This is a genomic window from Citrobacter sp. 506 (assembly GCF_050434985.1).
Taxonomy (GTDB): domain Bacteria; phylum Pseudomonadota; class Gammaproteobacteria; order Enterobacterales; family Enterobacteriaceae; genus Citrobacter; species Citrobacter braakii.
Genome location: NZ_JBNDJN010000001.1, coordinates 1,900,213 through 2,015,555 on the forward strand (window position 1 = coordinate 1,900,213; position 115,343 = coordinate 2,015,555).

Annotated in this window: 102 protein-coding genes (1 of these 102 running past the window's edge); 50 read left to right on the forward strand and 52 right to left on the reverse strand. The window is 53.4% G+C overall.

The features are described from left to right. On the forward strand, positions 1–548 hold the 3' portion of the coding sequence (locus tag ABIE10_RS09320; RefSeq protein ID WP_429155379.1) for a LysR family transcriptional regulator. The gene continues 355 nt to the left of window position 1, outside the view; the window shows 548 of its 903 coding nt (coding positions 356–903); its start codon lies off the left edge, out of view; its stop codon occupies positions 546–548. Here the strand turns inward: ABIE10_RS09320 and malZ are convergent. From malZ to phoB, 5 genes are all read right to left on the reverse strand, one after another. Further along, entirely contained in the window at positions 542–2,359 is a 1,818-nt protein-coding gene (malZ, locus tag ABIE10_RS09325; protein ID WP_429155380.1) for a maltodextrin glucosidase, read from the reverse strand. The two genes, ABIE10_RS09320 and malZ, sit on opposite strands and share 7 nt — an antisense overlap. Before the next feature lie 138 nt (positions 2,360–2,497). Next, positions 2,498–3,871: a proline-specific permease ProY gene (gene proY, locus ABIE10_RS09330; RefSeq protein WP_016152018.1), complete on the reverse strand. Its 1,374-nt coding sequence runs from the start codon at positions 3,869–3,871 to the stop codon at positions 2,498–2,500. 80 nt (positions 3,872–3,951) lie between these two features. After that, positions 3,952–5,271, reverse strand: coding sequence for a branched-chain amino acid transporter carrier protein BrnQ (gene brnQ, locus ABIE10_RS09335; RefSeq protein WP_016152017.1), 1,320 nt, complete (start codon positions 5,269–5,271; stop codon positions 3,952–3,954). A 405-nt stretch (positions 5,272–5,676) separates the two neighbouring features. Next, positions 5,677–6,972 carry a phosphate regulon sensor histidine kinase PhoR gene (gene phoR, locus ABIE10_RS09340; RefSeq protein WP_047357682.1) on the reverse strand — a complete coding sequence of 432 codons (1,296 nt, stop codon included), beginning with the start codon at positions 6,970–6,972 and terminating at the stop codon, positions 5,677–5,679. 50 nt (positions 6,973–7,022) lie between these two features. Next, positions 7,023–7,712, reverse strand: a complete 690-nt coding sequence (gene phoB, locus ABIE10_RS09345) for a phosphate response regulator transcription factor PhoB (RefSeq protein ID WP_003021496.1) — start codon at positions 7,710–7,712, stop codon at positions 7,023–7,025. Positions 7,713–7,902: 190 nt separating this feature from the next. Here phoB and sbcD point away from each other — a divergent pair, with 190 nt between their 5' ends. From sbcD to araJ, 3 genes are all read left to right on the forward strand, one after another. Further along, the gene (gene sbcD, locus ABIE10_RS09350; protein ID WP_047357681.1) at positions 7,903–9,105 is read left to right on the forward strand and encodes an exonuclease subunit SbcD; all 1,203 of its coding nucleotides are present in this window, start codon (positions 7,903–7,905) and stop codon (positions 9,103–9,105) included. Next, a complete protein-coding gene (gene sbcC, locus ABIE10_RS09355) occupies positions 9,102–12,248 on the forward strand; it encodes an exonuclease subunit SbcC (protein ID WP_429155383.1) in 3,147 nt (1,048 codons plus the stop codon). The genes sbcD and sbcC overlap by 4 nt, the downstream gene beginning before the upstream one ends. A 187-nt stretch (positions 12,249–12,435) precedes the next feature. Beyond that, positions 12,436–13,608, forward strand: coding sequence for an MFS transporter AraJ (gene araJ / locus ABIE10_RS09360; protein ID WP_200079697.1), 1,173 nt, complete (start codon positions 12,436–12,438; stop codon positions 13,606–13,608). A gap of 27 nt (positions 13,609–13,635) precedes the next feature. Here araJ and mak read toward each other — a convergent pair whose 3' ends face one another. Further along, positions 13,636–14,544 (reverse strand): fructokinase, encoded by a 909-nt coding sequence (gene mak, locus ABIE10_RS09365; RefSeq protein WP_429155385.1) that lies wholly within the window; start codon positions 14,542–14,544, stop codon positions 13,636–13,638. Positions 14,545–14,635: 91 nt separating this feature from the next. Between mak and rdgC the strand changes: the two genes are divergently transcribed. Then, positions 14,636–15,547 carry a recombination-associated protein RdgC gene (gene rdgC, locus ABIE10_RS09370; RefSeq protein ID WP_003021479.1) on the forward strand — a complete coding sequence of 304 codons (912 nt, stop codon included), beginning with the start codon at positions 14,636–14,638 and terminating at the stop codon, positions 15,545–15,547. A gap of 50 nt (positions 15,548–15,597) precedes the next feature. Here the strand turns inward: rdgC and ppnP are convergent, their stop codons facing one another. From ppnP to ABIE10_RS09395, 5 genes are all read right to left on the reverse strand, one after another. Then, positions 15,598–15,882: a pyrimidine/purine nucleoside phosphorylase gene (gene ppnP, locus ABIE10_RS09375; RefSeq protein WP_047501953.1), complete on the reverse strand. Its 285-nt coding sequence runs from the start codon at positions 15,880–15,882 to the stop codon at positions 15,598–15,600. A 71-nt stretch (positions 15,883–15,953) separates the two neighbouring features. Continuing rightward, on the reverse strand, positions 15,954–16,631 hold the full coding sequence (locus ABIE10_RS09380; RefSeq protein ID WP_153690678.1) for an AroM family protein: 678 nt from the start codon (positions 16,629–16,631) through the stop codon (positions 15,954–15,956). Positions 16,632–16,878: 247 nt separating this feature from the next. Then, complete coding sequence (gene yaiA, locus ABIE10_RS09385; RefSeq protein WP_016155839.1) at positions 16,879–17,070, reverse strand: protein YaiA; 192 nt, start codon at positions 17,068–17,070, stop codon at positions 16,879–16,881. A 26-nt stretch (positions 17,071–17,096) separates the two neighbouring features. Continuing rightward, on the reverse strand, positions 17,097–17,642 hold the full coding sequence (aroL, locus tag ABIE10_RS09390; RefSeq protein ID WP_016155838.1) for a shikimate kinase AroL: 546 nt from the start codon (positions 17,640–17,642) through the stop codon (positions 17,097–17,099). Positions 17,643–17,827: 185 nt separating this feature from the next. Continuing rightward, positions 17,828–18,283 (reverse strand): YaiI/YqxD family protein, encoded by a 456-nt coding sequence (locus ABIE10_RS09395; RefSeq protein ID WP_429155387.1) that lies wholly within the window; start codon positions 18,281–18,283, stop codon positions 17,828–17,830. A gap of 148 nt (positions 18,284–18,431) precedes the next feature. On the opposite strand from ABIE10_RS09395, the gene proC reads away from it, so the two are divergent. Then, positions 18,432–19,241, forward strand: coding sequence for a pyrroline-5-carboxylate reductase (gene proC, locus ABIE10_RS09400; RefSeq protein WP_429155388.1), 810 nt, complete (start codon positions 18,432–18,434; stop codon positions 19,239–19,241). A gap of 17 nt (positions 19,242–19,258) precedes the next feature. On the opposite strand, the gene adrA is transcribed toward proC, so the two are convergent. The 5 genes from adrA to ABIE10_RS09425 all read right to left on the reverse strand — a co-directional run bounded on the left by adrA (position 19,259) and on the right by ABIE10_RS09425 (position 24,092). Continuing rightward, on the reverse strand, positions 19,259–20,374 hold the full coding sequence (adrA, locus tag ABIE10_RS09405) for a diguanylate cyclase AdrA (protein WP_151222901.1): 1,116 nt from the start codon (positions 20,372–20,374) through the stop codon (positions 19,259–19,261). Between the two features lie 91 nt (positions 20,375–20,465). Beyond that, positions 20,466–20,786: a phosphate starvation-inducible protein PsiF gene (gene psiF, locus ABIE10_RS09410; RefSeq protein ID WP_003830956.1), complete on the reverse strand. Its 321-nt coding sequence runs from the start codon at positions 20,784–20,786 to the stop codon at positions 20,466–20,468. Between the two features lie 97 nt (positions 20,787–20,883). Beyond that, complete coding sequence (gene phoA / locus ABIE10_RS09415; RefSeq protein ID WP_200047355.1) at positions 20,884–22,299, reverse strand: alkaline phosphatase; 1,416 nt, start codon at positions 22,297–22,299, stop codon at positions 20,884–20,886. 104 nt (positions 22,300–22,403) lie between these two features. Continuing rightward, on the reverse strand, positions 22,404–22,646 hold the full coding sequence (locus ABIE10_RS09420; protein WP_016152002.1) for a sigma-S stabilization anti-adapter protein IraP: 243 nt from the start codon (positions 22,644–22,646) through the stop codon (positions 22,404–22,406). Positions 22,647–22,895: 249 nt separating this feature from the next. Further along, positions 22,896–24,092, reverse strand: a complete 1,197-nt coding sequence (locus tag ABIE10_RS09425; RefSeq protein WP_016152001.1) for a multidrug efflux MFS transporter — start codon at positions 24,090–24,092, stop codon at positions 22,896–22,898. Between the two features lie 301 nt (positions 24,093–24,393). On the opposite strand from ABIE10_RS09425, the gene ddlA reads away from it, so the two are divergent. Next, positions 24,394–25,488 (forward strand): D-alanine--D-alanine ligase, encoded by a 1,095-nt coding sequence (gene ddlA / locus ABIE10_RS09430; protein WP_103766482.1) that lies wholly within the window; start codon positions 24,394–24,396, stop codon positions 25,486–25,488. Positions 25,489–25,513: 25 nt separating this feature from the next. Here ddlA and ABIE10_RS09435 read toward each other — a convergent pair whose 3' ends face one another. Continuing rightward, the gene (locus tag ABIE10_RS09435; RefSeq protein WP_019076140.1) at positions 25,514–25,735 is read right to left on the reverse strand and encodes a DUF2754 domain-containing protein; all 222 of its coding nucleotides are present in this window, start codon (positions 25,733–25,735) and stop codon (positions 25,514–25,516) included. Positions 25,736–25,998: 263 nt separating this feature from the next. On the opposite strand from ABIE10_RS09435, the gene ABIE10_RS09440 reads away from it, so the two are divergent. Further along, the gene (locus tag ABIE10_RS09440) at positions 25,999–26,322 is read left to right on the forward strand and encodes a DUF2755 family protein (protein ID WP_200051347.1); all 324 of its coding nucleotides are present in this window, start codon (positions 25,999–26,001) and stop codon (positions 26,320–26,322) included. Here ABIE10_RS09440 and ABIE10_RS09445 read toward each other — a convergent pair. Next, positions 26,307–27,410: a DUF1615 domain-containing protein gene (locus ABIE10_RS09445; RefSeq protein ID WP_047497835.1), complete on the reverse strand. Its 1,104-nt coding sequence runs from the start codon at positions 27,408–27,410 to the stop codon at positions 26,307–26,309. The two genes, ABIE10_RS09440 and ABIE10_RS09445, sit on opposite strands and share 16 nt — an antisense overlap. Before the next feature lie 16 nt (positions 27,411–27,426). After that, positions 27,427–28,647, reverse strand: coding sequence for a peptide antibiotic transporter SbmA (gene sbmA, locus ABIE10_RS09450; RefSeq protein WP_049282012.1), 1,221 nt, complete (start codon positions 28,645–28,647; stop codon positions 27,427–27,429). A gap of 383 nt (positions 28,648–29,030) precedes the next feature. On the opposite strand from sbmA, the gene ampH reads away from it, so the two are divergent. Next, positions 29,031–30,188 carry a D-alanyl-D-alanine-carboxypeptidase/endopeptidase AmpH gene (gene ampH / locus ABIE10_RS09455; RefSeq protein WP_047497838.1) on the forward strand — a complete coding sequence of 386 codons (1,158 nt, stop codon included), beginning with the start codon at positions 29,031–29,033 and terminating at the stop codon, positions 30,186–30,188. Position 30,189: 1 nt separating this feature from the next. On the opposite strand, the gene iprA is transcribed toward ampH, so the two are convergent. Continuing rightward, positions 30,190–30,813 carry a hydrogen peroxide resistance inhibitor IprA gene (gene iprA / locus ABIE10_RS09460; RefSeq protein WP_047497841.1) on the reverse strand — a complete coding sequence of 208 codons (624 nt, stop codon included), beginning with the start codon at positions 30,811–30,813 and terminating at the stop codon, positions 30,190–30,192. Between the two features lie 89 nt (positions 30,814–30,902). Continuing rightward, a complete protein-coding gene (ehaB, locus tag ABIE10_RS09465) occupies positions 30,903–33,827 on the reverse strand; it encodes an autotransporter adhesin EhaB (protein WP_103765935.1) in 2,925 nt (974 codons plus the stop codon). A gap of 509 nt (positions 33,828–34,336) precedes the next feature. On the opposite strand from ehaB, the gene hemB reads away from it, so the two are divergent. Continuing rightward, positions 34,337–35,311: a porphobilinogen synthase gene (gene hemB / locus ABIE10_RS09470; protein ID WP_016151991.1), complete on the forward strand. Its 975-nt coding sequence runs from the start codon at positions 34,337–34,339 to the stop codon at positions 35,309–35,311. Between the two features lie 78 nt (positions 35,312–35,389). Here hemB and tauD read toward each other — a convergent pair whose 3' ends face one another. From tauD to tauA, 4 genes are read right to left on the reverse strand one after another with little or no spacing between them, the layout of a single operon-like run. After that, the gene (gene tauD / locus ABIE10_RS09475) at positions 35,390–36,241 is read right to left on the reverse strand and encodes a taurine dioxygenase (RefSeq protein ID WP_047497850.1); all 852 of its coding nucleotides are present in this window, start codon (positions 36,239–36,241) and stop codon (positions 35,390–35,392) included. Beyond that, positions 36,238–37,068, reverse strand: coding sequence for a taurine ABC transporter permease TauC (gene tauC / locus ABIE10_RS09480; protein WP_016155826.1), 831 nt, complete (start codon positions 37,066–37,068; stop codon positions 36,238–36,240). The genes tauD and tauC overlap by 4 nt, the downstream gene beginning before the upstream one ends. After that, entirely contained in the window at positions 37,065–37,832 is a 768-nt protein-coding gene (gene tauB / locus ABIE10_RS09485; protein ID WP_103928963.1) for a taurine ABC transporter ATP-binding subunit, read from the reverse strand. The genes tauC and tauB overlap by 4 nt, the downstream gene beginning before the upstream one ends. 14 nt (positions 37,833–37,846) lie before the next feature. After that, complete coding sequence (gene tauA, locus ABIE10_RS09490; protein WP_016155824.1) at positions 37,847–38,809, reverse strand: taurine ABC transporter substrate-binding protein; 963 nt, start codon at positions 38,807–38,809, stop codon at positions 37,847–37,849. A gap of 256 nt (positions 38,810–39,065) precedes the next feature. On the opposite strand from tauA, the gene ABIE10_RS09495 reads away from it, so the two are divergent. The 6 genes from ABIE10_RS09495 (at position 39,066) to fbpC (ending at position 46,860) form a co-directional block, all read left to right on the forward strand. After that, the gene (locus ABIE10_RS09495; protein WP_181221922.1) at positions 39,066–39,695 is read left to right on the forward strand and encodes a response regulator transcription factor; all 630 of its coding nucleotides are present in this window, start codon (positions 39,066–39,068) and stop codon (positions 39,693–39,695) included. Next, positions 39,695–41,236 carry an MASE1 domain-containing sensor histidine kinase gene (locus ABIE10_RS09500; protein WP_137366564.1) on the forward strand — a complete coding sequence of 514 codons (1,542 nt, stop codon included), beginning with the start codon at positions 39,695–39,697 and terminating at the stop codon, positions 41,234–41,236. The genes ABIE10_RS09495 and ABIE10_RS09500 overlap by 1 nt, the downstream gene beginning before the upstream one ends. A gap of 85 nt (positions 41,237–41,321) precedes the next feature. Beyond that, the gene (gene uhpC / locus ABIE10_RS09505; RefSeq protein ID WP_429155396.1) at positions 41,322–42,626 is read left to right on the forward strand and encodes an MFS transporter family glucose-6-phosphate receptor UhpC; all 1,305 of its coding nucleotides are present in this window, start codon (positions 41,322–41,324) and stop codon (positions 42,624–42,626) included. Then, complete coding sequence (locus tag ABIE10_RS09510; RefSeq protein ID WP_047497856.1) at positions 42,623–43,654, forward strand: ABC transporter substrate-binding protein; 1,032 nt, start codon at positions 42,623–42,625, stop codon at positions 43,652–43,654. The genes uhpC and ABIE10_RS09510 overlap by 4 nt, the downstream gene beginning before the upstream one ends. A gap of 69 nt (positions 43,655–43,723) precedes the next feature. Then, complete coding sequence (locus ABIE10_RS09515) at positions 43,724–45,802, forward strand: ABC transporter permease (protein WP_019076131.1); 2,079 nt, start codon at positions 43,724–43,726, stop codon at positions 45,800–45,802. A gap of 11 nt (positions 45,803–45,813) precedes the next feature. Then, a complete protein-coding gene (gene fbpC, locus ABIE10_RS09520; RefSeq protein ID WP_046275613.1) occupies positions 45,814–46,860 on the forward strand; it encodes a ferric ABC transporter ATP-binding protein in 1,047 nt (348 codons plus the stop codon). A 70-nt stretch (positions 46,861–46,930) separates the two neighbouring features. Here fbpC and mmuM read toward each other — a convergent pair whose 3' ends face one another. The 9 genes from mmuM to ABIE10_RS09565 all read right to left on the reverse strand — a co-directional run bounded on the left by mmuM (position 46,931) and on the right by ABIE10_RS09565 (position 57,109). After that, a complete protein-coding gene (gene mmuM, locus ABIE10_RS09525) occupies positions 46,931–47,872 on the reverse strand; it encodes a homocysteine S-methyltransferase (protein WP_016151980.1) in 942 nt (313 codons plus the stop codon). Next, complete coding sequence (gene mmuP / locus ABIE10_RS09530) at positions 47,859–49,262, reverse strand: S-methylmethionine permease (RefSeq protein ID WP_429155399.1); 1,404 nt, start codon at positions 49,260–49,262, stop codon at positions 47,859–47,861. The genes mmuM and mmuP overlap by 14 nt, the downstream gene beginning before the upstream one ends. A gap of 274 nt (positions 49,263–49,536) precedes the next feature. After that, positions 49,537–50,748 (reverse strand): 3-(3-hydroxy-phenyl)propionate transporter MhpT, encoded by a 1,212-nt coding sequence (gene mhpT, locus ABIE10_RS09535; protein WP_429155401.1) that lies wholly within the window; start codon positions 50,746–50,748, stop codon positions 49,537–49,539. 68 nt (positions 50,749–50,816) lie between these two features. Beyond that, complete coding sequence (gene mhpE / locus ABIE10_RS09540; RefSeq protein ID WP_103765932.1) at positions 50,817–51,830, reverse strand: 4-hydroxy-2-oxovalerate aldolase; 1,014 nt, start codon at positions 51,828–51,830, stop codon at positions 50,817–50,819. After that, positions 51,827–52,777, reverse strand: a complete 951-nt coding sequence (mhpF, locus tag ABIE10_RS09545) for an acetaldehyde dehydrogenase (protein WP_429155403.1) — start codon at positions 52,775–52,777, stop codon at positions 51,827–51,829. Before mhpF ends, mhpE begins: the two co-directional genes overlap by 4 nt. Then, complete coding sequence (mhpD, locus tag ABIE10_RS09550; RefSeq protein WP_016151974.1) at positions 52,774–53,583, reverse strand: 2-keto-4-pentenoate hydratase; 810 nt, start codon at positions 53,581–53,583, stop codon at positions 52,774–52,776. Before mhpD ends, mhpF begins: the two co-directional genes overlap by 4 nt. 9 nt (positions 53,584–53,592) lie before the next feature. Next, complete coding sequence (gene mhpC, locus ABIE10_RS09555) at positions 53,593–54,459, reverse strand: 2-hydroxy-6-oxonona-2,4-dienedioate hydrolase (protein ID WP_016151973.1); 867 nt, start codon at positions 54,457–54,459, stop codon at positions 53,593–53,595. A gap of 39 nt (positions 54,460–54,498) precedes the next feature. Further along, positions 54,499–55,443 carry a 2,3-dihydroxyphenylpropionate/2,3-dihydroxicinnamic acid 1,2-dioxygenase gene (gene mhpB, locus ABIE10_RS09560; RefSeq protein ID WP_016151972.1) on the reverse strand — a complete coding sequence of 315 codons (945 nt, stop codon included), beginning with the start codon at positions 55,441–55,443 and terminating at the stop codon, positions 54,499–54,501. 1 nt (position 55,444) lies between these two features. Next, a complete protein-coding gene (locus tag ABIE10_RS09565) occupies positions 55,445–57,109 on the reverse strand; it encodes a bifunctional 3-(3-hydroxy-phenyl)propionate/3-hydroxycinnamic acid hydroxylase (protein WP_103765931.1) in 1,665 nt (554 codons plus the stop codon). A 194-nt stretch (positions 57,110–57,303) separates the two neighbouring features. On the opposite strand from ABIE10_RS09565, the gene ABIE10_RS09570 reads away from it, so the two are divergent. Both ABIE10_RS09570 and ABIE10_RS09575 read left to right on the forward strand, forming a co-directional pair. Beyond that, complete coding sequence (locus ABIE10_RS09570) at positions 57,304–58,116, forward strand: DNA-binding transcriptional regulator (RefSeq protein WP_046275638.1); 813 nt, start codon at positions 57,304–57,306, stop codon at positions 58,114–58,116. Positions 58,117–58,251: 135 nt separating this feature from the next. After that, positions 58,252–58,560 (forward strand): putative quinol monooxygenase, encoded by a 309-nt coding sequence (locus tag ABIE10_RS09575; protein ID WP_046275619.1) that lies wholly within the window; start codon positions 58,252–58,254, stop codon positions 58,558–58,560. Positions 58,561–58,687: 127 nt separating this feature from the next. Here the strand turns inward: ABIE10_RS09575 and ABIE10_RS09580 are convergent, their stop codons facing one another. Both ABIE10_RS09580 and ABIE10_RS09585 read right to left on the reverse strand, forming a co-directional pair. Beyond that, positions 58,688–59,164 (reverse strand): cold-shock protein, encoded by a 477-nt coding sequence (locus ABIE10_RS09580; RefSeq protein WP_016151966.1) that lies wholly within the window; start codon positions 59,162–59,164, stop codon positions 58,688–58,690. An 86-nt stretch (positions 59,165–59,250) separates the two neighbouring features. Then, positions 59,251–59,496 carry a DUF2543 family protein gene (locus tag ABIE10_RS09585; RefSeq protein ID WP_429155407.1) on the reverse strand — a complete coding sequence of 82 codons (246 nt, stop codon included), beginning with the start codon at positions 59,494–59,496 and terminating at the stop codon, positions 59,251–59,253. 379 nt (positions 59,497–59,875) lie between these two features. On the opposite strand from ABIE10_RS09585, the gene ABIE10_RS09590 reads away from it, so the two are divergent. Further along, a complete protein-coding gene (locus tag ABIE10_RS09590; protein WP_080860317.1) occupies positions 59,876–60,652 on the forward strand; it encodes an MBL fold metallo-hydrolase in 777 nt (258 codons plus the stop codon). A gap of 18 nt (positions 60,653–60,670) precedes the next feature. After that, complete coding sequence (locus ABIE10_RS09595) at positions 60,671–61,621, forward strand: GlxA family transcriptional regulator (protein ID WP_080860319.1); 951 nt, start codon at positions 60,671–60,673, stop codon at positions 61,619–61,621. On the opposite strand, the gene ABIE10_RS09600 is transcribed toward ABIE10_RS09595, so the two are convergent. Next, a complete protein-coding gene (locus ABIE10_RS09600) occupies positions 61,618–62,226 on the reverse strand; it encodes a class I SAM-dependent DNA methyltransferase (protein WP_053390018.1) in 609 nt (202 codons plus the stop codon). The two genes, ABIE10_RS09595 and ABIE10_RS09600, sit on opposite strands and share 4 nt — an antisense overlap. A gap of 164 nt (positions 62,227–62,390) precedes the next feature. Here ABIE10_RS09600 and ABIE10_RS09605 point away from each other — a divergent pair, with 164 nt between their 5' ends. The 4 genes from ABIE10_RS09605 to ABIE10_RS09620 all read left to right on the forward strand — a co-directional run bounded on the left by ABIE10_RS09605 (position 62,391) and on the right by ABIE10_RS09620 (position 68,412). After that, complete coding sequence (locus ABIE10_RS09605) at positions 62,391–63,473, forward strand: LacI family DNA-binding transcriptional regulator (protein WP_141874889.1); 1,083 nt, start codon at positions 62,391–62,393, stop codon at positions 63,471–63,473. A 121-nt stretch (positions 63,474–63,594) separates the two neighbouring features. Beyond that, the gene (locus ABIE10_RS09610; RefSeq protein WP_429155409.1) at positions 63,595–66,678 is read left to right on the forward strand and encodes a beta-galactosidase; all 3,084 of its coding nucleotides are present in this window, start codon (positions 63,595–63,597) and stop codon (positions 66,676–66,678) included. 52 nt (positions 66,679–66,730) lie between these two features. Then, positions 66,731–67,984: an MFS transporter gene (locus ABIE10_RS09615; RefSeq protein ID WP_046275623.1), complete on the forward strand. Its 1,254-nt coding sequence runs from the start codon at positions 66,731–66,733 to the stop codon at positions 67,982–67,984. A gap of 155 nt (positions 67,985–68,139) precedes the next feature. Next, positions 68,140–68,412, forward strand: coding sequence for a YceK/YidQ family lipoprotein (locus tag ABIE10_RS09620; RefSeq protein ID WP_104651286.1), 273 nt, complete (start codon positions 68,140–68,142; stop codon positions 68,410–68,412). Between the two features lie 44 nt (positions 68,413–68,456). Here ABIE10_RS09620 and prpE read toward each other — a convergent pair whose 3' ends face one another. The 4 genes from prpE to prpB all read right to left on the reverse strand — a co-directional run bounded on the left by prpE (position 68,457) and on the right by prpB (position 74,004). Then, a complete protein-coding gene (gene prpE / locus ABIE10_RS09625; protein WP_016155799.1) occupies positions 68,457–70,343 on the reverse strand; it encodes a propionate--CoA ligase in 1,887 nt (628 codons plus the stop codon). 39 nt (positions 70,344–70,382) lie between these two features. After that, positions 70,383–71,834 carry a bifunctional 2-methylcitrate dehydratase/aconitate hydratase gene (locus tag ABIE10_RS09630; protein WP_016155798.1) on the reverse strand — a complete coding sequence of 484 codons (1,452 nt, stop codon included), beginning with the start codon at positions 71,832–71,834 and terminating at the stop codon, positions 70,383–70,385. A gap of 38 nt (positions 71,835–71,872) precedes the next feature. After that, positions 71,873–73,042: a bifunctional 2-methylcitrate synthase/citrate synthase gene (gene prpC, locus ABIE10_RS09635; protein ID WP_429155412.1), complete on the reverse strand. Its 1,170-nt coding sequence runs from the start codon at positions 73,040–73,042 to the stop codon at positions 71,873–71,875. An 80-nt stretch (positions 73,043–73,122) separates the two neighbouring features. Next, positions 73,123–74,004, reverse strand: coding sequence for a methylisocitrate lyase (gene prpB, locus ABIE10_RS09640; protein WP_016151946.1), 882 nt, complete (start codon positions 74,002–74,004; stop codon positions 73,123–73,125). A gap of 251 nt (positions 74,005–74,255) precedes the next feature. Here prpB and prpR point away from each other — a divergent pair, with 251 nt between their 5' ends. After that, positions 74,256–75,866, forward strand: a complete 1,611-nt coding sequence (gene prpR / locus ABIE10_RS09645) for a propionate catabolism operon regulatory protein PrpR (RefSeq protein WP_046275626.1) — start codon at positions 74,256–74,258, stop codon at positions 75,864–75,866. Between the two features lie 32 nt (positions 75,867–75,898). Here the strand turns inward: prpR and yahO are convergent, their stop codons facing one another. Further along, complete coding sequence (gene yahO, locus ABIE10_RS09650) at positions 75,899–76,174, reverse strand: DUF1471 family periplasmic protein YahO (RefSeq protein WP_016151944.1); 276 nt, start codon at positions 76,172–76,174, stop codon at positions 75,899–75,901. Positions 76,175–76,447: 273 nt separating this feature from the next. Here yahO and ABIE10_RS09655 point away from each other — a divergent pair, with 273 nt between their 5' ends. The 4 genes from ABIE10_RS09655 (at position 76,448) to ABIE10_RS09670 (ending at position 80,555) form a co-directional block, all read left to right on the forward strand. Continuing rightward, complete coding sequence (locus tag ABIE10_RS09655; RefSeq protein ID WP_259685210.1) at positions 76,448–77,080, forward strand: LysE family transporter; 633 nt, start codon at positions 76,448–76,450, stop codon at positions 77,078–77,080. Between the two features lie 79 nt (positions 77,081–77,159). Beyond that, positions 77,160–78,548 (forward strand): diguanylate cyclase, encoded by a 1,389-nt coding sequence (locus ABIE10_RS09660; RefSeq protein ID WP_429155415.1) that lies wholly within the window; start codon positions 77,160–77,162, stop codon positions 78,546–78,548. A 219-nt stretch (positions 78,549–78,767) separates the two neighbouring features. After that, positions 78,768–79,862, forward strand: coding sequence for a 4Fe-4S binding protein (locus ABIE10_RS09665; protein ID WP_049282028.1), 1,095 nt, complete (start codon positions 78,768–78,770; stop codon positions 79,860–79,862). 183 nt (positions 79,863–80,045) lie between these two features. Further along, entirely contained in the window at positions 80,046–80,555 is a 510-nt protein-coding gene (locus tag ABIE10_RS09670; protein WP_223307927.1) for a hypothetical protein, read from the forward strand. A gap of 106 nt (positions 80,556–80,661) precedes the next feature. Here ABIE10_RS09670 and foxA read toward each other — a convergent pair whose 3' ends face one another. From foxA to pepT, 7 genes are all read right to left on the reverse strand, one after another. Next, positions 80,662–82,770, reverse strand: coding sequence for a ferrioxamine B receptor FoxA (gene foxA, locus ABIE10_RS09675; protein ID WP_103847871.1), 2,109 nt, complete (start codon positions 82,768–82,770; stop codon positions 80,662–80,664). 121 nt (positions 82,771–82,891) lie between these two features. Further along, on the reverse strand, positions 82,892–83,875 hold the full coding sequence (locus ABIE10_RS09680) for a helix-turn-helix transcriptional regulator (RefSeq protein ID WP_032931274.1): 984 nt from the start codon (positions 83,873–83,875) through the stop codon (positions 82,892–82,894). Positions 83,876–84,154: 279 nt separating this feature from the next. Further along, positions 84,155–85,735, reverse strand: coding sequence for a methyl-accepting chemotaxis protein (locus tag ABIE10_RS09685; RefSeq protein ID WP_141874884.1), 1,581 nt, complete (start codon positions 85,733–85,735; stop codon positions 84,155–84,157). A gap of 208 nt (positions 85,736–85,943) precedes the next feature. Beyond that, entirely contained in the window at positions 85,944–86,183 is a 240-nt protein-coding gene (locus ABIE10_RS09690) for a hypothetical protein (RefSeq protein ID WP_016151936.1), read from the reverse strand. Between the two features lie 91 nt (positions 86,184–86,274). Further along, the gene (locus ABIE10_RS09695; RefSeq protein WP_016151935.1) at positions 86,275–86,910 is read right to left on the reverse strand and encodes a DUF2913 family protein; all 636 of its coding nucleotides are present in this window, start codon (positions 86,908–86,910) and stop codon (positions 86,275–86,277) included. Between the two features lie 527 nt (positions 86,911–87,437). Further along, the gene (dcuC, locus tag ABIE10_RS09700) at positions 87,438–88,799 is read right to left on the reverse strand and encodes a C4-dicarboxylate transporter DcuC (RefSeq protein ID WP_016151934.1); all 1,362 of its coding nucleotides are present in this window, start codon (positions 88,797–88,799) and stop codon (positions 87,438–87,440) included. Then, positions 88,796–90,052 (reverse strand): peptidase T, encoded by a 1,257-nt coding sequence (pepT, locus tag ABIE10_RS09705; RefSeq protein WP_016155790.1) that lies wholly within the window; start codon positions 90,050–90,052, stop codon positions 88,796–88,798. Before pepT ends, dcuC begins: the two co-directional genes overlap by 4 nt. Before the next feature lie 1,317 nt (positions 90,053–91,369). On the opposite strand from pepT, the gene ABIE10_RS09710 reads away from it, so the two are divergent. Both ABIE10_RS09710 and ABIE10_RS09715 read left to right on the forward strand, forming a co-directional pair. Then, complete coding sequence (locus tag ABIE10_RS09710) at positions 91,370–91,627, forward strand: YjhX family toxin (protein ID WP_016151932.1); 258 nt, start codon at positions 91,370–91,372, stop codon at positions 91,625–91,627. 11 nt (positions 91,628–91,638) lie between these two features. After that, positions 91,639–92,385 carry an SAM-dependent methyltransferase gene (locus tag ABIE10_RS09715; protein ID WP_429155420.1) on the forward strand — a complete coding sequence of 249 codons (747 nt, stop codon included), beginning with the start codon at positions 91,639–91,641 and terminating at the stop codon, positions 92,383–92,385. Positions 92,386–92,434: 49 nt separating this feature from the next. Here ABIE10_RS09715 and ABIE10_RS09720 read toward each other — a convergent pair whose 3' ends face one another. From ABIE10_RS09720 to ABIE10_RS09730, 3 genes are all read right to left on the reverse strand, one after another. Continuing rightward, positions 92,435–92,998 (reverse strand): DJ-1/PfpI family protein, encoded by a 564-nt coding sequence (locus tag ABIE10_RS09720; protein WP_016151930.1) that lies wholly within the window; start codon positions 92,996–92,998, stop codon positions 92,435–92,437. A 165-nt stretch (positions 92,999–93,163) separates the two neighbouring features. Then, complete coding sequence (locus tag ABIE10_RS09725) at positions 93,164–94,552, reverse strand: APC family permease (RefSeq protein WP_016151916.1); 1,389 nt, start codon at positions 94,550–94,552, stop codon at positions 93,164–93,166. Positions 94,553–94,939: 387 nt separating this feature from the next. Then, entirely contained in the window at positions 94,940–96,358 is a 1,419-nt protein-coding gene (locus ABIE10_RS09730; protein WP_046276299.1) for a glutamine synthetase family protein, read from the reverse strand. Between the two features lie 211 nt (positions 96,359–96,569). Here ABIE10_RS09730 and puuD point away from each other — a divergent pair, with 211 nt between their 5' ends. The 19 genes from puuD to ABIE10_RS09825 all read left to right on the forward strand — a co-directional run bounded on the left by puuD (position 96,570) and on the right by ABIE10_RS09825 (position 115,262). Then, positions 96,570–97,334 carry a gamma-glutamyl-gamma-aminobutyrate hydrolase gene (gene puuD / locus ABIE10_RS09735; protein WP_016151914.1) on the forward strand — a complete coding sequence of 255 codons (765 nt, stop codon included), beginning with the start codon at positions 96,570–96,572 and terminating at the stop codon, positions 97,332–97,334. A gap of 25 nt (positions 97,335–97,359) precedes the next feature. Beyond that, positions 97,360–97,917, forward strand: a complete 558-nt coding sequence (puuR, locus tag ABIE10_RS09740; RefSeq protein WP_016151913.1) for an HTH-type transcriptional regulator PuuR — start codon at positions 97,360–97,362, stop codon at positions 97,915–97,917. 137 nt (positions 97,918–98,054) lie between these two features. Then, entirely contained in the window at positions 98,055–99,542 is a 1,488-nt protein-coding gene (gene puuC / locus ABIE10_RS09745; RefSeq protein WP_016151912.1) for an aldehyde dehydrogenase PuuC, read from the forward strand. Between the two features lie 2 nt (positions 99,543–99,544). Beyond that, positions 99,545–100,825 (forward strand): NAD(P)/FAD-dependent oxidoreductase, encoded by a 1,281-nt coding sequence (locus ABIE10_RS09750; protein ID WP_191227708.1) that lies wholly within the window; start codon positions 99,545–99,547, stop codon positions 100,823–100,825. Between the two features lie 208 nt (positions 100,826–101,033). Continuing rightward, the gene (gene hyaA, locus ABIE10_RS09755; RefSeq protein ID WP_429155424.1) at positions 101,034–102,161 is read left to right on the forward strand and encodes a hydrogenase 1 small subunit; all 1,128 of its coding nucleotides are present in this window, start codon (positions 101,034–101,036) and stop codon (positions 102,159–102,161) included. Beyond that, positions 102,158–103,951: a Ni/Fe-hydrogenase large subunit gene (gene hyaB / locus ABIE10_RS09760; protein ID WP_103283516.1), complete on the forward strand. Its 1,794-nt coding sequence runs from the start codon at positions 102,158–102,160 to the stop codon at positions 103,949–103,951. The genes hyaA and hyaB overlap by 4 nt, the downstream gene beginning before the upstream one ends. Positions 103,952–103,969: 18 nt before the next feature. Further along, positions 103,970–104,704, forward strand: a complete 735-nt coding sequence (gene hyaC, locus ABIE10_RS09765) for a Ni/Fe-hydrogenase b-type cytochrome subunit (RefSeq protein WP_429155427.1) — start codon at positions 103,970–103,972, stop codon at positions 104,702–104,704. Further along, on the forward strand, positions 104,701–105,282 hold the full coding sequence (gene hyaD / locus ABIE10_RS09770) for a hydrogenase 1 maturation protease (protein WP_046276295.1): 582 nt from the start codon (positions 104,701–104,703) through the stop codon (positions 105,280–105,282). The genes hyaC and hyaD overlap by 4 nt, the downstream gene beginning before the upstream one ends. Before the next feature lie 5 nt (positions 105,283–105,287). After that, a complete protein-coding gene (hyaE, locus tag ABIE10_RS09775; protein WP_153690695.1) occupies positions 105,288–105,695 on the forward strand; it encodes a hydrogenase-1 operon protein HyaE in 408 nt (135 codons plus the stop codon). Next, positions 105,688–106,545 (forward strand): hydrogenase expression/formation protein, encoded by an 858-nt coding sequence (locus ABIE10_RS09780; RefSeq protein ID WP_425135496.1) that lies wholly within the window; start codon positions 105,688–105,690, stop codon positions 106,543–106,545. Before hyaE ends, ABIE10_RS09780 begins: the two co-directional genes overlap by 8 nt. An 89-nt stretch (positions 106,546–106,634) precedes the next feature. Then, on the forward strand, positions 106,635–108,179 hold the full coding sequence (gene appC, locus ABIE10_RS09785; protein WP_103847869.1) for a cytochrome bd-II oxidase subunit 1: 1,545 nt from the start codon (positions 106,635–106,637) through the stop codon (positions 108,177–108,179). An 11-nt stretch (positions 108,180–108,190) separates the two neighbouring features. After that, complete coding sequence (gene appB / locus ABIE10_RS09790; RefSeq protein ID WP_429155430.1) at positions 108,191–109,327, forward strand: cytochrome d ubiquinol oxidase subunit II; 1,137 nt, start codon at positions 108,191–108,193, stop codon at positions 109,325–109,327. Positions 109,328–109,340: 13 nt separating this feature from the next. Next, positions 109,341–109,430 carry a cytochrome bd-II oxidase subunit CbdX gene (cbdX, locus tag ABIE10_RS09795; RefSeq protein ID WP_429155432.1) on the forward strand — a complete coding sequence of 30 codons (90 nt, stop codon included), beginning with the start codon at positions 109,341–109,343 and terminating at the stop codon, positions 109,428–109,430. Positions 109,431–109,849: 419 nt separating this feature from the next. Beyond that, positions 109,850–110,158, forward strand: coding sequence for a PapB/FocB family fimbrial expression transcriptional regulator (locus ABIE10_RS09800; RefSeq protein ID WP_287108056.1), 309 nt, complete (start codon positions 109,850–109,852; stop codon positions 110,156–110,158). A 177-nt stretch (positions 110,159–110,335) separates the two neighbouring features. Then, positions 110,336–110,857 (forward strand): fimbrial protein, encoded by a 522-nt coding sequence (locus tag ABIE10_RS09805; protein WP_287108055.1) that lies wholly within the window; start codon positions 110,336–110,338, stop codon positions 110,855–110,857. Positions 110,858–110,940: 83 nt separating this feature from the next. Further along, a complete protein-coding gene (pefC, locus tag ABIE10_RS09810; protein ID WP_429155434.1) occupies positions 110,941–113,346 on the forward strand; it encodes a PefC/AfrB family outer membrane usher protein in 2,406 nt (801 codons plus the stop codon). Then, the gene (locus ABIE10_RS09815; protein ID WP_287108053.1) at positions 113,339–114,031 is read left to right on the forward strand and encodes a fimbrial chaperone; all 693 of its coding nucleotides are present in this window, start codon (positions 113,339–113,341) and stop codon (positions 114,029–114,031) included. Before pefC ends, ABIE10_RS09815 begins: the two co-directional genes overlap by 8 nt. Continuing rightward, the gene (locus tag ABIE10_RS09820; protein WP_287108052.1) at positions 114,018–114,548 is read left to right on the forward strand and encodes a fimbrial protein; all 531 of its coding nucleotides are present in this window, start codon (positions 114,018–114,020) and stop codon (positions 114,546–114,548) included. The genes ABIE10_RS09815 and ABIE10_RS09820 overlap by 14 nt, the downstream gene beginning before the upstream one ends. 129 nt (positions 114,549–114,677) lie before the next feature. Then, the gene (locus tag ABIE10_RS09825) at positions 114,678–115,262 is read left to right on the forward strand and encodes a hypothetical protein (protein WP_429155436.1); all 585 of its coding nucleotides are present in this window, start codon (positions 114,678–114,680) and stop codon (positions 115,260–115,262) included. The last annotated feature ends 81 nt before the right edge of the window (positions 115,263–115,343 follow it).

A 115,343-nucleotide genomic window follows, 5' to 3' on the forward strand; every position in this document is an offset into this window, starting at 1 on the left:
ATAAGCAAACCCGCCTTAACTTCACCCACCATACGCTGGCGGGCTCCTGGGAGGAGCTGACGCATAATGGAGCAGATATTATTTTGGGGGCGATTAATGAACCGCCTACGTCAGCGGCCTGGTCCTACAAAATGCTTGGCACGCTGGACAATGTGTTTGTCGTTGCGCCTGAGCATCCGCTGGCCGCAGCACCGGATGACCTGACTAACGAACAGCTGTGCCTGCACCGGGCGATTGTCATTAGCGACAGCGCCCGCTTTTGTCATCCGTTACAAACCAATCTGATGGAGGAGCAGGCGCAGATTCGCGTTGATGATTTCCACAGTAAGGTGATGCTACTGCGGGCCGGCTTGGGCTGCGGATTTCTCCCCCGCCATATTGCTAACCCGTGGCTTGCCACGGGCGAGCTGGTGGAAAAAACGGTCATCTCATTTCGCCAAAAAGACGTGGCCTATATGGCCTGGCGCAATAACCGCGATGGATTGGCGCAGCGCTGGTGGCGGGAAACGCTGCTGGCAAGCCCGGATGTTACGCGCTTATATCAATGACCCATCCACACCGAGGCGGAAATCGCCGGCAGCGTCAGGATATCCTCGGCAAGCACGCCTTTGCCCTCCTGGTGCTGCCATTGGCTGACGCTCAGTAATGGCGAGGCTGGCAGGACCACTTCACAGGCGTGGCCACGGTTAATCGCCACCAATACGCGCTGGCGGTTTAGCACGCGTAAAAACACCACCACGTTATCCTCGGCGTAAATCACCTGACAACCACCATGGCGCAGTGCCAGGCTCTGGTGGCGTAATGTTGCCAGCCGCTGATACAACGCCAGCAGGTTAGCATCCTGTTTTTCAGGCTGCCACGGGAATGGTTTGCGACAAAACGGATCGTTGTTCCCATCCAGTCCCACTTCGTCACCGTAGTAAATACAGGGCACGCCAGGCCAGGTAAACAGCCACACCACCGCCAACGGTAAACGTGCGACGTCTTTACCGAGCAGAGATTTAAAACGGGCGGTATCGTGGCTGTCGAGCTGGTTGAACATCCGCAACTGCTGCTGATGTGACAAACCCGCGCGATAGTTATCCATCCACGCCATACAGGTCTGGGCGTCAATGAATTGCGGATCGTATGAGATATCGGTATTGGCGAGAAATCCCCATACAGGGAAGGTAAAACCGCGATAGTTCATGGCGGCATCTTCCGCGTCGGCCTGCAACCATTGGCGCGCGTCGCCAAAATGCTCGCCCACCACATACGCCTCTGACTGGGTCTCTTTCGCCGCCTGCGTAATTCCGGCCACGTGCTGCAGGTTGTTGTGCGCACCACCGGCCTCTCCCAGCATATGCACCACGTCAAGACGCCAGCCGTCCATATTCCACGGCGCTTTCAGCCAGTGGCGAACGATACTGTCTTCGCCGCGATAAATTTCATTCACCAGGCTTTCAGAGGAAAAGTCCAGCTTGGGCAGGCTGGAATACCCCAGCCAGTCGAGCGCGACGCCGTCGGCTGAGAAATGATACCAGTCGCGCCAGGGGGATTGCGGATTATGGCACGCGCCATCCGTTCCCCGATTATGTCGGTCAAACCAGGCGTGTGAATCGCCGCTATGGTTAAAAACACCGTCGAGAATCAGGCGCATCCCCTGCTGTTGGGTGGTGTGACGCAGGCGCAGCAGCGCCCTGTCGCCGCCAAACTGCGGATCAACATGACGGTAATCTTCGGTATCGTATTTATGCACGCTCGGCGCGGTAAATACCGGATTCAGGTACAGCGCCGTGACGCCTAACGTTTTCAGATACGGCAGCTTTTCGCTGATGCCGTCCAAATCGCCGCCATAAAACGTGGAGCCACCGGCCTGGGCCGTAAGCGGTTCATCCCACTCGCGCCGCACAATATCGTGTCCGGCAGCGTGGTGATAATAGACGTTATCCTGAGTCGCTTCACGCGACTGGCTGCGGGCAAAACGGTCCGGGAAAATTTGGTAAAAAATCTGATCGGCGACCCACTGCGGACCGTTATCCGGCACATCAACAGCAAACTGCTCCAGACGCGCAGGGGGAAAAAGGCTGAATCCCTGCGGGGTAAACCACAGCTGACGATCGAGCCAAAGTAATTTAAAACTATAGCGTCGACGAGGCTGTCCGCTGGAGAGATCGATCGCCGCTCTCCACGCGGTCACGCCCGGCTGCGGCTGGCTGCGTTGCTTGTGCATACCCAGCGAAATCTCTTCGTTATCGTTTTCTGCGCGTAGCGTCACCCGCTGGGGTGGATTTTCCCCCGCCAGCCATAATGTAATCGTCAGTTGATCTTTGTTTTGCTTAACAAATGGGGCAACCGGAAGGTGCCAGGCGTTCAACATCACGTATCCCCTTTGATGATAATGACGTCACCTTGCCATAGCGAAGTGCAGGATCACTCATCATCTTAACGTTTATTGGGGGAGGAGTGCGGGGGAGGAGAAAATTGCCGGGTAACATTAAGCTACCCGGCAAAAATATTACTGCGCTTCAGCCAGTTGGCGCTCGCGACGGCGCTTGAAAACCCAGCCGGCAAGCAGCAGGATAATCCACGCAAAGCCGACGTATAGCGAAATGCGGGTATCCGGATGATAGCCGATAAGCGCGATGATAAAGACCAGGAAAATCAGGCCAATAACGGTCGTCACAACCCCACCCGGCACTTTAAACTTCAGCGCCTTAACCTCTTCCGGCGGCAGACGACGACGGAAGGCAATTTGTGACAGCAGGATCATAATCCACACCCATACCGTTGCGAAGGTCGCCAGAGAGGCGATCACCAGGAAGACGTTTTCCGGCATGATGTAGTTAAGATACACCGCAAACAGCAGCGCGATGGTCATCACCATCACCGTCACCCATGGCACGCCACGACGCGACGTCTTGGCGAACATTTTCGGCGCGCTGCCCTGCTCCGCCATACCGTGCAGCATACGCCCCACGCCAAAGACGTCAGAGTTGATGGCCGACAGCGACGCGGTCAGGACTACGAAGTTGAGGATCCCGGCGGCAAAGGTAATCCCCATATGCTGGAACGTCAGAACGAACGGGCTACCGTCAGTGCCGACCTGGTTCCACGGGTAAATAGACATGATGACGAACAGCGTCCCCACGTAAAACACGAGGATACGCATCGGTACGGAATTGATGGCGCGCGGAATAGATTTTTCCGGGTCTTTGGCTTCGCCAGCGGTAATCCCGATAATCTCAATCCCGCCGTAGGCGAACATCACCATTTGTAGCGACATCACCATGCCGAGCCAGCCGTTGCTGAAGAAACCGCCGTTGCTCCACAGATTATGGATACCGGTAGGCTGCCCGCCGTTACCAATCCCCCAAATGATGATGCCAAAACCAGCGACAATCATGATGATAATGGTGGCGACTTTAAAGAACGAGAACCAAAATTCCAGCTCGCCAAACACCTTCACGCTCATCAGGTTGATGGCGCAGATAATCAATACCACGCTGAGTACCCAAATCCAGTGCGGTACGGCCGGGAACCAGACGCCCATGTAAATACCAAAGGCAGTCACATCGGCAATGGCGACAATCAGGATTTCAAAACAGTAGGTCCAGCCGGTTATGTAGCCTGCCAGCGGTCCGAGGTTTTCCTGCGCATAGCGCGAGAAGGAGCTGGCTGCAGGGTTATGAACGGACATTTCGCCCAGCGCGCGCATAATGATATACGCCGCTACGCCGCCGATAATATAGGCCAGCAACACGCTTGGCCCCGCCATTTTGATGGCATCGGCCGAGCCGTAGAACAGCCCGGTACCAATTGCTGAACCTAATGCCATAAAGCGAATGTGCCGGGTGCTCAGCCCACGCTTTAGCTTGTTATTACTTTCCATCGATTCCTAACCTGTTAACACAATAAAAAACCACGGGGCCATGTTAATAGCCCCGTGGTTAAAACTTATTGTCAGTGATATTAGTGTGCGCTGGAGGTCACTTGTCGACCCGCTGCACGATCCCAGATAACTGCCAGGACCACCATCACGACTGTTGGCATCAACCACGCCAGCCCCTGCTCCGCCAGCGGTAAACGCTGGGTCCAGGCCGGTAACACGTCGCCAATTGCAGAAGCTTTAATGCCATCAAGGATACCAAAAATCAGGCTGATAAACATCGCAGGTGCAATGACGCGGGAAGAATTATGCCACCATGAGCGGGTAAAACTTAATACAACCAGTGCGATACATGGCGGATAGATAGCCGTCAGCACCGGAATAGAGATCTGAATCAGATGGCTCAGACCCAGGTTAGAGACCACCATCGAGAAGCCGCCGAGGATAAATACCAGCGTACGATAAGACAGTGGAACGTACTGGGCAAAGAACTCTGCGCACGCGCAGGTCAGGCCAACAGCGGTGACCAGACAGGCGATGAAAATCAACGCCGCCAGCAGGAAGCTCCCTGCGCCACCAAAGGTGTGCTGAACATACGCATGCAGAATTGCCGCGCCGTTAGCAGATTGATCGACCAGAATTGCACTATCTGAACCCAGACGGAACAACGCGAGATACAGCAACGTTAAGCCCACACCCGCCATCAAACCTGCCCAAACGGTATAACGGGTCAGCAGACGCGCTTCAGTAACGCCACGCGAGCGAGCGGCGTTGACGATAACAATACCAAATACCATCGCGCCCAGCGTATCCATGGTCAGATACCCGTTCACGAAGCCATTAGAAAACGCCGCAGTTTGATAGGCTTCCATCGCATTGCTGATCGGGCCTGCTGGCCAGACGATTGCGGCGACAGACAGGACCACCAGCGCCAGGATTTTCAGCGGAGCCAGGAAATTACCAACCGTATCCAGCAGTTTGCCCGGATACAGCGAAACCAGAATCACAATCGCGAAATAGACCACGCTGTAGATAAGCAGCGGCAGAGCGGAGTCGCCGGTCAGCGGTGCAATCCCGACTTCGAAAGAGACTGTCGCGGTACGCGGCGTAGCAAATAACGGTCCAACAGCCAGATAGCACACGGTCGCCAGCAGCAAACCAGCGACTTTACCGATAGGCGTGCTCAGTCGGTCCACACCACCACCGACTTTCGCCAGCGCGACAACGGTAAGTACCGGCAGGCCAACGGCGGTAATCAAAAAGCCAAAAGCCGCAGTCCAGACGTGTTCACCTGCCTGCAAACCAACCATTGGGGGGAAGATGATGTTACCTGCACCAACGAACAGTGCAAATGTCATAAATCCCAAAGCGATAATATCGCGCGATTTTAACTGATGGGTCATAAAGTCTTACTGCCTGTGGATGTGGTGTTGAAAATAATAAATTTTTGCCTTTCCCTGGGGGACAATACAGCGGCATTTTTGCTCAATTCCAGCGGGAAACACTCCCAGACTGGCGCGGCGAAGAATAGTTTTTCGATTTACCGCGTAAATGCAGTCGGTATGACAGCACCTGGAGCGCAATTTAAACGCTTATAACGTTTTAAAGCAAGGTGGGATCCCAAAACCAGAACAATATAGCGATATGAAAAATGGGGTTAGCACAAAACACCATTTCATGGAAAAAGGTATGGGTAATAGTTCGAACAAAAAACAACCAAACGTCGTAAAATTCAGGATGGTTATATTGACCGCATAGAAAAAGCCAGCTTGCGCTGGCTTTTGGAAAGATTATCTTACGAATGCGCCTTAACCGTTAATTTTGGCAATTAAACGTTCCGGGATCACGAAACTAAATCGCGTCCCAACGCCTGGTTCGCTTTCGATATTCAAGCGACTGTCGTGATGATGCAGCGCATGCTTAACGATGGCCAGACCAAGTCCGCTGCCGCCCGTTTGCCGCGATCGCGCCTTATCCACACGATAAAAACGTTCGGTTAAGCGTGGAATATGCTCGGCGGCAATGCCTGGACCGTTGTCTTCCACGCAAAACTCCGCCCCCGACGCCACATGCTGCCAGCGTACGGTAATGTGCGTTCCCGCTGGCGTATGGTTCACCGCGTTGTAGACGAGATTCGAGATAGCGCTACGCAACTGCTCCTCGTTACCCCGCACGTTCAGACTGTTATCAACATCAAAGGTAAACGTATGTTTTTGCTGGCTCAGCGTTTGCGCTTCGTGTTCGAGCACGCGCAGCATCATGGGCACATCGACCTTCTCATTCAGCAGTAGCGTCGGCGCAGCCTCAATTTTTGACAGCGTCAGCAGCTGTTTCACCAGCCCTTCCATGCGATACGTTTGTTCGCGCATGGTATGCAGCGCTTTTTCACGCGTCGTCCCTTCCAGCGGATGCTCCTGCATCATTTCCAGGTACCCTTGTAACACCGTCAGAGGCGTACGCAGTTCATGGCTGGCGTTGGCGAAAAAGTTACGTCGTGAACCTTCCAGTTGATGCATCTGGGTAACGTCGCGCGCCACCATCAGCAGTTGCTTATCGGTATAGGGCATCACGCGAATTTCCAGATGCCGTCCGGTATTGAGTACCAGATTGATCGGTCGGCTAAAATCGCGCGTTTTCAGATATTGTGTAAATTCCGGGTAGCGCAACAGGTTAAGAATATTTTGCCCGCTATCGTCCGGCCAGCGCAGTCCCAGAACCTGCTGAGCCAGTCCGTTACACCAGAAGATACCGCCTTCTTCAGTGGTCAGCACCACCGCGTCGGGTAGCGATTCCGCCCCGCTGCGAAAACGTTTAATCAGATTACCCAGTTCACGACGGCGCTTTTTGTTGCGCAGTTGCATTTGATGCAGCCCGTACAGCAACGGCTCCCAACTGCCTCGCCCCGGCGGCGGCGTCATGCTTCTGTCGACCCATAGCCACCAGGACAAACGTAATAAATTCCAGAAATGCCAGATAAGCAGGCCCGTTACCGACGCCAGTAAAAACCAGGGCAGGTAACCGAAAAAAGCGCTAAGGATAAATGCCGGTATGCAGCACAGGATCAGCTCCAGTACCAACCTTTTCCATGACAATCGTTCTAGCAAACGTCTTACTCCCTATACGGCCTAATCCTTCAGGCCCTGATTCTTGTCAGTCAGAAGCGGGTTGAAAAACGATATCCCGTCCCGCGAACCGTCTGCACCATACGATCGTGTCCGCTGTGCTCCAGCGCCTTACGTAAGCGGCGGATGTGCACATCCACTGTCCGGTCTTCCACGTACACATTGGTTCCCCAGACATGATTAAGGAGTTGCTCGCGACTGTAGACACGCTCGGGATGAGTCATAAAGAAGTGCAACAGTTTGAATTCGGTCGGCCCCATATCCAGCGGATCCTCGCCGGTCATCACGCGATGCGAGGTGGGATCAAGGCTTAGCCCCTGCATCTCTATAACCTCTTCCACCGCCATCGGTGAAATACGACGCAGAACTGCTTTAATACGCGCCACCAGCTCCTTGGGAGAAAAGGGCTTGGTAATATAGTCATCCGCGCCGGTTTCCAGCCCCCGGACGCGATCTTCCTCTTCCCCCCTCGCCGTCAGCATCATCACCGGGATATCCCGCGTCATCGCTTCGCGCTTGAGATGTTTAATAAACTGTAGACCCGAGCCGCCTGGAAGCATCCAGTCAAGCAGGACGAGATCCGGCCAGGGTTCATTGAGTTGGTTCACAGCACTGTCATAGTCTTCGGCTTCAACGGGTTGAAATCCGTTTTGCTCGAGCACGAAGCAGACCATTTCACGAATTGGAGCTTCATCTTCTACGACCAGAATACGTCTCGCCATGATTTGCCCTGTTTGTAATTAAATCGTTTACCATCAATACAGTGCCATTATGCGTCAGTTTTATGACAGATTTATGAAAAGATAGTCCAGGTTTAACGCAGCCCGGCGAATTATGACAGCCCGGAGACAAGATATTCCCACTCGTGAAGGGTTATAATCCCCGCCATTGTTTTACCGTCATGGAACTCTTATGCGCATCCTTCACACGTCTGACTGGCATCTGGGCCAAAATTTCTACAGCAAGAGCCGCGCCGCCGAGCATCAGGCCTTTCTCGACTGGCTGCTGGAAACGGCACAATCCCAGCAGGTGGATGCCATTATTGTGGCAGGCGACATTTTCGATACCGGCTCACCGCCTAGCTATGCCCGTGAGCTGTATAACCGTTTTGTCGTCAAACTGCAGCAAACCGGCTGTCATCTGGTGGTGCTGGCAGGCAACCACGACTCTGTCGCCACGCTCAATGAATCCCGCGATATTCTGGCGTTTCTCAACACCACGGTGGTTGCCAGCGCTGGCCATGGGCCGCAGATACTGCCGCTACGCGACGGTACGCCGGGGGCGATCCTGTGTCCGGTGCCTTTTTTACGTCCGCGCGACATCATCACCAGCCAGGCCGGGCTGACAGGACAAGAAAAACAGCAGCATTTACTGGGCGCAATCACCGACTATTATCAGCAGCAGTATCAGGATGCCTGCACGCTGCGCGGCGACCACAATCTTCCCATCATTGCGACCGGGCATTTGACCACCGTCGGAGCCAGTAAAAGCGACGCCGTACGTGACATTTATATCGGTACGCTGGACGCCTTCCCGGCGCAAAACTTCCCACCGGCAGACTACATCGCGCTGGGACATATTCACCGGGCGCAGGTTATCGGCGGCACGGAACATATTCGCTACTGCGGCTCGCCGATTGCCCTCAGTTTTGACGAGTGCGGCAAAAGCAAATGTGTACATCTGGTGAGCTTTGACGCGGGGAAACTCAGCGCCGTTGAAAATCTCACCGTGCCGGTTACGCAGCAGCTTGCGGTACTGAAAGGCGATTTAGCCGCCATTACTACCCAGCTTGAGCAGTGGCGCGGCGTGCAGCAAGAGCCACCGGTGTGGCTGGATATTGAAATCACCACCGACGACTACCTGCATGATATGCAACGTAAGATCCAGGCCTTAACCGAAGATTTACCGGTAGAGGTGCTACTGGTGCGCCGCAGTCGTGAACAGCGCGAACGCATTATGGCCAATGAACGACGTGAAACGTTAAGCGAGCTGAGCGTGGCAGAGGTTTTTGACCGCCGCCTGGCGCTGGAAGAACTCGAAGAACCGCAGCGTGAGCGGCTTAACCAGCTGTTTAGCGCAACCTTACAAACGCTTGCCGGGGAGGCTGAAGCATGAAAATTCTCAGCCTGCGCCTGAAAAATCTCAACTCCCTGAAGGGAGAATGGAAAGTCGATTTTACGGCAGAACCGTTTGCCAGCAACGGGTTGTTCGCCATCACCGGACCAACGGGTGCGGGGAAAACGACCCTGCTGGACGCAATTTGCCTTGCGCTGTACCACGAAACGCCACGCCTGAATACCGTGTCACAGTCGCAAAACGACCTGATGACCCGCGACACCGCGGAGTGTCTGGCCGAGGTCGAGTTTGAGGTGCGGGGCGAAGCCTACCGCGCATTCTGGAGCCAGAACCGGGCACGCAATCAGCCGGAGGGCAATCTGCAGGTCCCTCGCGTAGAGCTGGCCCGCTGCTCCGACGGTAAAATCCTCGCCGATAAGGTCAAAGATAAGCTGGAGATGACCGCCGAACTTACCGGGCTGGATTACGGACGTTTTACCCGTTCGATGCTGCTGTCTCAGGGGCAGTTTGCCGCATTTCTCAATGCCAAACCGAAAGAACGCGCCGAGCTGCTGGAAGAGCTGACCGGCACTGAGATCTACGGCCAAATCTCCGCCATGGTATTTGAAAAGCACAAATCAGCGCGTACGGAACTGGAAAAACTGCAGGCCCAGGCCAGCGGTGTTGCGCTGTTAGCGCCAGAGCAATTGCAATCCCTGACAGAAAGTTTGCAGGTACTTACTGACGAAGAAAAACAATATCTTACCTGCCAACAAGCCCAGCAGCAGCACCTCAACTGGCTCATGCGGCAAAATGAGCTACAGGCGGAGATAAACCGCCACCAGCAGGCATTACAGGCTGCACTTCAGGCGCAGGAAGACGCGCAGCCGCAACTCGCGGCGCTGAGTCTGGCACTCCCGGCCAGAGCGTTACGCCCACACTGGGAGCGAATCCAGGAACAAACGGCTACGATAGACCGTACGCGACAGAAGATTCAGGAAGTGAATGCTCGCTTACAAAGCAGCTTAGCGCTGCGCGGACGTATTCGTCAGCAGGCACAAACGCAGTCAGCCGCTATGCTCGCCGGACAGCAAACGTTAACCGACTGGCTGAAAGAACATGACCGCTTCCGTTTGTGGAGTAGCGAACTGGCAGGATGGAAAGCGCTGCTGGCCCAACAGTCCGACGCCAGCGCCCAACTGCGCCAGTGGCAGCAGTTGCGGGAGAACGACACGCGTAAGCTCGATGCGCTGGCGCTTCCCACGCTGACCCTTTCGGTACAACAGGTAACGGAAGCGCTGGCGCAACATGTGCAGCTTCGTCCGTTACGCCAGCGGCTGAGTAATCTGCACGGGCAAATCGCCCCGAAGCATAAGCAACTGGCGCAGCTACGCGCCACGCTTGTGCAGCGTCAGCAGGAGCTGGCCCAGCGCAATGCGGTGCTTACAGAAAAGCGTCAGCGCTATAAAGATAAAAATCAGCAGCTTGCCGATGTGAGAATCATTTGCGAGCAGGAAGCCCGGATCAAAGATCTGGAAAGCCAGCGGGCACTATTGCAATCCGGCATGCCTTGCCCACTTTGCGGCTCCACCACGCACCCGGCGATTGAGCGCTATCAAACGCTCGAACTGAGTGTGAATCAGACACGGCGTGAAGCGCTGGAAAAAGAGGTCAAAACGCTGGCCGATGAGGGTTCAACGCTACGCGGTCAACTTGAGGCGATAACCCAGCAACTTCAGCGCGATGAACGCGAAGTACAAACGCTTTCTCAGGAAGAGCAAGCACTTACTCAAGAGTGGCAGACAGTCACCGCCAGCCTCAACGTGACGCTGCAACCGCAGGATGACATCGCCCCGTGGCTTGCCGCCCAGGAAGAGCACGAGCAGCAGCTTCACCAACTGAGTCTGCGTCATACCCTGCAAGCGCAAATCACCGCACACACAGAGCAGATTACTCAGCTCCAGCAGCATATTGACCAGCGTCAGGCAACGTTAACCGCCGAGCTGGCCCGTCATGGTCTGTCCCTTCCGACCGAGGCTGAAGTCGCCTCATGGCTGAGCGAACGGGCGAACGAAGCGCAAATGTGGCAGCAGCGCCAGAACGAACTGACTGAATTACAGGCTCGAATCGCCCAGCTTGCGCCGGTGCTGGAAACGCTGCCTGAAACCGATGCGCTTGGTGAAAACATTGAGAATCTGTCGCTGGAAAACTGGCGGCAGGTGCACGACGATTGCCTCTCTTTACAGGGGCAGTGGCAAACCTTACAGCAGCAGGAGGCGCAGGAGGTTCAGCGCGCTGCAGAAATTCAGGCGCAGTTTGATACCGCATTGCAGGCCAGCATCTTTGCCGATCGCGACGCCTTTGTTGCCGCCCTGCTGGATGAAGAGACCTTTAACCGCCTTGAACAATTGAAGCAATCACTGGAAGGCCAGCGACAGCAGGCGCAAACGCTACTTAATCAGGCGCAGCAGGCGCTGGCGACTCATCAACAACAGCTACCAACCGGGGTGGATCTCACGCTCACCGTGCAACATCTTCACGACGCGCTGGCGCAACTCACCCAGCAGCTACGGGAGAACACCACTCGTCAGGGCGAAATTCGCCAGCAGCTCAAGCAGGATGGAGAAAACCGCCAGCAGCAGCAGGCGCTGATGCTCGAGATTGCGAAAGTCGCACAGCAGGTCGAAGACTGGGGCTATCTGAACGCGCTGATCGGCTCGAAAGAGGGAGATAAATTCCGCAAGTTTGCCCAGGGGCTGACGCTGGATAATCTGGTCTGGCTTGCCAACAACCAGTTGACCCGTCTGCACGGTCGCTATCTGTTGCAGCGCAAGGCCAGCGAAGCGCTGGAGCTGGAAGTGGTTGATACCTGGCAGGCCGATGCCGTGCGTGACACGCGTACGCTTTCCGGCGGCGAGAGCTTCCTCGTGAGTCTGGCGCTGGCGCTGGCGTTGTCCGATCTGGTCAGCCACAAAACGCGAATTGACTCCCTGTTCCTCGACGAAGGTTTCGGCACGTTGGACAGCGAAACGCTGGATACCGCCCTGGATGCGCTCGATGCGCTCAACGCCACTGGCAAAACCATTGGTGTCATCAGCCACGTTGAAGCGATGAAAGAACGCATTCCGGTGCAGATTAAGGTCAAAAAAATCAACGGACTGGGCTACAGCAAACTCGATAAAATGTTTGCAGTTGATGCCTGATAGCAGTTCAGCTCCTGGAGGCCGGATATGCGCCAGCGCTATCCGGCACGGCACATAGCACGATCGTGAATACACAAAGACGGATATGAAATGGCATTCCACTTCGCTTATCCGCAAGCTATCTCTATTGGCGGCGAACGTTCGCCGCTATGGCGCACATCGTGCCTCTTTCTTGTTGGCAGGTGGTATGAAAAAAGTCATTTTCTCTTTAGCTCTGGGGACATTTGGGCTGGGCATGGCCGAGTTTGGCATCATGGGTGTACTCACCGAGCTGGCGCGGGACGTGGGAATTTCCATCCCTGCCGCTGGCCATATGATTTCGTTTTACGCTTTTGGCGTGGTGCTGGGCGCACCTATTATTGCGCTCTTTTCCAACCGCTTTTCTCTCAAGCATATTCTGCTGTTTCTGGTCACGCTGTGCGTGATCGGCAACGCCATCTTCACCCTCTCCTCCTCATATTTAATGCTGGCGGTGGGCAGGCTGGTTTCCGGCTTTCCACACGGCGCTTTTTTTGGCGTTGGCGCGATTATCCTGTCGAAGCTGGCCCGTCCGGGAAAAGTCACCGCCGCCGTCGCGGGCATGGTTTCGGGTATGACCGTTGCTAATCTGATTGGTATTCCCATCGGCACCTGGCTGAGTCAGGAATTTAGCTGGCGCTACACGTTTCTGCTGATAGCCGTCTTTAATATCGCCGTGATGGTCTCGATAACTTTTTGGATACCCAACATCAGCGATGAAGCCAAAGGGAAACTGCGCGAACAATTTCACTTTTTGAAAACCCCCGCCCCGTGGCTCATCTTTTCCGCCACCATGTTTGGTAACGCCGGGGTTTTCGCCTGGTTCAGCTACGTCAAACCGTACATGATGTTCATCTCCGGCTTTTCCGAAGCGCTGATGACCTTCATCATGATGCTGGTGGGATTGGGAATGGTGTTGGGAAATCTGCTGAGCGGTCGCCTTTCTGGCCGCTATACGCCGCTGCGTATTGCGGTAATAACCGACTTTGTAATTGTGCTGGCTCTGCTGCTGCTCTTTGCCTTTGGCGGGATCAAAGCCGCGTCGCTGATCTTCGCCTTTATTTGCTGCGCGGGCCTGTTTGCCCTGTCGGCGCCGCTGCAAATTTTGCTGCTGCAAAATGCTAAAGGGGGTGAGCTGCTGGGTGCGGCAGGAGGGCAAATTGCCTTTAATCTCGGCAGCGCGATTGGCGCCTGGTGCGGTGGTATGATGCTGACGCTGGGCTTTGCCTACAACTACGTGACGTTGCCGGCGGCGCTGCTGTCGTTTTCTGCGATGTCGTCGCTGCTGCTCTATGGTCGCCTGAAGCGCAGCGTATCCCGGATGACTCCCGCTGCCGGATAGCCTCTGCGCTACCCGGCAACGCGAATATTACTCCTGCGGCCACAACCAGGCCGCACCGCGCACACCGCTGGAGTCACCGTGCAGCGCCTTGCGTAGAGGCGTTTCGCACTCACCGCCAAAAACAAACTGTTTAATCAACGTTGGCACGTTTTGATACAGTCGGTCGACATTGCTCATTCCACCGCCCAGCACGATTACGTCCGGATCGAGAATATTCACCACATGTGCCAGTGATTTCGCCAGACGCAGCTCGTACCGACTCAACGCCTGTTCCGCCTGGGCATCCCGGGCATTAACAAGACTGATAATTTTCCCCCCCTTGAGCGACTTACCGCTCAGACGCTGGTAGTCGGTGGCAAAACCGGTTCCGGAAATGAAGGTTTCAATACAGCCTTGCTTGCCGCAATAGCAGGGCACTTCCTGCCGATAACGCAGTTCGTCTTCGTCCATCCACGGCAGCGGATTATGCCCCCACTCGCCCGCAGTACCGTTCCCGCCCGTGTGCGCCCGGCCGTTCAGCGCCACTCCAGCGCCACATCCTGTACCGATAATCACCGCAAACACGGTTTGCGCCCCCGCCGCTGCACCATCAACGGCTTCAGAAACCGCCAGGCAGTTGGCATCATTTGCCAGCCGCACTTCGCGATTCAGACGCGTACTCAGGTCTTTGTCAAAAGGTTGTCCGTTAAGCCAGGTCGAGTTGGCATTCTTCACCACTCCGGTGTAGGGCGAAATTGAACCGGGAATGCCCATCCCGACGGTTCCCGACTGCCCGGTGGCCTTTTCCGCCATCTCCACCAGCGCGGCGATGGTTTCTATCGTTTGCCGATAATCATCACGCGGCGTGGGCAGGCGATGGCGAAAAAGCTGTTCGCCTGCATCGCCAAGCGCGATAACTTCCGTTTTCGTACCGCCTAAATCGATACCTATACGCACTGTTTGCTCCTCTTCCCGATTAACAATGCAAGCATAGCGACAATTCGCTATCATGCCCGCTGGATTTAACGACAAGGCCGTGGAAATTATCATGCTGTGGTTCAAAAATTTAATGGTTTACCGTCTTAGCCGCGATGTTTCTTTGCGTGCCGAAGAGATGGAAAAACAGCTGGCATCAATGACGTTCACCCCTTGCGGTAGCCAGGATATGGCAAAAATGGGCTGGGTTCCGCCGATGGGATCGCACAGCGATGCATTAACGCATACCGCCAATGGCCAAATTATTATCTGCGCCCGCAAAGAAGAAAAAATTCTGCCGTCGCCGGTTATCAAACAGGCGCTGGAAGCCAAAATTTTCAAACTGGAAGCTGAGCAAGGTCGCAAACTCAAGAAGACCGAAAAAGACTCGCTGAAAGATGAAGTTCTGCACTCATTGCTGCCGCGCGCCTTTAGCCGTTTCAGCCAGACGATGATGTGGATCGATACCGTCAACGATCTGATCATGGTTGATTGCGCGAGTGCGAAGAAAGCCGAAGATACGCTGGCGCTGCTGCGTAAGAGTCTCGGTTCGCTGCCGGTCGTTCCGCTGACGATGGAAAACCCCATTGAGCTGACGCTGACCGAATGGGTTCGTTCCGGTACAACGGCACAGGGATTCCAGTTACTGGATGAAGCCGAACTAAAAGCGATCCTTGAAGACGGCGGCGTGATCCGCGCGAAAAAGCAGGATCTGGTCTGCGACGAAATCGCCGTGCATATCGAAGCGGGCAAACTGGTCACCAAGCTGGCCCTTGACTGGCAGCAGCGCATTCAGTTCGTGATGTGTGACGACGGCTCTATTAAGCGTTTGAAGTTTAGCGACGAGCTGCGCGATCAGAACGAAGATATTGACCGCGAAGATTATGCTCAGCGTTTTGATGCCGATTTCATCCTGATGACGGGTGAACTGGCGGCGCTGATTAAAAGTCTGGTGGAAGGATTAGGCGGCGAAGCGCAACGTTAAGCCGTACTTACCGAATGGCGGCACAATGTCGCCATTCGTCATTTCTATGCTTACAGATAGCGGCAAAGATAGGATGTTGGCTCTGCCACCTGCAGATGAAACTCGCTGTTGCCCGGTACGTTGAACACGCCCCCTGCGGCATACACCTTCCACTCGGTTTCCCCCGGCAGCAGTACGTTCAGTGCGCCGCTAACGACAGTCATCTCTTCAGGCGCCGCAGTACTAAAGGTATATTCGCCTTCAGCCATCACGCCAACACTGGCGCGGCCAGTACTGCTGCTGGTAAAACCGATCGATTTTACTTTGCCGGAAAAGTATTCATTACTTTGAAGCATACAACTGGCCCTATCTCGTGATTAAGTTGAGAACCAATATAGGGGGCTGACGTTCCACCTGTCACGCAAAATTACGCCAACAGTTCCGAAGCCAGTCGGGCAATCAACACATTAGACAGAAGAACCGGGACATCCAGCGATTTTTGCAGTAAATCGCGATGGCGTTGATTGAACCCCAGACAATCCAGCATGATCACATCCGCGCCTTGCTCCAGCAGTTCTTTCCCGGCATCAATCAATTGTTGTTCGCTACCTTCGATCGGATTCGCCACGGCATACACTGGTGGAGTTTGTAACACCTGCCATTTTTGCGTCTGGGCTTTGAGCAATTCGGTGACGGGGACAATAACCCCGACCTGATGCCCATCGACAATCGAGGCCACCAGCGGGGGGATAATACGTAACGGCTCCAATAGAATGCTATTGCGGGCGGTCAGGCGAGCGATTGAGGCGGTACTCATCAGCAGGATCACGTCAAAGCCCTGGTTATCCAACACCTCCACGATACTTTGCAGCGAGCGCTCTACCTTCTGGCGTGAGACATGCGCAAGTTGGTGGTCGCTGAGCAGCGTTAATAAAGGCTCGTCACCGGGCGAAACGCCGTACTCAGCCATCACATCTTCTCGCCGCATCTGTCCAAGCAGACTGTGGTGAGTAATGTGCTGTTCATCGATATATTCCGTCAGGAGCGGTAACACCTCACACATCGGCACCACGCCAATCGTGAGGATAGCCAACGACGCACTCATTTGTTGCTCCACCATCTTCTTACTTTGCTGTGAAATCCCGGGCAAGTGCCGGGCGCTGACCTGCGCTACAAATGCTCAAAAGCGTAGCAGTTGATCGGCGGTGTATTGTGTAAAGATTCCAAATCATTCCGGTACTGGATTGTTATTGCTTAATTTTCAATTTTAACTGTATGCGGCGAAATTTAAGAAAATGTGATGAACGCCCGTCCTGGCACTTTTCAGACTCGTGCCAGGACGGTGCTTAATATCAGGTTTTATCGGGGTCTTCGTAGCGTTTTTTGGCATCCATGGCTTCCTGCGCAGAAGGATGCTCACTGATCAACGTATTCGGTTTAGGGTGATCGGCTCGAAGTTGATACCAGGTTACCGTCTGGCCTGGCGTCCCCTTTTCAACCGTAACAATGTTCGCTTGACGTGGGTAAGGTGGTTTTGTCGGCATAGTTCTTCCTTTTCACTGGATGAACATTAAGTATAGACACCGCCCTGTAACCGTGGCGCTGCCTGCGCCAGTATCTCAAGAATGTCTTCCACCACCTGCGCAGGTTTATGGGTGGCATCAACGATGTAGTGCGCAGCTTCACGGTACAGAACATCGCGCTGGGCGAGCACTTCCTGCACCTCTTCAGTCAACGGCTTACCGGTTAAGGTTGGGCGCAATCCTTCTTCAGGCGTGGCCTCCAGACGATCAACCAGTACTGATACCGGTGCGCTTAAATAGATAACCACGCCGTGGCTGCGCATGTAATGACGATTAAATTCGGTAAGAATGATGCCGCCGCCGGTCGCAACAACCGTCGCCGGGGCTGTGACGGCCTGCAGAGCGCTCGTCTCCTGGGCACGAAACCCTTCCCATCCTTCCCTTTCGACGATCTCCGCCACGGTCATCTGCACGTGCGATTGCAACCAGCGATCGGTATCGACAAACTGGAAATCGATAGCCTTCGCCAGCGCCATACCGGTAGTTGTCTTACCACACCCCCGGGGGCCGACAAGATAAAGAGGTTGCGTCATTACAGAAATTCCCCAGGGAGCCGCGAGCGAGCGGGATCTGATGCGGTTAAAGATATAATCATATCACCAAACTAGTACATCGCCAAAACGTAAAGAAAAAATTACATACAGGATAGAGATACCTATTAACCCCTACTATAACAAGAATTCACCATGAATAAAGTGTAAATAATAAATTACACGTTTTATTTTCTGCGCTGTACTTCCAGCCACCACTTATCAAGCTCAGCAGCAAAATGCTGCCTGTCTCGTGGTGAAAGGCTGTCCGGCCCGCCGGTCTGAATACCGCTGGCGCGTAGCGTATCCATAAAATCACGCATCATCAGACGCTCACGGAGCGTGGCTTCGGTATAACGTTCACCGCGCGGATTAAGCGCCGCCGCACCTTTTTCAATGACTTCTGCCGCCAGCGGGATATCCGCTGTTATCACTAAATCACCGGCATTACACTGGCGCACAATCTCGTTATCCGCCACGTCAAACCCAGCGGGAACACGTAATGTGCGGATAAACCGCGAAGACGGGACGCGCAAACTTTGGTTGGCTACCAAAATAAGCGGCATCTGCATGCGCTCAGAAGCGCGGTACAAAATATCTTTAATCACATTCGGACACGCATCGGCATCCACCCATATTGTCATAATTTCTCCCCACTGATGTGCAGTTGCACATTGTCGCGTGCTTTTACTTTCAGGCAAAGTGCTGTTTATCCTTCTGCACATATTCAATCCGCGCTAAGCTTAGCTTTCCCAGGTAAAACAATGAATATCACGCATAGGGAGTGACAAAATGGACAAGAAAATCGGTTTTATCGGCTGCGGTAATATGGGCAAAGCGATACTTGGCGGCATGATCGCCAGCGGCCAGGTTCTCCCCGGACAAATCTGGGTCTACACCCCTTCCCCCGATAAAGTCGCTGCATTGCACGACCAGTACGGTATTAATGCGGCGCAGTCTGCGCAAGAGGTCGCGCAAATCGCTGACATCGTTTTTGGGGCCGTAAAACCAGGCATCATGATTAAAGTGTTGAGCGAAATTACCTCCAGCCTGAACAAAGACTCCCTGGTCGTCTCGATTGCCGCTGGCGTCACCCTCGATCAGCTCGCCCGCGCGCTGGGCCACGACCGTAAAATCATTCGCGCGATGCCAAACACGCCGTCACTGGTGAATGCCGGAATGACCTCCGTCACGCCAAACGCCTTAGTCACGCCAGAAGACACCGCCGACGTGCTGAATATCTTCCGCTGCTTTGGTGAAGCGGAAGTCATTGCGGAGGCAATGATTCATCCGGTCGTTAGCGTCAGTGGTTCAGCCCCGGCTTATGTGTTTATGTTTATTGAAGCGATGGCGGACGCCGCCGTGCAGGGTGGCATGCCTCGCGCGCAAGCTTATAAATTCGCGGCGCAGGCAGTAATGGGGTCGGCAAAGATGGTGCTGGATACGGGTAAACATCCCGGAGAACTGAAGGATATGGTGTGCTCGCCTGGCGGAACCACCATTGAAGCGGTACGCGTCCTGGAAGAACGAGGTTTTCGTTCATCAGTGATTGAAGCGATGATTAAGTGCATGGAGCAGTCGGAAAAACTCAGCCGCTCCTGAGTTAACACCGCCGGACGTCAGGCCGCCGCCTCAGTGCGGTTACGTCCGGAATTCTTTGCTTTGTAGAGCGCCATATCCGCCGACTTTAACCATTCTCGATAATGCTCGGTTTCTGCGGTCAGCGGCGCAACCCCCACGCTGATCCGCAGAGCAACCTGCGGCGCGCAGGATAAACGCAGTTGACCAAGTCGTTCGTGAACACGAGACATCGCCGCAATCGCGCTGGTTGCCGGCGTGCCGCACATAATCACCGCAAACTCATCACCGCCAAAGCGCCCGATCACGTCGCTACCGCGTAAGGTCATCTGCAACTGGCGGGTCAGCGCGACAATCGCCTGGTCCCCAATGTCATGACCCCAGGTATCATTGATGCTCTTAAAATGGTCGATATCGATAATCAGTAACGTGGCGTCACGCTGGTAGCGGCGGCAATTATCAAATTCATTACGCAGTAACAGTTCCCAATGGCGGCGGTTGTACACCCCAGTCATGCCATCTCGCGTACTCATCACCTGTAAACGGCGTTTATGTTCCGCCAGCTTGATGACCGTCTGGTAGCTGACCCAGGCAAACAGCAGCGGATAAATCACCAGTACCGGCAGCGTCAATAGCACGCTAAGTTGAGTACTGCTAAAAGCGACGGAGATATCGGTTAACTGTAACGTCACCAGGCATGAAACCATCATCAAAACGGCGCCTGCGATGAATATTCGCATCCCGCCTGCGCCCATCAGGTTGATGCAGATAATCATCAGCAGCGCCGTGGATGGCAACAGGTTTACGCCCATAATTCCTATCCACATACCGGCAAGAATGGCATCGGCTTTTAAGTTGGTAAATTCGCTATGCAGAGGATCGTCGGCTTTGCTGGCCAACTGCCAGGCCAAATGCGGCCAGACAAACGCCCATCCCACCAGTAATAGCCACCAGCCACCGGTAATAGGCTGAGCAACTAATACCGACGCGATAGGGAAAAACATTCCCCCCAATCCCACCGCTCGCGGCAGCCTGATTCGTCGGGCGAATCGCAGACCGGAACGTTGGTGGTCATTTTGATGAAGCGATAAAAATGCTTCATTCGGGACGACCTTCTTTTGATAAAAGTTTTCATCATTCATTGTATTTGGGAATATTCTGAAACAAATTTCCCAAATTATAGGAAGGGGTCTGGTGGCGGAAGTATGATATTTCGGGTGAGCGATTTTACCTGCTCACCCGTAAGTGCTACGCAGATTTCTTCAGGCAAGCGCTCATAAATTTATTACGATCATCACCTTTCAGAGACTGCTCCGTCGCCTTAACGTTACATTCACGCATTTTTTGCTGCTGCGGCGTCAGGCTCTTTTCCTCCGGCGCAGATTTACTGTTTTTCAGGCAATCACTCATATATGTCTTACGCGCATCCCCTTTTAAGGTCTGCGCCGTTGCCTGCTGATTGCAGGTGGTCATACGCTGTTGTTGCGGGGTTAAAGTCTTCTCGGCAGCACCGACGGTAGTTAAAAAAATCAGACCAAAAAGCAGCGTCATTAATAATGTAATTTTCATAGCATCCTTCTTTTCTGAACGACAACACACAGGTAAGTTTGGCTGCTAACGATAAAAATACCACCCGGCGGCAAAAGTATTGCCGCCGGGCGTCGGGTTATTTCAGTCCTAACGCCGATTTCATGGTGTAAAACAGGTCGGTTTGATCGGTCAGGCCGACCACATTCGCCGCGTGCGGGCCATAGGCTGCAATTCGCAATTGGCTGCCGGTGTGCTCCTGAGATTCCTCTTCAGAGTTGCCGTAGCTGATGACCATGACCGCGCCATCTTTGGTGTTCAGCGCCTGGGTCAGGCCTGGTGCTTTGGTATCCGGCGCGACAATCTGGCTGGCATGTGCGTGGTCAGCGGTTACCACCACCAGGGTGTTGCCATCTTTCTTCGCAAAGGCAAGCGCGCGCTGTACCGCTTCGTCCAGATCGACCGTTTCGCCAATCTGTCCGCACGGGTTGGCGGCGTGGTCCTGTTTATCGATTGACGCCCCTTCCACTTGCAGGAAGAAACCTTTCTCATTTTTGCTTAACAACTCAATCGCTTTATCCGTCATCTGCGCCAGCGTTGGCACGCTGTCGTCACGCTTTGGATTTGGCGTACAGGTCACAACCGGCTTATCCAGATTGCCATGATAAGACGCTTTCGGACCTTCCCAGCGCACGGGCATATTGCCGTCAGAGAACAGGCCCAGCAGCGGTTTATCCTGATTAGCTTCGGTAATCGCCGCCAGCGTCGCGGTATCACTCACCATCTGATAACCGCGAGCCAGGGCTTGTTCACGCAACGTTTTACCCTGCCACTCGCCTGCCGCAGCGGTTTCCGCAAACGTTTTTGCCCCGCCGCCCAGCGTAACGTCAGCCCGGGCATTCAGTAATTGTTCGGTGATGGATCCTTTACCGCCTTTTTCCAGCGCATTGGTTGGGCATTTTTCACGTGTCACGCCTGGGCCATAGCACTTACGCGAAGTCACATGGGCAACCAGCGCCGCCGGGGTAGCATCCTGCAATTCAGCGGTAGAAACGTTGCCCGTAGCCAGCCCCGCCGCTTTTGCCATTTCAAGAATTGTGGCGTGATCTTTTTCATGAATATCAACGCCCAGCGCGCCATTATAGGTTTTCACACCGGTGGTCCACGCCGTCGCGGATGCCGCAGAATCCGTCACATAATCGGGTTTACCCGTTTTCTTATCCAACGCGTAGTGCGTGTATTGTCCGGTCAACGGTAAAGCATCAATCCCTTTAAAAAAGCCGCCTGCGCCTTCGGCATAATTTCGCGCGGCCGTTATTTCTGAGTCCCCCATCCCATCGCCAATCAATAAAATAATATTTTTGGCCGGTTTATCGCTCAGAGATTCGCGCAGAGCCGCCGTTTGATCGGCAGACAATCGGCGGGCGCCGCCCGGCGTGGTGATATCACCCTGAGCGGCACGATTATCCATAACCGCGATGGCAGAGGTTTCTGCATTAATAACCGGGGTAAACAGCAAAGGTAACAGGGCAATAGCGAGTGCGCTTTGTTTCACTTTATTTTCTCCATGTATAAATACGGTAAAATTAAAACAAAGCGACTATAAGTATTTGATGTGACACTTTTATGATAATTTGTGGATGACGCACCACGGATTACTCAAAACGCTTTTGGCACACTCTCGCCAGCGTTATGAACGTTGGTCAGAAACGCAGGCATACGGCCTTCTCCAGCCAAAGCTCCCTCAATTTGGCGAATAAATATTTGCCGATCGTTACACGTCATATTGCGCAGCATTTCGATGATTACCTGCTCCAGCGTTTCAACCTGCGCCGTCAGTTCTTGCGACTCTTCTTCTTTTTGGGCGAGCTTAAGTAACAACTCAGTAACGAGATTTTTCATTTACGTATTCCCTTAACCAAATATAGGCCACGTTATCATTAAGACTCACAACTGCCTAGAGGATGAAAGTTGTATTTTCATAAGAAATAAAACGTTTTGCGAAAACAATCACAACACAAAATAAGGGAGAATGAGTCTTAGCGCAGAATTTCTCCATATAAAAGGATAAAGGGATTAATAATCACCTGGATATATAAATGCATAATGATGGATTAACAACGCTGACGGGCAGCGTTGTTAATCAGATACTCAGCGTGCGCAGCGCCGACGTCGCAACGCGATAGCCAGTTGCCAGATGTTGATAAGCACAATGCTCGCCGTGGCAATAAACACCCAGCGAAAGCCCGCCATTGCCGAAACCGTTGCCCCCATTAATGGCCCGGCTACGTTGCCGAGGTACATAAATGACTGGTTATAACCAAAAATGCGCCCGGTTATCTGGTCGCTGGAGTATTTCACCAGCAACGTCTGCACCGCGGGCAACATCGCGCCGTCGGCAAAGCCGAGCAGAAAACGTAAGATCCCCAACTGCAACGGCGTAGTGACCCATGACATGGCGAAAAACAACACGACGGCGAAGATTAACGTTGCCATTAAAATCCGCTCGGTTCCAATACGATCGCCTAATTTACCTAGCCGGGGCGCAGAAATCAGCGCCGAGATGCCCGGAACCGAAGCAATCAGCCCGCTGAGAAAAGCAATATTAGAACTGTCTGGGACCATTGATTTAATAAACAGCGCCAGAATCGGCCCAATTGAGCCGTTACACAACTGGATCACCATCGTAGTAAAAAACAGGCTGATCACCAGCGCCGGATAAGGCAGCGAGGCAAAGACGGCCTTCCCGCTCAGGCGTTCGCTTTTTTTGATTGTCGGGCGCACACCTTCTTTGATTAAGAACAGCGTGACCAAAAAACTCACTACCAGCAAAGCCGCGGTAATACAGAATACCGCCCGTAAGCCAACGTGGTCGGCAATAAAGCCCCCCATCAGTGGTCCGCCAATAACGCCGCTAATTTGCGCCGTCGAGAGCGTACTCAGCGCCCACCCGCTGCGTTCGCGCGGAACCTGTGAGGCTACCAGCGCCATCGCATTGGGAATATAGCCAGACGTTAACCCCATGACCCCACGCAGCAGAAAAAGCTGCCAGACGTTAGTGGCAAAGGCCTGCAGTAAAATCGCAATCGCCATACCCAAAGAGGCCCGCAGCAGCATTAGCTTGCGTCCTTTACGGTCGGCTAAACTCCCCCACATCGGAGAGACGATGGCTGAAATCAGGAAGGTGACGCTAAACGTTAAGCCGGACCACATTGAGAGTGCTTCATGGGAGCTTACCCCCAGTTGGGAGATATAGAGCGGTAAAAAAGGCAGGATTTGGCTGATTGCCAGGCCGGTGAAAAAGCAACCGAACCATACGGAAATGAGGTTGACTCTCCAGGATTCCATAGGGACTCATAACGATAAGTAGCTGAAAACTGTGAGTAGCTTAACAAATTACTTAGCCAAATAAGGGTCCACAGGTGCGATATATCACAGTTTAGGATTTTATCTTCCCGCTCATCATATTTGTGATATACCTCACATCAACCCCACAATATCAGCAGGGGTTTATGCTCCGCGTCCGTTCTGCGCGTTTGCGCTTATCTGTTCCTCTGTTGCCCACCAAAACAATCTGCCAGAAGCCGAGGAAACCTGCGTTTTGTCGTGGTAATGTATGTGCTTTGCATTCATGGAATGGGTTTTTAAGATGGCAAAGTTGCGGGTAGGAATCGTATTTGGTGGTAAATCAGCGGAACATGAAGTGTCATTGCAATCGGCAAAAAATATTGTCGATGCCATCGACAAGACTCGCTTTGACGTTGTGCTGTTAGGTATTGATAAGCAAGGACAATGGCACATTAGCGATGCCAGTAACTATCTGCTCAATTCAGATGATCCAGCGCATATTGCGCTGCGTCCTTCCGCGACCAGCCTGGCTCAGGTCCCGGGTAAACAAGAGCACCAGTTGATCGATGCACAAAACGGTCAGCCACTGCCAACGGTCGATGTTATTTTCCCGATCGTACACGGCACGTTGGGTGAAGATGGCTCTCTGCAGGGTATGCTGCGCGTGGCGAATCTGCCGTTCGTCGGTTCTGATGTCCTGGGTTCTGCGGCCTGTATGGATAAAGACGTGACCAAACGTCTACTGCGCGATGCCGGATTAAACATCGCGCCATTTATTACGCTCACTCGCGCCAATCGCAACCGCATCAGCTTTGCCGAGGTGGAATCCCGCCTTGGCCTGCCGCTGTTTGTGAAACCAGCCAACCAGGGCTCGTCCGTTGGCGTCAGTAAAGTGACCAGCGAAGCGCAATACGATCAGGCCGTCGCGCTGGCATTTGAATTCGACCATAAAGTCGTGGTGGAACAAGGGATCAAGGGCCGCGAGATCGAATGCGCGGTGCTGGGCAACGATCAACCGCAGGCCAGTACCTGTGGCGAGATCGTGCTGAACAGTGATTTTTACGCTTACGACACCAAATACATTGACGATAACGGTGCCAAAGTGGTTGTTCCGGCAGCGATCGCACCGGAAGTTAACGATAAGATCCGCGACATTGCTATTCAGGCTTATCAGGCGCTGGGCTGCGCCGGTATGGCGCGCGTGGACGTTTTCTTAACCGCAGAGAACGATGTTGTGATCAATGAGATCAACACGCTGCCGGGCTTTACCAACATCAGCATGTATCCAAAATTGTGGCAGGCGAGCGGCTTAGGCTATACCGATTTGATCACTCGCCTGATCGAACTGGCGCTGGAACGTCATGCGGCGGATAGCGCGTTGAAAACCAGTATGTAAACCCGCCTGGATGCCTGATCGATAGCTATTGGGCATCCTTTGCTTCTTCTTCATCTTCCACGCGGCGACGGATAATTAATCCGGCCAGCCAAAAGCTAATCACCCACGTCACCAACCCCACCGCATAGGTCTGCCATCCCTGCGCTTCAAAACCCAGTAAGCCGACCACACCGTTCAGAATAAAGATGAGCCCAATAGCGAAGGCATAGTAGTGCCAGTCTCGGCGGATTTTAACAGGCAGGTTCATAACGGCTCCGGTGGAAATACAACGTGAAAGCGCATCCTCGCACATTTCCTCATAGACGTCTGTGGCCTGTGCGGAATTTCTGAAATGTAACTTGATTTCACTTAAGGTTACTTAATTGTGACAATCAGCAAAAAACCGAGATCCAGGAATAATCTCTACCTGAAATTACCATCATTCTGATATTGACATTGCCGATCACCTGTCAGACTCACTGTCAGTTCCAGGCATCACGTCAAAAAAGCAGGTTATTTCCGGAGGTCTTTATGGCTGATTTTACGCTCTCAAAATCCCTGTTTAAGGGCAAGCATCGGGATACCTCCTCCCTGCCCGGCAACATTGCGTATGCCGTATTTGTGCTGTTTTGCTTTTGGGCAGGCGCGCAGGTTTTAAATCTGTTGGCCCACGCTCCCGGCATCTATGAACAGCTGATGCAGTTGCAAATGCAAGAGACAGGACGCCCACGAGTTGAAATTGGCTTAGGCGTCGGTACCCTTTTTGGGCTGGTCCCTTTCCTTGCCGGAAGTCTGATTCTTGGCGCCATCGCGACATTCGTGCGCTGGCGCCGCCGTCATCATAATGATGACTGACCCATACATTTCGCCCGACGATCGTCCACGCGTTTCGCAAACCATGCGGTAGTCAGATTACGTGTAATCTTCGGGCTTTCCAGCTGAATGCCTGGCAGCATTTCACGGGGTAGCGCTTTCCCGCTCTTCGCTTCCGCCAGCTTATAGACCTTCTCGTACAGCGCGGTATCCTCAAAGGCCAGACTGTCACCTTTTTGCAGTTGACGGTGGATCTCACTCTCGCTCATCCCCAGCTTCCCGGCCAGTTTACGTACCGCCAGCTCGGTTTTGCCCGGCTCGCTGCTGCCGTAGAGAATCAAGTCACCATCCATCGCCAGCTTCACTCCGCTGGCTTTACTGACCGCATTCTGGAAAGCCGCATTGCGGCTGGCATACCATCCCGCATTGAAATCGGCGAAACGGAAGATTGGCGCGCTGTAATTCGCCGGGTAGTTAAGCAGATGATACGTACCGAACCACAGCCCACCGCGGCGGCTGAACACTTCCTGACGTACTGTTCCCGCCATTTTCCACGGATACCCGTCGGCGTGCTGCTCGGCAAACGCGATACTGACCTGCATTGGCCCACCGGTATGTACCGGATTAAGCGAACCAAACAGCGTCTGCCCCATCGGTACCATATTGATAAAATCATCAAAAATGGCGCTAAGCTGTTTTTCCGTTTTCACCGTATCCAGACGCTCGCTGTAGCTTTTCCCCGTTGGCGAGTTAATCTTCAGTGCGGTATGCACCACAAACTGCGGGATATGCATACGCTCGGCGCGCCGGTCGATCTCTTTCCAGGCGATTTTACTTAAGTTTGGAACGGCCGGATCCGCCTGATAGTTTGACTCCTGTTGCGCGACCGCCAGCACCGAACAGATATTTTCAACCGTCGGCGCCAGCTTCTGGCTTTCAAACGTCTTCGCTAAATCCTGCGCCCATGCGTCCCGGTCTTTCACGCTGGCGGGCATTTTCTGGCGCACCACGCTCGCCACATCGACGGCTTTCTCCCCTTTTTTTAGCGGCTGCGCGGGTTGGCTACTACATCCCACCAGCACCAGAGCGGCCAGACCGGACAAGGGGTAAAGACGGGAAACCGTCGACATAACATCTCCTTTTTTATTAACTAAGCGTATGGGTAACTTCCTGAATATCCTGGCCATCAAGCTCACGTTCAAAGCTGCGCAGACGCTTATAAATAGACATCAGTTCGACTAACGTTGTCCAGGAGTTAATCAAATACTGGAACGAGCCGCGCACCTGGCCAAACACGTTGGTGATTTGCGTCATCAGGCCGAGCGTAATCGTACCGGCAACAATCGACGGGAACAGCAGGAACAAGCCGAAAACGTTATCAACCTGCAGGTATAGAATACGGGCGATATTGAAGTACATATAGTGAAAATAGAGGCGGAAGTAGTTCTGGCGCACCGCATGGAACAGTTCACGCACCGTCGGCGGGGTCGCACGATTAGCGTCATCTTCGCCGTAAACCAGTTCTTTACGGTAAGCAGCTTCCACGCGCTGGTTTTTAAACTCCAGCCCCGGAAGTTTGATGCCGACTACCGCCAGCAAGCCGGTTCCCATCAGCGACCAGACAATCGCGGCAATCACCAGGCCATAAGGAACATGTCCAACAATGGGCAGGTCCGGCACATGGGCTGAGAGAGTGACCAGGACAGGTAAGAAGGCAATCAGCGTCATAATCGCATTGATAAAGCTGACCCCCATATTTTCAAGCGTGGAGGCAAAACGCATGGTATCTTCCTGCACACGCTGCGCCGCGCCTTCGATATGACGCAGATGCTGCCAGTGCGCCATATAGTGTTCGTTCATTGCGGTACGCCAGCGGAATACATAGTGGCTGACGAAGAAGTTGTTCATCACCCCAATGACCACGGCAATCAGCGCAATGCCAAGAAAGATGCCTACTTCATGATAGAACTGCTCAATCTTCACCTTATGCGGCGCACTCAACGCGGATTGAATCAGATCATAGAATGGCGCATACCAGGCGTTGACGGCGACGCCAACTTCAACCAGAAACCAGGTCACGAAAATAATCAGCGACGTGCCCAGTATGGACCAGTACTGCCAGCGGTGCGGGCTGTAGATAAACCAGAACAGCGCGAACACACCAACACAAAGGATGTAATACGCATAAAAAATCAGGTAATCCAGTGACCAGAATCGGGCCGCGCTAATCGGTACGTCTCCCGACGCGCCGGTAATATGCGCAACCCAGGCTCCCCCACCTCCTTGCCAGAATACAACGGCGACCAGTGCCCAAATAAATGCCGAAATAAAGAACGGCCCCGGCTTTGGGAAAAAAGACTTAAACATAGTGCTCTCCTGCTAACTTCTTATCGTTATGACGACTGCTGTGTATTTGCCACCGTGGAGTGCGGTGGCCAGACGGCTTACGCCCAAAAACACAAGCTGAAACCGACAAGTGTGACCAAAACCGCGGCACTTAGTTCGCACCCGGGTATGAAGAATTGTTTCTGTGATTTTCACACTCGACAACGTTCCAGCAAGTGCAGATTATCACAGCGTGAGATCACAAAAGCGAACATCCGTAATCCGGTAAACGCTCGCGTTTACTCATCGTTACGTTTTTCACACTATCATTGGCTGATAAGCGCTTTGCAATACGCCGATGAGTAGTATAAATACGCATACGCACGACATCCTTTTTCACTTTCTCTAACTCATGGACACCACCGTTGAAACGTAGTCTGCTTTTTTCTGCCGCGCTGTGTGCGGCGTCATTGACATCTGTCCAGGCGGCACAGCCTATAACCGATCCGGTCTTCGCCTCTGATATCGTCGATCGTTATGCCGACCATATATTTTACGGCAGCGGTGCTACGGGGATGGCGCTCGTGGTGATTGATGGTAACCAGCGCGTATTTCGCAGCTTCGGCGAAACACGCCCTGGCAATAACGTTCATCCGCAGCTGGATTCCGTTATTCGAATTGCATCTATTACTAAATTAATGACCAGCGAAATGCTGGTGAAATTACTCGATCAGGGTACGGTTAAACTCAACGATCCATTGAGCAAATATGCGCCGCCTGGCGCGCGCGTGCCAACTTATCAGGGCACGCCGATTACGCTGGTGAATCTGGCGACGCATACCAGCGCGCTACCGCGCGAACAACCTGGCGGCGCGGCGAAGCGCCCAGTGTTTGTCTGGCCAACCCGTGAACAGCGCTGGAGCTATCTCTCAACCGCCACGCTTAAAACCGCACCGGGCTCGCAGGCTTCTTATTCCAACCTGGCGTTTGACCTGCTGGCCGATGCGCTAGGAACCGCATCCGGAAAGCCTTATCCGCAGCTGTTTGAAGAAAAAATTACCCGTCCGCTGGGGATGAAAGACACCACCTTTACCCCATCCCCCGATCAATGCAGACGCCTGATGGTCGCGGAAAAAGGCGCCAGTCCTTGCAACAATACCCTGGCGGCAATGGGCAGCGGCGGTGTTTATTCAACGCCCGGCGATATGATGCGCTGGATGCAGCAGTATCTCTCATCTGATTTTTACCATCGTAGCCAGCAGGCCGACCGTATGCAGACACTGATTTATCAGCGTACGCAGTTAACAAAAGTGATAGGGATGGATGTTCCGGGTAGAGCCGATGCGCTGGGTTTGGGCTGGGTCTATATGGCGCCGAAAAATGGGCGACCGGGAATTATTCAAAAAACCGGTGGCGGCGGCGGCTTCATTACCTATATGGCGATGATCCCGCAGCAAAACGTCGGGGCATTTATCGTGGTGACCCGCTCTCCGCTAACCCGCTTTACCAATATGAGCGACGGTATCAACGATCTGGTTGCTGAGCTGAGCGGGAACAAACCGCAGGTTATTCCTGCATCCTGACTTAATACTCAAAAGGCAAACGGTTAATGCTCACCAGTTTGCCTTTATTCATTTCAATGTAACCACCTTTACGCAATGCCGCGAGAACCTCAGCGACAACTGAGCGTGAAATTCGCGTGCGTTGGTGAATATAGTTCATGACGCCGATACGCGAACGCAGTACGTCGTCCCATTTTGTCATGGATATCAGCGTCGCGCGGATCTGATCGTAGGAGTTATTGCCGATCAGTTGCAGATCGCGCAACTCAAACATGGAGTTTTGCCATGCCAGCCAGCAAAAGGCTTCACGCCAAAGCTGGCATTGTTCAATTATATTTATCGTTTGCGAAGCAGGCAGGTGGTATCCTGTACAATTACTTTCGGTTATTAATTTGTATTGTACATCTGTTTTCATCACGCCATCAGAAAGGCCCATAATAAAAGGTGCCTGTGCAATCCCGACCAGCACGCTTTCCCCTCTACGCAAGGAAACAACACCACTTAAAATAACGAAAGTATCATCACTATTAATATCACCGGAATAAATTATTTCTTTATCGTTCTCACACTCAAAGTGTTTACCATATTTCGCTAAACATTTATCAAGCTTACCAAACTCAAGAAGAGGTTTATTTGAAGATAGCATGTGCGCATTCCTTGCAATAAATGCCCGTCAAATCCGTGACGGGCATTATTCTAAATTAAATTACCTTTTATTTCTCTGCGAGAAAGTTGTTACCAGGTATATTTAACACCAACGTTTGCAGACCAGTCTTGATCGACATCACCGCCACCGAGGTAATTAGCATCGGTGTACGCGCTGAAGTTCTTGGTGAAGCTGAACTGAGTACCCAGTCCAACGCGTACCGCAGAACCTTCTACGCCGTTGTCGATAGAATCACCGTTTACATCAGAATCGTTGTTAGAGTCGTCGTAAACGTAGGCCAGTTTGAAGTACGGGGTCAGCGCCTGGTCATCGCTGTAGGCGAAGGTATAACCCGCATCTACACCAAGTTCATAACGCATGCTGTCATAAGACTGACCGTCAACTTTCATGTCGTTGCTCAGCTTATAGTCATCACCAGACTGGAACAGACCGGATACGCTACCGTAAGGGGTTACGTAACCTGCGTCACCCAGCTTCAGGTCATAACCCAGTTTCAAGCCAAAGCCCCAGGCATCAGAAGAGGTGCTGCCATCAACATACTGACCGTTGCTCATGCTGGCAGACAGATCGTTGTTGAAGTGGGAGTAGCTTAAGTTACTGTCAACAAAGATGTTGTTCGCAAAACGAGCAGAAGAGTAGATATAGGCAGTCTGGCTATCCTGATCTACCTGACCGGTACGATCACTCATGTCACCTTTCGCGAAGCCTGCCGCAGCACCGACAATCCACTTAGCGTTGTTACCATCGATTTTGGAATCAACACCGACCATGATGCCGTTAACATCCTGATCATAGTTAATGTTGCCGTTATCCGCATCGAAGCTGCCGCCGAAGTAGCTCACCCATGCACCACCGTTATCTACCAGGCCATGACGCGCGTTAGTCAGACGAGTACCAACGGTGTCTTGTTCCAGGTTCCAGATATTGGTGTTGGCAGACGGAATGCTCAGCGCCATGTTCGCGTAGTCGGTCAGCTCCATCTGCTGCAGAACAACGGTGTTACCCTGCTGCTGAGCCTGATAGGTGTAAGCACCCAGGTCTGCTTTGTTGGCTGCAGAGAAGGTTGCGGTGCTGTTCGTGTCGTTAACGTAGATCAGCTCGTTACCGTTGTAATCAGCAACAGAACCTGCGCCAGTGGCGTTATCGATGCGAACTTTATAGTTACCGGTTGCCGCTGCTACGTGATCACCGTAGTTATCAACTTCAGACTGATCGCCTGAGGTGTCGGAATCGCCGTTACCGTTGATAGTCAGATGACCATCAGAGTTCATCGCGATCACGCCATAACCGTAGTTAGCCTGGCGCGTATCGTTGGTACGATCGTTGGTCAGGTCAGCATTCAACACATAGTTAGCGCTGTTGATGTCGAAAACACCCGCATTAACATGGTTGTAAGCATCGGTGTAGCTGGTTAGATTCAGGGTATCAACCTGCAGCGCGTTTCCGGTGCTGTTGCCCACATCCAGAACGCCGTTGTTGGTGACGTTAATGGTATTGGCATACAGCGCGGCATTAAGCACATTCCAGCCGGCAGAGACATCATCAGCAATCGTTACGGTACTGTTGTCAATAGACAGCGTATTAGTCGCAACACGACCATCTTCATTGATGTTCAGTGCGGAAGCACCGGTCAGAGTGATGGAGTCAGAAACCAGCGCAGAATCGCCCACGTTGACAACGGAACCGCTGTTGATGCTCAGAGTGTCAATCAGAGAAGTTTTGGTGGTATCCCACTGGGAAGCGCCGTTCAGCGTCACGTTGAACAGACCGCTCTGATAAACGGTATTGCCAACCACATGACCATTTTCGTCATAAGAGGTTGTGTCGCTATCGATACCGTAGGTTGAAGAAGGCCACAAGCTGTTGGCAGCGATATCAATCAGCGTAGCGGTGGCTTCAGTGCCCTCAGCATAGCTTTCGTAAACGCCATCACCATCAACGTCAACCTGATGGACGGACATTGCCGCACCAACCCACTTGCTGCCGTGGTTCAGGGTCAGATCCAGACGGTCAGTACCATCCCAGCCGTTGGTATCCAGATCGGCATCAGTATCACGGTAAGTATCAGCACCGTTCGGGAAGAAGTTCTCATCAAAGTTGCTGGAGAACAGCACATCGCCCATCAGCGTAGCGTTATCAAACGTGGCGGTGGTCTGCATCGCGTTATCTGCATCGGGATGAGCAATAACCGCCAATGCGATATCATTCGCGTTCCAACCGTTACCGTTGTAGTCGCTCGCATTGCTGGTGTTACCAAACCAGCCGGATCTTCCTTCATCAGACCAGGAACCGGAGGTCAGGGTAGAGTCGGTAACAGCGATAGTGTTGTTAAACACTTCGCCGCTGTTTACGCCGGTGATGACGGTATTATCGTCAATATCTTCCCACTCATAACCTTGAGTCAGGGTAATACCCGCAACGTGAGAGTTGTTGGTGATAGACAGATCAACTTCTTGATCCAGAGTGATAGCCGTACCCAGGTTATAAACGTCGACAACGTGCGTATCAGCCACGTCATTATAGGTACCGTTGTAGGTATAATGTTCGTAGTTGTCATCGATAGTAGAATTGATGACGTTCATCGCCAGACGATCGTAGTAATAGTCGGTACCCGTACGGTTAGTACAATCCGTGGTCATACATTCGGATGTCACCATACCGTGAATGGTACTGTTTTTAATCGTCAGGCTGTTATAATTGCCGTTGGTTGACAGTCCATCATCCAGATAATAAGTAGAAATAACGCCGTTGACAGTAGCGTTATTGATTACCGGATAAATATCACCGTTATAAATACTATCAGTGCCGTAATTGTTCCAACCGACATAGCCATCGAAGTAAACGTCATCAACATGTGATGCGTCATTATAATGGGTGAACGTTGTGTACGTCGTCCCAGAAATATCAGTAGAAGCATTCGCCTGAGAAGTGATTGCCAAAGTACAGGCTAATGCTAATTGTGAGACTACAAGTTTCTTTTTCCAAGTGTGCATTTGTCATCCCTCCTCAGGGACGTAATATAGTTGATCCATCAATTATCAATGCAAAGAAAACATTTTATGTTTCGCGGGGACGATTATGCGGTTTCACAAAGGAAAGGTTCAATTATTCTTTGCTAGTCGTCCGAAACCGGACAACACTACGAATACCCTCGCCTCTGACACAAAAGACAAAAAAACTCATTCTTTCAATGAAATATCTCACAAGATATTTCTGAAACATATAATTAATAAATAACTTAGCACTCACCTAAACAAATAAACAATAAATGAAATGGAATTATTTCCACATCTATAAAAATAAACGCATCGATATTTAAAATAATAAAATAGAAACAAACAAAATAATGAATATGAATAATTTGCCATAAATGTGAATAAATTGCTCTAATGATTCAGCCTTCCACGATGGAAAATCCAGATATAACGCCAACTTTCGTAAACCACCCACCCTCAGGTTCGGGTATACTACGGCCTTCGATTCCACAAACATCAGGCATACCATGACAGACCTAATCCAACGCCCTCGCCGCCTGCGCAAATCACCTGCGCTGCGCGCTATGTTTGAAGAGACAACACTCAGCTTAAATGACCTGGTGTTGCCGATCTTTGTTGAAGAAGAACTCGACGATTACAAAGCTATCGAGGCCATGCCCGGCGTGATGCGCATTCCAGAGAAGCACCTGGCGCGCGAAATTGAACGCATTGCGAATGCAGGCATCCGCTCGGTCATGACCTTCGGCATTTCTCATCACACCGATGACACCGGCAGCGATGCCTGGAAAGAAGACGGTCTGGTGGCGCGCATGTCGCGTATCTGTAAGCAGACCGTACCGGAGATGATCGTCATGTCCGACACCTGCTTCTGTGAATACACCTCGCACGGTCACTGCGGCGTATTATGCGAGCACGGCGTTGATAACGATTTAACCCTTGCCAATCTCGGCAAACAGGCGGTCGTTGCCGCCGCTGCGGGCGCAGATTTCATCGCCCCTTCCGCCGCAATGGACGGCCAGGTGCAGGCGATTCGCCAGGCGCTGGATGCCGCGGGCTTTACCGATACCGCGATCATGTCCTACTCCACCAAATTTGCCTCTTCTTTCTATGGCCCATTCCGTGAAGCCGCAGGTACCGCGCTGAAGGGCGATCGTAAAACCTATCAGATGAACCCGATGAACCGTCGGGAAGCGATCCGCGAATCGCTGCTGGATGAAGCCCAGGGCGCAGACTGCCTGATGGTCAAACCGGCTGGCGCATACCTCGATATTCTGCGCGATATCCGCGAGCGCACCGAGCTGCCGATTGGCGCTTATCAGGTCAGCGGTGAATACGCGATGATCAAGTTTGCAGCCCTCGCGGGTGCAATAGATGAAGAGAAAGTGGTGCTGGAAAGCTTAGGCTCGATCAAACGCGCTGGCGCGGATCTGATCTTCAGCTACTTCGCACTGGATCTGGCTGAGAAAAAAATCCTGCGCTAATCACTTTGTTGCCTAATGACGGCTTCGCTTTACCGGACCTACAGGTCGTAGGCCCGGTAAATGAAGCGTCTCCGATAATCATCCCGCCCGAAAAAACGGCTTGTCTCCCAAAATTGTCGCCCGGTGCATAATGCGCCGCTGGGGCAGATAATCCGCATTCGCATAATGCTGCGTCACGCGATTATCCCAAATCGCCACATCGTTGGGCTGCCAACGCCAGCGCACCTGGAACTCCGGTTTAGTGATATGCGCGAACAAAAAGCGCAGTAACGCCTCGCTCTCTTTTTCCGTCACATCGACAATTCGCGTGGTAAATCCTTCATTCACGAACAGCGCCTGCTTCCCGCTCACTGGATGCGTGCGCACCACCGGATGCAGCAGGGGCGGATGCTTTGCCACCGCCTCCAGCCAGCGCTGATGCTCCTCTGGCGTCTGGCGGTATTTATATTCCTGGAAGGATTTACGAAAATCATGCTCTGCCCGCAGGCCGCTCAGCAACTGGCGAAACGGCTCAGATAATGCGTCATAAGCGGCAATCCCGCTGGTCCACAGGGTGTCTCCCCCGGTCGATGGCAGCTCTTTTGCCGCCAGAATCGCGCCCGCTGGCGGCGTGTCGATAAAGGTCACATCGGTGTGCCAGTTGTCGTTATCCGGCGGATTATCGTTATGAGTATCCAGCACGATAATCTCTTCAACCCCTTCGGCATGCGGATAGACAGGGTGAATATGCAGATCGCCAAAACGCAGCGCCAGCGCCCGCTGTTGTTGCGGCGTAATCACCTGCTCACGCAGAAACACCACCTGATGGCGCAGTACGGCGTGATAAAGCTGTTCAAACTGATTATCGCTCAGCGGGCGCGTCAAATCCGCACCGGTGATTTGTGCGCCAATGTTCGGCCCCAGCGGGGTAATGCTCAGACGTTCACTCATTGTACTTCTCCATGCCAGGGCGTCAGGCGGCGCTGAAGCGCGCGCAGACCCAGTTCTAAAATAAACGCGATAACGGCAATCACCGCGATCCCCGCCAGCACCACATCCGTTGCCAGAAACTCACCGGCTGACTGCACCATAAATCCTAAACCTCGCGTGGCGGCAATCAGCTCTGCTGCCACCAACGTCGACCAGCCCACGCCAAGCCCGATACGCAACCCTGTGAGTATCTCCGGCAATGCCCCCGGCAAAATAACAAACCACAGCACCTGCGTACGGCTGGCTCCCAGCGACTGTGCGGCACGCACTCTCACCTGCTGCGCGCTTTTAACCCCCGCCAGCGCCGACATCGCTACAGGGGCGAAAATCGCCAGATAGATCAGCAGGATCTTGGAGGTCTCACCAATGCCAAACCAGATAACCATCAGCGGCAAATAGGCCAATGGCGGAACCGGACGATACAGTTCAATGATCGGATCGAGAATGCCGCGCATCGTCGGACTCAGCCCCATAGCGATCCCAACCGGAACGCCGAGCAGTACCGCCGCCAGCAGCGCGATAACAATACGCGTCAGGCTCGCCGCCAGATGCTGCCACAGCGTGGCATCCATAAACCCCTGCGGCCCGGCAATAACCATCAGTTTTTGCAAAACCTGGCCCGGCGGGGGTAAAAACAGCGGACTGATTAACTGCAGCGCCGCCACCGTCCACCACACAGCCAGAATGACGACCAGCGTACCGAAGCTTAAGGTAATCTGCCGCGAGAACGGCCAGCGCCAATTCAGCGCGCGCTGGCGACGGGGTTTATCATTAATCACCACGCTCATGAGAATGCCTCCCGTTGTTCAAAGACACGACCTAACACATACTCGCGCATGGCGATAAACTGCGGGTCGGACTTAATGCTGCGGCTCGGCTCTCCGGCCACAAAGCGACGAGCGAAATTCAGCGGCAGACGCTCCAGTACCCGGCCAGGGCCTGGCGACAGCAATACCAGCTCCGTTGCCATAAAAACGGCTTCTTCAATATCGTGGGTAATCAACAGCACCTGTTTGCCAGTCTCATGCCACAACTTCAGCAGCAGGGTTTGCATCTGCTCGCGGGTAAAGGCGTCGAGCGCGCCAAAGGGTTCATCCAGCAACAACAGCTGCGGGTTGGCAGCCAACGCCCTCGCAATGCCGACGCGCTGACGCTGACCACCAGAGAGCTGCCAGATAAAACGTTTTCCCGCATCCTCCAGCCCAACTTTCTGCAACATCTCCCGCGCGATTCGTTGACGTTGGGGCTTCTCCATCCCCGCCAGTTGCAGCCCGAAGGCCACGTTGTCCTGCACGTTGCGCCAGGGCAGCAGGCCTTCGTTCTGGAACACAACCCCGCGCTCTGCGCCTGGACCTTCAACTTTGTTGCCCGCCAGCATAATGCTGCCATGCTGATACGGCACAAACCCGGCAATCAGATTTAACAGCGTGGTTTTTCCGCAACCAGAAGGTCCGAGTACCACCAGCAGTTCGCCACTATCGAGCGTCAGGTTGATATCTTCCAGCACCGGTTTTCCACCGTAGCTGGCGGCAAGATGAGAGATTTGCAGCATCAGCGCCTCCTTATTTATTGCACGAAGCGATCGGTCACATACTGGCTGTAATCCGTCGCGACGGCGGGGACTTTGCCCTGCTCTTTGAGGAACTGCGCGGTGTCGATAATCGCTTTATTCACCGGGCCGGTTAGCTCAGCGGTTTGCTGTTGTGCCGTCAAATAGGTGTTACCTTTCACCAGCCCTGGCACATCCGCCTCCGGTACGCCACTCAAACGCGACAGTTTGCTGATATTCTCCGGCTGCTTCAGCCATTCATCGGGATTAGCGATATAAGGCTGCTGGGCGTCGATGGCGCTTTTGGCAAAGGCTTTCACCACGTCAGGATGCTTCTCGGCAAAATCTTTGCGCACCACCCACACGTCCAGCGTCGGTGCGCCCCACTCGCCAACCTGCGATGAGTCGGTTAATACCTTGCCATCTTTTTCCAGCGCGTTTACCGCAGGCGCCCAGACATAAGCACCATCAATATCTCCGCGCTGCCAGGCGGCAATAATCGCGGGTGGCTGCAGGTTCACAATCTCCACCTGCCCTGCTTTGATACCCCAGTGTTTCAACGCCGCCAGCAGGCTGTAATGGGTAGTGGAAATAAACGGCACGGCAATGCGCTTACCAATCAAATCTTGCGGTTTACTGATGTTTTTCTTCACCACCAGCGCTTCAGAATTGCCGAGTTTTGACGCCAGTAGGAAAACCTCAATAGGCACCTGCTGGCTGGCAGCGACCGCCAGCGGGCTGGAGCCAAGATTACCGATCTGCACATCACCGGATGCCAGCGCACGGACGATGCTCGCACCGCTGTCGAATTTGCGCCAGTCAACGGTAGCCCCGCTCTCTTTAGCAAAGGTGTTATCCGCCTGCGCCACTTTAGCGGGTTCAGCGGAGGTCTGATAAGCAACGGTGACGTTCACCGCCTGTGCCTGAAATGCGATGAATGCCAGTGCGGCAAGTAGTGCGTTACGCGATGAAATAGCCATGATTGTCTGCTCCCCTGTCTTGTTATGGGGGCAGTATTTCGTTGCGGCACAATTTGATAAAGGAATTAAAAATTCTGGCTAATAGCGATCTGTTTTTAGAAAAAAAGCGGCAATGCTTAGCCCGGAAATGCATTTGATTGCAGGCCGGCAAATTATTGCGATTTTGTTACATTCGTTACATATCCGCGCCACGGGGATTGCCAGCGCGGCGCTGGCAGGCATCATAGATGCCATTGTCAGGCAAGAGAGCAAGATCATGATTCATGTTGTGCTGGTGGATGACCATGTGGTGGTGCGTTCCGGCTTTGCGCAATTACTCAGTCTCGAAGACGATCTCAACGTTGCTGGCCAGTACAGCAGCGCGGCCCAGGCGTGGCCAGCATTACTGCATGATGACGTCAACGTTGCGGTAATGGATATCGCCATGCCGGATGAAAATGGCCTGAGCCTGTTAAAACGACTGCGGGCGCAAAAGCCCGGTTTTCGTGCCATTATTCTCAGCATCTATGACTCACCCACGTTTGTGCAAAGCGCACTGGATGCCGGTGCCAGCGGTTATCTGACCAAACGTTGCGGACCGGAGGAACTGGTGCAGGCGGTACGATCGGTTGGTACGGGCGGGCATTACCTGTGCGCCGACGCGCTACGGGCGCTACGCGGCGGCGAACAGCCCGCGCAGGTACTGGAGGTATTGACCCCGCGCGAGCGCGAAGTGTTTGATCTGCTGGTCAAAGGCGACAGCGTAAAAGAGATCGCCTTCAAGCTCGACCTCAGCCATAAAACGGTGCACGTTCATCGTGCGAACGTGCTGGGCAAACTGCAATGCCACAGCACCATCGATCTGGTGCATTTTGCACTCGACCACCAGTTGCTGACGGGGCATTAATGTCACGCAGCCTTCGTCATGGGGTTATTTCTCTGTTTATTCTGCTGGCCTGGGGATCGGGCTGGCTGATGCTGTGGACGCTGGGGTTTTACCTGACCCACAACGGCCAGCAGGCAGCGCTATTCCTGCCGCACGGCGTCTATCTCGCCCTGCTAATCCTGCTTTCTCGCCGTTACTGGCCCGCGCTGGTACTGCCGCCGGTGCTGATGCTGTTCTGGCTGCACAGCGAGCAATTAGTGAATGGCTATATCCTGCTGGCTGCGCCGTTGATTAGCCTGATCCCGGCGAGTATCGGCCAGTCATACTGGCACCGCTTCCCCCTTTACTGGCAGCGCTTAACGCTGCTGCTGGCCGCGGTGACGATCACGTCATTGCTCAATACCCTCCTGCTTTCACCGTTTATCCAAAGCCCGGCAACGTTAATTGGCCTGGCATCGTTTACTGGTGGCGTACTGCTGACGCCGTTTGTCTATCTGATCTATGAATTTCTGCGCCAGCAGCACCGCTATCATTTGCTCGGACTGGATACCACCAATCCCCCCCTGCGTACCTCGCTTATCATCTGGTGTAGTCTGTTTTTCATTATCGGCATAGGTACCCAGATGGTGCTGTCACCGGAGATCGAGCGCCTGCTGCTAATCGTGGTGTTCTTACCAAACGTGGTGATGGCGTGGAAATTTGGCTGGCAGGGCGGCGTGTTGTCCGGACTGCTCGGCAGTATGATGATCACCATCGCCCGGCAAATCGGCGTCGGGTTCAGCAATTTACTGGAGTTGGAGATTTTCCTCGCCACCCAGGCGCTGCTGGGCATAGGGCTGGGGATCGCTATCAGCCGCCAGCAGCATCTGGCGCAAAACCTGCACCATTATCGCCAGCGTCTGGAAGCCGAACTGGCAGCGCGACGCGCGCTGACCGAACAACTGATCCGCACCGAGGAAAATACGCGCAAAAGCCTGGCGCGGGAGCTACACGACGAAATTGGTCAGAACATCACCGCCATTCAAATTCAGTCGCAACTGGTCAAGCGCGCGCCGGGTCGCGAGCAAACGCTTGAAGCGGCAAATCAGATCAACGACCTTGCCCGGCGCATTCACCACTCCACCCGCCAACTGCTGCGCCAGCTACGACCGCCCGCGCTCGATGAACTGGCCTTTAAAGATGCACTGCATCATCTGGTGAATGAATTTGCCTTTGCCGAACGCGGCATTCGCTGTTGGTTTGACTATCAGCTTGAAAATACGCCAGAAAATGAAACGGTGCGTTTCACACTGTATCGCCTGCTGCAGGAGTTGCTCAATAACGTCTGTAAACATGCCGACGCCAGCGAAGTGTCGATTACGCTGCGCCAGCAGGAACACCGCGTATTTCTGCACGTCGCTGACAACGGTGTAGGTATTCTCGCGGAGAAAATCCCCGGGTTCGGTATCCAGGGGATGCGTGAGCGGGTCAGCGCCCTTGGCGGCGAACTGACGCTCGAATCGAACAACGGCACGCGGGTAATTGTTAACCTGCCCACAAATTTGCAACAAATCAGCCGTTAACCAGGAAAAAGTCTTAGTCACTGCGGACTTTATCTCATCCCATTTTGCTTTCACTTTCCTATAGTCAGCACAAACGGAGGCTGCCATGCATGCACGTGCATCACGCGAGACAGACCAACAATACCGGGCGCTACGCCCCCGGCTGCTGATGTGTATGGTGATTGGGTACGCCGCGTTTTATCTGACGCGCAAAAGTGTTAACTACGTCCTCCCGGCGCTGCAAACGGATCTGAGTCTGGATAAAGGCGATATCGGCCTGCTGGGATCGCTGTTTTATCTGACCTATGGCCTGTCAAAATTCACCGCCGGGCTATGGCACGACAGCCACGGACAGCGCGCGTTTATGGGCATTGGCCTGTTTGCCACCGGCGTTTTAAACGTGCTGTTCGCCTTTGGTGAATCGCTGACGCTGCTCCTGGTGGTCTGGACGCTGAACGGATTTTTTCAGGGCTGGGGCTGGCCGCCCTGCGCCCGACTATTGACCCACTGGTACTCGCGCAACGAACGCGGCTTCTGGTGGGGCTGCTGGAATATGTCGATCAACATCGGTGGGGCCATCATCCCGCTGATTAGCGTCTTTGCCGCCCACTGGTGGGGTTGGCAGGCAGCCATGCTGGCTCCGGGGATAATCAGCATGGCGTTAGGCATCGGGCTCACCCTGCAACTGAAAGGCACGCCCCGGGAAGAAGGCTTACCCACGGTTGGGGAATGGCGGCAAGACCCGCTGGAGTTGCGTCAGGAGCAGCAAAGCCCGCCGATGGGACTGTGGCAAATGTTACGCACCACCATGCTGAAGAACCCGATGATCTGGCTACTCGGTGTGTCATATGTGTTGGTCTATTTGATCCGCATTGCGCTCAACGACTGGGGCAACATCTGGCTGACGGAAAGCCACGGTGTGAACCTGCTCAGCGCCAATGCCACGGTAATGCTGTTTGAAGTCGGTGGCTTGCTGGGGGCGCTGTTTGCCGGATGGGGTTCGGATCTGCTGTTCAGCGGTCAGCGTGCGCCAATGATTTTGCTGTTCACACTGGGGCTGATGGTCTCCGTCGCCGCGCTGTGGCTGGCACCGGTGCACCACTACGCGCTACTGGCAGTGTGTTTCTTTACCGTGGGCTTTTTTGTGTTTGGCCCACAGATGCTAATTGGCCTCGCGGCCGTGGAATGCGGACATAAAGCGGCAGCAGGTTCAATTACTGGTTTTCTCGGGCTATTCGCCTATCTGGGGGCCGCGCTGGCGGGTTGGCCGCTGTCGCTGGTCATAGAACACTACGGCTGGTCGGGAATGTTCAGTTTGCTCTCGGTTGCCGCTGTCTTTATGGGTTTATTGCTGATGCCATTGCTCATTGCTGGCATTCCCCCTTCTCTCAGTCAAAGGATAAAACAATGAAACTGACGCTTACCTCTACCCTAATTGCCTCCGCTCTGACGCTGGCAGCCTTCAGCAGTACTGCTCAGGCGCAGGGTCGTCTGGTGGTGTATTGCAGCGCTACCAACGAAATGTGCGAAACCGAAACCAAAGCCTTCGGTGAAAAATATGATGTGAAGACTTCATTCATTCGCAACGGCTCAGGCAGTACGCTGGCGAAAGTGGATGCCGAGAAGAAAAACCCGCAAGCGGATGTCTGGTACGGCGGTACGCTGGATCCACAGTCTCAGGCCGGTGAAATGGGCTTGCTGCAGCCGTATAAATCACCAAACCTCGAACAAATCATGGAGAAGTTCCGCGATCCGGCAAAAGTGAAGGGCAACCTATCCTCGGCGGTTTATGTCGGTATTCTGGGCTTTGGCGTCAATACCCAGCGCCTGAAAGAGAAAAACCTACCGGTGCCAAAATGCTGGAAGGATCTGACCAAACCGGAATACAAAGGCGAAATCCAGATTGCTGATCCGCAAAGCTCCGGTACCGCCTATACCGCACTGGCGACCTTTGCCCAACTGTGGGGGGAAGATCAGGCCTTTGACTACCTGAAACAGCTCAACGCCAACGTCTCCCAGTACACCAAATCCGGCATTGCCCCGGCGCGTAACGCCGCCCGTGGCGAAACGGCTATCGGCATCGGTTTCTTGCACGACTACTCACTGGAAAAAGAACAGGGCGCACCGCTGGAACTTGTCTCACCGTGCGAAGGTACCGGTTATGAAATCGGCGGTGTCAGCATCCTGAAAGGCGCGCGCAACCTAGATAACGCCAAACTGTTCGTTGACTGGGTACTGTCGAAAGACGCGCAGGAGCTGGCGTGGAAGAAAGGTAAATCCTATCAGATCCTGACCAACACCACCGCCGAGACGTCCCCTAACTCGCTGAAGCTCGACGACCTGAAGCTTATCAATTACGACATGGATAAGTACGGCTCGACCGACGTGCGTAAAGCCCTGATCAATAAGTGGGTCAGCGAAGTGAAGATGGGTAAATAACCCCAGATTTGCGTTCATTTGCCGGATACGGCCTCAACGCCATATCCGGCCTGAAATACCGGAACCGCTATGTCACACACACTTGCACTCCATCCCGTGAAAAAACGGGATGCGATATTTCTTTGGATTTTACTCGGCTGGCTGGCGTTTGCCCTGCTGCCGAGCTGGAGCCTGGACTACGGTCTGCTGGAATCGACGCGTGAAGAAATTCTCGCCGCCTACGGCTGGTCACAGTTCAATATCAGTTGGCTCTGGTATCTGCTGCCAAGCCTGCTGCTGGTGCGCCCGTTCCATGAAGCCAGACGCGAACAGCGCAGCCGCCATTATTTTGACGCGGGCTGGGCGTTTTTCTGTATGGCGTTTATCGTCGCCAGCGCGACTATTGAGGGACGCGGCTTAGGCTATGCCACCATCGTGCTGTTTGTGGCACTTGGCGCGATCATGACCCTGGCGCTCACCCGTCTGGAATGGCTGGGCGGCGACCGTTTCGTCATCGGCTCGCTCACCGCGATTGTCGCGCTGATCGGTATTTTTATCGTCTGGCCAAGTATCGCTATTTTCATTCCGATGTTCACCAACGACGCCGGAGAATTTGCTCCGCTGGCGTTTATGAATGTGCTGTCGCAGGCGCATATCATTCAGGTGATCCTCAACTCGATTATGCTGTCGATTGCCGTCGGCGTCGGCTGTACCTTCTTTGGCCTGGTGCTGGCTATCTACACCACCCGTATTGCGAAACGCAGCGCCATTATCGGACGTATTTTCTCGATTCTGCCGATCGTCACCCCGCCGTTTGTTGTGGGTTTAGGCGTAACGCTGATGATGGGACGCTCCGGTTACATCACCGAATTTATGGTCGAATGGTTTGGTTTGACCAACACCAACTGGCTGTACGGTTTTACCGGCATCTGGCTGGCGCAGGTGCTGGCCTTCACTCCGATGGCGTTTATGATCCTCGACGGGGCGATCAAAACCATTCATCCGTCGCTGGAGGAGGCGTCATACACCCTGCGCGCCAGCCGCTGGCAAACCTTTAACGGCGTGTTTGTCCCGCTGCTAAAACCGGCACTGGCAAACGCCTTTTTAATTGTGGTGGTGCAGTCGCTGGCCGACTTCAGTAACCCGCTGGTGCTTGGCGGTAACTTCGACGTGCTGGCAACGCAAATCTACTTCTACATCACCGGTTCCCAGCTCGACTACCAGGCCGCCAGTACGCTGGGTGCCTTCCTGTTGCTGTTCTCGCTGCTGGTGTTCTGCGTGCAGTACATGTGGATTGGTAAACGCTCGTACGTCACCGTTTCCGGTAAATCCTATCGGGGCGACGTGCAGCCGCTGCCGGTAACGCTGGTATGGAGCGTGGTCGCGCTGCTGGCGGTGTGGATTGCCTTTAACGCCCTGCTCTACGGCAGCATTTTCTACGGCAGTTTCACCGTAAACTGGGGCGTGGACTACACCCTGACGCTGGCGAACTTTACCAAACTGTTCGGTCAGGGAATGAGCGACGGCGCGTGGCCTTCACTGCTCGACACCCTGCTCTACGCCGGGATTGCCGCGCCGATCACCGCTATCTTCGGCCTGCTGATCGCATGGGTTGTGGTGCGTCAGCAGTTTAAAGGCAAAAAGACTATCGAGTTCACCACTATGCTGTGCTTTGCCGTTCCGGGCACCGTAGCGGGCGTGTCGTACATTCTGGCCTTTAACAGCGCCCCGGTATACCTCACCGGCACCGCCGCCATCGTGATTATCTCAATGGTGATGCGTAACGTCCCGGTCGGTATCCGGGCGGGCATTGCGGGCTTAGGCCAAATCGATAAATCGCTGGATGAAGCCTCGCTCAGTCTGCGCGCCGGTTCCCTGCGCACCATTACGCATATCCTGTTGCCGCTGCTGCGCCCGGCGATCCTCTCAGCGCTGATCTACAGCTTTGTGCGCGCCATTACCACCGTCAGCGCCATTGTGTTCCTCGTCACGCCGGATACCCGCGTGGCCACGGCCTACATCCTGAACCGCGTAGAAGACGGCGAATACGGCGTGGCGATTGCCTACGGTTCCATTTTGATCGTGGTGATGCTGGCGATTATTTTCATCTTTGACTGGCTGATCGGTGAATCACGTACCTCCCGTTCAAAAGCCAAAAACCAGGCGTAATGGAGCGCACTATGACTCAGAAAAATTTCGTTGAACTGCGCAACGTCACTAAACGATTTGGCAGCAACACGGTTATCGACAATATCAATCTCACCATTCCGCAGGGGCAAATGGTAACGCTGCTCGGCCCGTCCGGCTGCGGTAAAACCACCATCTTGCGTCTGGTTGCCGGGCTGGAAAAACCGAGCGAAGGACAAATTTTCATTGATGGCGAAGACGTTACCCATCGTTCTATTCAGCAGCGCGATATCTGTATGGTGTTTCAGTCATATGCCCTGTTCCCGCACATGTCGTTAGGGGAGAACGTCGGTTATGGCCTGAAGATGCTCGGCGTGTCGCGCGCGGAGGTGAAAACCCGCGTCAAAGAGGCGCTGGCGATGGTGGATCTGGAGGGATTTGAAGACCGCTTTGTCGATCAGATCTCCGGCGGTCAGCAGCAGCGCGTGGCGCTGGCCCGTGCGTTGATCCTCAAACCGAAAGTGCTGCTGTTTGATGAGCCGTTAAGTAACCTGGACGCCAACCTGCGTCGCAGCATGCGCGACAAAATCCGCGAGCTGCAAAAGCAGTTTGATATCACCTCGCTGTACGTCACCCACGATCAAAGCGAAGCCTTTGCGGTTTCCGATACCGTACTGGTGATGAACAAGGGACACATCATGCAGATCGGCTCGCCGCAGGATCTCTATCGCCAGCCCGCCTCCCGCTTTATGGCGAGCTTTATGGGCGATGCCAACCTGTTCCCGGCCACCTTCAGCGACAGATACGTTGATATCTACGGCTATCATCTGCCGCGCCCACTGCACTTTAGCGATCAAGGCGAGGGCATGGTAGGCGTGCGCCCGGAAGCGATCACGCTCAGCGACCGCGGCGAAGAGAGCCAACGCTGCGTGATCCGCCACGTCGCGTATATGGGCCCCCAATATGAGGTCACGGTGGAGTGGCACGGACAGGAGATTTTATTGCAGGTCAACGCTACGCGTCTGCAGCCGGACGTCGGCGAGCAGTATTATCTCGAAATCCATCCGTACGGCATGTTTGTGCTGGCGGATGCGGCATAAAGTGTTACCCATGTTTCCGGTTCATACCGTATCGCCATCTGGCAAAAAATGCCCGATGGCGGCTTACGTCTTATCGGGCCTGGGCCTGAACTTTTAACGCGGCAATATCCGCAGGCGTGGTGCGACAGCACCCGCCAATCAATCGTGCGCCAGCGGCCTGCCACTGTGGCAGATAATCCGCCAGTTGCGCACAAGACTCACCGTGATGATGCCAGGTTTTGCTCGCGGCATCGTACTGCTCGCCCGAATTCGGATACACCACCAGCGGCAGCGCCGTTAAGCCGTGTAAATGCTGCAACGCAGCGGTGGTGTTTTCCAGCGCAATGCAGTTAATACCTAACGCCACCACCTGCGGATAATCCGCCAGCAACGCGACCACGTCACGCAGCGGCGTACCGTCGCTCAGGTGCTCGCTGTCACGCAGAGTAAATGAGAACCAGGCTCGTGCACGCGGGTACGCGGTCAACAGCTCAGCCAGTGCGCCAATCTCGACAAAATTCGGCAAGGTTTCGCAGGCCAGCAGATCGGCCCCGGCATCCAGCAATGCTTCCACGCGCGGGCGATGAAACGCCTGGAATGCCTCGGCGCTGCGCTGGTAATCGCCACGGTATTCAGAGCCGTCCGCCAGATACGCGCCGTAAGGTCCGACAGATCCCGCCACCAGCAGCGTGCCCGCTTGCGGGTTCTCTGCCAGATACGCTTCACGCGCTTTACGCGCCAGCTCCACGCTTTTGCCAATCAGCGCTTTCGACTGCGCTTCATCCAAACCACGCGCGGCAAAGCCCGCCGGTGTCGCCTGATAGCTGGCGGTGATCGCGCATTGCGCCCCCGCCCGGTAATAATCAAGATGCACTTCGCGGATAAGCTCCGGGTTTTCTACCAGCACTTTGGCTGACCACAGGCTGTCGGCTAAGTTACACCCTCGCGCTTCCAGCTCCGTCGCCATCGCGCCATCCAGTAACAGGACATCCTGTTTCTCAAGGAGAGCGCGTAACGGATTATTCTGCGACATGTTCTGGCTCCTGTTTTGCGTTACGGGGTTGAGTAAGGAAATATGCACCATAGCACAACGCAACAAACGGTAACCCGCACCACAACGCAATTCTCTGCGCTGGATCGAATGCCAGTCCCACACAGGCCACCAGGCACAGCACAAATCCCAATACCGGCACCAGCGGATACCACGGCGCACGATAATGTAATGCACTCAATGCCTTACCCTGTTGCAGATGACGGCGGCGAAAAACAAAGTGCGAGGCGCAGATGCTCAGCCACACAGCCACCACCGCAAACCCGGAGATTGCCGACAGCACGACAAATACCGTATCCGGGGCCACCACGCTGGAAAACAGCGCCAGTACGCCGCCGAGCATACTGACCGACAGCGCCGTCAGCGGCACGCCGTTTTTCGTTACTCGCGCAAAACAGGCTGGCAGCGTACGTTCATTCGACAGCGACCAGAGCATGCGCCCGGAGGCATACAGCCCGGAGTTCGCCGCAGAAAGAATGGCTGTCAGGATCACGAAGTTAAAAATATCGGCGGCGTACGGAATACCTACCTTCTCAAACACCAGCACAAACGGGCTTTTCTCCACGCCCGCCTGCTGCATCGGGATCAGCGCCGCCAGCACAAACACGGTGCCGATAAAGAAAATAATCAGTCGCGCGATGGTGGTACGAATCGCCACCGGGATCACCTTGCGCGGATTTTCCGTTTCACCGGCGGCAATACCGATAAGCTCCGTTCCCGAAAAAGCAAAGTTCACCGCCACCATAGTCATCAGGATCGGTAAGCCACCATGCGGGAACCAACCTTCCGCTGTGATATTACTCAGCCCCGGCGCGGGCGAGCCATCCTGCATCGGGATAAAGCCAAAAATCGCCGCCCCGCCGAGGATAATAAAGGCGATGATAGTGACCACTTTCACCAGTGAGAACCAGAACTCCCCTTCGGCAAAAAAGCGCGTGGAGATAACATTCAGGCCAAAAATAATCACACAGAACACCACGCACCAGACCCATACTGGCACCAACGGAAACCAGTACTGCATACAGAATCCGGCAGCGGTAAAGCTCGAACCAAGCGCCACGGTCCAGGTCAGCCAGTAGAGCCAGGCCACGGTATACCCCGTCGCCGGGCCGAGATAGCGCGCGGCATAGACGTGAAACGCCCCGGTCTCCGGCATCGCGACCGACAGCTCGCCCAGACACTGCATAACCAGCCAGACCACCAGCGCGCCAATCAGATAGGCCAGTAGCGTTCCCGCGGCCCCGGTAGTGGAGATGATGTAGCCGGTATTGAAGAATAACCCTGTGCCAATCACGCCGCCTAAGGAGAGCATAATCAGGTGACGCGTTTTCATCGTGCGCTTCAGTGGCGCATTTTGTTGTGTTGTTTGCATATAACCTTCTAAACGTATGGACATCTAAACATCCAAAGAAGGTGTGTTATACCGCGTTTGTTAACACAATGCAAAGTCAACCCTGCACCAGACGCAGATGACCGCGACGGGCGCTTAATATCGGGTGGGGGTTAATTATCAAATATAAAAAGGGCCGCCAGCTCATAACGCCTCCGTTGCCAGGCTTTACATAAACTCTGGCAACGTCATCGCCGGCTGGCGTTCACCCGGAAGTGGGAACCGTATCTCCCCACTCATACAACCGAACGATTGTTTATGAGCCACTGGTCGGGATCGGCATCTGCGATTTACGGCTCATCAGGAAAAATACCGCCAGCCCTGCCAGTAAAATGCCCGGCGCAGAAGCTGCCATCACGCCTACCGTTCCAGTGCCGAGCGCTAACATTTTTCCTGCCAGCAGCGGGCCGCTCATCGCCCCCAGACGCCCAACGGCGACGGCGGTACCCACGCCTGTCGCGCGGATCTGCGTACTGTAAAACAGCGGAGCCAGCGCATACAGCACGCTTTGTCCTCCAGTGGCAAACATCCCCGCCACAAATCCGGCCATCAGCATACCGCTCAATGACGACACCGTCCCCAGCGCCAGCAACGAAGCCAACATCCCGGTGTAGATCAGAAGCGACATGACCACCGGGCGCAGTTTGTCCATTAACGCCCCGAGAATTAACGTGCCGCTGGCCGCACCGATTTGCAGAGCAAACATCACGCCAGCCGCCTGCGAGGGCTGAAAGCCCTGCTCCACCAGCAGCATCGGCAGCCAGTTGATCAGCATATACACCACCAGCAGGGTGAAGAAATAGCATAGCCACAGCAGCAGCGTGGCTGTCGCGGTAGCAGGTGCGAACAGGGCGCGCAACGGCGCGGCGGCCACCTGCGTTTGCTGGGCATAAACCTGTGATTCTGGCAGCCAGCGCATCAACAACGGCACCAGCAGCAGCGGGATCACTCCGCCAACCCAGAACACCGTTTGCCAGGCGGCGGCCAGACCGCTAAACCCGAGCGCCGCCGCTAACGCCGCGCCAATCGGCACGCCACAGTACATCAGGCTCACCGCCGTACCGCGAAAACGCGGGCCCGCCGCTTCGGAGGTCAGCGCGATCAGATTCGGCAACGCCGCGCCCAACCCGACGCCGGTCATCAGACGGGCAAACACCAGCGACGAGAAATCCCAGGAAATCGCCGTCGCCAGCGAGAACAGGCCGAACAGCGCCACGGAGGCAATAAGAATGCGCTTGCGCCCATAGCGATCGGCCAGCATGCCGCCCACCAGCGCGCCGGGCAGCAGCCCGAGAATGCCCGCACTGAAGAACCAGCCCATCTGCATTTTATCCAGCGCAAACGCCTGGGCGATACCGACGGCAGCGATCCCGGCGGCCTGTAGATCCAGCCCTTCCATCAGGGCGACTAAAAAGCAAAGCCCGACGGTCAACGTCAGGCGGTAAGATGTGGGGGTACGGGTAGTCATAAGATGTACCTCTGAGGTCACGATGCAGGTGAGTCGCGGCTGATACGTTGCCAGCCGCGTAATCATTTTTATTTGCTATTGCGCAGATCCAGCGCCACGTCGACGATCATATCTTCCTGGCCGCCCACCATTCGGCGTTTGCCCAGTTCAACCAGAATATCGACCGCGCTCAGGCCATAACGCGCCGCCGCCACTTCGCAGTGACGCAAGAAGCTGGAGTACACCCCGGCATAGCCCAGTGCCAGCGTTTCGCGATCCACCCGCACCGGACGGTCCTGCAATGGACGCACCAGATCGTCGGCGGCGTCCATCAGCGCATACAGATCGGTGCCGTGCTGCCAACCGAGCTTATCCGCAGCGGCGATAAACACTTCCAGCGGCGCGTTGCCCGCGCCAGCGCCCATACCCGCCAGGCTGGCGTCGATACGGTCGCAGCCCTCTTCCACCGCGGCAATCGAGTTCGCCACGCCGAGGCTCAGGTTGTGATGCGCATGCATTCCGGTTTCTGTCTCCGGCTTCAGCACCGCTTTCAGGGCGCGGAAGCGGGCGTGAATATCGCTCATATTCATCGCCCCGCCGGAATCGACCACGTAGATACAAGTCGCGCCGTAGTTTTCCATCAGCTTCGCCTGCTGCGCCAGATTCTCCGGCGTGGTCATATGGCTCATCATCAGAAAGCCGACGGTATCCATGCCAAGCTCACGCGCGTACTGAATATGCTGGGCCGACACGTCCGCTTCGGTGCAGTGGGTCGCCACGCGCACCACTCGCGCGCCGGCCTGATACGCGTTTTTCAGGTCATGAAGAGTGCCGATGCCCGGCAGCAACAGCGTGGCGATCTTTGCGTGTTTGACCACGTCTGCTGCCGCTTCGATCCACTCGAGGTCGCTGTGCGCGCCAAAGCCGTAGTTAAAGCTGGAACCTTGTAAACCGTCGCCGTGGGCCACCTCAATGGAATCAACCCGCGCATCGTCCAGCGCTTTGGCAATCTGGCGCACGTTTTCCAGCGAATACTGGTGACGAATCGCATGCATACCGTCGCGCAGGGTCACGTCAGAGATATAGAGTTTTTTACCGTTCATGCTGCTTCTCCTGCCTGACGGGTGAGTGACTGCGCCATCTGCTCACCGGTCGCCAGCGCGCTGGAAGTCATAATGTCGAGGTTGCCCGCATAGGCGGGTAAATAGTGCGCCGCACCTTCCACTTCCAGATACACCGCGGTTTTCAGCCCGGAAAACTGACCAATACCCGGCAGATTCACCGGTTTATCCTCCGGGATGACTTCAAACTGGACGCGCTGTTTCAGGCGATAGCCTGGCACATACGCCTGCACCGCCGCCGCCATGTCATTAATCGACGCTTCAACTTCAAGCTGGGAGGCCGCTTCGCTCAACACATACACCGTGTCGCGCATCATCAGCGGCGGCTCAGCCGGGTTAAGTACGATAATGGCTTTGCCTTTGGCCGCGCCCCCCACCACTTCAATCGCCTTCGAGGTGGTTTCGGTAAACTCGTCGATATTGGCGCGGGTGCCCGGTCCCGCAGATTTACTGGCGATCGAGGCGATAATTTCGGCGTAATGAACTTTTGCCACGCGAGAAACCGCCGCCACCATCGGAATGGTCGCCTGCCCGCCGCAGGTCACCATATTGACGTTCTGTTGGTCAACGTTAGCCTCCAGGTTCACCACCGGGACGCAGTACGGGCCGATCGCTGCGGGCGTCAGGTCGATCAGACGGATCCCCGGTTTTACGGCGCGCAGCGCGGCGTCATTTTTCACGTGCGCGCCCGCGCTGGTGGCATCAAACACGATGTCGATGTCAGCGAATTCTGGCATCGCAAGAAGCCCCGTCACCCCTTCATGGGTGGTGGCAACGCCCATACGCCGGGCGCGTGCCAGACCGTCGGATTGCGGATCAATCCCCACCATCACCGCCATCTCCAGACGTACGCCGTGACGCAGAATTTTAATCATCAAATCGGTGCCGATGTTGCCAGAGCCGATAATGGCGACTTTACGCTTACTCATGACTGACTTCCTTTTGTAACCGCCGCTGAAAAGGTGGCGGCAACTGAACCAATACCGTCGATATGGGCTTCGAAACGATCGCCCGCATTCACCGCCACCATCGGGCCTAACGCCCCGGTGAGAATAATGTCCCCGGCACGCAGCGGCTCGCCGAGGCTGGCCATTTTGCGCGCCAGCCACACGGCGGCGTTGATCGGATGTCCCAGACATTCGCTACCGCGCCCGCTGGAAACCTCTTCGTTATTGCGCGTCATTTTCATCGCGCAGTTTTTCAGATCTAATCCTGCCGGACGTTGTGCCGGACCGCCGACCACATACACGCCACAGGAGGCGTTATCCGCCACGGTATCAACAAACTTGATCGACCAGTCGCGAATACGGCTGCCGACCACTTCCAGCGCGGGTAGCACCCACTCGATGGCGTTGTACAGCTCGTCAAAGGTGGTATCGGCATTGGGCAGATCGCGGTTCAGCACCAGCGCAATCTCCGCTTCAATACGCGGTTGTAGCACGCGGGCAAACGCAATGGTGTCGTTGTCGCCGTAGCACATATCGGCGAACAGCGTGCCGAAGTCCGGCTGATCGACGCCCAGCTGCTGTTGCACTTTCGGGTGCGTCAGTCCCACTTTGCGCCCGACGACGCGACGCCCTCGCGCCACGTCATACTGCACATTGATACGCTGAATGGCGTAGGCCGCTTCGGCGTTATCCACGCCGATCAGTTCACGCAGCGGGGCGATAGCGTCCCCTTTTTCCTCAGCCTGACGTAAATCGGCGGCTAACTGCTCAAGATTAAGATTCGTCATGTCCGTTCCTTAAGGGCGTGCGAGGAAGTTCAGCACCAGTTGGTTAAAAGCATCCGCATGTTCCCACTGTGCCCAGTGCCCGCAGTCGCGGTAGATGTGCAGCTCAGAACCGGCAATCCCGGAGAGCAGGCGCAGGCCGGCGTCCATCGGCACAAAGCGGTCGTTGCGTCCCCAGACAATCAGGGTCTGGGCTTTGATTTCCCCCAGGCGCGGGCTGAAATCCGGAAACTGTTTCGGGTTGGCTTCAAGGCTGTGGACAAAGTTTTCCAGGTGATCGCGACGCGACAGCATGTTATTCAGACGCGCCTCAAACAGCGCCTCGGTCAGGTCGCTGGTGTCGAAGACAAAGATCTCCATCATCAGCTTCAGGTTCTCAATGGTCGGTTCGCGGTACAGCTGATTCAGGCGCTTGATGCCTTCGGTCGGCATCGGGGTAAACAGGCTCATGCCCCCCGTCCCGCCGCCCATCAGCACCAGCTTGCCCACACGCTCCGGCCAGCTCAGGGTGAACGCCACGGCACTGTGGCCCCCCATCGAGTTGCCCAGCAGATGGATTTTCTGAATATCCAACTGATCGACCACGCTTTTCAGGATGCGAGCATTAAGATCGGATCGCGAACCGCGATTAACGATGCCATCGCTTTTGCCCCAGCCAGGACAATCCAGCAGGATCACCCGGTATCCAGCCTCCACCAGCGGATCGATATTGCGGCTGAAGTTCGCCCAGCCCGTCGCACCCGGACCAGATCCATGCAACAGCACGACAGTCTCTTCGCCCTGCCCACAGTCATTGAAATGCACGCGCAGCGTTTCGCCTGCTTCCTGCACCTGCAGAAAACGACTGGTTGCGGCTTCGGTTTGCGGTTGGTAAGTCATGATGTTCTCCTGCATATTCAGTTCTGTTTCAGTTCTGTTTCAGTTCTGTGTGGTGGCGCTCAGGGAGCCGAATCCAGCGATCCACTCTGGGATCGGGCGGTAATAACGGCCTTCGCTGCGCCAGTTGCCAAAGGCAGAAATTGCGGCGAAGGCAGCAACCCAGGTTTTAACTTCGTGCGTTGATTTGCCCGCCATCGCGGACAGTTCTTCGTTACTGACCGCGTCCAGCTCCTGCAAACGTCCCTGTTCAAGCAGCGTCATAAAGCGGTTATCCCAGACAGGGTTAAGCGGATGCAGCGTGTTTTGATCGGCCACAAACTTCTCGGCGGCGCTGATCACCCGCTGCTGGCGCAGCTCGCGCTCGTTTTCAGGCAGTTGTTTGCCGCTGCCGAGCAGGCGGTCGCGCATATGGGCATCAGCCTTCGCCAGCTCCGGGACCGGCGGCTGATGTGACAGGCCACCGGAGCCTAAAAACAGCACACGCTGATTCAGCGAGCTGGCGAATCGGCCAATCGCTTCACCGAGCATGCGGGTACGCTGAAAGCCCGGCAGCGGCGTGGCGACGCCGTTAATAAACACCGGCAGCACCGGCACGTTATCCAGACCGCCGAGCAAAAACTCCAGCGGCTGCGCGAAGCCGTGATCGACCTGCATGTTGTAGGACACGGCGAGATCGATGCCGCTTTTCATTACCGCGTGGGCGCAGGCTTCAGCGAGATCTGTCGGCACCGGCAGTTCCCCCGCCGCGCTACCGAAATCGCCGATCGCCGTAGCGCCTACGCCTAAACAGAACGGCGGCATCACGTCGTAGAAAAATCCGTTGTAGTGATCGGGGGCAAACAGCACCACCAGTTCAGGGTCGAACGCCGCAATACGTGCCCGGGCGCTGGCGATCACACCGTTAACCTCGTCGAGCACGGCCTGCGCCGGGTCGACGTAACCCACCAGCGGCGAGTGGGAAAGACAGTGAAGATAAGCGTGCATATCAGGCCACCTTTTCAGCGGGAATGTGGGCATTAACGCGGGTGAGCGTCATCACCGACGCCAGTTTATTCAGGGTACTGCCCAGGGTTTGCGGAATGGCGATGGCGGCCACAAAGCGGTCCGGGCGTATCACCACCAGCGCGGCGTTGTGCTGGGCAAACCACGTGCGCAGGCGGTTTTGCGTATCGCCAATGCGGGTAACGCCGTCGTGGTTATCCTGATCGGTTTGTATCTGTGTATCCGGCACCACCTGGATAAACTGCGTCCCCAGCGCCTGCCACTGTTGGATCTGCGCCTCGCTCATGCCCCACAGCGGGTTACAGCCCCAACCGATCACCGCGAAATTCGGCCCGATGACGTTGTCGAGCAGCGTCACTTCACCTGATTCCAGCGTTACCTTCGGCTGGATAAACATCTTGCCAACGGGAGAGGTTTTCACGTCGCCTTCACGCACCAGCGCCCCGGCGTGGTACTGCGGCATCGGCTTAAAGCGCATTTCAAGGAAGTAGCGTTTGACCGGCGGAATGTAGTTCAGCAGCCAGGAAACCCCGTCGCGCACCGCGCCGTGCCAGCGTTTCGGCGGCGCAAGTACGTTGCCTGCGGTCACCGAGAGATCGATCATCGCTTTGGCGTGGTCGCGGCGTTCCTGCTGGTAGGAATCCAACAGCGCATCACCGGCTTTACCCTCAATCACCAGCGCCAGTTTCCACGCCAGATTGAAGGCATCGCGCATGCCGCTGTTGTAACCCTGCCCCTGCCAGACCGGCATAATGTGCGCCGCATCGCCCGCCAGCAGCACGCGGTCAATGCGAAAACGTTCGGCCAGACGTGCGTTATGGGTATATACGCGCTGGCGGATCAGCTCGACGTTGTCCGGGTTCGGCAGCACTTTGCTCAAAAGCTGGCGCATATTCTGCGGTTCGCTGAGCTGCGCTTCGGTTTCCCCTGGCATTACCATAAATTCAAAGCGGCGCACCGCGTGCGGCAGCGCGGCGGAGACATACGGGCGCACCGGATCGCAGCACAGATACACATGCGGCGTGCTGAGCGGATCGTTAGCAATATCCACCACAATCCACTGATTCGGCGCGGTTTTGCCTTCAAATGGCACATTCAGCGAACGTCTGACGTTGCTGGCCCCACCGTCGCAGGCCACCAGCCACTGAGCTTTCACCGTTTCACGCTGGCCATCCGGCGCTTTCAGGTTCAACGTCACTTCACCATTTTGCTGGCTGAAGGCTTCCAGTTCGCGGGAGAACAGGCAGCGCACGTTGGGAAAACGCGACAGCCCTTCCAGCATCACCGCGTCCACCTGCGGCTGAATAAACGCGTTGCGGCGCGACCAGCCAAATTCGTCAGTCATCGGCTGGATATCAGCAAAACAGCGCCCTTTCGGGGTGAGAAAGCGCATCGCATGCCACGGCGTGGTGTGCGGCAGAACATTTTCGACCAGACCGACGGACTGCATGGTGCGCAGCGCTTCATCGTCAATGCCGATGGCGCGAGGATAGTCGATAAGGGTATCGAGCTTCTCCACCACCAGCACCTCAATGCCCATCTGGCCAAGATAGTTCGCCATCATCAGCCCTACCGGACCGGCTCCGGCAATCGCTACCTGCACGGTGTGCTGCACAGCGGGTTGGATATCTGGATTTATTGTTGTCATTTCAGAACCTCACTACTCGGACAAAATGCAATTGCAGACCCTGGTGAGGCGCAATTGTTTTTTTTGTTAAAAGAATGTGAATAATTTTTTATTGTGCGGTCAGTATAGAAGTGAGTTTTTGCGCTACAATCAAAACATGCCTGGATGTGCACTAAGTGCACAACGTTGTTTTAACTGCAGATTTGTCAATAAATATGAAAAGTGACGACGGTACCGAATACAAAACCGTGCGCGGGTTAACGCGCGGACTAATGTTATTAAATATGTTAAATCGTCTCGACGGCGGGGCCAGTGTTGGCCTGCTGGCAGAGCTGAGCGGCCTGCACCGCACCACGGTCAGGCGACTACTGGAAACCCTGCAGGATGAGGGTTACGTCCGGCGCAGTCTGTCCGATGACAGCTTTCGCTTAACCATTAAGGTCCGTCAGCTCAGTGAGGGATTTCGTGACGAGCAGTGGATTTCTGCGCTCGCCGCCCCGCTGTTGGGAGATTTGCTGCGCGAGGTCATCTGGCCGACCGACGTTTCCACGCTGGATGTGGACGCGATGGTGGTGCGTGAAACCACCCATCGCTTCAGCCGCCTGTCGTTTCATCGGGCGATGGTCGGGCGTCGTTTGCCGCTGCTGAAAACCGCATCCGGCCTGACCTGGCTGGCATTTAGCCCGGAGAATGAACGTCAGGAACTGATTGAAATGCTGGCTTCACGACCGGGAGATGAGTTCCAGTTGGCGCGCGAACCGCTGAAGCTCGACGCCATTTTGAGCCGTGCGCGCAAAGACGGTTTTGGCCAGAACTTTCGCGGTTGGGATCAGGAGGAGAAAATCGCCTCCATCGCCGTCCCCATTCGCAGTGAACAGCGGGTGATCGGCTGCCTGAATCTGGTGTATATGGCCAGCGCCATGACCATCGAACAGGCCGCAGAAAAACATCTTCCGGCCTTACAAAAGGTGGCGAAACAGATAGAGGACGGCGTTGAGTCGCAGGAGATTTTGGTTGCCGGGAGGTGAGATGGATCACAGTTAAGCGGATCATCGGATTAATAGCTGAGATAACTCACTCACCGACCGATATAACACTGTGGCGTCTTGCCCTAAATATATCTTCATCACATAGTGTGCATTCGTTTTCTGCCAGGAGGCTGCATGTTAAAGGTCATTGCCGAAGATTTCATCAAACCTGAGTATATTGAAACCGTTCTCCCTTGGTACCGTGAGCTAATATCGGCGACGAAGAAAGAACCGCAATGCATTGCTTATGACCTCTATATTGATGAAAAAGATCCGGGGCATTTTATTTTTATCGAAGAATGGCCAAACCACGCGGCTCTCGATGAACATTGTGCCAGTGAGCATTTCCGGCGACTTGTGCCGTTAATCGATCAATACACGCGCCAGGAAGCACGTTACATACTGATGGATGACGTGGTAATTCCAGGTGCCTCGTCAAAATAAAAAAACAGAATGGAATTTGCTATTTGGCTCTAATGGATATTTCCTTCTGACAAAAATACGCATAAAAAAACCGAAACCCCGCTTCTGAAAAGAGCAGGATTTCGGTTTTCATTCACTCTGAAGGGCTTCAGACCTTAAGCAGTTTCACCGTCTCGTCGATGTCGATTTCATCTTCCGAGAAGATCAGCGTCGTGCCCTGGAAGGTGGTGATGGCCAGCTTTTTCAGCGTGCGCATTTCACCAGGCTTCACGTCTGATTTCGGTCGGATGCTGTTCATCAGCACACCAACGGACAGCACCGCATTTTCTTTGTCGATACGAGTCTCAGCAGGGACTTCTTCGCTGTAGACCAGGTAAGACTTGATCGCCGTGAGCTTCAGACGCTCACCGGCGATATAGATGTATTTGCTGTCGGGTATGACTTTTACCGCGTAGGCAGATAAGCCTTTGTTGTTGGTGGTGGGCTCAAAGGTCACCGCCGCGTCTTTCTTGATCAGCTCAGGATTAGCAACCTTAATCACATGAAAATAGCGGTTGTCGCCGTTTTCATCTTTGATAAATCCAAAGCCTTTATCTTTAAACCACGTTGTGATTGTTCCGTTCATTGCTGTTTCCGCCTGATTAAACCTATTACTTGTAGAGTATACCTACTCAATTTGCGCGCAGTGTAAAACACAGGCCATGTCTTTGGCTACTCGTTACCCCAACGATTGAGGAACTCCGCGATATCATCGATACGCTGTGCGTCGACTCCGGCCTCGGTTGCCATCTCCTGCTGCGCTTCTTCGCTGATCTCTTCATTGTTCATCAAACGAGTGATCAACTGCTGGAAGTAGAGTGCCAGTGCGTCGCGTTCTGTATCGCTCACCGGCTTTGCAGCTTCAGTCGCGTATTCGTCGGCGATATCATAAAATTTTGGCGGAATGTCGTTGTTCATCGGGTGCTCCGGGGTAAATGCGTGTGCCAGCAGTTGCCTGCCGCGTCTGGTGTGAATGATAGCATTCTTATTTCATGGTTCGCGATCTGTTTTATTGGCTGCAATACGTTGCATATATCAACACTATTTTCTGGAGCCGCTTCGTATTTAATAAATCTACTCTTATTTAAATGACGTTTTTTTTCAGTACGAGATAATGGCTGCGAATTAAATAAAGAGTCGCAAAGGAAATATTCAATTACTTTAATTCTAATTACATTATCGAACTCTGCCATCTGCTATTGGCCCAATCTCATCGCTAGTCGCCCATTTGCCCACATTCATCTTCTGGGCAACACTCTACGATGACACCACTGACCCAACATGTGGAGCAAACACCATGAACATCACGCAAATCCGTAACGCCACACAGCGCATCACCTTTGGCGGTAAAACCTTTCTGATCGATCCAATGCTGGCGGCAAAAGGGACTTATCCGGGCTTTACCGGAACGGCACGCGCCGAGATCCGCAACCCGACTGTGGAACTGCCCGTTGATGTCGACACCCTGCTCAACGTCGATGCGCTGATCGTGACCCATCTGCATGAAGATCATTGGGATGAGGCTGCTGCTCGTATCGTACCGAAAGACAAACCGATCTATGTACAAAATGAGCAGGATAAGCAGGTGCTGCGAAAGCAGGGTTTCACGCAACTGACCGTACTGGCACACAGCACCACGCTCGGCGACATCACCCTGCGTAAAACCGGCGGCCAGCACGGTTCGGATCGCGCTTACGCCATCCCACAAATGGCGGAGCGTCTGGGTGATGCCTGCGGGGTTATCTTCCAGCATCCGGCGGAAAAAACGCTGTATCTGATCGGGGACACTCTCTGGCGCGACGAGGTGGAAACCAACATGCGGACGTTCCTGCCTGGCGTGGTTATTTTGAACGCAGGTTTTGCCCACGTTATCGGGTTTGGCCCAATCATCATGGGCGCAGAAGATGTGCTAAAAACCCACTTCACGCTGCCCGAAGCACAAATTGTGGCGACCCACATGGAGGCAATTAACCACTGTCTTCTGACTCGCGCGGCTCTAAAAGAGTACGCCCACGATAACCAGATTGCGCAATTTGTTAACGTACCGGAAGATGGCGAAACCCTGACGTTTTAATATCCACAAAGGAATCGTATGCAACCGCTTAACGTCGCCATTGTTGCCGTGGAAGATTTCAGCCCGTTTCACTTCTCGGTGCCGTGCATCATTTTCAGTGACAAAGTAGCGGCGAAGAAACGCTTCGAGGTGCAACTTTGCGCCGAACAGCCAGGTATCGTTTCCTCGCAGGATGGCTTTTCCATTACCGCAGCTCACGGCTATGAAGCGGTGGAGGCCGCCGACATCGTGGTGCTCCCCTACTGGGGCACCACGGCACATCGTCCACCACAAAGCCTGCTTGATGCGCTCAACCATGCGCGACAAAACGGCGCACAGATTGTCGGGCTATGTCTGGGGGCATTTGTCCTCGGCTATGCCGGTCTGCTCGATGGCAAACGGGCGGCTACGCATTGGGAGTTCGAGCAAGATTTTCAGGCGCGCTTTCCGGCAGCCCGTCTGGATATTAACGCGCTGTACGTGGATGACGACGGCATAATTACCTCGGCAGGCACCGCCGCCGCACTGGATTGCTGTCTGTACGTCATCCGTCAGCGTTTTGGCAGCACGGCGGCGAATCAGATTGCCCGACGGATGATTGTGCCGCCGCATCGTGAGGGCGGCCAGGCACAGTTTATCGAGCAACCCGTGGCGAAAAATACCCAGGATCAGCGCATCAACGTCCTGCTCGACTATTTGCGCCAGCATCTCCACGAACCGCATAATCTCGACGAGCTGGCGCAGCGGGTGATGATGAGCCGTCGCACTTTAACCCGTCATTTTATGAAGGCCACCGGGTCAAGCGTGGCCGAATGGTTGATTGCCGAGCGTCTGCGCCGTAGTCAGATACTGCTGGAGTCCAGCCAGTTACCCGTTGAACGCATCGCCGAACAGGTCGGTTTCCAGTCGCCCATCACCTGGCGGCAGCATTTTAAATCCCACTTTGGCGTTAGCCCGGCTGAATGGCGTAAAACCTTTCGCGGCGATTAGCCACGTTTTTGCGCCAGCCAGATGGTATGCCCGGCGCAGTGCGGATCTTCCATCACCATCTCTACCACCACAAAACCGTGCGCTGACAGCAATGCGCGGTATTCATCCGGCGCGAGGCTGGCGTGAAACAGCGGTTCGCCCTCAAATTGCCCCATCGCGATACCGTTTTCCGTCCCGCTGGTAAACATCAGCGCGCTGCCGGGACGGCTGAGTCGGTCAAAAATCGGGAACATCTTTTGCTGATCCTGCTGAGTTAAATGGAAAAAGCTGTCCCAGGCGATCAGACCATCGAAAGTCTCGTTAAGTCCCAGCTCGCGCATATCCTGCTCCAGCCAGCGCTGTGCGGGAAAAGAGTGCCGGGCCCGCGCCAGCATCGCCGCAGAACCATCAATTCCCGTAAGCGGAAAGCCTTGCTGAATAAAATAACCAGCAATCGGCTGACCGTTGCCGCAGCCAATATCCACAATGCTGCCCTGTCCGCCCATCACGGTGATGAACTTATCCAGCCAGCTTTTCTCGAACAGTGCGCGTGAACGCTGGCTGGCAAAGGCCTCCGCATGACGTTGGTAGATGGACAGAATGTTGTTTGCCGCAGAGTCGCTCACGATGTCCTCACTTTTTTATTCTGTTAAGCATCACGACGATAAATCCTCCAGCACACGATCCGCAACCCTGGAATGCGCCTCGCAGAACCAATGCGCAAATACCCCAAAACCGTCCCGCTGTGGCATCATAGCGTGCAGATAACGTCATGACAGGGGTGATAAACGTGAAACCGGTAACGCTATACGATGTGGCAGACCATGCAGGAGTCTCTTACCAGACCGTCTCGCGCGTCGTGAATCAGGCCAGCCACGTTTCCGCAAAAACCCGACAGAAAGTTGAGGCCGCGATGGCGGAGCTCAATTACATCCCCAACCGCGTCGCACAGCAGCTGGCGGGCAAACAGACGCCGCTGATTGGCGTCGTGACGGCGAACCTTGCCCTGCACGCCCCCTCGCAAATCGTTGCCGCCATAAAATCCCGCGCCGACCAGTCCGGGGCCAGCGTGGTGATCGCCATGGTCGAACGTAGCGGCGTTGAGGCATGTAAAGCCGCAGTCCACAACCTGCTTTCTCAACGCGTAACCGGGCTTATCATCAACTACCCGCTGGATGAAGAAGACGCCATTGCCGTGGCTACCGCCTGCGGTACGGTGCCGGTACTGTTTCTCGATGTCTCTGATCAGACGCCAATTAACAGCGTGATTTTCTCCCATGACGACGGCGCACGTCTCGGCGTTGAACATCTGGTGCAGCATGGGCATCAGCGTATCGCCCTGCTGAGCGGGCCACACACTTCGGTTTCGGCAAGACTTCGCCATGCGGGGTGGCATAAATATCTGGCGCACTACCAGTTGCAACCCACCGCGGAGCTGGAAGGCGACTGGAGCGCGATGTCAGGTTTTCAGCAAACGCTGCATATGCTTAATGGTGGTAATCTCCCCACTGCCATGCTGGTCGCTAACGATCAAATGGCGCTGGGCGCGATGCGGGCAATCAGCGAGTTCGGTCTGCGCGTGGCGGTTGATATCTCGGTGATCGGCTACGATGACACCGAAGACAGCGCCTGCTACATCCCACCACTGACCACCATCAGGCAGGATTTTCCGTTACTGGGTGAAACCAGCGTCGACAGACTGCTGCAACTTCCCCGTGGGACCTCAAGCGTGGGCAACCAACTGCTGCCCGTAACCCTGGTTAAGCGCAATACGGTTCTGCCTCCCGATACGCAAACCCTCTCACCCCAGGTGCTGGCCGACTCACTGATCCAGCTAGCGCGGCAAATTTCGCAGCTCACACCCAAATTGTGAACGCATAACAATTGTGTGAGTCAGTTCACTCATTGAGCGCCCCATCCTTTACAGTTGGGATCGCTTATTCGTATTTTGATTGAAATTGTGAGCGAATAACAAATTCAAACAGGATACCGTTATGAACCTGAACACAGATTCACTCTCCGCTGTACTGGCCCGCCGTGACTGGGAAAATCCCGGCGTCACGCAGCTCAACCGCCTGGAGGCGCACCCGCCGTTTTGTAGCTGGCGCTCAGCGGATGATGCGCGCACCAATCAGCGATCAACTCAGTTACGCTCGCTGAATGGTAAGTGGCTGTTCGCCTGGTTTTCCGCGCCTGAGGCCGTGCCGGAAAGCTGGCTGACAAGCGATCTGCCACAGGCTGATACTATCAACGTCCCCTCTAACTGGCAGATGGACGGTTACGACGCGCCAATTTATACCAACGTCACCTACCCGATCCCGGTTAACCCCCCGTACGTTCCAGCGCAGAATCCGACAGGATGTTACTCGCTCACATTCAGTATCGAAGACGCGTGGTTAGATGAAGGTCAGACGCGCATTATTTTTGACGGGGTGAATTCCGCGTTTCATCTGTGGTGCAACGGTCGCTGGGTTGGCTACGGTCAGGACAGCCGCCTGCCGTCTGAATTCGATCTTAGCGATTATCTGCTGCCAGGCGAAAACCGCCTGGCTGTGATGGTGCTGCGCTGGAGCGATGGCAGTTATCTGGAAGACCAGGACATGTGGCGCATGAGCGGGATCTTTCGCGATGTATCTTTGCTGCATAAGCCCACTACGCAAATCCGCGACCTGCGCATTAACACCCGTTTTAACGACGATTTCAGCCGCGCCACGCTGGAAACAGAAGTCAGAGTGGCGGACAACGAGAGCGAAGATTTACGCGTCACCCTGCAATTGTGGGACGGTGAAACGCTCACTCACGAAACGACTTCCCTGCTCGGCAGCGAAATTATTGATGAACGCGGCGCTTATCATGATCGGGTTACCCTGCGTCTGAACGTCGAAAACCCGGCGCTGTGGAGTGCCGAAACGCCTAATCTGTACCGCGCTGTGGTCCAGTTACGTACCGCTGACGGAGTGCTGATTGAAGCGGAAGCCTGTGATGTCGGCTTTCGTCAGGTTCGTATTGAAAACGGCCTGCTGTTACTCAACGGTAAGCCGCTGTTGATTCGCGGCACCAACCGTCATGAGCACCATCCGGTCAACGGTCAGGTGATGGACGAGGCGACGATGGTGCAGGATATTCTGCTGATGAAGCAGAACAACTTTAACGCCGTGCGCTGCTCCCATTACCCGAACCATCCATTGTGGTACACCCTGTGCGATCGCTACGGCCTGTATGTGGTCGACGAAGCCAACATTGAAACCCACGGCATGGTGCCGATGAATCGCCTCACCGACGATCCCGCGTGGCTGCCAGCCATGAGCCAGCGCGTCACGCGCATGGTGCAACGCGATCGCAACCACCCGAGCATCATCATCTGGTCACTGGGCAATGAATCCGGGCATGGCGCCAACCATGACGCGCTCTACCGCTGGATAAAATCAGAAGATCCGTCCCGCCCGGTACAGTATGAAGGCGGCGGCGCAAATACCACAGCGACCGACATTATTTGCCCAATGTACGCCCGCGTCGATCAGGATCAGCCCTTCCCTGCGGTACCCAAATGGTCGATTAAAAAGTGGCTGTCGATGCCCGGCGAGCAGCGTCCGCTGATCCTCTGCGAATACGCCCACGCCATGGGCAACAGTTTTGGCGGCTTCGCCAAATACTGGCAAGCGTTCCGTCAATTTCCGCGCCTACAGGGCGGGTTTGTCTGGGACTGGGTAGATCAGTCGCTGATTAAATATGATGAGAACGGCAAGGCATGGTCTGCCTACGGTGGTGATTTTGGCGACACGCCTAACGATCGTCAGTTTTGCATGAACGGCCTGGTGTTCGCCGATCGCACCCCGCATCCGGCATTATACGAGGCCAAACATGTGCAGCAGTTTTTCCAGTTTACACTGCTGCCGGGACCCAAACGCCAGATTGAAATAACCAGCGAATATCTGTTCCGCCACAGCGATAACGAAGTTCTGCACTGGTCGATTGCCCAGGATGGCAACCCGCTGGCCGCCGGAGAAATCGTGCTGGATATCGCCCCACAGAGTCGCCAGGTGATTACCCTGCCAGATGTCCCGCTACCGGAAACCGCCGGCCAGTTATGGCTAACGGTACGCGTAGAGCAACCTCAGGCCACCGCATGGTCAGACGCCGGGCACATTAGCGCCTGGCAGCAATGGAAGCTGGAAGAGAAACTCAGCCTGGCGCCACGGCCAACTGCCCGTACCGCACCACTGCTGAACGTGAGCGAAAACACCTTTACTGTTGAGATCAACGACAAGCGCTGGCAATTCGACCGTCAGTCTGGCCTGCTGACACAGTACTGGATTGGCGACGCAGCCCAGCTGTTAACCCCGCTTACTGACCAGTTCACCCGCGCGCCGCTGGACAACGACATCGGCGTGAGCGAGTCAACCCGCATCGACCCTAACGCCTGGGTCGAACGCTGGAAAGCCGCCGGTCATTATCTGGTCGAAGCAACGTTACTGCACTGTGCTGCCGACACGCTAAGCAATGCGGTACTGATCGCCACCGAACATGCGTGGCAGTATCAGGGCGAAACGCTGTTCGTCAGCCGAAAAAGCTACCGTATTGACGGCAATGGTGAGATGCAGATAACGGTGGATGTCGACGTCGCCAGCGGCACGCCACATCCGGCCCGCATCGGCCTGAGCTGCCAGCTGGCGCAGGTCGCTGAGCGCGTGAACTGGTTAGGTCTCGGCCCACATGAGAACTACCCGGATCGCCTGAGCGCCGCCTGTTTTGATCGTTGGGATTTGTCACTTGATGAGATGTACACCCCGTATGTTTTCCCTGGCGAAAACGGTCTGCGCTGCAACACGCGTGAGCTACGCTACGGCGCGCATCAATGGCGAGGGGACTTCCTGTTCAACATCAGCCGCTTTAGCCAGAAGCAACTGATGGAAACCAGCCACCGCCATCTGCTGCAACCGGAGGCAGGTACCTGGGTCAATATTGATGGCTTCCATATGGGCGTGGGCGGTGACGACTCCTGGAGTCCTTCCGTTTCACCAGAGTTCCTGCTGAGTGCCGGACGCTACCACTACCAGCTGGTCTGGGGTCAAAAATAATAATAATCGGGCAGGTTCCCCCCTGCCCGCATTCATCGTAAGGAAGTCCATTATGTATTATTTGAAAAACACTAACTTTTGGATGTTCGGCTTCTTCTTTTTCTTTTACTTTTTCATTATGGGTGCCTATTTCCCCTTCTTCCCTATCTGGTTACACGATGTAAACCATATCAGTAAAGGTGACACCGGGATCATTTTCGCCTGTATTTCACTATTTTCATTATTATTCCAGCCTGTTTTCGGACTGCTTTCCGATAAGCTTGGCCTGCGTAAACACCTGCTGTGGGTAATTACCGGAATGCTGGTAATGTTTGCCCCGTTCTTTATTTACGTCTTTGGCCCGTTATTACAGGTTAATATTTTACTGGGTTCGATTGTCGGCGGGATTTACCTTGGCTTTATCTACAATGCCGGCGCTCCGGCGATTGAAGCCTATATTGAAAAAGCCAGCCGCCGAAGCAATTTTGAATTTGGTCGCGCGCGCATGTTTGGCTGCGTGGGCTGGGCGCTGTGCGCCTCGATTGCCGGGATTATGTTCACCATCAATAACCAGTTTGTCTTCTGGTTAGGTTCAGGCTGTGCGGTCATTCTGGCATTGCTGCTGCTCTTTTCAAAAACAGATGTCCCCTCTTCTGCAAAAGTTGCGGATGCGGTAGGCGCCAACAACTCGGCATTCAGTCTGAAGCTGGCGCTGGAGTTATTTAAACAACCGAAACTCTGGTTCCTCTCCCTGTACGTGGTCGGCGTTTCCTGTACGTATGATGTGTTTGACCAGCAGTTCGCCAACTTCTTTACCTCGTTCTTTGCCACCGGCGAACAGGGTACCCGTGTGTTTGGCTACGTCACAACCATGGGGGAATTACTTAATGCCTCTATCATGTTCTTTGCGCCCCTGATTGTGAACCGCATTGGCGGAAAGAACGCCCTGCTGCTGGCCGGTACGATAATGTCGGTGCGGATCATCGGCTCCTCCTTCGCTACCTCTGCGCTGGAGGTCGTCATTCTCAAAACGCTGCATATGTTTGAAATACCATTCCTGATCGTCGGTTGCTTCAAATACATCACCAGTCAGTTTGAAGTGCGCTTCTCGGCCACAATTTACCTGGTGTGCTTCTGTTTCTTCAAACAGTTAGCAATGATTTTCATGTCAGTTCTGGCCGGAAAAATGTATGAGAGTATTGGTTTCCAGGGGGCGTATCTGGTGCTGGGGATAATTGCGCTAAGCTTCACGTTGATTTCCGTATTTACCCTAAGTGGACCGGGGCCGTTTTCTCTGCTGCGTCGTCGCGAAAGCGTCACGCTGTAAAAGCCTCTTTGCCGGATACACCACTCACGTGGTTTATCCGGCCTTCGATGTGCCATCCTCACACGATGAGTCCTGACCTGGTGGTTTAAGTTCCGAGGACAACACGCCGCTTTTTTATCGTTATGGTAAAACGGGGCGAGAAGCCAGGTCATAGCATGAGCAAAAAGACGGTTGCGGTAACAACGCTCTTTATCAGCGTATTACTTACAGGATGTGGCAGCATTGATGCGCGCACGGAAGGCGAGGATTCAGATACGTATTACGTGGGAATGCGCCATGATATTGATAAACTAAAAAACCCGGGCGCTTACGATTATAACTATTTCGATTTAGCGCTGTTATTCGTTGATGTGCCGTTATCGTTCGTGGCCGATACGGTTTATGCGCCGTTTGATTACTATCACGGGCCGTATAAGAAAGTTGATTAACACGTAGGCCCGGTAAGCATTGCGCCACCGGGCATCACACGACGTTACTCCTCGATCGCCTGACGGATTTGCTGCAAGGATGCGGGATCGTCAATGGTCGTCAGATCGCCAGGATCGCGGCCTTCGCAGATCGCCTGAATCGTCCGTCTGAGCATTTTGCCGGAGCGTGTTTTCGGCAGTTGCGACACAAACCAGACGTGCGCCGGACGACCAAAATTACCAATTTGACTGTCCACCAGCGCCATAATCGCCTTCTCTTCCGAATGGGCAATGTCGCTGTCTTCCAGACTGTCGCTCTGTTTTGGAATAACAAACGCGACCGCCACCTGCCCTTTCAGCGCATCCTTCACGCCAACTACCGCCACTTCGGCGACGTTTGGATAGCTGGAAATACTCTCCTCTATCTCGCGCGTCCCCAGCCGGTGTCCGGCCACGTTGATCACGTCATCCGTACGGCCTAGAATGAAGTAATAGCCATCGGCATCGCGAATGCCCCAGTCAAAGGTGGCGTACACCTGGCGGGAAAACAGTGACCAATAGGTATTCACAAACCGCGCGTCATCCCCCCAGATAGTCTGAATACAGCCCGGCGGCAGCGGCCCTTCAATCACCAGCATCCCCTTCTCGTTCGCCGCACAAGGTTCACCGGTCACCTCATTGAGCAACTGCACGTTATAGCCGTACATCGGCACGCCAGGACTGCCCAGCCGCGACGGTCGGTCGTCCAGCCCGCGGGCGATAGCCATAATCGGCCAGCCGGATTCAGTCTGCCAGTAGTTGTCGATAACCGGGACGCCCAGCGTTTCCGTTACCCAACTGGCGGTCGGTTCGTCCAGCGGCTCACCCGCCAGATACAGCACCTCCAGCGAGGAGAGATCGTGATTGCGGATTTGCGCGGTCGGGAATTTTTTCAGCACGCGGATGGCGGTCGGGGCCGAGAACATCCGGCTGACCTGATACTTCTCAACAATTTTCCACCATACGCCGCAGTCCGGATACGTTGGCAGCCCTTCGTAAACCACCGTCGCCATCCCCGCCAGCAGCGGGGCATACACGATATAGGAATGCCCAACCACCCAGCCGATATCCGACGCGCAGAAGAACACGCCGCCCGCTTTGCCGCCGAAAATGGTGTCCATCGAGGTCGCCAGCGCGACCGCATAGCCACCAACGTCGCGCTGGACGCCTTTCGGTTTACCGGTTGTCCCGGAGGTGTAGAGAATGCAGGACGTTTCGTTCGACTCCAGCCAGACAACCGGCACCCGTGCGCCGAGATGTTGTTGGCGTAGCGCGGCAAAGTCGAGGTCACGCCCCTCCACCCGCGCCATTTTCGCCAGACCGCGGTCGACCAGCACCACATGACGCGGCTGATGCTGAGCCTGATCGATCGCATCATCGAGTAGCTTTTTATAGGGCAGGATCTTGCCGCCGCGCGCCCCGGCATCCGCCGAAACGATAACCACCGGTCGGGCGTCGTCGATGCGCGCCGCCACGCTGTGCGAAGCAAAACCACCGAACACCACCGAATGGATCGCCCCAATGCGTGCGCAGGCCAGCAGCGTAATGTGCGCTTCGGCGATCATCGGCATATAAACCAGTACCCGATCCCCGCGCTGTACGCCGAGCGACAACAGCATCGCTGCCACAACATTCACTTCGTCATACAACTGACGAAAGGTAAACGTGCGTTCTTCTTCGGTTTCTGATGACACAGCAATCAGCGCCAGCGCCTCGGGCTGTTTCTCCAGCCAGCGGTCGATGGCGTTATGGCACAGGTTGGTCGTCCCGCCACAAAACCAGCGGGCAAACGGCGGATTGCTGTGGTCCAGTACCTGCGTATACGGCTGCTGCCAGTCAATACGCTGGGCCTGCTCGGCCCAGAACGACTCCGGCTGCGTAATAGAACGTTGATAAAACTCGCTATAAGACATAATGCTCTCCTGTTGAACTTACGCCTGATGAGTCGGGTTTCAGATAACAAACAAATCCATATACTCATTGACCGGCATCTGCTCCAGGCGAGTTCTGTCCAGGGAGACATCCAGAATGCGCTGCTGCTGACGGGTCGGGAACTGACGCGCCAGGTTGATTTTGAACTTCTCGACCAGCTTCGGCATCCCGTCGTTACGACGGCGCGCGTGGCCGATTGGGTACTCCACCACCACTTCTTCAAAACGTGAGCCGTCGGTGAATTCCAGGGTGATGGCATTCGCGATGGCGCGTTTTTCAGGATCGTGGTAATCGGCTGTAAAGGCCGGATCTTCAAAGCAGTTGATCTTCTCGCGCAGGGCATCAATGCGTTTGTCCTGCGCCACGCCGTCTTCGTAATCTGCCGCGGTTAAACGCCCGAACAGCAGCGGAATGGCGACCATATACTGGATGCAGTGATCGCGATCCGCCGGGTTATTCAGCGGGCCTTTTTTATCGATGATGCGGATACAGGCTTCGTGCGTACGAATGGTCACTTTTTCGATATCCGCCGCCGTTTTTCCTGCAGCCTGTAGCTGCTCGTACAGCGTCATCGCCGCCTCTACCGCAGTCTGCGAGTGGAACTCGGCCGGGAAGGAGATTTTAAACAGCACGTTTTCCATCACATAAGAGCCGTACGGGCGCTGGAAGCGGAACGATTCGCCTTTGAAAGAGACGTCATAAAAGCCCCAGGTTTTCGCCGTCAGCGCAGACGGATACCCCATCTCACCGGTTTTCGCCATTAGCGCCAGACGTACCGCTCGCGAAGTTGCATCGCCAGCCGCCCAGGATTTACGCGTGCCGGTATTTGGCGCATGGCGATAGGTACGCAGCGACTGCCCGTCAACCCACGCCAGCGACACCGCGTTGAGGATTTCATCCCGGTTCAGGCCAAGCATCTCGGCGACCACCGCCGTGGAGGCCACTTTGACCAGCAGGACGTGATCGAGACCGACGCGGTTAAAAGAGTTTTCCAGCGCGATGCAGCCCTGAATTTCATGGGCTTTAATCATTCCGGTGAGCACTTTTTTCATGGTTAACGGCGCTTTCCCCACCGCTACCGCATTGCGTGACAGCCAGTCAGCCGTAGCCAGAATGCCGCCGAGGTTATCGGAAGGATGCCCCCATTCCGCGGCCAGCCAGGTGTCGTTAAAGTCCAGCCAGCGGATCATCGCGCCGATGTTAAACGCCGCCTGCACCGGATCGAGCTGGAACTGGGTGCCCGGAACGCGCACGCCGTTCGGCACCACAGTCCCTGGGACTACCGGCCCCAGCAGTTTTTTACAGGCCGGATATTCCAGCGCTTCCAGGCCGCAGCCTAAGGTATCAAGCAGGCAATAATGCGCGGTGTCATACGCTACCGTCGAAGTGATCTCGTAATTCATGACGTAATCAACGATATCAACGATTTCACGGTCAAATTCCGGGCGGACGTTCGAAATATGTGCAGACATAACAAGGGTTCCTGTTTTTTATATTTAGAGGTTTTGCATTAGCAACGCTGATCTATCGCGACAAAGACACGATCTTCCGGGCCGGTGTAGTTGGCGGAAGGACGGATAATTTTGTTGTCCTGGCGCTGTTCAATGATGTGCGCCGCCCAGCCGGTGACGCGGGCGATGACAAACAGCGGTGTGAACATTTCAGTCGGGACGCCCATCATGTTGTAGGAGACTGCCGAGAACCAGTCGAGGTTGGGGAACATCTTTTTCGTTTCCCACATCACGTCTTCCAGACGGTCGGCGATGTTGTACATTTTCAGCGAACCGCCTTCCTGAGAAAGCTGTTTCGCCACGCGCTTTATCACCTGATGACGCGGGTCGGCGATGGTGTAAACCGGATGACCAAAGCCAATCACCACTTCTTTGTTTTCAACGCGTTTACGGATATCCGCTTCCGCTTCGTCTGGCGTTTCGTAGCGTTGTTGGATCTCCAGCGATACTTCATTCGCCCCGCCGTGTTTCGGACCACGCAGTGCGCCAATCGCACCGATAATCGCGGAATACATATCGGATCCGGTCCCTGCAATCACGCGGCTGGTGAAGGTGGAGGCGTTGAATTCGTGTTCGGCGTACAGCACCAGCGAAATATGCATCGCTTTTTCCCAGCTTCGCGACGGCTTTTCGCCATGCAGCAGATGCAGGAAGTGGCCGCCAATGGAATCATCGTCAGTTTCCGGCTGAATACGCTCGCCGTTATGGCTGTAGTGATACCAGTACAGGAGAATAGAACTGAGCGATGCCAGCAGCTTATCGGCAATATCGCGTGCGCCGGAGACGGTATGCCCTTCTTTTTCCGGCAAAGTACAGCCCAGCGTGGAGACGCCGGTGCGCATCACGTCCATCGGGTGCGAGGCAGCAGGCAGCGCTTCCAGAACGGTACGCACGTTTGCGGGCAGCCCGCGCAGCGCTTTTAATTTGCTTTTATAGGCGGTGAGCTCATCACGGGTGGGCAATTTCCCGTGGATCAGCAGGTGCGCGACTTCTTCAAATTCACACTGCTGCGCCAGGTCGAGAATATCGTAGCCGCGATAGTGCAGGTCGTTACCGCTTTTTCCTACGGTACACAGCGCGGTATTTCCGGCGGCGACGCCTGACAGCGCAACCGATTTTTTAGGTTTAATGACATGGGTACTATTTTGCAGGATCGTTGTGTCGCTCATGTTGTCCTCGTCATTTTTATAATATGTAGGGTACAAATTTATTGCCGGATGGCGGCTACGCCTTATCCGGCCTACGACGGTTACTTCTTGGTATACAACGCGTCGAGTTTCTCTTCGAACTGGTAGTAATTGATGCTTTCGTACAGCTCGTTGCGCGTCTGCATAATGTCGATAACGCTCTTCTGCGTTCCTTCCTGGCGCAGCACGTTGTAAACCTTTTCCGCAGCGCGGTTCATGGCGCGGAAGGCCGACAGTGGATACAGCGCCATCGCGACGTTCGCGCTGCGCAGTTCATCGGTGGTGAACAGTGGCGTAGCGCCAAATTCGGTAATGTTGGCGAGGATCGGCACCTGTACCGCATCGGCAAACTGACGGTACATGGCAAGCTCGGTAATGGCTTCCGGGAACAACATATCCGCGCCTGCTTCGACGTACGCCTGGGCACGATCGATGGCGGCCTCTAACCCTTCCACCGCCAATGCATCGGTCCGCGCCATGATCACAAAGTTGGGATCGGTACGCGCATCCACGGCGGCGCGGATCCTGTCGACCATCTCTTCTTTCGAGACGATCGCCTTGTTCGGGCGATGGCCGCAGCGTTTGGCGCCGATCTGATCTTCAATATGCAGCGCGGCGGCACCGGCTTTGGAAATCGACTTCACGGTCCGCGCCACGTTGAAGGCTGACGATCCAAAACCGATATCCGCATCCACCAGCAATGGCAGCGGGCAAACATCAGTAATGCGGCGAATATCGGTTAGCACATCATCAAGGGTAGAAATACCAAGATCCGGCAGACCCAGAGACCCAGCCGCGACGCCGCCGCCGGAGAGATAAATCGCCTGATATCCGGCGCGTTGGGCCAGCAGAGCGTGGTTGGCGTTGATGGTGCCAACGATTTGTAATGGGTTTTCTTTGCTGAGCGCGGCGCGAAACGCCTGCCCTGGGGAGTGTAGAGACATATCCCGTCCTTTGTTATCAACTTGTTATCGTTCGTTGATTTATTTAAAGCAAGGGGTATGCCAAAGACCTTAATTTTTAATTAATTTATATATTTACCTTTAAAAACAATATATTAAATTAAATCCTTGTATCTTTATTGCACAAAAGCGTGTCAGCTATCGTTTCATGAAACGTTCCTTCACGTTTCATTGCAACATTCATGAAACACAACTAAACCCTAATACTCGGTGCCTTACTTTTTAGGATGGTTATGGCTGATACGCATCTTCCGCCGCGGGTGAACGACGACAAACCGGTTATCTGGACCGTTTCGGTCACGCGCCTGTTCGAACTGTTTCGCGACATCAGCCTGGAGTTCGACCACCTGGCAACCATCACCCCTATTCAGCTTGGTTTTGAAAAAGCGGTGACGTATATCCGCAAGAAGTTAGCCACCGAGCGTTGTGATGCCATCATTGCCGCGGGTTCCAACGGGGCGTATCTGAAAAGCCGTTTATCTATTCCGGTGATCCTGATTAAACCCAGCGGGTTTGACGTGCTACAGGCGCTGGCCAAAGCGGGAAAGCTCACCTCGTCGATTGGCGTCATTACCTATCAGGAAACCCTCCCCGCGCTGCTCGCTTTTCAAAAAACCTTCAATTTGCAGCTTGAACAGCGCAGCTATATCACGGAAGAAGATGCCCGTGGGCAAATCAACGAGCTGAAGGCCAGCGGCACGCAGGCGGTCGTCGGCGCGGGGTTGATTACCGACCTGGCTGAAGAAGCAGGCATGACCGGCATCTTTATCTATTCGGCGGCCACCGTGCGCCAGGCCTTTGTCGATGCGCTCGATATGACTCGTCTGACGCTGCGCAGAAACGGTCCGTACGTTTCCGGCGATACGCTGCGCACCCGCTATGCGCTGGGGGATATGCGCGGTCACTCGGCACAGATGGAACAGGTGCGGCACACCATTATGCTTTATGCCCGTTCGCGTGCACCGGTGCTGATTCAGGGCGAAACAGGCACGGGCAAAGAACTGGCGGCGCAGGCAATTCATCGTGAGTTTTTCACCCGTCAGGAGAACCGGCGCGGTAAACCTTCGCCGCCGTTTGTTGCCGTCAACTGCGGGGCAATCACCGAATCATTACTGGAAGCGGAGCTGTTCGGCTATGAGGATGGCGCCTTTACCGGCTCCCGTCGGGGAGGACGCGCGGGTCTGTTTGAAATCGCCCACGGCGGAACGCTGTTTCTTGATGAGATAGGCGAAATGCCGCTGCCGTTACAAACCCGACTGCTGCGCGTGCTGGAAGAAAAAGAGGTCACCCGTGTCGGTGGACATCAGCCGATTCCGGTCGATGTACGGGTGATTAGCGCCACCCACTGTCATCTGGAGCAGGAGATAAAACAGGGAGAATTTCGCACCGATCTGTTTTATCGCCTGAGTATTTTGCGCCTCACGCTACCGCCGCTACGCGAGCGATTGCCCGATATCCTGCCGCTGGCGGAAGGCTTTTTAAAACAGTCGCTGGCGGAACTGGAGGTGCCGTTTTCTGAACCTGTGCGCAAGGGGCTGGGTCTGAGTCAACCGACGTTACTGAATTATGGCTGGCCTGGGAATATCCGTGAACTGCGTAATATGATGGAGCGCCTGGCGCTGTTTTTAAGCGTCGAGCCGCAGCCGGAGCTGAACGTACAATTCCTGCAGCAGCTGTTACCGGAACTGGCCGTTGCTGCTGACGCGCCGCAGGTATCCTCATCGCTCACGCCGCAGCAGGTGCTGGCGCAATTCAATGGCGATAAAACCGCGGCTGCACGATATCTCGGGGTAAGCCGAACCACCTTCTGGCGCAGATTAAAAGAAAACCCGCCGATACAATGACCGGCGGGTATCGTGATTTTTACAGTAGCGTATTATTTTTTCTTGTAGATATTGGCTGTGCCATGGATTTTATTATCCGTTTGACCGGAGGTTAATACCACCACATCGGCCCCTTTCTCTTCTGCTTTCTTCAGCAGCTCTTCTTTAGCGTCTGAGACAGAAACTTCATTACTCGTTGAGATATCACCGATTTTTGTGTACTGCGACTCAACCTTTTCAAATTCAAGTTTTGTCATAAATTCCGCGGCATATGCGTTGGTCACGACAAAAGCTAATGCACCAATAAGTACTTTAATTCCAGTTTTCATAGACCAGCTCCAGGTTTTGTTATTACGCCATCATCGATCCCTGAACATTACATAACGCGATTCAAGGATGATTAATAACTAGTCCAGCCTGGATAAAAAATCCACATTCAGCAGGAATATATAGAGATTTTGCGGCGCAGAAAAAACCGGTCACCGGGTAGCAATGCGTCAACCTGTTCAAAGTTTCAATAGCCAGTGTGAGTTGATCCTCAGAACAGGCAGCGCACTGAAATTATAGTGTTAACTTTATGAGAATCTGAGGAATTGTTGTCTATGGAACCTCTGCACGCCGTCGTACTCACCGTCAGCCTGTTTGTTTTAACTTTTTTTAACCCCGGCGCGAACCTGTTTGTGGTGGTGCAAACCAGCCTGGCGTCAGGACGACGCGCGGGCGTGATAACCGGTCTGGGCGTCGCCTTAGGCGATGCGTTCTACTCTGGCCTCGGGCTCTTTGGCATGGCGACGCTTATCACTCAGTGTGAAGAGATTTTTTCGTTGATTAAGATTGTCGGCGGCGCCTATCTGCTGTGGTTCGCCTGGAACAGCATCCGGCATCAGGCGACACCGCAAATGCCAACGCTACAGCAGCCGCTTTCCGCCCCCTGGTATGTGTTTTTCCGCCGTGGTTTATTAACGGATTTATCTAATCCGCAAACCGTGCTGTTTTTTATTAGTATATTCTCGGTCACCTTAAGCGCAGACACGCCAACGTGGGCCAGGTTGATGGCTTGGGCAGGCATTGTGTTGTCTTCCGTTATCTGGCGTATTTTTCTCAGCCAGGCGTTTTCGTTGCCCGCCGTGCGCCGTGCGTATGGCCGAATCCAACGGGTTGCCAGCCGGGTGATTGGCGCCATTATTGGTGTCTTCGCGCTCAGGCTTATTTATGAAGGTATTAGCTATCGATAAGAGAGTTTAACTTGACCATCGTGAGGTAATTGTCCGTAATACCGCCTGAATTTTTAATCGCACGTTGAGTGGCAGTAAGATGGAACAGGTTGAACCGGTAAACGACACATTACTCCTTACAGAATGGCAGGCGCTGTTACGTCAAACATCGCCTGAAGTTCACACGCTCCTGACATCGTTAAGCGATGAAGAGATCCGCCATTTAGTATCCGTTTTTTATGACTATATGCTCTCCCATGCGGAGAGCGCATTGTTCCTCAATACAGAACAGGTCAGTACCCGCCTCAGCGGCAGCATGTTTGACTGGCTGCGCAGCGTACTTGGCAGCGCCCACGAAGATCTCTCACAACTGCTGGCCAAACAGCGCAAAATTGGTGTGGTGCATGCCCGTATCGGTCTGCCCATCGATCTGGTCAACCGCGGCGCGCGCAAGCTGAAAGATGAGCTGTACAGGGTGTTAAAAACAAAGGCGGATTCCACTCCCGCCCTGCTGAGCGATGCTATCTGTTTCAGCAGTCTGGCAATGGATACTGCGCTGGAGGCCATGACGGTCTCCTATTCCCCCAGTTTTCAAAACTCTATGCACACGCAGGAGCAGTACCGTCTACAGACTATTTACGATGACGTTAACGTCGAGCGCGAGCGGCAAATCCGTTCGTTTACCGACTGGGAAAACCAGTTTATCTATAACATCGCCACCGGAATGCCTTTCGGTGAGATAGTGTTTCTGGCGAATTCTGACTTCGGTATGTGGTTATCACATAAGGGAAAACATATCCTCGGCAACAGCAATCTGCTGAATAAGATGGAATCACTGATTGCAGAGATCGACAGTCGTCTGACAACAACCCTGTCGCATCAGCATCAGCCGACAGAACCCGAGCGGATGAGCTTATTGCAGGATGTACGCCAGCTATCGGCAAAAATCCATTTCCTGCTCGCCTCAATGTTCGACGCGCTGGTTAAGCAGGAAAATGGTAAAGATTCGCTGACCCAGTTGCTTAATCGCCGCTTTATTCCGACCATCATGCGGCGCGAGATCTCGCTGGCGTTACATACGCGTAAGCCTTTTACCCTGGCGATGCTGGATATCGACTACTTCAAGCAAATTAACGATAACTTCGGGCATAATACTGGCGATCTGACGCTCAAAAACGTCGCAGCGGTCATTTACGATCATATCCGCAGCAGCGATTACGTGTTCCGCTACGGTGGCGAAGAATTTATGATTCTGCTCGTCGAGTCAGATGAAACACAGGCCAGTATTATTCTGGAAACGCTGCGTATGAAAATTGCCGAGATGCGCATGGCAGCCTCAGCGACAGAAACGTTTTCTATTACCGTCAGTATTGGTATTGCCGAATATGACTATCATCCCGACTATAAACAGTTGGTTGATAAAGCCGATCGTGCACTTTATCTGGCGAAAAGTAATGGCCGCGACCGCGTTGAGGTTTATCAGGAATAACCGTTGCCCTGCAGAGAAATAAATACCCCGTTCAGGGTATTTATCTGACCTGTGATAAATATCGGGCTGTTATTATTTTTCAGGCATATTGGCATGAAGAAAATAACAGCCGCGTAATAAGATGCAAATCAAATACACCAAATCTGAATAGCGCTAGCATATCCCGGTGATGACGCCTTCTGAATGCAGAAAGGGAAATATGAGGGATACTATAAAACCATGAACAGGAAGATGAGAACGCGCTGGCAGCGCCGCCCAGGCACGACCGGGGGCAAACTGCCGTGGAATGACTGGCGCAACGCCAGCAGCTGGCGAAAAGCCACCCAGTTTCTCCTGCTGGCTATCAATATTTATATTGGCGTGGCGTTCTGGTATTGGGTCCGCTATTTCGAAACCGCCGGCACCAGCGTTTATATTCCAAGGCCCGGCGGTATTGAGGGATGGCTGCCGATAGCGGGTTTGATGAATTTCCGCTATACGCTAGAGACCGGTTTTCTTCCGCCCATCCATGCCGCCTCTATGCTGCTGTTAGTTGCGTTTATCCTGATTAGCCTGTTGTTAAAAAAAGCTTTCTGTTCATGGTTATGCCCGGTGGGAACGCTTTCCGAACTGCTCGGTAATCTGGGGAGAAAATTATTCGGTCGTAACTTTACGCTGCCGCGCTGGCTGGATATCCCGCTGCTCAGCCTGAAGTATCTGCTGCTGGGGTTTTTCTTGTATATCGCCCTGTCGATGCCCGCCCAGGGGATTCAGTACTTTCTGACGTCAGCCTATGGAATCATCATCGATGTGAAGATGCTCGATTTCTTTCGCCATATTGGCTCCGCCACGCTCATCTCCGTGGTGGTTATCAGCCTCCTGAGCCTGTTTATTCGCAACGCCTGGTGTCGTTATCTGTGTCCTTACGGCGCACTGCTTGGTCTGTTCTCGCTGTTCTCGCCGTTTAAAATCCGCCGCAACGCCGACAGTTGCATTGATTGCGGGAAATGCGCGAAAAATTGCCCATCGAAAATCCCGGTCGACAGACTGATTCAGGTGCGTACTGTGGAATGCACTGGCTGCATGACCTGTGTTGAATCCTGTCCGGTGGCTTCAACATTGAGCTTTTCCCTGCAGACACCGCCGGGTGCAAAAGGCAGCGGTAAAGCGTTATGGCGACAAACGGCACTGTCGGGTATTGCCATGACAATACTGGTGCTGGGGATTCTGTTTGCCACCATTGGTTATGCGGTATATGCCAACGTCTGGGATACGCCGGTGCCGGATCACCTGTATTTCCAGTTGATCCCGAAAGCAAAAATGATCGGCCATTAATTCTTTACCAGTATGTTCAAAACCCCTGCCAATTCTGGCAGGGTTTCCTGCCTGTAACGCCATTTTAAGACTATTGCACTTGTGTCATCGTGCCCCCGTTTATACAACCTTAAATATCACCCGTAATCATTTTTTTATTATGTTATGGGCGACTGGGACCACAATAATGAACGGGATAACATCATGACTAAAATAAAACTGGCGCTGCTTTTACCTCTGTTTCTGGCGGGTTGTACGGTGAGCGATGGAGAATTAAGAAACGCTTACGCTCAGCGTTATCAGCAGCCCGCTGCTTATGTCGATATCTATAAACAGAAAATAGCAGGCATGGATATTAATGCGCTGGCCCAATATGCCGCAGCAGAAGATAAGAAAAAAATGCGTGGGCAGCCAAGACTGAAAATCGACGAGTTCATTACCATTGAAAATGTGCAGGCGAAAGGAAATCGGGTGGTCTACGATTACTCGCTGTCCGAGAGCTGGCTGGCGCTGTCCGCAGATAAACAGCGTGAAAAGCAGACCAATATGAATAAAGACCTGATCTACCGTACCTGCTCGCTGGAAACGGTACGTCTGGCGCAGGCGAAAGGGTTGGAAGAAGAGCATAACTATTACAGCCAGTACCCAGACAAAGTCGCCTTTACCCTGAGAACCAGCGCGCAGATCTGTATGCAAAACGGTTTTACGCAATAACCGCAATCCCCCAGCCTGATGGCGCTGCGCTTATCAGGCCTACAATTTGCACGCATCTGTAGGCTTGATAAGACGCCAGCGCCGCCATCCGGCTAAAAAACGATACTCAGAACTTCCATGAAACGCTGCCGACAATGCTGCGCTCGGCACCGAAGTAGCAGTATGAGAGCGAATTACAAGCTGCAACGTAGCGCTTGTCGGTCAGGTTGTTGACGTTCAACTGAGCGCTCAACCCTTTAATACCGATATTCGTTAAGTCGTAGCCAATTGCCATATCCACCAGCGTGTAGGACGGCAGAGTGTGAGTATTCAGGCGATCGCTGGCAATACCGTTGACATAACGCACGCCTGAGCCCAGCGTCAGGCCATCCAGCGGACCGCTTTTCACATCGTAGCTCAGCCAGGTACTGGCCTGGTTACGCGGCGCGTACACTGCGCGCTTACCCTGCTCTTCCGGGCTGCTTTTCTTATAGCGAATGTCGGTATAGGTATACGCCGCCTGCAGACGGAAGCTCTCCGTCAGTTGGCTAATGGCCTCCAGCTCTACCCCTTCAGACTCAATTTCCCCAATCGAGCGGTACGGATCGGTCGGCTCTTCTTTGGTGGCAATATTCGTCTGATTGATACGGAATACCGACGCGCTGAACTGACTGTTGAGTCCTTCCGGCTCATATTTCAGCCCGGCTTCCCACTGCTTGCCTTTCATCGGCTCCAGCAGATTGCCGTTCTCATCGGCAAAGCTGGTTGGCGTAAAGGCGGTGGAATAACTCACATACGGCGCAAAGCCGTTATCGAACAAATAGAGCAGCGCAGCACGGGTGCTGAAGTTGTTTTTGTCCAGATCGCTACGGGTATCGTTGATCTTATCAATGTTAGAAACGCTCACCTGATCGTAGCGACCGCCGAGCGTAATACGCCAGCGATCCCATGACATCTGATCCTGCAAATAGTAGCCTGTCTGGCGCAGCTTGTGCTTCTCACGCGCATACATGTTGATGTAATCAGGCTGCGCGCCGTATACCGGGTTAAAGGCGTCAATCGGCGGGAATGCACCGTAGTAACCGGTGGTATTGTTGCTGCGATCCTGATAGTCGATCCCCACCAGCACACGGTGGTTGACCTGCCAGGTATCAAAGCTGCCGTCGAGTTGGTTATCCAGCGTAATCGCTGACATTTTTTCATCGGAGCCGGAGTAGCCGCGGTTAAGCTCGGTTTCATTCAGCCAGCCCGCCGCATACACCTGATTCAGCTCAACGTCGGTATGCAGGTAGCGCAGTTTTTGCCGCACCGACCAGCCGTTATCAAACAGGTGCTCAACGTTGTAGCCCACCATGTTTTCACGGCGATCGTATTTGTCGTAATCATCCTCGCCTTCGTAAAAGGTGTTGGAGATCTTTTGCCCGTAATGTGGAACCACGGTGCCGTCATACGGCAGACCGGAGTGGCTTCCGCCTTCCGGGTCACGGTGCAGATAAGCCATCAGATCCAGACGCGTCTGGTCGGTGATGCGCCAGGTCAGGCTTGGCATCAGCGCATAACGTTCTTCCTTCAATGGGCCAAACTGCGAGTCCGCGTAACGCGTCATTCCACTCAGTCGTGCCGCCACGCGATCGTTATCATCCAGCGCCCCGGTGACGTCAAACGCCGCGCCGCGCTGGTTATTGTTGCCAGCAAACAGTTTCACTTCTCCGCCGGCATCAAACGACGGCTTACGTGATGTCAGCGCGACAATACCGCCCGGAGAAGAACGGCCATACAGTACGGAAGCCGGGCCGCGTACCACTTCGATATCTTCGAGGAACCACGGATCGACCACCAGCGAGCTGTGTGAGTTGGTGTCCCCCATCATCTTCAGGCCATCGAGATAGACGTTGTCCAGGCTACCATCCGAGAAACCACGCAGCACAATATAGTCAAAGCGGTTGGAGGCACCAATCTGATTGCTGTACACCCCCGGCGTATAGCTCACGGCCTGGCGCACGCTGGTGGCGCCCTGCTCTTCAAACTGTTCACGGGTAATGATCGATACCGACTGAGGCGTTTCAAGATCCGGCGTGGCGAGCTTCGTGGCCCCGCTTTGCATTTGCGAGGTGACAACCACCGTATCGTTTTTTGTTGTTTCCTGCGCCAGCAGAGGAAAAGCCACGCTACCGGTCACCCATCCCACCACTAGCGCCAACCGAGTCTTCGCGAACATGAATATCTCCAAAGGCATGTCTAATTGTAAGTGAGAATTATTACCTTTTTGCTAACGGAGATAGCTATGCAGGATGCCAGGTTGCCTATGCGCAGTGCCAAATTGTCGGGAAGGCACGTGCGAAAAACGTAAAAATGGATTAGCAAAGTTTGAGCACATCGCCAGGCGAAAAGCCGTAACGACGCCGAAAAGCGGTGGAGAAGTTGGTAGCATGTTGATAACCCGACATCCAGGCCGCCTGCTGTACGCTGTATCCTTCCAGTAAATAGCCGCGCGCGCGTTCCAGACGGCAATCACGCAGGTAGTCAAAGACGGAACAGCCATAGGCCGCACGGAACTTGCTGCGCAGGCTGCTGGGGCTCATCGCCGCGCGTTGGGCCAGGGCATTGAGGGTGTAGTCATTCTCGGGACTCTGCTCCAGCAGACGACGAACGACCTCCAGCCGCTGCTGTTCACCGCTTGCCGCAAGCCGCTTGCCACTCTCGACCTGACACACGCTGAGGCCATGGCCGAACAGTTGTAATATCAGCCCTTCCAGCATCAGTTGGCGAGAAACATGGCCGATCGTGCTCCGCTGCGCATACTGCAGGCCGCTGAGTAAAAATCCCGGCACCTGCCAGATAAGCGTCGGCGTTTCGCATCTTTCCCACTCACGCATCAATGATTCGAGCAACCCCGTGCGCCACGCGCCGTCGGGATACAGACCGAGCGATAACGTGCGCAGTTTGCAGTCAGCATGATGGCGGGCACGCATCGTCTGATGCTCGCTCAGGCGTGAGCTAAACGCCATCCCGGAACGCACCACATGCTCCTGCCCGTTGAGCGTCAGGATGACGCAGCCTTCCAGAACCACCAGCATATACAGAGGACTGCTGTGGCGGGAGGTGGTTTCGTAGGGTTGTAGCACCTGCACATCAGAGTGCGTGACACACATCCCGCAGGGGAGCGTCATCTCCTCAACCTCACCCTGCAGAACGGGGCTGCAAGACGACAAATCCGGCTTTTGCGCCAGCAGAGGAAAGCGGTAATCGATCCCGTAACGCTCACCAAAATCCATAAACTCGCTGACGGAGAAGGTGCGGGCTACGCGTCTGGACGTATTCAGGGCGGTGGTGTTGTTCATGCTGTCTTCTGCACAGGAAATGGGATTAACGGTTGATAACTGAAACAACATTACCATTACCTGTACAACACAACAATAATAATGAGAATTATTATCAATATGATGTATGCGATTTCATATCGCGCTGGAGAACGTCATTCCCGATATTCTTCTCGCGCAGCTCATCAGGCAACATTGACACCTGATGAGCTGCGGTCTGTGAGCCATATGCAGCTCAACCTTTCTCACTGTCATAAACGGGCACGTCAAACGCACCACGATACCCGCCGAGTTTGTACTCTACTTATTATGCTGAATTTCAGGCTGGTTTTCTTCCACCTGGAACACCGCCACAGCCTGGGATAGCATTGCCGACTGCTCTTCCACACTGCCTGTCGTGGCGGCTATCTCCTCAACCAGCGAGGCGTTTTGCTGAGTCACTTGCTCCATTTGCGTTACCGCAACCCGGATCTGTTCGATGCCGCGACTCTGTTCCCCTGAGGCTCCAGAGATATCTTCCATTAAGACATTAATGTTGCGTATTGCCTTCGCAATATCCGCCATCATGGCGCCACTGTTTTCGGCTATCTCTACCCCTTCCTTAACGCTAATTGCCGCTTTGGCAACCAGTTCACTGATTTCTTTCGCCGAGGAGGCGCTGCGCTGGGCAAGCGTTCGGACTTCACTCGCCACAACGGCAAACCCACGCCCGGACTCACCAGCGCGTGCAGCTTCCACCGCCGCGTTTAATGCCAGGATATTGGTTTGAAAAGCAATACTATCAATAACATTGGATATTTCGTTCACGCCTTGCGCATTACGGCTGATCAGGTGAATTTTCTCAACCATATCACTCATTAAACGCTCGCCACGCAATGCCATTTCCGTGCTTTCGCTGGTCATGACGGATGCCTGATGTGACTTATCAGTATTATTTTTTGTTGTGACTGAAATCTGTTCCATACTGGCCGCCGTTTCAACGACTGCCGCAGCCTGCTGTTCCGTTCTGGTTGATAAATCGGAATTACCGGAAGCAATTTCCTGCATACCGATATTAATAGACTCAACGCCATCGCGAATAGTGCTGACAGTCTCCCGCAGGCCTTTTTGCATATTATGCAAATTTAAGCACAGTACGCCGATTTCATTGTTACCCGATACCTTAACAGGATGGCTGAGATCGCCCTTACCAATCCGCGCAAAATGTTCAGAAACGATTTTTAAAGGCTGAATGATGGTCCGGTTCAACCAGAAATTACAGATAAAGAAGATAAGTACCGTAATGACCAGGATCACGGATACTTTCAGGATCGAGGTATTAAACTGAACGTGTGTTTGTGCAACGATCTTCTCACCAATCAGCATTGTTGATTTGTAATAATTCGTCACTTCGTTATCGAAATTTTTGCGAGCCGCGAGCAGTTCCGCATTAGCATTTTCTTGTGCATTAATAATACTGTTGCTGGAAAGCATCTGATTTAATGTATCAATAGACTTTTGCTCAGCATTCATTTGTTGCTCAAAAGCCGTTCTGATGACTTTACCGATTTGCGGATCGTCAGCCGTCAATCCAGGAATACCCCAGAAAATATCGAACTGTTTTCTGGCATACGCCATCTGATCTTGCATTTGATTCACTGTCTGTCGGGCATCGGTCGCATTATGTTGTTGAATATTATCACGAACGCTTCTGACCTTATAAACAGCCTCAACGACCTTATGCAGGGTATCCTGCTCCTTAATGATGTTATGTAGTAATAACGTATTTTTTTGATTTCCTTTGAGATCAACCAACTCAAACCCATTGGAAAAGAACTGCATGAAGGTAAATAACAACAGCAATAATAACAGGCTGGTTTTAATTCTCATATTCTTTAACATTTAAACATCTCCATAACAATAAAAATCCTCTACGACTTAATTGTTATCGACACATCACGCAATACCTTAACCTGTAAAATGATTAATTATTAGAAAGTTTCCGCATTCATTCTCACGTAATAAATTAATTACTCAGGGGGACATACTGCGATAAACAGCAGCCCTCTAACATTGGCAAAAATAAGGCCAAAACTATTCAATATTAATATTATTTATGGATATAAACGGTAATGTCTTTCTGACTATCGACAGGCACCCGCACCCAGGACAACGAATCGACGGTGATCGGTGCCATTTCATTTTCTAAACGTAACAACGGCGTGCTGGCGTCTGGCACACCTGTACTTTCAGTTATCTCGAGAACGCCCCGAAAAGAAATGGACACACTGTCTGGAATATCAGACAACCTTATCCATTCGTTGGCAATCACTAACTTTCGAGTAAACATTCGCTGTCCTTGGCGCGTGGTTTCTATCCGATAAATTTACAAGTTGATCAATCTATTCTTTGCATTAACAGCACATTGTTCACATCGTCAGTTAAGCATTACTTACCAGAAGAAAATGGAAGTGATAAAACTCATTTGAAACGTGCTTTACAAATTCAGCCGGAAGGTTATGTTTAATGAACGTTAACTTTGCAAACTCAACATCGCCATATACCCGGATACAGAAGGGTTTGACAATCTCACCCTGCACGCCAAAACACGCCTGCAGCCGAGTGTCATCCATAAAAATAAAATTACCTTCTCTTACCTTAATCTTTTCATGCAGATCTCGCCATTTCTCTGGCGTAAGCAGAAAGCTTTCCCAGCCATTATTTCTCAACACCTCAATCGTATGAGTAAACTTAAAATAGTCGTTCTGCATCGATACATCGCCACTCGAAGTCGAGTATAGATATTCTATTTTAAATTTAAGTTGTGCATTGAGGCTTTTTTTCTTGCCTTCATCAATTAGCCATTGAAGTTCATTGATTACGTTCCTTGAGAAGAGCTTTCTTTTTTTAGCGATGGCCAGCCATTGCATAATAAAAAGATGCTCTGACATTTTAGAATGAATCTTACGGTCCCGTATTGCGATACCAATTGCTACCAATGCACTCCAGGTAAACGCTTCCAGGTCATCCTGATAATGGTGTCGTAACGTACTAACTTTTCCTGAATCCCTTACCACTTAAACCTGCCCAAATAAATCATTATCACATGTAAATCTTGCATTATTTCATTTTAAAAAATACTACAACTAAAAACATCAAAATATGATCCAGATTAATTTATCCCTATGTAATAAAATTGCAAACTTAACACATCACTCTTATTAATCATTGATGCCCGGATGGCTCAGCGATAAATAATAAGAATTATACGATAAAGATAAAAACTAATAATACTCACAGGTTATCAATTCCACCTACTGTTAAAAATATGATCATCATAAAACTTCAAAAATTGCTGATTAGAAGAAATATCCTGATAGTTTTGACCAGACACCCCAGACAAACACCCATTTCAACGCTAAACAGCCATTAAACATCCTAATGGAATCGCATTCTATCCTCCGCTGAGCGACAGACAGCCTCACAGCAGCAGGCCAGGCTTTTTATACAGGTATCAGTAATATTAACGCGTTTAAATTTCGCCTAATTCAAAAAGCCAACATCCGGATTCAATGAACCGGAAGTTGGCTTGTCGCTGGAACGGTTAATAGAAAATACCGATGATCAGAGTGTGAGTAACGAACCCCACAATCAGCGGTACGGCGGTACGCTTCACCACATCGAATGGGGTTATTTTCGCTCCGCTGGAAACGGCAATCACGACGCCGGATACCGGTGAAATGGCCCGTCCCATATGCGATGCCTGCTGCATCGGCAGGATCATGGCAACGGCGTTAGCGCCCATACTGGCGGCAATTTGCGGGATGAGCTCAACGAAGGCGAGGAATGGCGCATTCCCCGACCCCATAATGATCGCCGCGGCCAGCGTCACCAGCGCAAATACTACCGCCATGGCAAACGGCGGTAATCCCACGTGTTCGGCCATCAGAATGAGCTGATCGATCGCACCGATGACTTTAATTCCGTGAGCAAAAACCCCTGCCGCAACCAACAGTCCAACCACACCGGTAAACGCAGTGCCCATTCCTTTCAGGAAATGGCTGAAACCTTCGCAGACCGACTTTAAATCACGCACTCGCAGCCATTCAATCAGCATACAGATGGTCATTGAAATGAGGACAATAGTGATAATATTCAGGTTGATACCCCTGACGAACATTTCGGATGATCCTACTGCCATCAGTATCGGAAGCATGGGGAGCAGCGCGTAAAAAGCCGGGGATTTTCCTGAATCAGTCACTTCTGCGCTACCGATTTCCCGCGGTAACGTCCCTGCTTTACGGTCGCAATGCCGCTGCCAGAAAAAATGGCACACGCCGACAACCAGAACCGTTGCCAGCGCGGCGGGACCCTGGTGGTAAACAACATATTCCACTACATCCATATTCACTGCTTTAGAGCCCCTGATAGCATCGATTGCCGTCGGGGTGTAAGCCACGCCAAGCGAAGTAGCAATGACCCCGGCAGCCGAGGCCGCTGAGAGCCCTAACCCCAACATAATGGGGAACATGGTCCCCATCAGCAACACGGCAAGCCCGGTTGCAGAAGGAATGGCCAACTGCAGGAGGCTGGCGAGCAGGTAGGAGAAAAAGAGGAGCACATAGGGTGAACGCAGCGCCCGTAAGGGTTTCGTTACTACCCGCACGACCGCCTCATTTGCGCCGATATGATCCATGTAATGCGCAAATCCCATTAACGCCATGATCATCAGGCCGAGATCGGCGGCGCGCGTGCTGAAGAGATCGCGCATTACCTCGAAAGGATCGAGAAAGGAAATTCCCGTACTGGCAACCCCCTTCGGTAATACGGAACCCCATCCGGTTAACGCGGTGCAAATCATCAAGACTAAGCCCGCAATGAAGAGCACCGGTTCAGCGCGATAACCTTTCAGAATCAGACGCGCGACCACCACGATAACCAGAAGTGCGATTAACACCTGAATCATGACTGAGCTCTCCGCTGCGCGAACTCAGTATAAGTTTCCTCAATCACCGCCACCACCACATCACTGGCGGCCCGCAGAGAACGCACCGGCAGATACTCATAAATTGAATGGAAGTTATGAGCACCGGTAAAAATATTCGGGCACGGCAATCCTTTCTGCGACAGTACCGCGCCATCATACCCGCCACGCATGGCGACAGGTGCGGGCGTTATGCCGCATTTCTGATACGCGCGGAATGCAATATCAATCGGGTAGTGAGCATCCCCCTGCAAACTGTTCAACACATTCGCGTAGCGATCGGCTAAATGACAGACCACGCTGTTTTCCCCCCACAGGGCACAGGTGCTGACGGCAAGCTGGCGAATAAACGCCATACGCGCCTTATAACCTTCTTCACTGAAATCGCGGATATCCAGCTTAAGTACCGTGCGGGCGCTGTTACCCTGTAGCTGTTTTACCCAGTAATACCCTTCGCGCCCTTCCGTATATTCAGGTGCTTCTCCCCCTGGGAGCATGGCAATAAACTTATGCGCCATCAGCAGCGAATTCTTTAACTTACCTTTGGCCGACATCGGGTGTGCGGACTGGCCGGTAAAGATGATTTCCGCATCGCCCGCATTCCAGTTCTCGTAAACAAACTCACCGATACCGCAGCAATCCAGGGTATAGCCAAAATCAGCACCAAACGCGGCAACATCAAACGCTTTTGCGCCACGCAAGCCCTGTTCCTCATCCGGGACAAAACCCACTTTTACCGGCCCATGTTTTATTTCCGGGTGTGCGACCAGATACTCAAGAGCATTCATAATCGCGGCGATGGCTGCTTTATCATCAGCGCCCAACAGACTGGTCCCGTCGGTCACCAGCAGGTCATCACCGATATAATTTTTCAGTTCCGGAAATTCACTTTCGCGCAGGTAAATATTCAGCTCTTTGTTCAGGCATAAATCCCCACCGTGATAATGCAGGCGCTGTGCTTTGGTGTCTGCCGTCTGTTCCGCACTGGTATCCAGATGACCAAAAAAAGAGACCACCGGGATCGTGTCATCGGTATTTGCAGGTAAGGTTGCCGTCACTATAGCGGTATCCCTGACCTCAATGTTTTCCATTCCTAATGCTTCAAGTTCTGCTGCAAGCAGTTTTGCCAGTTCCATTTGACCAGGAGAAGAAGGCATTATCCCATTAGCGCCATTTTCCCTTGATGTCGTGGTATTGATTTTCGTGTAGTTAATAAAGCGTTCAACAATATCCATTCCAGGAGATCCTTTAATGTATCATTTATGAGGTACTGCGAGAGGTGTTCTGCATGCAGCGTGGAGTAAATAATCTGAGAACCAAATAAAATCAGCGCTCATCCCAGAACGCTAATTTTATGGGCATTACGACAACGATTTATATAAAGGAAGATAAAAAGGCCAGTGATTATACCTGCGATTAAAAAACTCCTTTCTGATTGATAAAATCATATTCCCTGTCTATTTTTACTGCTATTTCCCATGGTGTTAAGCTAACAGAAGTCATAAACGGCATCCCTATACCTATGAGATAATAGAAATCATTTAGATTCCTGTACTCTGTACTGGCATAAGACATACCATCGCGATATTTTTTTAATGAACGAATACTGTATCAGCAACATGCAACCGTTTGCACCTCTCTACAAATAGCCACTTCGCGCACTAAAATCCGTGAACAAAATCACAATTACCTCAAAAGCAAAAAACTTCTATCGCGCTGAAAAAAAGGCAGTTATAAGGAAATCTATATAATACCCACATAAACATAGCCAGAATTATACTATTCACTATGAAATAGATTCAGGCTGATACTATTTCAATATTGCCGTAGGGGTCAGTAGAGCTAAATCGTCGTAACCAATAATGTGAACATCAATAACGATAATATTAAAATTTCTATTTATGACGATAATCTAAATAATATGCAGGCAAAAAAAACCTCTCCCCCGAGAAGAGATTCAGGGCAGAGGTAATACGGGTGTTAAGGACATACTTATAGTTTTAATGATAACAGAAGCGCTTCTTGCAGGACCGAGTATACACACTTAGTCACGTTAAGAAAATTCTTAAAAACATTAAATCGCAAATTTCATTTAAAACCACAATTATGATAAAGGATCATTTATCAAAGAACAAAATTAACCAGCAAAAAGAGTAAACCATACTAATCAATGAGGTGATAAAAAAAGAATAGCAATGCTGTATGGCTACCGATAGCGTTTCTGGCGATGCTGAAACATTAAATTAATTTAATGAATAAATGCGATTTACATAACGAGAATTAAAAAGTCATTAAATAAAAGAAATACAATTTTTCGTTACAGATCACACTTCCACTACAAGGAGGTTCCCCTACTGTTTCTTACAGGTATGATTCAGCATGTAAATACCTTTCAACTCAACCCGAGGCTTTGATGCTGGAGAATGTAATCATCTGATAATCAGCTTCCCGACCTTTTCAGGCCGGACTGGTTATCAATGCGCCGAATTCGAATGCGGACACCGCTGTGTGTTTGCACGTTTTGCACATGATGATTAAACAGGTTTTCCAGTATGAATTTATCCCGTCAGGAACAACGTACCTTACACGTTCTCGCCAAAGGTGGCCGTATTGCTCACGTCCGCGATGCCTCTGGCCGCGTCACTTCCGTCGAATGCTATAGCCGTGAAGGGTTGCTGCTCTGCGACTGCACGCTCGAGGTGTTCAAAAAGCTCAGAACCAAGAAACTGATCAAATCCGTCAATGGTCAGCCCTACCGTATTAATACGACCGGCCTGAACAACGTTCGCGCCCAACTTGATAATCGCTAAAGGAGAGAGAGATGGATATCCCGAAGATTTTTACCATCAGCGAAAGCGCACATCGCATTCATAATCCGTTCACCGCACAGAAATACGCCACGTTAGGCCAGGTTTTACGGATGGCACCGGGAACACGCATTCTGGACCTCGGCAGCGGTTCGGGTGAGATGTTGTGCACCTGGGCACGCGATCACGGTATTTCCGGCGTTGGTATCGATATGAGCCGGCTGTTCAGTGAGCAAGCCACCCTGCGGGCCAAAGAGTTGGGTGTCAATGAGCACGTGCGTTTTATTCATGCCGATGCAACAGGTTATATCGCCGAAGAAAAATTCGATATTGCCGCCTGCGTTGGTGCGACCTGGATTGCCGGCGGCGTCGCTGGAACGATCAGACAACTGGAACAAAGTCTCAAACCAGGCGGAATTATGCTCATCGGCGAACCTTACTGGCGTCAGACGCCTGCAACGGAGAGCATCGCCCAGGCTTGCGGCGCGACTTCAGTGACCGATTTTCTTTCTCTGCCAGAGCTCGTTTCATCTTTCGACCTGCTCGGTTATGACGTGGTTGAAATGGTACTGGCTGACCAGGAGGGTTGGGACAGATACGAGGCGGCAAAATGGCTGACGATGCGCCGATGGCTGGAGGCAAATCCGGACGATGAATTTGCCCCGGAAGTCAGAGAGCAACTGAGGAGTTCACCAGCACGCCACGTAGCCTTCACCCGGGAGTACATTGGTTGGGGCGTGTTCGCACTCATACAGAGGTAATATGTCCAGTCGGTATAACCAGGCAGGTTATACCGGCTTTTTTCATCGCTTACTTCATTAATACTTCAACAAATTTAGCCAGCCATTGCGGATGCGCGGGCCATGCAGGCGCGGTAATCAGATTGCCATCCACGTGGGCTTGATCAATGCCGATATCTGCGTAATGCCCGCCGCTCAGACGGACTTCTGGCGCACAGGCCGGATAGGCGCTACAGGTCCGGTTTTCTAACACCCCCGCCGCCGCTAACAGCTGAGGTCCATGACAGACCGCGGCGATAGGCTTACCGGCAGCGTTGAAATCTTGCACCAGCTTAATGACATCCGGATTCAGCCGGAGATATTCCGGAGCACGTCCGCCGGGGATCAGCAGCGCGTCGTAATCGGTGGCCCGCGCCTCGGCAAAATTTGCATTCAGCGTAAAACGATGACCCGGTTTTTCACTGTAGGTCTGCGCCCCATCAAAATCATGAATAGCGGTTTGAACGTAGTCCCCCTGACTTTTATCCGGACAGACGGCATCAACACGATGGCCCAGCATCTGCAATGCCTGAAAAGGCACCATCGTTTCATAATCTTCGACATAATCGCCGACCAGCATCAGTATCTTCTTCATTCACATCCCCCGCTCACGGTTATTAATGATGAGAAATAACGGCCATCTTTACTATAGCCCACGCATTTCACGACATTAATAAATACCGCAGGACACGCCGTCACCGGACGTCTGAAGGTAGTTGCCCCTGACGGCGTGCCCTGTTGTTAATACCTGAAGTTTATGTCACTCCCAGGCCTGCTCAGATTTCGCGGCGTCAAACTGCGGCGGCGGCTTGCGGAAACGTCCGGTCAGGTAGGCGAGATACACCAACCCCACGCCAGCCCATACCAGTCCCAGCGTCAGCGATGTCACCTCCAGGTTCACCCACAGTACGGCAACGGTGGCGGCGCCGACCATTGGCAATACCAGGTAGTGCAACTTTTCCTGCCAGGTATGCTTACGCCCTTCACGACGCCAGAAGTGGTTAAACACGGACAAATTAACGAACGTAAAGGCCACCAGCGCGCCAAAGTTAATCAACGCCGTGGCGGTCACCAGGTCAAAAAACAGGGCCGAGAGTGCCACAATCCCGACCATAATGACGTTCAGCGCGGGTGTACGCCATTTCGGATGGACATAGCCGAAGTACTTCTCCGGGAAGACGTTATCGCGGCCCATCACGTACAGCAGACGCGAAACGCTGGCATGGGATGCCAGACCTGACGCCAGCGTATTCACAAAGGTCGTACACAAGAAAATAGACTGGAACAGTTTGCCGCCAACGTACAGCGCAATCTCCGGCAGCGCCGCATCCGGGTCTTTAAATCGGCTAATATCTGGAAAAAACAGCTGCATAAAGAACGAGGCAGCAATGAAGATCAGTCCACCGTAAAGCGCGGTAAGGAAAATAGCTTTTGGAATGGTACGCGCGGCATCCGGTGTCTCTTCAGAGAGCGTGGTTACCGCATCAAAACCGAGAAACGAGAAGCAGACGATGGTCGCCCCGGTGATAATCGGGATCAAATGCGCATTCTGGCTGATAAACGGTTGCAGCGACCAGACGGTCCCAACCCCTTCGCCTTTGTGCAGCCCCTGCACCACGAGAACAATGAACACCACGATTATCGCAACCTGCACCAGTACAAACAGCGCATTGAAGTTCGCCACCAGATTAACGCTTTTCAAATTGGCCGCGGTGAGGATCGCTACAAACATCACTACCCAAATCCATGGCGCAACGCCCGGGAACAACGCGGAAAGGTAAATTTTCGCCAGCAGGACGTTAATCATCGGCAGGAACAGGTAATCAAGCAGTGACGACCAGCCGACCATAAACCCCACATGCGGGTTGATCGCTTTTTGCGCATAGGTGTAGGCCGAACCGGCTTGTGGAAACTGGCGAACCAGCTTTCCGTAACTGATGGCGGTAAACAGCACGCCCGCCAGGGCCAGCAGATAGGAGGCCGGAACATGACCATTGCTGATACCCGAAACAATACCAAAAGTGTCAAATACCGTCATCGGTGTGAGATAGGCCAGCCCCATCACCACCACCTGCCACAGCTTGAGGGATTTACGCAACTGTGCTTTGCCCGGCTGGGCCGCGAGATCCACAGAAGAATTAGTCGACATAGCTTTCCTCCCCGCCACGGGCCCAGATCTGCGATCGAAACGTGGGTACAGCAGACCTGGGTCGTGTCGGGGTGGAAAGCCAAAAGAAAGGCGTCAATGTTGCACGGCACAGATGCGGTCCGTACTTACTGCGGGAGCCATGGATGCTCACGCGGGGCGGGTTTTTAAACATTGGCATCATCACATTTCCTCGTCACAAACTCTGTCGGTTATCTGAAGACCCGTTGTCGCAAGCCGCTCCATTACGCGACATCCGGGAAATGGCAGGTGATCCTGCAATATTGACGGGCTGGCTCCGCTCAGACCGCATGATGCGACTTCTTTTTTTCAATGACCAAACAATGCGTACAGGCCCGACAAACATTCCGCCGTCGGGCCACTTTCCTGTCAGGCGTTTTTCAGCATCCACTCAATTTCAGTGTCGGTAATCAGGCGTTCAAACTGGATCAGTTCATCGTGTTTACAGGCGTGATACACATGGCTAAAACGCTCCCCGAGCAACTCACGCAGACTGTCATTTTGCATGAACTCCCACAGCGCATCGCTCTGGCGGATCGGGAACGGTAGCCCTTCCTGCTCCAGGCCGTTGCCTTCCACCTCTTCCTGCAACGGCAGCTCGTTATCCAGACCATGCAGGATCCCCGCCAGAATGGTCGACATCACCAGATACGGGTTGGCGTCAGCCCCCGCCACGCGATATTCAACCCGATGGTTATCACGATCGCCGCAGGGAATGCGCAGCGCCACCGTACGGTTGTTGTGCCCCCAGGAAGCCTGGGTCGGAACATACATCCCCGGCTGGAAGCGGCGATAAGAGTTCACATTCGGCGCCAGCAGCGCCATTGACGCAGGCATCAGATCAATCATCCCGGCAAGCGCACGCTTTAGTAACGCGGAATCATCGCCATTCGCATCGGCTAACACGTTCTCGCCTTTATTATTCATAATGCTGATGTGGATATGCATTCCGCTACCGGCATGCTCCTCATAAGGTTTTGCCATAAACGTGGCATGCATCTTATGTTTCTCCGCCACCAGCCGTACCAGGCGTTTCAGCGCCAGCGCGTCATCGCAGGCGTCGAGTACGTTATCGGTATGGTAGAGGTTGATTTCAAACTGCCCAGGGGAGGCTTCAGCCACCGCGCCGTCAGCCGGGATCAGCTGCAAACGGGCCAGTTCATCGATATCGTTCAGCACATCAGCAAAGTGGTTCAGGTTATCAACCGAGTAAACCTGACTTTGCGTATTCCGATCGTCCGTTCCCGGCGCGCACGGCGGCTGCAGATAACCTTCGGGATCGCGCTTACGATCGAGTAAATAGAACTCCAGCTCTACCGCTACGACGGGGAACAGACCGCGCTGGCGAAGTTTCTGCCAGAGTCGGTTAAGTACGTTCCGCGGCTCAACGTCAAAGGGAGCGCCATCTTCATCCAGCATCGTCAGCATCATCTGCGCAATACATTCCGGATCGGCGGCCGAAGGTGTTAACGTGCCAGGCACCGGGACACAGGTCCGATCCGGTTCGCCAAGCTCCTGGCCTAATCCCGCCTCTTCGACCACATTGCCAAGAATATCCATCGCGAAAACGGATGCCGGGAAATAGCAGCCTTTCTCTAACTTGTGTAATCCCGCAACGGGAATGCGTTTACCACGAAAACAACCATTCAGGTCGGTTAACAGCACATCCACGAACTGCGTGTTGGGGTAGCGCTCCAGATACTGCTTAACTTCACGCGCAAACGCGCTACTTCGTCTCTCTTCAGAATGCTGAACAAAATTCTCAACTTCTACGATATTGGTTTCCATGATTCACCGCCGTTGGCCTGTAAGCTGTTCTGTGATTTGACTGTTAAATATAATGTCCACTCTTCGACTCTGGATGCAAACAAATTGTTTGTCAAATGTTAAATTAAGTTTGCTAGAAGGTTATTCCGCTGCTAGATTGAGAAAATAATGAACGGAATGGCATAACAAGGAACCGTTTGGCAATAATTTATTCCAAAACGTGAGGTCGATCATGGGCAATATATTTGACAAGCCAGTTATTGGTGTAGTGATGTGTAGGAACAGGCTTAAGGGTCACGAGACCCAGACTCTGCAAGAAAAGTACCTGAATGCAGTATTAAACGCCGGTGGATTACCGATAGCGATTCCCCATGCGCTTGCGGAACCCGAATTACTGAACGCGCTGTTACCGAAACTGGATGGTATCTTCCTGCCAGGAAGCCCAAGCAATGTGCAGCCGCACCTCTATGGTGAAAATGGCGATGAGTCTGACGCCGATCCCGGGCGTGATCTTCTGAGCATGGCGCTAATCACCGCCGGGCTCGAAAGGCGCATTCCCATTTTCGCCATCTGCCGGGGCTTACAGGAATTAGTTGTCGCCACTGGCGGGACTCTGTATCGTCGCCTGTGCGATCACTCACAGTTCCTGGAACATCGTGAAGATGCGGAACTCCCGGTGGAGCAGCAATATGCGCCATCTCATGAAGTCCAGGTTCAACAGGGAGGATTGCTATCTCAGCTAATACCAGGTTGCAGCACGTTTTGGGTTAACTCCTTGCATGGTCAGGGCGCAAAAACCCTTGGCCCGCAACTGCGCGTGGAAGCACGCTCGCAGGATGGATTAGTGGAAGCAGCCAGCGTTCACGACCATCCTTTCGCGCTTGGCGTGCAGTGGCACCCGGAATGGAACAGTAGCGAATACGCCCTGTCGCGTTTGTTACTTGAAGGTTTTATCACCGCTTGTCAGAACCACCTCGCTGAAAAACAGCGACTCTGACCACTACAGTTAAGGAAATGCAATTATGAGCGATGACGGCCTGGCGCCGGGTAAACGTTTGTCAGAGATCCGCCAGCAATTGGGTCTTTCACAGCGTCGTGCCGCCGAACTGTCTGGGTTAACGCATAGCGCCATCAGCACCATAGAGCAGGATAAAGTCAGTCCTGCCATCAGTACGCTGCAAAAGCTATTGAAAGTTTATGGGCTGTCGCTCTCCGAGTTCTTCGCGGAACCGGAAAAGCCTGACGAACCGCAGGTGGTTATCAATCAGGATGATTTGATTGAGATCGGGAGTCAGGGAGTATCCATGAAGCTGGTACACAACGGAAATCCGAATCGTACGCTGGCCATGATGTTTGAAACCTATCAGCCAGGTACGACAACCGGGGAGAGAATTAAACACCAGGGTGAAGAGATTGGGACAATACTGGAAGGTGAAGTGATACTGACCATCAACGGTCAAACGTATCATCTTGTTGCAGGACAAAGTTATGCCATTAACACCGGTATACCACATAGCTTCAGCAACACCTCGGCAGGGATCTGCCGCATCATCAGTGCCCACACTCCTACCACTTTCTAATAAGTAGCGGCCTGAGTTTCTCAGGCCTTCTTAAATAACGCGCATTAACAGGGTACATCCCTGGGGCATCGTGCAGCCTGATTTTGCCTGAAAAGATCAGCAACGAACTTTATCTTATTGATATAAAAGGAGTAGCTATGAACTTTCAGAATCTTAAATATTGGCGTGAAAAAGCCAGCCATTATTCGCCGGAGACCCGTTTATTTATTAACGGCGAATATTGCGCAGCCGCCGATAACGAAACCTTTATTACGCAGGATCCGGCAGGACAACGTCCGCTCGCCAAAGTCGCCCGCGGCAAAAAAGCGGATGTAGACCGCGCGGTCACCGCAGCCCGCACCGTGTTTGAACGCGGAGACTGGTCGCAAGCATCACCCGCAGAGCGCAAGGCAGTCCTGCACAAGTTCGCCGATTTAATGGAGCAGCATCACGAGGAGCTGGCGCTACTGGAAACGCTCGACACCGGTAAACCGATTCGCCATAGCCTGCGTGATGATATTCCAGGCGCGGCACGCGCCATCCGTTGGTACGCCGAAGCAATAGATAAAGTCTATGGCGAAGTGGCCACCACCTCGGTGAGCGATCTGGCGCTGATTGTGCGCGAGCCGGTGGGCGTCATTGCGGCCATCGTGCCGTGGAATTTTCCCCTGCTGCTGGCCTGCTGGAAACTTGGCCCGGCACTGGCTGCAGGCAACAGCGTGATCCTCAAGCCTTCAGAAAAATCACCGCTGACCGCCATTCGCCTTGCTGCGTTGGCGAAAAAAGCAGGTTTGCCCGATGGCGTTCTCAGCGTGGTGAGCGGATATGGCCACGAAGCGGGCCAGGCGTTGTCGCAGCATCCGGATGTTGATGTGATCACCTTTACCGGCTCGACCCGCACCGGCAAGCAACTGCTCAAAGACGCTGGCGACAGCAATATGAAACGCGTCTGGCTGGAGGCCGGTGGTAAAAGTGCCAACATCGTTTTTGCCGACTGCCCGGATCTGCCGAAAGCCGCCGCCAATGCTGCAGCAGGCATCTTCTATAACCAGGGTCAGGTCTGTATCGCCGGTACGCGTCTGTTACTGGAAGAGAGTATTGCCGACGAGTTCATCGCCCTGCTGAAAGAGCAGGCGAAAAACTGGCAGCCGGGCAACCCGCTGGATCCGGAAACCACGATGGGCACGCTTATCGACAACGCGCATGCCGACACCGTGCACGGTTTTATTCGCGACGGTGAAGCGCAAGGCACGCTGGCGCTGGATGGTCGCAGCCACGTCCACCCAGCGGCTATCGGCCCGACTATTTTTGTCGATACAGCCCCGCAAGCCCACGTCAGCCGCGATGAGATCTTCGGCCCGGTGCTGGTCGTCACCCGTTTTAGCAGCGAAGCCGAAGCCCTGGCGCTGGCCAACGACAGTGACTACGGCCTGGGGGCCGCGGTCTGGACCCGCGATCTGTCGCGCGCCCACCGCATGAGTCGTCGCCTGAAGGCCGGTTCTGTCTTCGTTAATAACTACAACGATGGTGATATGACTGTGCCGTTCGGCGGTTATAAGCAAAGCGGCAACGGGCGCGATAAGTCCCTGCATGCGCTGGAAAAATTTAGCGAACTGAAAACCATTTGGATCTCCCTGGAGCCTTAATCATGACTGAACATACCAGCAGTTATTACGCCGCAAGCGCCAATCAGTACGAACCGTTTCCCACCCTTAGCGAGTCGGTTAGCTGTGATGTTTGCATCGTGGGCGGTGGATATACCGGACTCTCCTCCGCCCTGCACTTAGCGGAGATGGGTTACGACGTAGTGCTACTGGAATCCGCACGTATTGGCTTCGGGGCCAGCGGACGTAACGGCGGTCAGTTGGTGAACTCCTACAGTCGCGATATCGACGTCATCGAGCGCACCTATGGCCCGGACGCCGCCAAAATGCTTGGCAGCATGATGTTTGAAGGCGGTAATATCATCCGCGAACGTATTAAGCGTTATCAGATCGAATGCGACTATCGCCCCGGCGGACTGTTTGTGGCGCTGAACCACAAGCAGATGGAAACGCTGGAGGAGCAGAAGTCGAACTGGGAACGCTACGGCAACACGCAGCTTGAACTGTTAGACAGCAGCGAAATTCGCCGCGAAGTCAGCAGCGATCGTTATGTCGGCGCGCTGCTCGACCACAGCGGTGGTCATATTCATCCGCTGAACCTGGCGATTGGCGAAGCTAACGCCATTCGTCTGAACGGCGGGCGCGTCTTCGAACAGTCGCCGGTCACCCGTATCCAGCACACCAGCCCGGCGGTGGTCAGCACCGAAAAAGGTCAGGTTACGGCCCGCTTTGTGATCGTCGCGGGCAACGCCTACCTCGGCGACAAACTGGAGCCTGCGCTGGCAAAAAGCAGCATGCCATGCGGCACACAGGTGTTAACCACCGAACCGTTGTCTGCAGAGATGGCGCGCTCGCTGATTCCTAAAAACTACTGCGTGGAAGATTGTAACTATCTGCTGGATTACTACCGTCTGACCGGTGATAACCGCCTGCTGTACGGCGGCGGCGTGGTCTACGGTGCCCGCGATCCGGACGATATTGAACGTCTGGTAATGCCGAAATTGCTGAAAACCTTCCCGCAATTGCAGGGGGTAAAAATTGATTACCGCTGGACCGGTAATTTCCTGTTAACGCTATCTCGCATGCCGCAGTTTGGCCGTCTTGATACCAACATTTACTATATGCAGGGCTACAGCGGCCACGGCGTGACCTGTACCCACCTGGCAGGACGTCTGATTTCTGAACTGCTGCGCGGGGATGCCGAGCGCTTTGACGCTTTCGCCAAACTGCCGCACTACCCGTTCCCGGGGGGGCGCAGCCTGCGCATTCCGTTTACCGCCATGGGGGCGGCATATTACAGCTTACGCGATCGCCTTGGGGTTTAAGTTCTTCCGCAATAAACCCGACGCACAGGGCGGTCTCCCCTGTGCGTTTTTTTATTCCCGGACAGTGAAAAACAGGTAACGGGCACGAAAATATCGCAATAGGACATAACCCTACACTTTGCATTGTTTCTCCCCGCTGATCGGATAGGCTTTTTTAGATTATCGCTGGCGACGTGGCCAGAACTCAACGGGGGAAGAAACGCGTGTTATGAATACGAATAACGAGGAGACCTTTTATCAGGCAATGCGCCGCAAAGGGGTGAGTCGACGCAGTTTTCTCAAATATTGCAGCCTCGCAGCAACATCGCTTGGGCTGGGAGCCGCAATGACGCCCAGAATAGCCTGGGCGCTGGAAAACAAACCCCGGATCCCGGTCGTCTGGATCCACGGGCTGGAATGCACCTGTTGCACTGAATCATTTATCCGCTCCTCTCACCCACTCGCCAAAGACGTCATCCTCTCCCTGATTTCTCTTGATTACGACGACACCCTGATGGCCGCCGCCGGAACGCAGGCCGAAGAGGTATTTGAAGACATTCTGAGCCGCTACCACGGCCGATACATTCTGGCCGTCGAGGGCAATCCTCCGCTGGGTGAACAAGGAATGTTCTGCATCAGCGGCGGGCGACCGTTTATTGAAAAGCTAAAAAGAGCCGCGGCAGGCGCCAGTGCGATTATCGCCTGGGGAACCTGTGCCTCCTGGGGCTGCGTGCAGGCCGCCCGGCCTAATCCAACCCAGGCAACGCCGATCGATAAGGTGATCACCGATAAGCCAATCGTGAAAGTGCCCGGCTGCCCGCCGATTCCGGATGTCATGAGCGCCATCATTACCTATATGGTGACGTTTGATCGTCTGCCTGAACTCGATCGTTTGGGGCGTCCGCTGATGTTCTATGGTCAGCGTATTCACGACAAATGCTACCGCCGCGCCCACTTTGACGCCGGGGAGTTCGTTGAGAGTTGGGACGATGACGCTGCCCGAAAAGGCTATTGTCTGTACAAAATGGGCTGCAAAGGGCCTACCACTTATAACGCCTGCTCCACCACCCGCTGGAATGGCAGCGTTTCTTTCCCCATCCAGTCCGGTCATGGGTGTCTGGGATGTTCGGAGAATGGCTTCTGGGATCGCGGTTCGTTCTACAGCCGCGTGGTCGATATCCCGCAGATGGGGACGCATTCAACCGCCGATACCGTGGGCCTCAGCGCGCTTGGCGTGGTGGCCGCCAGCGTCGGTGTCCACGCAGTCGCCAGCGCCGTCAATCAACATAACCGCCACAAACAGCAATTAGCCGACGCCGGACAACAGTCGCCAGACAATGAGGATAAACAGGCATGAGCAATTCGTATCAAACCCAGGGATATACGGTCAATAATGCCGGCCGGCGCCTGGTTGTCGACCCCATTACGCGCATTGAAGGCCATATGCGTTGTGAGGTGAACATTGATGAGCAAAACATCATCACCAACGCGGTGTCCTGCGGCACCATGTTCCGTGGACTGGAAATTATTCTGCAAGGGCGCGACCCGCGCGATGCCTGGGCGTTTGTCGAACGAATTTGCGGGGTGTGCACTGGCGTACATGCGCTCGCATCGGTCTATGCCATTGAAGATGCCATTGGCATCAAGGTGCCCGACAACGCCAACATCATTCGCAATATTATGCTGGCGACGCTGTGGTGCCACGACCACCTGGTCCACTTTTACCAGCTAGCCGGAATGGACTGGATTGACGTTCTGAATGCCCTGAAAGCCGACCCGCGCGCAACATCGCAGTTGGCACAAAGCCTTTCAGCCTGGTCGATGTCCTCCCCGGGCTACTTCTTTGACGTACAAAACCGCCTGAAGAAATTTGTCGACGGCGGTCAGTTGGGGATTTTCCGCAACGGTTATTGGGGGCATCCGCAGTACAAACTGTCGCCAGAGGCTAACCTGATGGGCTTTGCCCATTATCTGGAAGCGCTCGATTTTCAGCGCGAGATTATCAAAATCCATACGGTGTTTGGCGGCAAGAATCCGCATCCTAACTGGATTGTCGGCGGCATGCCATGCGCTATCAATATCGATCAGAGCGGCGCGGTTGGCGCGGTCGATATGGAACGTCTTAACCTGGTACAGTCGATCATCACCCGCACCGCCGACTTCATCAACAACGTCATGGTTCCTGACGCGCTGGCTATCGGCCAGTTCAACAAACCCTGGAGCCAGATTGGCACCGGGCTGTCTGATAAGTGCGTCTTAAGCTACGGCGCGTTCCCGGATATTGCCAACGACTTCAGCGCGAAGAGCCTGTTGATGCCTGGCGGCGCGGTCATTAACGGTGATTTTAACAATGTCATGCCGGTGGATCTGGCCGATCAGCAGCAAATTCAGGAGTTTGTCGATCATGCCTGGTACCGTTATCCGGACGATCAATTAGGTCGTCACCCGTTCGAGGGGATTACTGAACCCTGGTACAACCCCGGCGATGTCAAAGGCAGCGATACCGATATCCAGCAGCTCAACGAACAGGAACGCTACTCGTGGATTAAAGCCCCGCGCTGGCGCGGACACGCCATGGAAGTTGGACCGTTGGCGCGTACGCTGATTGCCTATCACAAAGGGGATGCCGCCACGATTGAATCCGTCGATCGCATGATGTCCGCACTCAAACTGCCGCTGTCGGGTATGCAGTCGACGCTGGGGCGTATTTTGTGCCGCGCGCACGAGGCGCAGTGGGCCGTGAGCAAGCTGCAATATTTCTTCGACAAGCTGATGACCAATCTGAAAAACGGCAATCTGGCTACGGCGAATACCGAAAAATGGGAGCCTGCAAGCTGGCCGCAGCAGTGCCGTGGGATCGGTTTTACCGAGGCGCCGCGCGGAGCACTCGGTCACTGGGCGTCGATTCGCGACCAGAAGATCGACGTGTATCAATGCGTAGTGCCGACCACCTGGAATGCCAGCCCGCGCGATCCGAAGGGGCAAATTGGCGCCTACGAGGCGGCGTTGATGGGCACCCAAATGGCGATACCGGATCAACCGCTGGAGATCCTGCGCACCTTGCACAGCTTCGACCCCTGCCTGGCATGTTCAACCCACGTCCTCGGCGACGACGGCAGCGAACTTATCGCAGTCCAGGTTCGCTAAGCGTTAAGGAACGGAACGATGACTGGAAAGATATCCCCACGCGTCGGGGAGGCGCGTGATACCGCCGTCAGCCACTATGTGTTTGAAGCGCCCGTACGCTTGTGGCACTGGCTGACAGTGGGCTGCATGTTGGTTTTGATGGTAACCGGATACTTCATTGGCCGACCACTGCCGTCGGTCAACGGCGAAGCCACTTACCTGTTCTACATGGGCGACATCCGGTTAGTGCATTTCGCCGCAGCCATGGTGTTTACGGTGATACTGCTGGGTCGCATTTACTGGGCCTTCGTCGGCAATCGCTATTCACGCGAGCTGTTTATCGTGCAGGTCTGGCGTCGCAGTTGGTGGCAGGGTGCCTTTTCGGTGGTGCGCTGGTATCTGTTTCTGGAAAAAAAACCGGGAGAAGATATCGGCCATAACCCCGTCGCGCAGGCGGCGATGTTCGGTTATTTCCTGCTCTCAGTTTTTATGATCCTCACCGGTTTTGCCTTATACAGCGAGCATAGCCAGTACGCCATTTTTACCCCCTTCCACTATGTGACGGAGTTTTTCTACTGGACCGGCGGTAACTCTCTCGATATCCACAGCTGGCATCGGTTGGGGATGTGGTTCATCGCCGCCTTCATCATCGGTCATGTGTATATGGCTATCCGCGAGGACATCATGTCTGACGATACAGTCATCTCAACCATGATCAACGGCTATCGTAGCCACAAATTTGCCAAACGCCAGCACGATAAGGGGGCGTCATGAGCGAACCTAACGTCATCGTGATGGGCTTAGGCAACCTGCTGTGGGCAGATGAAGGATTTGGCATTCGCGTCGCCGAGCGCCTGTACGCCCACTATCACTGGCCAGAATGGGTAGAGATTGTCGACGGCGGCACGCAAGGGCTGAATCTGCTGGGCTACGTTGAGCAGGCCAGCCATTTGTTGCTGCTGGACGCCATCGACTACGGACTCGCGCCAGGCACTTTGCAATCCTACGCCGGTGAACAAGTCCCCAGTTACCTCAGCGCCAAAAAAATGAGTCTGCATCAGAACAGCTTCTCCGAAGTGCTTGCTCTGGCGGAGATTCGCGGTCATCTGCCCGCCCACATCGCCCTCGTAGGACTACAGCCGGTGCAGCTGGACGACTATGGCGGCAGCCTGACCGACATCGCGCGCGCTCAGCTCCCGGCGGCAGAACAAGCCGCGCTAAGGCAACTGGCCGCGTGGGGCATCGCGCCACAGACAATCGATGAAACGCGTTGCCTGAACTATGAATGCCTGTCGCTGGAAAACTATGAAGGCGTGCGTATTCGCCAGTATCGTGTAACGCTGGAGAGATAAGCAACATGTTGAATGACAAACCATTTTCTACGCTATGGCAACGCATGCTGGCGCGCGGCTGGCAACCGCTGACCGCATCTGAACTGGATGACTGGGTAACGCGTGTGCGTGATGGCGTGGTGCTGCTCAGTAGCGATCCCCGCCGCACGCCGGAAGTCAGCGATAACCCGGTAATGATTGCCGAGTTGCTCCGCGAGTTTCCCCAGTTTGACTGGCAAATCGCTATGGCGGATCTCGAGCACAGCGAGGCTATCGGCGATCGTTTTGGCGTATTCCGCTTCCCGGCCACGCTGGTATTTATCCACGGCGAGCTGCGCGGCATTCTCAGCGGCATCCATCCGTGGGCCGACCTGCTCAACCTGATGCGCCCCCTCGTTGAAGAACGCATCCCCCGGAGCCTGCAAGATGAGTGATACCTTTTTTCATCTGCTGGGACCGGGAACCCAGCCGGGCGATGACAGCTTCAGCATGAATCCCTTGCCCCTCACCTGCCAGGTCAACAGCAGCCCCAGCATGGCGAGGCTGGAAAACTGTCCGCACAGCCCGGCGGTGATGGCATTGTTAGCCGACGTGCGCCACCAGCTTAGCCAGAAAATCCCCGCAAAACAGGACGTGCTGGGATGGGATTTATCCACGCTCAACGCAGACGACCTCACGTTTTTGAATACGCTGCTCGGCGAAGGCGAAGTTTCCGTGCGTATCCAGCAGGCTGACGGCAGAGCGAGCGAGATTCAGGAGTCGATTTTCTGCGGAATCTGGCGGGTGCGTTGCCAGAATAACTTGGGTCAATGGGAGGAGCATCTGGAGGCAGGCAGTGCGCCACGGGCGCTGTGGCAGGCAGCAACAATCACGACGCTGCCAGACGATAGCCTGTTGCCTCCGCCCGTCGATGGGTTGATGAATGGCCTGACGCTGGCTCAGGAACTGCTGGCGCACGTGCGCGATCTGGCCACGCAACCTCATAGCATTAACCTCACCCAACTCCCGGTTAGCGATGCGGATCGCCAGTTCCTCTCCCGCCTGTGTGGCGAAGGGCGCATTCAGATCCGCACCATCGGCTACGGCGAGAGCCAAATCGACGCCACGGCGCTGCGCCATGTCTGGCATGTGCGCTGTCTGGATACCCTGAAAGGGCTTCTGCTCGAGAGTTATGAGATCTGTCCATTACCGGAACTGGTACTGGCTGCTCCAGAGGATCTGCTCGACTCGCTCCAGCGCCTGGATGAAGTCTGTAGCTGGCTGGCATCCGGCCCGCCAGCCTGATCCCCTTCTCCCGACCCGCATACTTTTCTGCTGCGGGTCTGGCGTTTTCTTCCTTATCTATTCACTCTCTAATGCCTGATGGAGTTCGCATGTGGGACGTCATTGACTTATCGCGCTGGCAGTTTGCGCTGACCGCGCTGTACCATTTTCTGTTTGTTCCCCTGACGCTGGGGCTGATTTTTTTGCTGGCCATCATGGAAACCCTGTTCGTGGTGACGGGCAAAACAGTCTACCGCGACATGACGCGTTTCTGGGGAAAGTTATTCGGTATTAACTTTGCGCTCGGTGTGGCGACTGGCCTGACCATGGAGTTTCAGTTCGGGACTAACTGGTCGCTCTATTCCAACTATGTGGGCGATATTTTCGGTGCTCCGCTGGCGATGGAAGCCTTGATGGCTTTCTTTCTTGAATCCACATTCGTGGGGCTGTTCTTCTTCGGCTGGCAGCGCTTAAACAAGTACCAGCATTTACTGGTGACCTGGCTGGTAGCGTTTGGCTCCAATATCTCGGCCCTGTGGATCCTCAACGCCAACGGCTGGATGCAATATCCAACGGGCGCTCACTTTAATATTGATACCCTGCGCATGGAGATGAGCAGCTTTAGCGCGCTGGTTTTTAACCCCATCAGCCAGGTGAAATTTGTGCATACCGTGATGTCCGGTTATGTCACAGGCGCCATGTTTGTGATGTCCATCAGCGCCTGGTATCTGCTGCGTGGTCGCGCTCGCGAGTTCGCCCTGCGCTCCTTCGCGGTAGGTTCCGTCTTTGGCACACTGGCTATCCTCGGCACTCTGCAACTGGGAGATAGCTCAGCCTATGAGGTCGCCCAACGCCAGCCGGTAAAACTGGCGGCAATGGAAGGGGAATGGCAAACCGAACCGGCTCCTGCGCCCTTTCATGTGATAGCCTGGCCGCAGCAGGAGCAAGAGCGTAACGCCTTTTCCGTGAAGATACCGGCCCTGCTGGGTATCCTGGCGACTCACTCTTTAGATACGCCAGTTCCGGGGCTGAAGAACCTGATGGCAGATGCGCTACCCCGCCTGCAGCGGGGCCGGGAAGCATGGTTGCTGATGCAGGAAATCGCCAAAGGTAACCGCACGCCTCAGCTACTGCACGCTTTTCACGCCGTGGAAAAAGATCTGGGTTACGGCATCCTGTTAGCAAACTACGCCCCTGACATGAACCATGTCACGCCAGCGCAATATCAGGCCGCACAACGCGGCGCTATTCCGCAAGTCGCCCCCGTGTTCTGGAGCTTTCGCATCATGATTGGATGCGGTTCCCTTCTGCTGCTGGTGATGGCGATTGCGCTGATACAGACCTTACGCTGGCGTATCGACCAGCATCGCTGGGTACTGCACATAACGCTGTGGAGCCTGCCGCTACCGTGGATTGCCATTGAAGCAGGCTGGTTTATGACGGAGTTTGGCCGCCAGCCGTGGGCGATTCAGGATATTTTGCCGACCTGGTACGCCCACTCTGCGCTGAGCGCGGGCCAACTGGCCTTCTCCATGGGGCTAATCCTCACGCTTTACACCCTGTTTTTAATTGCCGAAGTCTACCTGATGCAAAAATACGCGCGTCTTGGTCCAGATGCGATGCAACGTCAACAACCGGCACAACAACAGGTATAAAGGAGAGCATCATGTTGGATTATGAAACGTTGCGGCTCATTTGGTGGCTGCTGATTGGCATTATTCTGGTGGCCTTTATGGTCACTGACGGGTTTGATATGGGGGTCGGCTGCCTGTTACCGCTGATCGCGCGCAACGATGATGAACGTCGGGTGTTAATCAATAGCGTAGGGGCGCACTGGGAGGGTAACCAGGTGTGGCTCATTCTGGCGGGCGGCGCATTATTCGCAGCCTGGCCGCGCGTCTATGCTGCCGCATTTTCGGGGTTTTATGTGGCGATGATTCTGGTGCTGTGCGCCCTTTTCTTTCGTCCATTGGCCTTTGATTATCGAGGTAAAATAGCGAATGCACGCTGGCGCGCCATGTGGGACACCGGGTTGGTTATCGGCAGCCTGGTGCCACCGGTTATCTTCGGCGTCGCCTTCGGCAATCTGTTCCTGGGGGTGCCTTTTGTGTTCACGCCACAATTACATGTGCAATACCTGGGCTCTTTCTGGGAATTGCTCTCTCCTTTTGCCCTACTGTGCGGCGCATTAAGCCTGATGTTGGTCATTATGCAGGGGGGCGTGTGGCTCCAGTTGAAAACCGACGGCATTCTTCACCTGCGCGCGCTGTCTGCCACCCGCCGCAGCGCGATGTTAGTGGTGCTCTGCTTCCTGTTAGCCGGGTATTGGCTGTGGACGGGGATTAATGGCTATGTGCTGCTTAGCCAGGATCCTAATGGTCCGTCCAACCCGCTATTAAAGGTAGTAACGACCGCACCGGGCGCGTGGATGGCGCACTTTGAAAATTCACCACTACTGTTGGTTATTCCGCTGTTGGGCATGATTTTTCCAATGCTCGCGATCTATGCCTGCGGGCAACGTCGGGCCGTGTGGGGATTTCTGTTTGCTTCATTGACCCAGACCTGCGTGATCTTCACCGCTGGAATCACCCTGTTTCCATTTGTGATGCCATCAAGCGCATATCCACTCTCTAGCCTGACGGTGTGGGACAGTACCTCCAGCCAGATGACACTCAGTATCATGCTGGTTATCGTGTTGATTTTCCTACCGATAGTTCTGCTTTATACCTTGTGGAGTTATTACAAGATGCTGGGACGAATCAACGTAGAAACAATCCGCCGCCACAACCACGAACTTTATTAGGGAGGACTGTACGATGTGGTATATGTTTTGGTTTGTCGGCATTCTGCTGATGTGCACGCTCTCCACGCTGGCGCTGGTCTGGCTTGAGTCACGGCAGAAATAGCCCTGCGCGTGCGTTACGCTTCCTGGCTCCCTTGTTTATTCGGGGAGTCTTTTCCTCCGACATATTTTCACCAAGCCACTTCATATCCAAACAAATTATTAGCATCTAAACATAAAAAGTGATAACAATTATCAACATTAGTGATACATTCATTGTTAATAATTTTATATGAAAGAAATTTATAAAAATCATGACAAACCGCAAAAAAAACACATCAACCAAACAAAAGTAAATAATTAGCTTTATATATCAACACCTGCCATTTAAGTGATATTTTTATCTATTATTTTTACTTTTTTTAGCATCATTAACCTTTGTTGTCTATTTTGCAATCTAATTGCGTTTGTTATTCTTCGCTCCGCTCTCAGACGGGAATTTTAATAAGGGGTTATTACTTAATAAATTCAAAGGAGCAGGGTGTGACAAGTCTATCGGGACGTGAAGTAAAAAATAGTACTTCTTTAATCCTTGGGAAGAAAAATATTGCATTGCGGTCTTCATCCATTTCTGAAGATGAATTTTGGTGCTTGATTGAACTGACCTCAATCAGAAGCAATAAAGTCATTAATGCACTGCACGATTATCTAGTGTTCAATCACTCAAAAAGTGCCTGCTGTGATAAGTATGGGGTCAGCAATGGATATTTTGGTTCCTGTATTGCACGAGTTGAACACGTTATTCAGGTGGTGAGTGAATTATTCACCCTCTACAGGGCTCCTTGTAGCTAGTAAAACTCATTTCAATAAAAACTTTTTTCAATTCTGTTAACAGTTTTGGTAAACCGGTATCACTAGTAGTTAGTGCTAATGGTGTCGACAGAATAAGACCATGGTCTGGTCTGCATTTTTATGCGGGGATATTTTATTCAGGTCGACATGTTTTTTTTGATTTAGGAAATATGAAATATGAAAAAACTTATTCTCAGTTCATCAATTGCTCTTGCATTATTCTCTGGCGCTCTGAATGCAGCTCAACAGAGCGAACTTCAGTTCTTTGGTAACGTGACTTCTGTAACCTGCGATGTTACTGCAAGCAATGGTGGCAAGCTAACTGATGTCATTCAGCTCGGTTCCGTGGCTCCAAATACCGAAAGCTCGACACCGGTTGAGTTCTCATTTATCGCTGCTAATTCTACACAATGTAATGGTCTGTCAGGTAAGACTGCAACAGTGACCTGGAACGGTAATTTTGATGCTGAAGGCCTGAAAAACAGCCTCGGTAAGGCTGCAGATGCAGTCGTTAAACTGAAGGCAATGAATCCAAAAAATGCATCAGGCAACGCGCAGGTTACTTCTTCCAATACCTATATTGATTTTGATGCGGAAAAGGTAACTACAGAAGGCTTTAAATTCCAGGCAACGCTGAAAGGCGGCACTACGCCAGGTGATTATCAGGGTGTAGCCGCTTACGCTGTAACATATAACTAATATCCTTATACAGCCGGGGAGATTTATCTCTCCGGTTTATAAGTAGACGTGAATAATTACCGTCTGTGGCATTGGAGGCTAACATGGAACTGTCGCGCTTACCGAAATACTCTCTGTTGGCGCTAAGTATTTATGCACATCTTGGATATTCTGAAGAACTAAATCTGGACTTTATACAGGGGGTCAGTGTTATCCCTTCGGTATTGAAATCAGATTCTGCTTTTCCTCGCGGTCAGTACAGCGTGGATGTTTTTGTGAACCAGGAAAAAACCGGCAGTGCAGAGTTAAACATTAGCGAGGCAGATGAGAAAAACAATATTCTCTGCCTGGCTCCTGACTGGATAAACAGTGCAGGAATTATGCTGAACCAGGAAAAATTTGCTGATGTTTATAACAAGGAAAAAAAGTGTTATTTACTTGGCAAGAAGTCCCATACTCGGGTAGTTTTTGATTACAGCGCGCAGAAACTGTTATTTGACATCCCACAGGCGTATCTGCTCAGTAAAAGTGACCCGTCCCGCTGGGATTATGGCGTTAATGGCGGTCGACTGAAGTACTATGCCAACTTTAATAAAACGACAGATAACCAGTTAAACGCATTCGGAAATTTTGAACTGGGATTCAACATCGGTCGCTGGGTGTTATCCAGCAACGCCAACATCACGCGTTCCGGTGGAAAAACGGAATTTAGCTCCAGCGATATGACATTGTCTACCGCAATCAGTCAGATTCGGGGGGATCTGTTTTTAGGTAAATCTCAGACCAGAACAGAATTGTTTTCTGATTTTAATTTTTACGGTGCTTCCGTTCGCTCCAACAGTAACATGCGCCCGTGGGAATCCCGAGGCTATGCACCGGATATTTCGGGAATTGCGTCCACACCTTCACGCGTGACGGTGACGCAAAACGGCTACACGGTTTATTCCCGCATGATCCCGGCAGGACCTTACCGTCTTGATGATCTCCAGCCGACCGGCAATGGCGATCTGATTGTAACGCTTGAAGATGACAGCGGGCGTAAGACCGTTCAGGTCTATCCGGTGACAACACTGCCGACCTTATTAAGGCCGGGAGATTTTCAGTATGACTTTGCTTTGGGTAAAAAAAATCAGAGCAATGAGCTGGAAAAGGCATTCTCTTCGGATTCAGGCCTTTTCTGGCTGGGAAGCCTGGACTATGGCTTCTCCGCTGCCACGCTGAATACGGCAATGCTACTGAATAACAATTATCAGTCGGCGGGGATAGGTGTGACCAGACCCTTTGGTGAACTGGGGGCGTTATCCCTGAGTGCTGCGACTGCAAAAGCAAGCTATGACAATGGTGAAGAGAAAAAAGGCCAGAACGTCAGTGTCAAGTATGCCAAAAACTTTACCGACAGAACGGACCTGCAGCTCCTGACATACCGCTATCAGGACAAGGGGTATGTGGATTATGCCGATTTCGATCCACACCGCAGTTATGTTCACGGCAATCAGAAATCACGTTATGAAGCACGCCTTTCCCATCGCTTTGATACGACTTATCTGAGCGGAACATGGTGGCGTCAGAATTACTGGGACCGCGATGGCAGCGACACCGGCGCCACCCTCTCGCTGAGTACGTCTGTTTTTGATGCGGTATCGGTATTTCTTAACGGCTCCTATAACCGGTATGCCGGGGGAGATAAAGCAGATTATTCAACCTCTGTGAGTGTCAGTATACCCTTCGATTTCAGGGGGGGGCGGCATTACTCCACGAACAGCGTAGGCTACAGCCGAAGCAATGGTTCAACATTCAATACCAGTGTTTCAGCAATGGTGAATGATCGCTTTAACTATAACCTGAATGCTGATGCCAGTTCACGCGGTCAGCGGGGAGCATCGGCATCAGCCAGCTATGCCTTTGATGCTGTTCAGACGAATCTTGGCGTGTCGCAGACACATTCTTCCCGGGGAGACAGTCAGACCAGCTTCTCCGGCGGAGTGTCTGGCTCTGTGTTAGGGACCAGTGAAACCGGGCCACTCTTTACTAAAGAGTCTTCCGATACGGTCGCCATTGTCAGCGTTCCGGGAGTCAGTGGGATTAAATTCAACAACTCGATGCCTACAGACCGGAACGGAAACACGGTGGTGTGGCTGTCGGAATATGCTGAAAACAATATCAATATCAATATGGATAACGTTCCTGACAACATGGAATTCAGTACCACCTCCTACAAAGTGGTGCCGACTGAAAAGGCGATGGTTTACCGGAAGTTTGGTTTTGAGAATGTACTCCGCTACATCCTTCGCGTGAAGGACAAGCAGGGTAAATATCTTGCCGGCGGCGATGCCACTACGGATATGGGGCTAAGCGCCGGTTTTATATCCACTAATGGTGTCCTGCTGATGAATATGCTGGCAGAGCCTAAAAGGATCAGAGTTGATATGGGGAACGGAATGCAGTGCCAGTTCTCCATGAAAGGGTTACAGGCTAACACCAATAAAGTTCAGGAGGTTCGTTGTGAATAAGGTCGCTAAAACAGCGCTCGCTGCCGCTCTGTCATTCACATTCTGTTCTCAGGCAATGGCTGCATTTGTTCTGAACGGAACACGCTTCATTTATGAGGAAAACAAAAAGAATATCACCGTTGAGGTCACAAATAACGCCAGCCAGACGTATGGCGGGCAGGTGTGGGTGGATAACACCCATGAGCGGAACGGGGTTTACCTGGTTCCTCAGCCCCCATTCTTTAAAGTGGGGGCAAAACAAAAGCAGATTATACGTATCTTAAAAACGGACTCGTCTTTACCTGCAGATCGGGAATCGCTGTTCTGGCTGAATGTGCAGGAAGTTCCGCCCAAACCTGATATGAAAGCGGGCAACGGCAGCCTTCTGGCCATTGCCATGAATGCCCGGGTGAAGCTGATTTACCGGCCTTCCTCTCTGAAAGATGGTCGTGAAAATGCAGAGAAAAAGCTGAAGCTGGAACAACGGAATAACGTGACCTGGATTAAAAATCCGACACCGTACTACATGGCCATTGTCGGGGTGAAAAGTAATGGCAAGGAAGTGAAGCTCAGTGACAGGGTTGCGAAGGAATTAACCCTGCTGGCGCCCTTCTCTGAGATTTCTCTTGGTGCAAATGTCAGTGGCGGACTTTCGGTTGCAGCAATAAATGACTGGGGTGGAGTGCAGAATTATGAAGTTCATTAATTCTATTCTGACTGCGGCATTGACTGTAAGCATTGCAGGACTCTCCGTGAACGCCTGGAGTGCGGACACAAAAACGGCAACCTTTAACATCAATGCGACATTTACCACGCCGAGTTGTGATCTGTCGTATGCGAACTATGTCGCAGTCCAGTTGGGCGTCCTGACCCCCGGGACAGCAACAAAACATGCGCCGATAACATTTAAGTGGACGTGCGCAAAAAATATTCCTGTAAAAACCGCTCTTACGGGGACGGTTAAAACAGGAGTACTGGAGAGCGATCAGACCAGAGTTCAGATGGTGGCCACGAGGGATAATTTTAAGCCAAACGGAACCTTTTTATGGCTGGAGCACAACGGTACTCCAGTTAAACTGACAGGGAAGGATGCATTCTGCAGCGACAGCACCGCCACAGTGGGTGAGCGTCAGTGTATTCTTACCCCGGTCACGGAAGCCCATAAGAATGACATCTTTGGTCCGGTTAAAGCTGTTATCACTTTTACGGTTATATATCCGTAATCCGAATATCCGGAACCTGAGTAATTGGAACTAATGGATGAAGCTTAGTCGTGCTGTTCAATGCGTCATTATTTTGTATTTATCACTATTTGTATGGATTATATGTAAAATTATTTCAATAGAAAATTTATGACACAACAGAGAATAATCATAAATGGTTCGGGCATATATGAAGTTTCAGGTCTGGCCGAATTAATGAAAGCTGAGGGGTATGACGTCAGATTTCGTGAAGATACAGAGCCAACTGCAGAGGATATTTTGATTATGGCTCTGAGTGACGCCCCCCTACTCAACTGGTGGGAGGCCGTATCAGCGTTCTTTAGATCAAATGATGCGCACCGCTGCCAGACACTGTTTCTTGTACCGGAACCGCTGGGAAATATCCAGAAGTTGTTTGCAACGGTACATATTATTGACGGAAGTTTGCCGCCGACAGCCCTAAAGGAAAGCATTAAGACAAAGGTCAGAGTAAAGCTAAATGTTGTGTCCCCGTCACTACACCAAAGGCAGTACCTGGCCAGAGTTAAATTATCCCACAGGGTATCCAGGAGACCATTATGGAATAATACATCCGAAAAAAAAGAACTGAAGCGATATTATAATGATCGCCGGCGTTTGCTTTCCATTACAGGAATGCCGAACAAGCATGTAATGTCTGTTATGACTCCGTCGATTTCTGTTTCTTCGTTGATGGCACAATCATGGAGAATGTAGTTATCTGATTAATTTTTTTGCCTAAACACGACGGGATACCATGTTAATTACTTGAGGGTTTATTATGAATTTTCTGTGCAA

Excerpts from the sequence above, each read along its gene's own strand:
- malZ (WP_429155380.1), bottom strand. The coding sequence starts at position 2,359 with ATGTTGAACGCCTGGCACCTTCCGGTTGCCCCATTTGTTAAGCAAAAC.
- proY (WP_016152018.1), bottom strand. The coding sequence starts at position 3,871 with ATGGAAAGTAATAACAAGCTAAAGCGTGGGCTGAGCACCCGGCACATT.
- brnQ (WP_016152017.1), bottom strand. The coding sequence starts at position 5,271 with ATGACCCATCAGTTAAAATCGCGCGATATTATCGCTTTGGGATTTATG.
- phoB (WP_003021496.1), bottom strand. The coding sequence starts at position 7,712 with ATGGCGAGACGTATTCTGGTCGTAGAAGATGAAGCTCCAATTCGTGAA.
- sbcD (WP_047357681.1), top strand. The coding sequence starts at position 7,903 with ATGCGCATCCTTCACACGTCTGACTGGCATCTGGGCCAAAATTTCTAC.
- sbcC (WP_429155383.1), top strand. The coding sequence starts at position 9,102 with ATGAAAATTCTCAGCCTGCGCCTGAAAAATCTCAACTCCCTGAAGGGA.
- araJ (WP_200079697.1), top strand. The coding sequence starts at position 12,436 with ATGAAAAAAGTCATTTTCTCTTTAGCTCTGGGGACATTTGGGCTGGGC.
- rdgC (WP_003021479.1), top strand. The coding sequence starts at position 14,636 with ATGCTGTGGTTCAAAAATTTAATGGTTTACCGTCTTAGCCGCGATGTT.
- ppnP (WP_047501953.1), bottom strand. The coding sequence starts at position 15,882 with ATGCTTCAAAGTAATGAATACTTTTCCGGCAAAGTAAAATCGATCGGT.
- ABIE10_RS09380 (WP_153690678.1), bottom strand. The coding sequence starts at position 16,631 with ATGAGTGCGTCGTTGGCTATCCTCACGATTGGCGTGGTGCCGATGTGT.
- yaiA (WP_016155839.1), bottom strand. The coding sequence starts at position 17,070 with ATGCCGACAAAACCACCTTACCCACGTCAAGCGAACATTGTTACGGTT.
- aroL (WP_016155838.1), bottom strand. The coding sequence starts at position 17,642 with ATGACGCAACCTCTTTATCTTGTCGGCCCCCGGGGGTGTGGTAAGACA.
- ABIE10_RS09395 (WP_429155387.1), bottom strand. The coding sequence starts at position 18,283 with ATGACAATATGGGTGGATGCCGATGCGTGTCCGAATGTGATTAAAGAT.
- proC (WP_429155388.1), top strand. The coding sequence starts at position 18,432 with ATGGACAAGAAAATCGGTTTTATCGGCTGCGGTAATATGGGCAAAGCG.
- psiF (WP_003830956.1), bottom strand. The coding sequence starts at position 20,786 with ATGAAAATTACATTATTAATGACGCTGCTTTTTGGTCTGATTTTTTTA.
- ABIE10_RS09420 (WP_016152002.1), bottom strand. The coding sequence starts at position 22,646 with ATGAAAAATCTCGTTACTGAGTTGTTACTTAAGCTCGCCCAAAAAGAA.
- ABIE10_RS09425 (WP_016152001.1), bottom strand. The coding sequence starts at position 24,092 with ATGGAATCCTGGAGAGTCAACCTCATTTCCGTATGGTTCGGTTGCTTT.
- ddlA (WP_103766482.1), top strand. The coding sequence starts at position 24,394 with ATGGCAAAGTTGCGGGTAGGAATCGTATTTGGTGGTAAATCAGCGGAA.
- ABIE10_RS09435 (WP_019076140.1), bottom strand. The coding sequence starts at position 25,735 with ATGAACCTGCCTGTTAAAATCCGCCGAGACTGGCACTACTATGCCTTC.
- ABIE10_RS09440 (WP_200051347.1), top strand. The coding sequence starts at position 25,999 with ATGGCTGATTTTACGCTCTCAAAATCCCTGTTTAAGGGCAAGCATCGG.
- ABIE10_RS09445 (WP_047497835.1), bottom strand. The coding sequence starts at position 27,410 with ATGTCGACGGTTTCCCGTCTTTACCCCTTGTCCGGTCTGGCCGCTCTG.
- sbmA (WP_049282012.1), bottom strand. The coding sequence starts at position 28,647 with ATGTTTAAGTCTTTTTTCCCAAAGCCGGGGCCGTTCTTTATTTCGGCA.
- iprA (WP_047497841.1), bottom strand. The coding sequence starts at position 30,813 with ATGCTATCTTCAAATAAACCTCTTCTTGAGTTTGGTAAGCTTGATAAA.
- ehaB (WP_103765935.1), bottom strand. The coding sequence starts at position 33,827 with ATGCACACTTGGAAAAAGAAACTTGTAGTCTCACAATTAGCATTAGCC.
- hemB (WP_016151991.1), top strand. The coding sequence starts at position 34,337 with ATGACAGACCTAATCCAACGCCCTCGCCGCCTGCGCAAATCACCTGCG.
- tauD (WP_047497850.1), bottom strand. The coding sequence starts at position 36,241 with ATGAGTGAACGTCTGAGCATTACCCCGCTGGGGCCGAACATTGGCGCA.
- tauC (WP_016155826.1), bottom strand. The coding sequence starts at position 37,068 with ATGAGCGTGGTGATTAATGATAAACCCCGTCGCCAGCGCGCGCTGAAT.
- tauB (WP_103928963.1), bottom strand. The coding sequence starts at position 37,832 with ATGCTGCAAATCTCTCATCTTGCCGCCAGCTACGGTGGAAAACCGGTG.
- tauA (WP_016155824.1), bottom strand. The coding sequence starts at position 38,809 with ATGGCTATTTCATCGCGTAACGCACTACTTGCCGCACTGGCATTCATC.
- ABIE10_RS09495 (WP_181221922.1), top strand. The coding sequence starts at position 39,066 with ATGATTCATGTTGTGCTGGTGGATGACCATGTGGTGGTGCGTTCCGGC.
- ABIE10_RS09500 (WP_137366564.1), top strand. The coding sequence starts at position 39,695 with ATGTCACGCAGCCTTCGTCATGGGGTTATTTCTCTGTTTATTCTGCTG.
- uhpC (WP_429155396.1), top strand. The coding sequence starts at position 41,322 with ATGCATGCACGTGCATCACGCGAGACAGACCAACAATACCGGGCGCTA.
- ABIE10_RS09510 (WP_047497856.1), top strand. The coding sequence starts at position 42,623 with ATGAAACTGACGCTTACCTCTACCCTAATTGCCTCCGCTCTGACGCTG.
- ABIE10_RS09515 (WP_019076131.1), top strand. The coding sequence starts at position 43,724 with ATGTCACACACACTTGCACTCCATCCCGTGAAAAAACGGGATGCGATA.
- fbpC (WP_046275613.1), top strand. The coding sequence starts at position 45,814 with ATGACTCAGAAAAATTTCGTTGAACTGCGCAACGTCACTAAACGATTT.
- mmuM (WP_016151980.1), bottom strand. The coding sequence starts at position 47,872 with ATGTCGCAGAATAATCCGTTACGCGCTCTCCTTGAGAAACAGGATGTC.
- mmuP (WP_429155399.1), bottom strand. The coding sequence starts at position 49,262 with ATGCAAACAACACAACAAAATGCGCCACTGAAGCGCACGATGAAAACG.
- mhpT (WP_429155401.1), bottom strand. The coding sequence starts at position 50,748 with ATGACTACCCGTACCCCCACATCTTACCGCCTGACGTTGACCGTCGGG.
- mhpE (WP_103765932.1), bottom strand. The coding sequence starts at position 51,830 with ATGAACGGTAAAAAACTCTATATCTCTGACGTGACCCTGCGCGACGGT.
- mhpF (WP_429155403.1), bottom strand. The coding sequence starts at position 52,777 with ATGAGTAAGCGTAAAGTCGCCATTATCGGCTCTGGCAACATCGGCACC.
- mhpD (WP_016151974.1), bottom strand. The coding sequence starts at position 53,583 with ATGACGAATCTTAATCTTGAGCAGTTAGCCGCCGATTTACGTCAGGCT.
- mhpC (WP_016151973.1), bottom strand. The coding sequence starts at position 54,459 with ATGACTTACCAACCGCAAACCGAAGCCGCAACCAGTCGTTTTCTGCAG.
- mhpB (WP_016151972.1), bottom strand. The coding sequence starts at position 55,443 with ATGCACGCTTATCTTCACTGTCTTTCCCACTCGCCGCTGGTGGGTTAC.
- ABIE10_RS09565 (WP_103765931.1), bottom strand. The coding sequence starts at position 57,109 with ATGACAACAATAAATCCAGATATCCAACCCGCTGTGCAGCACACCGTG.
- ABIE10_RS09570 (WP_046275638.1), top strand. The coding sequence starts at position 57,304 with ATGAAAAGTGACGACGGTACCGAATACAAAACCGTGCGCGGGTTAACG.
- ABIE10_RS09575 (WP_046275619.1), top strand. The coding sequence starts at position 58,252 with ATGTTAAAGGTCATTGCCGAAGATTTCATCAAACCTGAGTATATTGAA.
- ABIE10_RS09580 (WP_016151966.1), bottom strand. The coding sequence starts at position 59,164 with ATGAACGGAACAATCACAACGTGGTTTAAAGATAAAGGCTTTGGATTT.
- ABIE10_RS09585 (WP_429155407.1), bottom strand. The coding sequence starts at position 59,496 with ATGAACAACGACATTCCGCCAAAATTTTATGATATCGCCGACGAATAC.
- ABIE10_RS09590 (WP_080860317.1), top strand. The coding sequence starts at position 59,876 with ATGAACATCACGCAAATCCGTAACGCCACACAGCGCATCACCTTTGGC.
- ABIE10_RS09595 (WP_080860319.1), top strand. The coding sequence starts at position 60,671 with ATGCAACCGCTTAACGTCGCCATTGTTGCCGTGGAAGATTTCAGCCCG.
- ABIE10_RS09610 (WP_429155409.1), top strand. The coding sequence starts at position 63,595 with ATGAACCTGAACACAGATTCACTCTCCGCTGTACTGGCCCGCCGTGAC.
- ABIE10_RS09615 (WP_046275623.1), top strand. The coding sequence starts at position 66,731 with ATGTATTATTTGAAAAACACTAACTTTTGGATGTTCGGCTTCTTCTTT.
- ABIE10_RS09620 (WP_104651286.1), top strand. The coding sequence starts at position 68,140 with ATGAGCAAAAAGACGGTTGCGGTAACAACGCTCTTTATCAGCGTATTA.
- prpE (WP_016155799.1), bottom strand. The coding sequence starts at position 70,343 with ATGTCTTATAGCGAGTTTTATCAACGTTCTATTACGCAGCCGGAGTCG.
- ABIE10_RS09630 (WP_016155798.1), bottom strand. The coding sequence starts at position 71,834 with ATGTCTGCACATATTTCGAACGTCCGCCCGGAATTTGACCGTGAAATC.
- prpC (WP_429155412.1), bottom strand. The coding sequence starts at position 73,042 with ATGAGCGACACAACGATCCTGCAAAATAGTACCCATGTCATTAAACCT.
- prpB (WP_016151946.1), bottom strand. The coding sequence starts at position 74,004 with ATGTCTCTACACTCCCCAGGGCAGGCGTTTCGCGCCGCGCTCAGCAAA.
- prpR (WP_046275626.1), top strand. The coding sequence starts at position 74,256 with ATGGCTGATACGCATCTTCCGCCGCGGGTGAACGACGACAAACCGGTT.
- yahO (WP_016151944.1), bottom strand. The coding sequence starts at position 76,174 with ATGAAAACTGGAATTAAAGTACTTATTGGTGCATTAGCTTTTGTCGTG.
- ABIE10_RS09655 (WP_259685210.1), top strand. The coding sequence starts at position 76,448 with ATGGAACCTCTGCACGCCGTCGTACTCACCGTCAGCCTGTTTGTTTTA.
- ABIE10_RS09660 (WP_429155415.1), top strand. The coding sequence starts at position 77,160 with ATGGAACAGGTTGAACCGGTAAACGACACATTACTCCTTACAGAATGG.
- ABIE10_RS09665 (WP_049282028.1), top strand. The coding sequence starts at position 78,768 with ATGAACAGGAAGATGAGAACGCGCTGGCAGCGCCGCCCAGGCACGACC.
- ABIE10_RS09670 (WP_223307927.1), top strand. The coding sequence starts at position 80,046 with ATGACTAAAATAAAACTGGCGCTGCTTTTACCTCTGTTTCTGGCGGGT.
- foxA (WP_103847871.1), bottom strand. The coding sequence starts at position 82,770 with ATGCCTTTGGAGATATTCATGTTCGCGAAGACTCGGTTGGCGCTAGTG.
- ABIE10_RS09680 (WP_032931274.1), bottom strand. The coding sequence starts at position 83,875 with ATGAACAACACCACCGCCCTGAATACGTCCAGACGCGTAGCCCGCACC.
- ABIE10_RS09685 (WP_141874884.1), bottom strand. The coding sequence starts at position 85,735 with ATGTTAAAGAATATGAGAATTAAAACCAGCCTGTTATTATTGCTGTTG.
- ABIE10_RS09690 (WP_016151936.1), bottom strand. The coding sequence starts at position 86,183 with ATGTTTACTCGAAAGTTAGTGATTGCCAACGAATGGATAAGGTTGTCT.
- dcuC (WP_016151934.1), bottom strand. The coding sequence starts at position 88,799 with ATGATTCAGGTGTTAATCGCACTTCTGGTTATCGTGGTGGTCGCGCGT.
- pepT (WP_016155790.1), bottom strand. The coding sequence starts at position 90,052 with ATGGATATTGTTGAACGCTTTATTAACTACACGAAAATCAATACCACG.
- ABIE10_RS09710 (WP_016151932.1), top strand. The coding sequence starts at position 91,370 with ATGAATTTATCCCGTCAGGAACAACGTACCTTACACGTTCTCGCCAAA.
- ABIE10_RS09715 (WP_429155420.1), top strand. The coding sequence starts at position 91,639 with ATGGATATCCCGAAGATTTTTACCATCAGCGAAAGCGCACATCGCATT.
- ABIE10_RS09720 (WP_016151930.1), bottom strand. The coding sequence starts at position 92,998 with ATGAAGAAGATACTGATGCTGGTCGGCGATTATGTCGAAGATTATGAA.
- ABIE10_RS09725 (WP_016151916.1), bottom strand. The coding sequence starts at position 94,552 with ATGTCGACTAATTCTTCTGTGGATCTCGCGGCCCAGCCGGGCAAAGCA.
- ABIE10_RS09730 (WP_046276299.1), bottom strand. The coding sequence starts at position 96,358 with ATGGAAACCAATATCGTAGAAGTTGAGAATTTTGTTCAGCATTCTGAA.
- puuD (WP_016151914.1), top strand. The coding sequence starts at position 96,570 with ATGGGCAATATATTTGACAAGCCAGTTATTGGTGTAGTGATGTGTAGG.
- puuR (WP_016151913.1), top strand. The coding sequence starts at position 97,360 with ATGAGCGATGACGGCCTGGCGCCGGGTAAACGTTTGTCAGAGATCCGC.
- puuC (WP_016151912.1), top strand. The coding sequence starts at position 98,055 with ATGAACTTTCAGAATCTTAAATATTGGCGTGAAAAAGCCAGCCATTAT.
- ABIE10_RS09750 (WP_191227708.1), top strand. The coding sequence starts at position 99,545 with ATGACTGAACATACCAGCAGTTATTACGCCGCAAGCGCCAATCAGTAC.
- hyaA (WP_429155424.1), top strand. The coding sequence starts at position 101,034 with ATGAATACGAATAACGAGGAGACCTTTTATCAGGCAATGCGCCGCAAA.
- hyaB (WP_103283516.1), top strand. The coding sequence starts at position 102,158 with ATGAGCAATTCGTATCAAACCCAGGGATATACGGTCAATAATGCCGGC.
- hyaC (WP_429155427.1), top strand. The coding sequence starts at position 103,970 with ATGACTGGAAAGATATCCCCACGCGTCGGGGAGGCGCGTGATACCGCC.
- hyaD (WP_046276295.1), top strand. The coding sequence starts at position 104,701 with ATGAGCGAACCTAACGTCATCGTGATGGGCTTAGGCAACCTGCTGTGG.
- hyaE (WP_153690695.1), top strand. The coding sequence starts at position 105,288 with ATGTTGAATGACAAACCATTTTCTACGCTATGGCAACGCATGCTGGCG.
- ABIE10_RS09780 (WP_425135496.1), top strand. The coding sequence starts at position 105,688 with ATGAGTGATACCTTTTTTCATCTGCTGGGACCGGGAACCCAGCCGGGC.
- appC (WP_103847869.1), top strand. The coding sequence starts at position 106,635 with ATGTGGGACGTCATTGACTTATCGCGCTGGCAGTTTGCGCTGACCGCG.
- appB (WP_429155430.1), top strand. The coding sequence starts at position 108,191 with ATGTTGGATTATGAAACGTTGCGGCTCATTTGGTGGCTGCTGATTGGC.
- cbdX (WP_429155432.1), top strand. The coding sequence starts at position 109,341 with ATGTGGTATATGTTTTGGTTTGTCGGCATTCTGCTGATGTGCACGCTC.
- ABIE10_RS09805 (WP_287108055.1), top strand. The coding sequence starts at position 110,336 with ATGAAAAAACTTATTCTCAGTTCATCAATTGCTCTTGCATTATTCTCT.
- pefC (WP_429155434.1), top strand. The coding sequence starts at position 110,941 with ATGGAACTGTCGCGCTTACCGAAATACTCTCTGTTGGCGCTAAGTATT.
- ABIE10_RS09820 (WP_287108052.1), top strand. The coding sequence starts at position 114,018 with ATGAAGTTCATTAATTCTATTCTGACTGCGGCATTGACTGTAAGCATT.
- ABIE10_RS09825 (WP_429155436.1), top strand. The coding sequence starts at position 114,678 with ATGACACAACAGAGAATAATCATAAATGGTTCGGGCATATATGAAGTT.